We start from the raw sequence: 113909 nt of genomic DNA, 5'->3' as shown, positions 1-113909 counted from the left end.
CGACGCGCTCGCCGCCGGCGGCACCAGCTTCGACAGCCTCTACGTCAACATCAACGGGGAGTCGGGCTACTTCGACCGGTCGCTGGACGCCTACGGCCGTGAGGGGCTGCCCTGCCGCCGCTGCACCGCGCCCATGCTCCGCCGCCCCTGGATGAACCGGTCCAGCTACTACTGCCCGAAGTGCCAGCGGGCGCCGCGGGTGCTGTCGTAGGAGCGTCCGGTGCGGGCGGACACGGCTTGTCGCCGGGACCGCTGCGGCGGCAGGCGCCGGGCTCGGGGCTCCGGGCTCAGGGCTCGGGGACATGATCAGGAGAGTCGAGCCCCGCGTCCGCCGGAAGTGAGACGCGCCCGGGGCCGGTACGCCGGAACACCGATGTGCCGGAACGCTTCGGAGGCCGGTCGAGGGCCTTTCCCCCTTACAGGCCGGGAGCCGAGGAGGCGCGTGCCTGGTCGTAGCGGTGGCGCGCATCGAGTACGTCGTCCATGCGGCCCTCCACGCAGTGGATGAGGGCCAGCAGCCGCCCGGCGACCTCGCGGCCCAGCGGGGTCAGCTCGTAGTCCACGCGCGGCGGGTTGGTCGGCTGTGCGTCGCGGTGCACGAGGCCGTCGCGCTCCAGCGCCTGCAGGGTCTGGGACAGCATCTTCTCGCTCACCCCGTCGACCCGGCGTCGCAGCTCGTTGAACCGGAACGAGCCCTCGTACAGCGCGCCGAGCGTGAGCGACCCCCAGCGTCCCGTGACGTGCTCCAGCGTGCCCCGCGACGGGCACGCCTTCGAGAACACGTCGAACGGGAGGTTCTGCTCCTGCGGGGTGGTCATAGCAGAAGCGTACGCGACCACAGCGCTAACCGACAGAGCGCACTAACCATCGGTAAGTGCACAGGCGGCGGCGTTCTCCCTCTTTTGCAACCGGCTCAGTAGCCGAAGTCCTGCGTCCACCAGGGGCCTCCGGACCCGAGGTGCACCCCCACGCCCAGCGTCTTGAAGTCGCAGTTCAGTATGTTCGCCCGGTGACCGGGGCTGTTCATCCAGGCGTCCATCACGTCCTGGGCGGTCGCCTGGCCGCGGGCTATGTTCTCCCCGCCGAGTCCGATGATGCCGAGCCCGGCCGCCCGGTCCCACGGGTCCCTGCCGCTGGGGTCGGTGTGGTCGAAGAAGTTCCGCGCGGCCATGTCCGCGCTGAACAGCTCCGCCAGCTTCGTCAGTCCGCTGCTCGCGGTCACCGGGCTGCAGCCCACTTTGGCCCGCTCCTGGTTGACGAGCGTGAGGACCTCGGCCTCGGTCGCGCTCTGGGTGGACGCCCGGACCGGCGGTGCGGCCGGCTGGGGGGTGGCCTTGTCGGTCGGCGGCGCGGCCGTTGCCGTCCTCGTCGGCGTCGGGGACGGAGTCCGCGTGCGCTGCTGCGGAATCGACGGAGAGGATGCCGGGGCCGACGGGGTCGAGGGGGTCGCGGCAGGTGCCGCCGAGCGGCCGGCGTCACGGCTGGTCGAGGTGGACCCGCGGCCGTCGGCGGTACCGCTCGTACCGCCCTGCGCGGTCGCGAAGCCCGAGGGGGACGTGCCTCCGGCCTGAGTGTCACCGGCGTCGCCGCTCACGGTGAACTGCTTGCCGCTGGGCAGTACCCCCGTGGCGACGGCCACCGTGCCCAGCGCGACGGCCGCGGAGACGCCCAGCAGCCCCGTGCGCACGGGCGTCGCCGCCTTCTTCCTGCGGTGCGAGCGGGTCGCGCGCCGCTCGGCCTCCAGAACCTCGGCGAAGCCGTAGAGGTTTTCCGGTCCGTAGCGCTCCGTGGGGGTCTCACGCTTCTGGGTGACCCCGGTGGCGCGGCCCGAGGCGGCGCGTCCGGCGGCAGAGCGTCGGTGGCGTCCCATCTGCTGGCCTTCCTGGTCTTGCGGTCAACGCAACTCACTCGAACGAGTGGGTTTCACAAGAGATTCATATGGGTGGGGACGGTACCGCATGGCGCAAGGGGAGGAAGTGCCCGGAGGGACATTGGCCGGTTAGCGTGCACCCATGAACGACGATGCTCGGCTTGTCGCTTGGGTGCGCGGACGTGTCCAAGGTGTGGGTTTCCGGTGGTTCACCCGGGCCAAGGCACTGGAGATCGGTGGCCTCAGTGGTTTTGCCGTCAACCTGGACGACGGGCGGGTCCAGGTGGTCGCCGAGGGCTCCCGAGCGGGCTGCGAGGGCCTGTTGGACTGGCTCCGGGGCGACGACACACCCGGGCGTGTAGAGGGAGTCACTGAGATTTGGGACACCCCCCGCGGCGGTTACAACGGCTTCGCGATCCGCTGAGCCGGGGCCGTGAAGGCCCCCCGCGGAAGCGGAAGGGCATGCCACTGGCACGTGCCCGAAGCAGAAAGGGCCTGGTGGTTGCCAAGAACCGCTCGTCGTGGCAGGCTCCGCAGGCAACGTTGATCTCCACGCCCGCAGGGGCCCGCAGGAGTCGCAGCGCCGCCCGCCCGGGGCCGCGCGACCCGGGTTGCCCGCCATTGCAGGGCGTGATCGTGTTGACCGTCAAACTTTTTGGTGAGACGCTGAAAGCCCCGCGCACCTTAGCTGTTTGGCATGTAAGAACGGCGCAAAACTCCAGAGTGCCAAGCACCGCGGGTGCGAATCCCTCACGACCCACACCGCTTCGGTCGGTCACTCAGTGTGGAGGACCATCCATCATGGCAAAGGCGCTTCTCGGTTACGTCGGCGGCTCCGACCCGCGACTCCTCGCCGAGATGCGACGGCTCCAGCAGCGCGTCCAGGAGCTCGAGTCCGAGCTCGTACGGATCCAGGCGGAGAACGACGCGCTGACGGCTGCCGCTTCTCACGACAGGATCATGGAGAGCATCGACGCACACCAGGCGGAGCCTGCGCTCACCTGATCACTGCATTGCTCCACAAAGGCACAAGCAGTGGTTGGGCCGCCCGTATCAACCGCTCAGTTGTCAGATTTGCAAGGGACGCCTCGGCGTCCCTTCTTTCTTTGCCCCGCGCACCCTTTCACACTCTTTAACGGATGGTGTGCCCTGCATGTTCATGGGCGAAACCGCGGGGTTGCGAGGGTTCATGGAGTGAGATAGCGGCGGGAGGTAGAGTCCAGCGGCGTGCACCTCAAGGCCCTGACCCTCCGCGGGTTCAAGTCGTTCGCCTCGGCGACCACACTCCGGTTCGAGCCGGGGATCACGTGTGTCGTTGGGCCCAATGGCTCGGGCAAGTCCAATGTCGTGGACGCGCTCAGCTGGGTCATGGGCGAGCAGGGTGCCAAATCGCTGCGCGGCGGCAAGATGGAGGACGTCATCTTCGCCGGCACCACCGGGCGCCCCCCGCTCGGGCGTGCCGAGGTGTCCCTGACCATCGACAACACCGACGGGGCCCTCCCGATCGAGTACGCCGAGGTCACCATCACGCGGATCATGTTCCGCAACGGCGGCAGCGAGTACCAGATCAACGGCGACACCTGCCGTCTCCTCGACATCCAGGAGCTTCTCTCCGACTCCGGCATCGGCCGCGAGATGCACGTGATCGTCGGCCAGGGCCAGCTCGACTCCGTCCTGCACGCCGACCCCATGGGCCGCCGCGCCTTCATCGAAGAGGCCGCCGGTGTGCTCAAGCACCGCAAGCGCAAGGAGAAGGCCCTCCGGAAGCTGGACGCCATGCAGGCGAACCTCGCCCGCGTCCAGGACCTCACCGACGAGTTGCGCCGCCAACTCAAGCCGCTGGGGCGGCAGGCGGCGGTCGCCCGCAGGGCGGCCGTGATCCAGGCCGATCTGAGGGACGCCCGGCTGCGTCTGCTCGCCGACGATCTCGTACGGCTGAGGGAGGCACTGAGCGCAGAGGTCGCGGACGAGGCCGCGCTCAAGGAACGCAGGGACGCCGCCGAAGCCGAGCTGAAGAAGGCCCTGCAGCGCGAGGCGCTGCTGGAGGACGAGGTGCGCCGGCTGACGCCGCGTCTTCAGCGCGCCCAGCAGACCTGGTACGAGCTGTCGCAGCTCGCGGAGCGGGTGCGCGGCACCGTCTCGCTCGCCGACGCGCGCGTGAAGAGCGCCACCTCCCAGCCCCCCGAGGAGCGGCGCGGCCGCGACCCCGAGGACATGGAACGCGAGGCCGCCCGCATCCGTGAGCAGGAGGCCGAGCTGGAGGCTGCCCTGGAGGCCGCCGAACGCGCGCTGGAGGACACCGTCGCGCACCGCGCCGAGCTGGAGCGTGAACTGGCGATCGAGGAACGGCGGCTGAAGGACGTGGCCCGTGCCATCGCCGACCGTCGCGAGGGCCTCGCCCGGCTGAACGGGCAGGTGAACGCCGCTCGTTCCCGCGCGGCCTCCGCCCAGGCCGAGATCGACCGGCTCGCCGCCGCACGCGACGAGGCGCAGGAGCGCGCCGTCGCCGCGCAGGAGGAGTACGAGGCACTCAAGGCCGAGGTCGACGGTCTGGACGCGGGCGACGCGGATCTGACCGAGCAGCACGAGGAGGCGAAGCGGGCCCTCGCCGAGGCCGAGGCGGCCCTTTCGGCGGCGCGTGAGGCGGCCACCGCGGCCGAGCGCAGGCGGGCCGCGACCCAGGCCCGCCACGATGCCCTGGCCATGGGGCTGCGCCGCAAGGACGGCACGGGTGCCCTGCTCGGCGCGCGGGACCGGCTCACCGGCCTGCTCGGTCCGGCGGCCGAACTGCTGACAGTGGCCCAGGGCCACGAGGTCGCGCTGGCGGCCGCCTTCGGCGCCGCCGCGGACGCGATCGCCGTGACGGGCCCCTCCTCGGCGGCCGAGGCGATCCGATTGCTGCGCAAGCAGGACGCGGGACGTGCGGCGTTGCTGCTGAGCGGCGCCCCCGACGACGGGGAGCAGGCGCCGGCCGTCGGCGCCCCGTACGCCGCCGATCTCGTCCGTGGTCCCGCCGAGCTGATGCCTGCCGTACGGCGGCTGCTGCGGGGCATCGTCGTGGTCGGCACCCTGGAGGACGCCGAGGAACTCGTCTACGCACGGCCCGGCCTGACCGCCGTCACGGCCGAGGGCGATCTGCTCGGCGCCTGCTTCGCGCACGGCGGGTCCGCCGGGGCGCCGAGCCTGCTGGAGGTGCAGGCCTCCGTCGACGAGGCCGCCGCCGAGCTGGAGGAACTTGCCGTCCGGTGCGAGGAGTTGGCCGACGCGCAGCGGCTCGCCGGGGAGCGCCGCAAGGAGTGTGCCGCCCTGGTCGAGGAGCTGGGGGAGCGGCGCCGGGCGGCCGAGCGGGAGAAGTCCGCGGTCGCGCAGCAACTGGGACGGCTGGCCGGGCAGGCGAGGGGCGCCGCCGGGGAGGCCGAGCGTTCCGCCGCCGCCGCGGCCCGGGCACTTCAGGCCCTGGACAAGGCCCTGGGGGAGGTCGAGGAACTCGCCGAACGGCTCGCCGTCGCGGAGGAGATGCCGGTCGAGGAGGAGCCCGACACCTCCGTACGTGACCGGCTCGCCGCCGACGGCGCGAACGCGCGGCAGACCGAGATGGAGGCCAGGCTCCAGGTCCGTACGCACGAGGAGCGGGTGAAGGGGCTGGCCGGACGCGCCGACGCCCTCGACCGCGGCGCCCGCGCCGAACGTGAGGCACGCGCGCGTGCCGAGCGGCGGCGGGCCCGGCTGCGGCACGAGGCCGCCGTCGCCGAGGCCGTCGCCTCCGGTGCCCGGCAGCTCCTCGCCCATGTAGAGGTGTCCCTGGGCAGGGCGGAGGCGGAGCGGACCGCCGCCGAGGCCGTCAAGGTCCGCCGCGAGCAGGAGCTCGCCACCGCCCGCACCGAGGGCCGTGACCTCAAGGCCGAGCTGGACAAGCTCACGGACTCGGTCCACCGGGGCGAGGTGCTCGGCGCGGAGAAGCGCCTGCGCATCGAGCAGCTGGAGACCAGGGCGCTCGAGGAACTGGGTGTCGAACCGGCGGGTCTGATCGCCGAGTACGGTCCCGACCAGCTAGTGCCGCCCTCGCCGCCCGCCGAGGGCGAGGAACTGCCCGAGGACCCTGAACACCCCCGCAACCGGCCGCGGCCCTTCGTGCGCTCCGAGCAGGAGAAGCGGCTCAAGGCCGCCGAGCGGGCCTACCAGCAGCTCGGAAAGGTCAATCCGCTCGCTCTGGAGGAGTTCGCGGCGCTGGAGGAGCGTCACAAGTTCCTCAGCGAGCAGCTGGAGGACCTGAAGAAGACCCGTGCGGATCTGCTTTTGGTGGTGAAGGAGGTCGACGAGCGCGTCGAGCAGGTCTTCACCGAGGCCTACCGCGACACGGCCCGTGAGTTCGAGGGCGTCTTCAGCCGGCTGTTCCCGGGCGGCGAGGGACGGCTCGTGCTGACCGATCCGGACAACATGCTCACCACGGGCGTCGACGTCGAGGCGCGGCCCCCGGGCAAAAAGGTCAAACGGCTCTCCCTGCTCTCGGGCGGTGAGCGGTCGCTGACCGCGGTCGCCCTGCTCGTATCGATCTTCAAGGCGCGTCCCAGCCCGTTCTATGTCATGGACGAGGTCGAGGCGGCCCTCGACGACACCAACCTGCAGCGGCTGATCCGCATCATGCAGGAGCTGCAGGAGGCCTCGCAGCTGATCGTGATCACACATCAGAAGCGGACCATGGAGGTCGCCGACGCGCTGTACGGCGTCTCCATGCAGGGTGACGGTGTGTCGAAGGTCATCTCCCAGCGGCTGCGCTGACTTCGGCTCCGGCCGGGGCGCCATTCCGCCTGCGGCTCCGTCGTGGCTGGTCGCGCGGCCCTTCCCGCCTCCCGTAGACGCTTCCCAACCCTCTTCGAGTTCAAGAAGTGAACGAAACGTGAAAGCCACGTCGTCTAAATGGTCACAGCACTAGGCCTATTGACTTCGATACTTGAACGCATAGTCTCTGCAACGTTGCTTTTACCTTCAGGTGTCGCCACCTGGAAGGGTTCCCCCCACCCCGGCAGCGTTGCCGTGGCCCGAGGAGTCAAACGTGACCAGCACAGCGCAGGCACCCCTGTCAGGAGCCAGGACGGCTCAACCCGAGCATCTCGGACACGTCATCTTCATCGCGGCGGCCGCCGCGATGGGCGGTTTCCTGTTCGGTTACGACAGCTCCGTGATCAACGGCGCCGTCGAGGCCATCCGCGAGCGCTATGACATCGGTTCCGCAGCGCTGGCCCAGGTCATCGCCATCGCCCTGATCGGCTGTGCGATCGGGGCCGCCACCGCCGGCCGGATAGCCGACCGCATCGGCCGTATCCGCTGCATGCAGATCGCCGCCGTCCTCTTCACGGTCAGCGCCGTCGGCTCGGCGCTGCCCTTCGCGCTCTGGGATCTCGCCCTGTGGCGCGTCATCGGCGGTTTCGCCATCGGTATGGCCTCCGTGATCGGCCCCGCGTACATCGCCGAGGTCGCCCCGCCCGCGTACCGCGGCCGGCTCGGCTCCTTCCAGCAGGCCGCGATCGTCGTCGGCATCGCCATCTCCCAGCTGGTCAACTGGGGCCTGCTGAACGCCGCCGGCGGCAACCAGCGCGGTCACCTGATGGGCCTGGAGGCCTGGCAGGTCATGCTCGGCGTCATGGTCGTCCCGGCCGTCCTGTACGGCCTGCTCTCCTTCGCCATCCCCGAGTCCCCGCGATTCCTGCTCTCCGTCGGCAGGCGTGAGCGCGCCCGGGAGATCCTCGCCGAGGTCGAGGGCCGGGGAGCCGACCTGGATGCGCGCGTCGCCGAGATCGAGCAGGCGATGAAGAGCGAGCACAAGTCCACCTTCAAGGACCTGCTCGGCGGCGGCTTCTTCTTCAAGCCGATCGTCTGGGTCGGCATCGGCCTGTCCGTCTTCCAGCAGTTCGTCGGCATCAACGTCGCGTTCTACTACTCCTCGACGCTGTGGCAGTCGGTCGGCATCGACCCGACGGACTCGTTCTTCTACTCGTTCACGACGTCGATCATCAACATCCTCGGCACCGTGGTTGCGATGATCTTCGTGGACCGTGTCGGCCGCAGGCCGCTCGCGATCATCGGTTCGGTCGGCATGGTGATCGGCCTTGCGCTGGAGGCCTGGGCGTTCTCGTCCCACCTCGTCGACGGCAGGCTGCCGAGCACGCAGGGCTGGGTCGCGCTGATCGCCGCCCATGTGTTCGTCCTGTTCTTCGCCCTGTCCTGGGGTGTGGTCGTCTGGGTCATGCTCGGCGAGATGTTCCCGAACAAGATCCGCGCCGCCGCCCTGGGCGTGGCCGCCGCCGCGCAGTGGATCGCCAACTGGGCCATCACCGCGAGCTTCCCGTCGCTGGCCGACTGGAACCTCTCCGGGACCTACGTGATCTACACGGTCTTCGCGGCGCTCTCCGTCCCCTTCGTCCTGAAGTTCGTGAAGGAGACCAAGGGCAAGTCCCTGGAGGAGATGGGCTGACCGCCCACCCCGTCTCGAGGAGAAGGGCCAAGTCCCCGCTGCCCCTCTCCTCGTATCCTGCCGCCGCCCGGCTCGGTCACTGCCCGAGCCGGGCGGCGGCACGTGTGGCTCGTTCGCCCTGGGCCGGTGCCGGCAGGCCGGCCGTGCTCGGCCCCTCGAGCCGGGGCAGCACGTTCTCGCAGAACAGGTGCAGACTGCGCCAGCCCTCGTCGACCGGCATCCCGCCCGAGAGCGGATGCAGGACGTAGGTGTCCAGGCCGAGGGCCAGGCACTCGTCCGGCGTCACAATCCGGTAGACGCCTTCCGCGCGAAGCTCGTCCACCGTGGTGGCCGCCGACCGCACCGCCGACCGGATGCCGTCGGACTGCCAGGAGGCGTACGTCCGCGCCTCGTGCAGGAAGTGCCCGCCACAGCGCGCCCACGCCCGGTCCGGATCCTCGGCGAGATGCAGCAGCGGGGTCTCGGCGGCCGGCATCATCGTCCAGCCCTCGGTGCCGTACTCCGTGAGCTGCTCCTTGTAGTACGCCGCCAGCTCCGGCAGGTGCGCGCTCGGGAAGAAGGGCAGGCCCAGGCGGGCGGCGCGGCGAGCCGCCGCCGTCGAGGAGCCCCCGACCAGCAGCAGTGGGTGCGGCTGTGTGTACGGGCGCGGGGTGACGCGTACGGTACGGCCGCGGTAGGCGAACTCCTCGCCGGTCCACGCCCTGAGCACGGTCTCCAGCAGCTCGTCCTGGAGCCTGCCGCGCCGCTTCCACTCCACGTCGAAGAGGGCGTACTCCTCCGGCCGGTAGCCGATCCCCGCCACGGTGACCAGCCGGCCGCCGCTGAGCAGGTCCAGTACGGCGATGTCCTCGGCCAGCCGCAGAGGGTCGTGCAGCGGGCCGATGACCGCCGAGACGGTGACCGCCAGCCGCCGGGTCGCGCCGAAGACCGCGCCGGCGAAGGCGAACGGCGAAGGCAGCCAGTTGTTCGCGGCCCCGTGGTGCTCCTCGGTCTGGACGGTGGTTATCCCGCGGTCGTCGGCGTACGCGGCCATCTCCACGGCCGCGCGGTAGCGGGCGCCCAGGGAGGCGGGGGTCGCGCCGGGCTCGACGAGGTTGAAACGTACGACCGTGACGGGCATGGGAGGCCCCCTTCACCTTCGCCGGGAGGGTGTGCACGGGGACGTTAGCTGACGAGGCATCAGACAACCAGGGTCTCGTACCCCGGAGCCGTCGCCGGACCGCCCGGGGCCCGGTCGCGCATACTGGACCCGTTATGGAAATCGTCATCCTTGCTGTAGTCATCGCCGTGGTCGTGGTCGCCGCGCTCGGCGGGCTCGTCGTCGGCAGTCGCCGTAAGAAGCAGCTGCCCCCGGCGCCCCCGACGACGCCCGACATCACCGCCCCTCCGGCCGAGCCGCACGTCGGCGACGAGGCCGAGACGCCGCGCGACGAGGAACGCCGGACGATCGAGGAGGTAGACCTCCCGGAGGGTTCCGCTCCCGTCGTCGTCGAGGAGCCGCCCGCCGCCGAAGCGCCCCCGATCGAGATCCCCGAGCCCACCGCCGGCCGTCTGGTCCGCCTGCGCGCCCGTCTGTCCCGCTCGCAGAACGCGCTCGGCAAGGGGCTGCTGACCCTTCTGTCCCGGGAGCACCTCGACGAGGAGACCTGGGAGGAGATCGAGGACACCCTGCTCACCGCCGACGTCGGTGTGCAGCCCACCCAGGAGCTCGTCGAACGCCTGCGCGAGCACGTAAAGGTGCTCGGCACCCGTTCACCGGAGGAGCTGCGCGGACTGCTGCGCGAGGAGCTGCTCCAGCTGGTCGGCACCGACATGGACCGCACGGTCCACACCGAGCCCGAGACCAGCAAGCCCGGCATCGTGATGGTCGTCGGTGTCAACGGCACCGGCAAGACCACCACCACCGGCAAGCTCGCCCGAGTTCTCGTGGCCGACGGCCGCAGCGTCGTCCTCGGCGCCGCCGACACCTTCCGTGCCGCCGCCGCCGACCAGCTGCAGACCTGGGGTGAGCGGGTCGGCGCCCACACCGTGCGCGGCCCGGAGGCCGGCGACCCCGCTTCCGTCGCGTTCGACGCGGTCAAGGAGGGCAAGGAGATCGGCGCCGACGTCGTCCTCATCGACACGGCTGGGCGCCTGCACACCAAGACCGGCCTCATGGACGAGCTGGGCAAGGTCAAGCGGGTCGTCGAGAAGCATGCGCCGCTGGACGAGGTGCTGCTGGTCCTGGACGCCACGACCGGGCAGAACGGACTCGTCCAGGCCCGCGTGTTCGCCGAGGTCGTGGACATCACCGGCATCGTGCTCACCAAGCTCGACGGCACGGCCAAGGGCGGCATCGTGGTCGCGGTCCAGCGCGAGCTGGGTGTGCCGGTCAAGCTGATCGGTCTCGGCGAGGGCGCCGACGACCTGGCGCCGTTCGACCCGGAAGCGTTCGTGGATGCGCTTATCGGCGACTGACGGCACACGACGAGGCGTACGGAGCCACCGGCGGCGTACGCGGAGAAGGGCCCCCACCACATGGTGCAGATGTGATGGGGGCCCTTGGCTGTCGCCGCCCGACGGGGCGCCCGAAGGGCCGGGCGCCCCGTCGGGCCGCGCTTTCAGGCCCGTGAGCGATGCGCCGCGTACGCCAGGGTGCCGATCAGCAGGCGTGCGGCCGGGGGGCTCGTCGCCGAGTCGAGCGCGGGGGCGCGGAGCCAGCGGGCCGGGCCGAGGCCGCCGCGGTCGGAAGGCGGGGCCGTGAGGTACGTGCCCGGGCCGAGCGCGTGCAGGTCGAGGTCCGCGTCGTCCCACCCCATCCGGTACAGCAGCGTGGGGAGCTCGGCAGCGGAGCCCGGGGCGACGAAGAAGTGGGCGCGGCCGTCCGGGGTCGCCGTCACCGGCCCGAGCGGGAGGCCCATGCGCTCCAGCCGCACCAGCGCACGCCGTCCCGCCGCCTCGGCGACCTCGATCACATCGAACGCGCCGCCGACCGGCAGCATCACCGAGGCGCCGGGAACCTCGGCCCATGCCTCGGTCGCCTGGTCCAGCGTGGCACCCGCGCGCACGACGGGCGTGAAGTCCAGCGGATGCGCGCCGGGTGCCTCGCAGTCCGTCCTGCCGCAGGAGCAAGCCCCTGCGACCGCCCGGGCGCCGGGGACCACGTCCCAGCCCCACAGGCCGGTGTACTCGGCCACGGCGGTGCACTCCGACGAGCGGCCCCGGCGCCGCGCGCCGGGCCTGATTTCGCGGAGACCCCGCGTGCCGCCGATCGTGAAGTCCATACCCCCTCCAACGGGTCCGGTGCGCCGATGGTTACGCGACGAAGTCGGAATGTGACGCTGAGTTCCCGCATTCTCGCCGCGTAGGCCGTCATCGCGGGGCCGGGGGCGGCGCCCGGTTGTTACCCGGGGTGGTGAGTTCGGCGGTGCGCGCCGGTCACTGCACCGCTCCACCTGCTTCCGGCCGTCATGTGTCAAGTGAATCGCGCCTGGGCCACCGTGAGTTCATTCGAAGGGGTGGCGAATGGTGGCGATTCTGGAATCACCATGGCTGGACGCGTGATCGTAGGATTACTTTGAGTGCACGAGTCCTGGGGACGCACGCACTCGTGGGTATGCCGGAGGCAAGTCGGTTCCCGTCCGACGGCTGAGAACTGCCGGACGCGGGGCGGTATCCACCGGCATGCTGGTAGGGCTTGGCGCACAAAGCGCACAAGTGGTTTCAGGGATGGGGGCGTTCCAGTGGGCGGCAACGGCGGAAGCGGCGAGAACGCTGACAAGCGCCCCAACGAGCTGCTCGGCTCTTGGTTCGTGCGAAGCGGCTGGTCGAAGGGCGAGCTGGCGCGTCAAGTCAACCGCAGAGCCCGCCAGTTGGGTGCCAACCACATCTCCACGGACACCTCGCGGGTGCGCCGCTGGCTCGACGGGGAGAACCCGCGCGAGCCGATTCCGCGGATCCTGTCGGAGCTGTTCTCCGAGCGTTTCGGCTGTGTGGTCGCCATCGAGGACCTGGGGCTGCGTCCGGCCCACCAGTCACCCTCCGTGTCCGGAATCGACATGCCCTGGACGGGCCCGCAGACGGTGGCGTTGATCAGCGAGTTCTCGCGCAGCGACCTGATGCTGGCGCGGCGCGGTTTTCTCGGGACCTCCCTGGCGCTGTCCGCGGGCCCGTCCCTGATCGAGCCCCTGCAGCGCTGGCTGGTACCGAGCCCCGCCGCCCCGCGCGAGGAGCCCGACCCCGTGCCGTCCGGGCGGGCCCGCGGCCGACTCTCCAAGCCGGAGCTGGACCTCCTCGAGACCACCATCGTGATGTTCCGGCAGTGGGACGCCCAGTGCGGCGGCGGTCTGCGCCGCAAGGCCGTCGTAGGCCAGCTGCGCGAGGTGACCGACCTCCTCCAGGAGCCCCAGCCGGAGGCCACCACGCGGCGTCTGTTCAAGGTCGCCGCCGAGCTGGCCGAACTGGCCGGCTGGATGAGCTACGACGTCGGGCTCCAGCCCACCGCGCAGAAATACTTCGTCCTCGCCCTGCACGCCGCCAAGGAGGCGGGCGACAAGCCGCTCGGCTCGTACGTCCTGTCCAGCATGAGCCGCCAGATGATCCACCTGGGCCGGCCCGACGACGCCCTGGAGCTCATCCACCTCGCCCAGTACGGCAGCCGGGACTGCGCGAGCCCGCGCACCCAGGCGATGCTGTATGCGATGGAGGCCCGTGCGTACGCGAGCATGGGCCAGCCCGGCAGGTGCAAGCGTGCCGTCAGGATGGCCGAGGACACCTTCGCCGACGCACTGGAGTTCGACGAGCCCGAGCCCGACTGGATCCGCTTCTTCTCCGAGGCCGAGCTGCACGCCGAGAACTCCCACTCGTACCGCGATCTCGCCTATGTCGCGGGCCGCAGCCCCAGCTACGCCTCCCTCGCCGAGCCCGTGATGCAGAAGGCCGTCGACCTCTTCGCCGAGGACACCGAGCACCAGCGGTCGTACGCACTCAACCTCATCGGCATGGCCACCGTGCACCTTCTCCAGCGCGAGCCCGAGCAGAGCTCCGTGCTGGCCAAACGGGCCATGGAAATCGCCAGAAAGGTCCGGTCGGAACGCGTCAACACTCGTATCCGAAAGACCGTGGACACGGCGGTGCGCGATTTCGGTGATCTTGCCGAGGTCGTCGAATTGTCCGACCATCTCGCCGCCCACCTGCCCGAGACCGCAGAGGCGATCTGATTCTTTTCGGGCCCGCCGGAACCCAAGGGCCCCTTGAGACCCCGGCCGCGGCCGCCATCCCGAACTGCCCGACTCGGCTCCCCCAGCCAGGTCATCGGATGGCCGCCGCGGCCGGCCTGCATACCGCGACCATTGACCGAGGACCTTTCTTCGGGTAACGGCCGGGTCCGCTGGAGCGGTGACCATTCGGGCGCGAGAACGACTCAGACGCATGAAGGAGCGCCATTCCTGAATGGTTGCGTCACGATAACGATCGACGTGACCGGCATCCGGCAGTTCATCAATGCGTAACACGCGCGGTGTCTTCGTCACTGCGGCGAAACATCGAGGGGCGTCGACGGAAACGGCGCTGCGCCAATCTCATGGCGCATAACCGGCCCACCCCTCATGCCCGAACCGCTCACAGGCTTCGCCCGCACGGGGCCGTACAACCGACGAGGAGACGCCGATGGCACCAGCCGCCATCACGCTTGCGGCAGACGCACCCAAGTTGTCGTCCGCCAACACAGGCTTCATGCTCATCTGTTCCGCCCTGGTGCTGCTCATGACCCCGGGCCTGGCCTTCTTCTACGGAGGCATGGTCCGCGTCAAGAGCACCCTGAACATGCTGATGATGAGCTTCATCAGCCTGGGCGTCGTCACCATCCTGTGGGTGCTCTACGGCTTCTCCATGGCCTTCGGCACCGACAAGGGCTCGATAATCGGCTGGACCTCCGGCTACGTCGGCTTCAGCGGTATCGGCAAGATGGACCTCTGGCCCGGATACACGATCCCGGTCTTCGTCTTCGCCGTCTTCCAGATGATGTTCGCGATCATCACGCCCGCCCTGATAAGCGGCGCGCTGGCGGACCGCGTGAAGTTCACGGCCTGGTCCCTCTTCCTCGCCCTGTGGGCCACGATCGTGTACTTCCCGGTCGCCCACTGGGTCTGGGGCACCGGCGGCTGGGCCTTCAAGCTGGGCGTGATCGACTTCGCCGGCGGTACGGCGGTCCACATCAACGCGGGTGCGGCGGCGCTCGGTGTGATCCTCGTCATCGGCAAGCGCGTCGGATTCAAGAAGGACCCGATGCGCCCGCACAGCCTGCCGCTGGTCATGCTCGGTGCCGGTCTCCTGTGGTTCGGCTGGTTCGGCTTCAACGCCGGCTCGTGGCTCGGCAACGACGACGGCGTCGGCCCGCTGATGTTCGTCAACACCCAGGTCGCCACGGCCGCCGCGATGATCGCCTGGCTTCTGTACGAGAAGATCCGCCACGGCGCCTTCACCACGCTGGGCGCCGCCTCCGGCGCGGTCGCCGGTCTGGTCGCGATCACCCCGTCCGGCGGCGCGGTCTCCCCGCTGGGCGCGATCGCAGTCGGCGCCGTCGCAGGTGTCCTGTGCGCCATGGCCGTCGGCCTGAAGTACAAGTTCGGCTACGACGACTCCCTCGACGTCGTCGGCGTCCACATGGTCGGCGGTGTCATCGGCTCCCTGCTGATCGGCCTCTTCGCCAGCGGCAAGGGCCAGTCCGACGTCAAGGGCCTCTTCTACGGCGGCGGTCTGCACCAGTTCTGGATTCAGTGCGCGGGTGTCTTCGCGGTCCTCGCCTACTCCCTGATCGTCTCCGCGGTCCTCGCCTTCCTCCTCGACAAGACGATCGGCATGCGGGTCACCGAGGACGAGGAAGTCTCCGGCATCGACCAGGCCGAGCACGCCGAGACGGCGTACGACTTCAGCGGCGCGGGCGGCGGCGTCATGTCCAGCGCCGCGGCTCCGGCCCCTGCCGCCACGCAGAGCAAGAAGGTGGACGCATGAAGCTCATCACCGCCGTCGTGAAGCCCCACCGGCTCGACGAGATCAAGGAGGCCCTGCAGGCCTTCGGGGTGCACGGTCTGACGGTCACCGAAGCCAGCGGCTACGGTCGGCAGAGGGGGCACACCGAGGTCTACCGGGGCGCCGAGTACACGGTCGACCTCGTCCCCAAGATCCGTATCGAGGTGCTCGCCGAGGACGACGACGCCGAGCAGCTCGTCGAGGTCATCGTGAAGGCGGCCCGCACCGGCAAGATCGGGGACGGCAAGGTCTGGTCCGTCCCGGTCGAGACGGCCGTCCGGGTCCGGACCGGCGAGCGCGGTCCCGACGCGCTGTAAGGCATTGAGGAACAGGAGTCGCTGGGTGACGAGTACGGACGTACGTACGGAAGCAGAAGGCTCGGGACCCAGCGGCTACGCGGCGGCCCGGCTGCGCCTCCTCACGGAGGGGGCGCAGTCCGGGCCGCCGCGCCGTGCGGCCCTGGCCGAACTGACGGACGGCTGGCTCGCCGAGCTGTTCGCCGCCGGCGCCGAGGGCCTGCACGGTGTCTCCCTCGTCGCCGTCGGCGGGTACGGCCGCGGTGAGCTGTCCCCGCGCAGCGACCTCGATCTGGTGCTGCTGCACGACGGCGGGGACGGCAAGGCGGTCGCCGCCCTCGCCGACCGCCTCTGGTACCCCGTCTGGGACCTGGGCCTGGCCCTCGACCACTCCGTGCGCACCCCCGCGGAGGCCCGCAGGACCGCCGCCGAGGATCTCAAGGCACAGCTCGGCCTGCTGGACGCCCGGCACCTGGCGGGTGACCTCGGGCTGACCGCGGGCCTGCGAACGGCCGTGCTGGCCGACTGGCGCAACCAGGCGCCCAAACGCCTCCCCGAGCTGCAGGAGCTGTGCGCCGAGCGGGCCGAGCGCCAGGGCGAGCTGCAGTACCTGCTCGAGCCCGACCTCAAGGAGGCACGCGGCGGTCTGCGCGACGCCACGGCCCTGCGGGCGGTGGCCGCGTCCTGGCTGGCGGACGCCCCGCGCGAGGGACTGGCGGACGCCCGGCGCAGGCTCCTGGACGTACGGGACGCGCTGCATCTGACCACCGGGCGCGCCACCGACCGGCTGGCGTTGCAGGAGCAGGACCAGGTCGCCGCCGAACTCGGGCTGCTGGACGCCGACACGCTGCTGCGCCAGGTGTACGAGGCGGCACGCCTCATCGCGTACGCGAGCGATGTCACCTGGCGCGAGGTGGGGCGTGTGCTGCGCTCGCGCGCGATGCGGCCGCGGCTGCGCGCCATGCTGGGCGGCGGCAAGCCGGTCACGGAGCGGTCCCCGCTGGCGGAAGGTGTGGTGGAACAGGACGGCGAAGTGGTGCTCGCGCGCGCCGCGCGCCCTGAGCGCGACCCTGTGCTCCCCCTGCGCGCCGCAGCCGCTGCCGCCCAGGCCGGTCTCCCGCTCTCCCTGCACGCCGTACGGCGCATGGCCACCGCTGTGCACCCTCTGCCCACGCCCTGGCCCGCCGAGGCGCGGGAACAGCTCGTGACCCTGCTGGGCTCCGGGCGCCCGACCGTGGAGGTGTGGGAGGCGCTCGAGGCCGAGGGGCTGATCACCCGCCTGCTGCCCGACTGGGAGCGTGTGCGCTGCCGCCCGCAGCGCAACGCCGTGCATCTGTGGACCGTGGACCGGCATCTGATCGAGACGGCCGTACGCGCATCCGAGCTGACCCGCCGTGTCGGACGCCCCGACCTCCTCCTGGTCGCCGCGCTGCTGCACGACATCGGCAAGGGCTGGCCCGGTGACCACTCCGTCGCGGGCGAGATCATCGCGCGGGACGTGGCGACCCGTATCGGCTTCGACCGCGACGACGTCGCCGTCCTCGCCACCCTCGTCCGCCACCATCTCCTGCTTGTCGAGACGGCGACCCGGCGTGATCTCGAGGACCCGGCCACCGTGCGCTCGGTCGCCGATGCCGTCGGCTCGCAGAGCACCCTGGAGCTCCTGCACGCACTGACCGAGGCGGACGCGCTGGCCACCGGGCCCGCGGCCTGGTCCTCCTGGCGGGGGGCGCTGGTGACCGATCTGGTCAAGCGGGTCGCGGCGCTGCTGGCCGGCGACGAGCCCGCCGAACCGGAGGCCGCGACGCCCACCGCCGAGCAGGAGCGGCTGTCCGTCGAGGCGTTCCGCATGGGCGGCCCGGTGCTGGCTCTGCGCGCGCAGACCGAGCCCCCGTCCGAGGAGCCGTCCGGTGCACCGGAACCCCTCGGCGTGGAACTGCTCATCGCCGTACCGGACCAGCCCGGTGTGCTGCCCGCGGTGGCGGGCGTGCTGGCCGTGCACCGCCTCACCGTCCGCACGGCCGAGCTACGGGCGCTGGACCTGCCCGACGGCGTCCACGAGGGCTCTGTCCTGCTGCTCGACTGGCGGGTCGCCGCGGAGTACGGCTCGCTGCCCCAGGCCGCGCGGCTGCGCGCAGACCTCGTACGGGCCCTGGACGGCTCCCTGGACATCGCGGCGCGTCTGGCGGAGCGGGACGCCGCCTACCCCCGCCGCCGGGGCGTGGTGGCGCCCCCGCCCCGGGTGACGGTCGCCCCGGCGGCCTCGCGGCACGCCACGGTGATCGAGGTACGGGCCCAGGACGCGCCGGGGCTGCTGTTCCGGATCGGACGGGCACTGGAGAAGTCGGGCGTACGGATGCGGAGCGCGCATGTGTCGACCCTCGGGTCCAACGCCGTGGACGCCTTCTATGTGACCACGGCCACAGGCGTGCCCTTGTCGGGGGAGGAGGCGGCGTCAGTGGCGCAGACGCTGGAGGAGGCGCTGCGGGCGTGACCTCGTGGTGATGCCATGTGCTCTCCGGATGTGATCCCCGTCACCTCGGGGGTCGTCCGGAGTCGACCCGCGTCCACGCCGAGCGTGCTACGTGCTCCCCGCCGACGCGGGGATGTGTCCTCGCACGCAGTGTCCAGCGGGCGTGGACGATTTGCTCGCCGGGCCGGATACCCTGGAGGGCAGCCCGAAACGACCCCGACCCCGAGGACCGACGCCGCCGTGTTCGATACCCTCTCCGACCGCCTCAGCGCGACTTTTAAAAACCTCCGCGGGAAAGGCAGGCTCTCCGAGGCGGACATCGACGCCACCGCACGCGAGATCCGTGTCGCGCTCCTCGAAGCCGACGTGGCCCTGCCGGTCGTCCGGATCTTCATCAAGAACATCAAGGAGCGCGCCCTCGGTGCCGAGGTCTCCAAGGCGCTGAACCCGGCCCAGCAGGTCCTCAAGATCGTCAACGAGGAGCTGGTCACGATCCTCGGTGGCGAGACCCGCCGCCTCCGGTTCGCCAAGCAGCCCCCGACGGTGATCATGCTCGCGGGTCTGCAGGGTGCCGGTAAGACCACCCTCGGCGGCAAGCTCGCCAAGTGGCTCAAGGAGCAGGGCCACTCCCCTCTCCTGGTCGCCGCCGACCTCCAGCGTCCGAACGCGGTCAACCAGCTGAGCGTCGTCGCCGAGCGCGCCGGTGTGGCCGTCTTCGCGCCCGAGCCGGGCAATGGCGTCGGCGACCCGGTCAAGGTCGCCAGGGACTCCGTCGAGCACGCGAGGACCAAGGTCCACGACATCGTGATCGTGGACACCGCCGGCCGCCTCGGCATCGACCAGGAGATGATGCAGCAGGCCGCGGACATCCGCGACGCCGTCCGCCCGGACGAGATCCTCTTCGTCGTCGACGCGATGATCGGTCAGGACGCCGTCAACACGGCGGAGGCCTTCCGTGACGGCGTCGGCTTCGACGGCGTGGTGCTCTCCAAGCTCGACGGTGACGCCCGCGGTGGTGCGGCCCTGTCGATCGCCTCCGTCACCGGCAAGCCGATCATGTTCGCGTCGAACGGCGAGAAGCTCGAGGACTTCGACGCCTTCCACCCGGACCGGATGGCCTCCCGCATCCTCGACATGGGTGACCTGCTCACCCTGATCGAGCAGGCGGAGAAGACCTTCAGCCAGGCCGAGGCCGAGAAGATGGCCTCCAAGCTGGCGTCCAAGAAGGGCCAGGACTTCACCCTCGACGACTTCCTGGCCCAGATGGAGCAGGTCAGGAAGATGGGGTCGATCTCCAAGCTGCTCGGCATGCTCCCGGGGATGGGCCAGATCAAGGACCAGATCAACAACATCGACGAGCGGGACGTCGACCGCACGGCCGCGATCATCAAGTCGATGACCCCGGGTGAGCGCCAGGACCCGACGATCATCAACGGCTCCCGGCGCGCCCGTATCGCCAAGGGATCCGGTGTCGAGGTCAGCGCGGTGAAGAACCTGGTCGAGCGGTTCTTCGACGCCCGCAAGATGATGTCCCGCATGGCCCAGGGCGGTATGCCCGGCATGCCGGGGCTCCCGGGCATGGGCGGCGGGCCCGGCCGCAGCAAGAAGCAGCCGAAGAAGGCCAAGGGCAAGCAGCGCTCCGGCAACCCCATGAAGCGCAAGCAGCAGGAGCAGGAGGCCGCCGCGCGCCGCGCCGCCTCGGCCGAGGGCGGCGGCGCCTTCGGACTGCCGCAGCAGAGCGGTCAGGAGTTCGAGCTGCCGGACGAGTTCAAGAAGTTCATGGGCTGACGCGAATCGCTTCCTGGGTTGTTGCGACGCGCTTCATGATCTGACGCGACGCGCTTAAGGGCTGCTCGGGCAAGATCCTGTACGACGCCGAGGGCGCTCCTCTTCGAAGGGGCGCCCTCAGCGCGTGCCGGGGTGCGCTTCGTGCCGTACCGTCCGATATATGGGCAATCCCGCCCCTGAGCGCAAAACACCCGACCAGCCGTGGCGCACCGAGGGCACCCCGGCCGGGAAGCCCTCCAGGTGGCCCGGTGGCAGAAGGCCGCCCGGCGGCTGGTGGGGCCTGGTCGTCGCCGCGGTGGTCGTCTTCCTCCTTGCCTACCTCGGGCTGTCCTACTACACCGTGGGCAACGAGCCGACGATCTCGTACACGGAGTTCAGCAGGCAGCTCAACGACGGCAACGTCACCACGGTCTACGCCAAGGGCGACACCATCCAGGGCCGGCTCAAGAACCCCCAGCCCAACCCCGAGGGCGGCGGCAAGTACACCAGTTTCAAGACCCAGCGCCCGGCCTTCGCGGACGACAAGCTCTGGCAGAACCTGACCAGGCACCACGTCACGGTCACCGCGCAACCGGTCGTCCAGGAACGCAGCTTGCTGTCGAACCTGTTGCTCTCGCTGGCGCCGATACTGATCCTGGTGGCGCTGTGGATCTTCATCTCACGGCGGGTGAGTGCGGGTCTGGGCGCGGGCGGGCTGTTCGGCCGCAGGGCGCCGCCCAAGCCGGTCGAACTGCAGCCGGGCACCCCGCGTACGAGCTTCGACGACGTGGCCGGCATCGAGGAGGTCAAGGGCGAGCTGGCCGATGTCGTCGACTTCCTCAAGAACCCCGACGCGTACCGCAGGATGGGCGCGAAGGCGCCGCGCGGCGTGCTGCTCACGGGCCCGCCGGGCACCGGCAAGACACTGCTCGCGCGTGCGGTGGCCGGCGAGGCGGGCGTGCCGTTCTTCTCCGCCTCCGCCTCCGAGTTCATCGAGATGATCGTGGGTGTCGGCGCCTCCCGTGTCCGGGAACTGTTCGCCGAGGCCCGCAAGATGGCCCCGTCGATCATCTTCATCGACGAGATCGACACGATCGGGCGGGTGCGCGGCGGCGGGGCGTCGCTGGGCGGTCATGACGAGCGCGAGCAGACGCTGAACCAGATCCTCACGGAGATGGACGGCTTCACCGGGTCGGAGGGCGTGATCGTCATCGCGGCGACGAACCGCGCCGACGTCCTGGACCCGGCGCTGACCCGGCCCGGCCGCTTCGACCGGCTGGTCACCGTCTCGCCGCCGGACCGCAACGGCCGCGAGGCGATCCTGAGGATCCACACGCGCGACATCCCGCTCGCCCCGGACGCGGACCTGGCCCAGGTGGCCAGGATGACTCCGGGCATGACGGGCGCCGATCTGGCCAACCTCGCCAACGAGGCGGCCCTGCTGGCGGTCAAGCGGGGACAGCAGCAGGTGACGCAGTCGGACTTCCTGGAGGCACTGGAGAAGGTGCAGCTTGGCGCCGCGCGCTTGCTCGTGATGCCCGAGGAGGAGCGCCGGCGCACCGCGTACCACGAGAGCGGGCACGCTCTGCTGGGCATGCTGCAGCCCGGCGCCGACCCGGTCCGCAAGATCACCATCGTGCCGCGCGGCCGGGCCCTCGGGGCGACGCTGTCGACCCCCGAGTCCGAGCGGCACGCGTACACGGAGGAGTATCTGCGCGGCCGTATCATCGGCGCGCTGGGCGGGATGGCGGCCGAACACGTGGTCTACGACGTCATCACCACCGGCTCCGAGAGCGACCTCGAACAGGTCACCAACATCGCCCGCGGCATGGTCGCCCGCTGGGGCATGAGCGAACGGGTGGGCCGGCTGGCGGCCCTGCCGAACGACCCGCAGCAGCCGTACGGCCTGGCGGCGGCCCCGCACACGCTGGACGTCGTCGAGAGCGAGATGCGCCGGATCGTGGAAGGGTGCTACGAGGAGGCGTGCCGCAAACTCGACGAGCACAGGGGCCAGTTGGACGCGCTGGCGGAGGCTCTCCTGGCCAACGAGACGCTGGACGAGGCGGACGCCTACCGCATCGCGGGCATCCTGCGCCCGCGAAAGGAGGACTGAGCGCCCCGGGAGGTCCGGGGATCCCCCCGGTCACGTGCGATGCTCCGCATGGTCCACGCGATGGTCCGGATGGTTCAGGGGATGCGCGCGATCAGGTAGCGGAACACGTTCGGCATCCACACCGTGCCGTCCGGCCGCCGGTGCGGGTGCAGCGCCTCCGCCAGTTCCTTGTCGACCTGCTCCTGGTCCGTGGCCCGGATCGCGGCGTCGAACAACCCCGTCGACAGCATCCCTCGCAGCGCGCTGTCCATGTCGGCGTACCCGAAGGGGCAGGCGACCCGCCCCGATCCGTCCGGCCGGAGCCCGCAGCGCTGTGCGGTCTCCTCCAGGTCGTCGCGCCGCGCCGGGCGCCAACTGCCGGTCCCCTGTTCGGGATCGGCCAGCTTGGTGGCGACGCGGAGCACGGAGGAGGTGGTGCACCGTTCCGGCGGACCCCACGCGGCGAGCACCGCGAGCGCCCCGCGCTCGGCGAACGGCGTGGCGGCGATGAGCTGTCGCGCGAGGACCGCCGTGTCGCCGGCCGCGCATCCGACCGGCTCGAACGCGGTCAGCAGGTTGTACGCCGGCTCGCCACGAGAGGGTGCGGCGTCCCGCGGGGAGCCGTCCACGATCCGGGGGCCCGTACGCGCGCGCGTGCCCGGCGTTGCGGGCAGCAGCCGCTCGCGCGCCAGGGCCAGCCGCTCCCGGCTGCCCGAGTCGACACCGGTGACCGAGGCGCCCCGGGAGGCAGCCAACAGCAGGGCGAGGCCCGCGCCGCAGCCCAGCCCCAGCAGCCGTGTCCCGCAGCCCACGTCGAGCCGTTCGTAGACGGCCTCGTAGAGCGGTACGAGCATCCGCTCCTGTATCTCGGCCCAGTCACGCGCCCGTGCACGCCGGTCCACGCGCGGAGCCGCTCCCGCGTGCGGGAGGTGCTGCCGCGCGAGCGTAGGTGTCATTCGAAAGCGCCCCAATCCGCCGAGAGTTGCAGCTGTGTTCGATTGCGTAGCCCCCGTGAAGTGCGCTCTGTTCCGCGTAGCCCCCGTATGCCAGGTAACTCCGCGCCCGCCGAAGCGTCCAGGGGGTGTGAGGCACTCCTTGTGCGCTGTCCGTGCGCCCCGGCACCTCACCCCTGGGTGACCATGGATTCACGGTGCGTACCGGTGTCCCCGTACCATCACGCCATGGCAAAGGCACCCGTTCTCACGCCCCGGGCGGACGACTTCCCGCGCTGGTACCAGGACCTGATCAACAAGGCCGAACTGGCTGACAACGGGCCGGTGCGCGGCACCATGGTGATCCGGCCGTACGGGTATGCGCTGTGGGAGCGGATGCAGCAGGAGATGGACGCGCGCATCAAGGACGCGGGCGCCTCGAACGCCTACTTCCCCCTGTTCATCCCGCAGTCGTATCTGACGAAGGAGGCCGAGCACGTCGAGGGTTTCGCCCCCGAGCTCGCGGTCGTCACGCACGGCGGCGGCAAGGACCTGGAGGAGCCCGTCGTCGTGCGTCCCACCTCCGAGACGATCATCAACGACTACTTCTCCAAGTGGGTGCAGAGCTACCGCGATCTGCCGCTGCTGATCAACCAGTGGGCCAACGTGGTGCGTTGGGAGATGCGTCCGCGTGTGTTCCTGCGCACGACCGAGTTCCTGTGGCAGGAGGGCCACACCGCCCACGCCACATACGAGGACGCCCGGGACTACGCCGCGTACATCCACCAGGAGGTGTACGCCGACTTCATGGTCAACGTCCTCGGCATCGACGTCGTGCTCGGCCGCAAGACGGCGAGCGAGCGTTTCGCCGGAGCCGTCAACACCCTCACCCTCGAAGGGATGATGGGCGATGGCAAGGCACTCCAGATGGGCACCAGCCACGAACTCGGCCAGAACTTCGCCAAGGCGTTCCACACGCAGTACCTGTCGAAGGAGGGCAGGCAGGAGTTCGTCTGGCAGACGTCCTGGGGCTCGTCCACGCGCATGGTGGGTGGCCTGATCATGTCCCATGGCGACGACGACGGGTTGCGGGTGCCACCGCACCTCGCCCCGGTCCAGGCCGTCGTCCTCGCGATCAAGGGCGATGACGCGGTTCTGGCCAAGGTCCGCGAAGTCGGCGACCGGCTCAAGGCGGCCGGGATCCGCGTCCAGGTGGACGACCGCACCGACACCCCCTTCGGCCGGCGCGCCGTCGACTGGGAGCTCAAGGGCGTGCCCGTGCGCATCGAGATCGGGCCCCGTGACCTGGAGAACGGCACGGCGATGCTGGCCCGCCGCATCCCGGGAGGCAAGGAGCCGGTGGCGATCGAATCGCTGGTCGGCGCGCTGCCCGGGATCCTCGAGGAGGACCAGGCGCTGCTGCTCGAGCAGTCGCGGGAGCGCCGTGCGTCCCGTACGGCGGACGTGGCCACGGTCGAGGAGGCAGTCGAGGCGGCCGCCGCGGGCGGCTGGGCCCGTATCCCATGGGCGGTGCTCGGTGAGGACGGGGAGGCCAAGCTGGCCGAGCATGCGGTGACCGTACGGTGTCTGGTCGCCGAGGACGGGTCGGTCCCCGACGCCGACGACACACCGGGTAACGTCGCGGTCGTCGCGCGCGCTTATTGAGATACGAGGAGAGCGGCCGAGCGCGACCGAAACATCTCTTGCGTATCGGTGGGCCACGCACGCCCCGGCGCGCGGACTCTCTCTACGCCCCGGGGCGTACGCGTCGCTACGCACCACCTTGGTATGAGCTGTGAAGCTTCTCCGCAGATCGGCGCACGCGCCCTCGTCAGGACGCATCAGCGGCAACTGACGGGTACGTGCAAATTATTTGGGATGGCCCGGAATAGGAACACAGGAGCCCTCAGGCTCGTTGTCATTACGTGAGCACGACACCACCTGTTCTCGCCGCAGAGCTGGCGCAGGCGTGGGCCGACATTCAACGGCACCACCCCGAGCTGCCAGATCTTGCCGCGCCCGAATCCCTGATCGGCGAGTCGTCGTCCGCCTGCGGACACGAACTCTCCTTCGAGCGACTGCTCCATGAGGCAGTCCATGGCATCGCCGCCGCCCGCGGCGTACGCGACACCTCCCGTGCCGGCCGCTATCACAACCGCAGATTCCTCTCGATCGCCGAGGAACTGGGCCTGGACCACCCCGAGGAGCCGCACCCGAGCAGCGGCTTCTCGCTGGTCACGCTCAACCCCGAGGCGAAACGGCGCTACCGCCCGACGATGGAGCGGCTCCAGCGCGCGCTGAAGGCGCACACGGCGGCCACGGCCGCGGACACGGCGCGTACGTTCCGCGGCCCGGCCGCCCGCCACGGCTCCTCCGGGGGCGGTGTGCGCGTCAAGGCGGTCTGCGACTGCGGCCGCAACGTCCGCGTCGTCCCGTCGGTCCTGGCCCAGGCCCCGATCATGTGCGGCGGCTGCGGCAAACCGTTCCGCATCCCGGAACCGGTCGGGGCGGCGGCAAGCTGAGCGACGGCTGCTCGTGGCAGCCGTACTCGGCGTGGCCGTGGCTCACGGCACGACAGGCACCCACTGAGCGTCGGGAAGGCGTGACAACGCCTCCGGGGGACCCGGCGCCGGGTGCCTCTCAGGCGTGCCCGGACGTACCCTCGGCCCGAGGCGGCCCGCAGGGTGTGGCACAATGGCTAGCTGTACTCGACAGCCGCACAGGACCCCTCTCTCCTCCGGCTGACGCGTCCGTCGGGCACTCGGGTACCGCAACCCCACGCGGCCGTCCCGCCGTGCCCAACCACGTCAAATCCAGGAGAATCCACTCCCGTGGCAGTCAAGATCAAGCTGAAGCGTCTGGGCAAGATCCGTTCGCCTCACTACCGCATCGTCGTCGCAGACTCCCGCACCCGCCGTGACGGCCGGGCGATCGAGGAGATCGGCAAGTACCACCCGACGTACAACCCGTCGGTCATGGAGGTCAACGCCGAGCGCGTGGCGTACTGGCTCTCCGTCGGCGCCCAGCCGACCGAGCCCGTGCTCGCCATCCTGAAGAAGACCGGCGACTGGCAGAAGTTCAAGGGCGAGCCCGCCCCGGCGCCGCTGCTGGTGGCCGAGCCCAAGGCCACGCGTCCGTCGTTCGAGGCCCTCGGCGGCGACGACGAGGGCAAGGGTGAGGCGATCACCCAGAAGAAGAAGGCTGAGAAGAAGGACGAGGCCGCTGCCGAGTCCTCTGCGACCGAGGCCTGAGGATGCTCGAGGAGGCTCTCGAGCACCTCGTGAAGGGCATCGTCGACAACCCTGACGATGTGCAGGTGGCCTCGCGCAACCTGCGCCGCGGGCGGGTGCTCGAGGTCCGGGTCCACCCCGACGACCTCGGCAAGGTGATCGGCCGCAACGGCCGCACCGCACGCGCTCTGCGCACCGTCGTGGGCGCCATCGGCGGCCGTGGTGTCCGCGTCGACCTCGTCGACGTGGACCACGTCCGCTGAACGCAATGCAGCACCGGCTCGGGCCGGGGAGGGCCACTGGGCCGTCCCCGGCCCGTGGTCGTTGAGACAGGAGATCCACAGAAGTGCAGTTGGTAGTGGCACGGATCGGCCGCGCCCACGGAATCAAGGGCGAGGTCACCGTCGAGGTGCGCACCGACGAGCCGGAACTTAGGCTCGCGCCCGGCGCCGTACTGTTCACGGATCCCGCCTCCGCGGGGCCGCTCACCATCGAGACGGGCCGCGTGCACAGCGGCCGGCTGCTTCTGCGTTTCGAGGGCGTCGCCGACCGCAACGCCGCCGAGGCGCTGCGCAACACCTTGCTGATCGCCGAGATCGACCCGGACGAGCTGCCCGAGGGCGAGGACGAGTACTACGACCACCAGCTCATCGACCTCGACGTCGTGACCCGGGACGGCACGGAGATCGGCCGGATCACGGAGATCTCCCATCTGCCGTCCCAGGACCTCTTCATCGTCGAGCGCCCCGACGGCACCGAGGTGCTCGTACCCTTCGTCGAGGAGATCGTCACCGAGATCGACCTGGAGGAGCAGCGGGCGGTCATCGACCCGCCGCCGGGACTGATCGACGACCGGGCCGAGATCGCATCCTCGCGGGACGAGGCCTAGATGCGGCTCGACGTCGTCACGATCTTCCCCGAGTACCTGGAACCGCTGAACGTCTCCCTCGTCGGCAAGGCACGGGCCCGGGGACAGCTGAACGTGCACGTGCACGACCTGCGGTCCTGGACGCACGACCGCCACAACACCGTCGACGACACCCCGTACGGCGGCGGACCCGGCATGGTCATGAAGACCGGCCCCTGGGGCGAGGCACTGGACGACGTCCTGGCCGACGGGTACGAGACCGGTGCCTCGGCGCCCGCCCTCATCGTCCCCACGCCCAGTGGCCGCCCCTTCACCCAGGAACTCGCAGTGGAGCTCTCCGAGCGCCCGTGGCTGGTCTTCACGCCCGCCCGCTACGAGGGCATCGACCGCCGCGTCATCGACGAGTACGCGACCCGGATGCCCGTGTACGAGGTGTCCATCGGCGACTACGTCCTGGCCGGCGGCGAGGCAGCCGTCCTCGTGATCACCGAGGCGGTGGCCAGGCTGCTCCCCGGTGTGCTCGGGAACGCCGAGTCCCACCGGGACGACTCCTTCGCCCCCGGCGCGATGGCGAGCCTCCTGGAGGGACCCGTCTACACCAAGCCGCCGGCCTGGCGCGGCCGGGGCATCCCGGAGGTGCTGCTCAGCGGCCACCACGGCAGGATCGCCCGCTGGCGCCGGGACGAGGCCCTGAAGCGCACGACGGTCAACCGGCCCGATCTGATAGAGGGTTGCGACCCCTCCGCCTTCGACAAGAAGGACCGCGAGATGCTCTCCATCCTGGGCTGGGCACCGGACCCGGAGGGCAAGCCGTACGGCCGATTTTGGCGCAGGCCACGGGGCATGGAAGAATAGACCGCTGTTGTCCGCAGTCCGGCGTGCGCCCCTGCCACAGGGGGACACGACGCCCGCCCCGACGGGGACAGCGCTTCTTACTGAAAAACTACCTCCCGTCGATGACCTGTGGCATCGGCGAAGAAAGCAGACGAAATGTCTCACCTGCTCGACACCGTCGACGCCGCGTCGCTGCGCAGCGACATCCCGGCCTTCCGCCCGGGCGACACCGTCAACGTCCACGTCCGCGTCATCGAGGGCAACCGCTCCCGTGTGCAGCAGTTCAAGGGCGTGGTGATCCGCCGCCAGGGCTCCGGCGTGCGCGAGACCTTCACGGTCCGCAAGGTCTCCTTCTCCGTCGGCGTCGAGCGCACCTTCCCGGTGCACACCCCGATCGTGGAGAAGATCGAGCTCGTCACCCGCGGTGACGTGCGCCGCGCCAAGCTGTACTACCTGCGTGACCTGCGCGGCAAGGCGGCGAAGATCAAGGAGAAGCGCGAGAACTGAGTTCGCGCGCAAGGGGTCCACAGGGGGGCCGGATAGCATCTGGCCCCGATGGACACCGAAGCACAGCACCTGGAGCGCGACCGCTCCTCCCAACCCGTCGACTCCGAGGGCACCTCGGACGTACACGGGCAGGAGGGACGGTCGCGTTTTGCGTTGGTGTCCCGGGCCGCCGACCGGCTGCCGGGCGGCCGGATCACCCTGACCGTGTTGGTCTGTCTGCTTTTCCTCCTCGCACTCGGCACGTTTGTGGCGCAGCCGTTCGATATTCCGAGCAGTTCCATGGAGCGAGGATTGAGGGTTGGGGACCGCGTGCTCGTAAATAAGTTGGCGTACCGTTTCGGATCGATGCCGCAGCGGGGAGATGTCGTCGTCTTCGACGGCACCGGATATTTCGGGAACGCCGACTACGTCAAGCGGGTAGTAGGTGTCGGGGGAGACCACGTGGTCTGCTGCGACAAGAAGGGGAGGCTCGAGGTGAACGGCCGGTCGGTCGACGAGTCGTCGTTTCTGTACCCCGGGAACAGCCCGTCCGATGTCCCCTTCGACGTCGTCGTGCCCGCCGGCACGCTGTTCGTGCTCGGCGACCACCGCAGTGACTCCCGCGACTCCCGCGACCACCTGGGCTCGCCGGGCGGCGGAATGATCCCCGTCGGTGCCGTGATCGGCAGGGCCGACTGGGTGATCTGGCCCTCCGCGCACTGGAGTCACCTCACCCGTCCCGGCGCCTACGCGCGCATGTCTGCCGCCGAAGGGGCGCGCCGGTACCGAGAGGTCATGGGAGCACCTCCCTGCTCGAGCGAGGTCGAGAGCGGGGGGAGCGCGGAGGCCCGAAGGGCTGATCACGGTCGAGCCCTCGGCACCGGCTGCAGCGCCCCGGAGGCGAACGGGCCGATCGCAACGGGCGGTGCCCATGGGTAACCGTGGCAAACCGCGCAGTGCGGCGATCGGCACCGGTACGCAGAACCTCCTTCCGACCGGCTCGCGGCGCGCTGCGACCGGTGCCCCCACCGGGCGCAGCCGCGCCGAGCGGCGCAAGCTCCAGCGCAAGGTCAAGCGCAAGAGGAGGCGCTCGGCGGTCAAGGAGATACCGCTTCTCGTCGGCGTCGCCGTCCTCATAGCGCTGGTCCTCAAGACCTTCCTGGTGCAGGCGTTCGTGATCCCGTCGGGGTCGATGGAGAACACGATCCAGGTCGGTGACCGTGTCCTCGTCGACAAGCTGTCGCCGTGGTTCGGCTCCGAGCCGCACCGTGGCGACGTGGTCGTCTTCCAGGACCCCGGAGACTGGCTCGCGGGCGAGAAGACGACCAAGAAGAACGACCCCGTTGTCGTCAAGCAGATCAAGGAGGGGCTGACCTGGATCGGCCTGCTGCCCTCCGACAACGACAAGGACCTCATCAAGCGGGTCATCGCGGTCGGCGGAGACACCGTCAAGTGCTGTGACACGCAGGGGCGCGTCACCGTCAACGGGATGCCGCTGAGTGAGCCGTACATTCACCCCGGGAACAAACCTTCGGACTTCGCGTTCTCGGTGACCGTGCCCCCGGGCCGTCTGTGGGTGATGGGCGACCATCGCGCCAACTCGGCCGATTCCCGCTACCACCGCACCGAGGAGTTCGGCGGTACCGTCTCCGAGAAATCCGTCGTGGGCCGAGCCATGGTCATCGCCTGGCCCGTCGGGCACTGGACGCACCTGCAGGAGCCAAACACATACGCGTCGGTGCCGAGTGGGTCGAACACCGCGCTCGGTCCGTCGCATAGGGTGGCCTCCGCGGATCGATACGGATTGATCCCTCTCCCGAGCCCTGCGGAACTCCCGCTCGTTATGGGAGTGATGGGCCTGCGTCGACAGGGGCGCCGGCGGCGATACGGAGTGAGGAGTGGATGTGGGGGATTTGGCGGTCGGCGCACGGTCCGGACACGAGGGCCCCGAAGAGAGGCCGCAGCGACCCGACGAGACGGCTGCCCCGGCCGCGCAGGACCACTTCCGCTCCGGGAGCGACTCCCCGGACGGCGGCGCGCCAGAGAGTGACGGACAGCCCCCCGGGCCGAAGAAGCAGCGCTCCTTCTGGAAGGAACTCCCGCTCCTCATCGGTATCGCGCTGGTGCTCGCGCTACTGATCAAGACGTTCCTGGTGCAGGCGTTCTCCATCCCCTCGGACTCGATGCAGAACACCCTCCAGCAGGGTGACCGTGTCCTCGTCGACAAGCTCACGCCGTGGTTCGGCTCCCAGCCCAATCGCGGCGAGGTCGTCGTCTTCCACGATCCGGACAACTGGCTCGCGGGCGAACCCACCGCCAACCCGAACGCCCTGCAGACGGCCCTGAGCTGGATCGGCCTGATGCCCTCCGCCGAGGAGAAGGACCTCATCAAGAGGGTCATCGGCGTCGGCGGCGACACCATCGAGTGCAAGGGCACCGGCCCGCTGAAGGTCAACGGCAGGGCACTCATCGAGCCGTACGTGTACCCGGGCAACACCCCGTGCAGCGTGGACGACCAGGGCGGCCAGTTCAAGGTCACGGTCCCGCCGGGCAAAATCTGGGTCATGGGCGACCACCGGCAGAACTCGCTGGACTCGCGCTACCACCAGCAGGACAAGGACCAGGGCTTCGTGCCGGTGGGCAACGTCGTGGGCCGTGCCATCGTGATCGCCTGGCCCCCCACCCGCTGGGACACGCTGCCGGTCCCGGACACCTTCGACCAAGGTCTGAGCGTGACGGCCCCCGGGGCACTCGGCCTGACGGGCGCGATGCCGCTGGTGCTGTGGCGTCGGCGCCGTCTCGCCGCCCGCCTTACCGTCGGAAACGCGAGGGTTTCTGGCAGCGGTACCGCCGGGTAGGGTGCCGTCCCAGATCGCCGATCTTCCGGGGCCCGGCCGTGGGCCCCGAGATCGATCTCCGACCTGGGGAGCACTGGGATGAGCAGGACTGGTCGTACGGATGAGGGCCGCGGACGGCTCGGCAGCACGCTGTCGGGGCTGGCCGTGGCTCTCGGCTGTGTGCTCTTCCTCGGCGGGTTCGTCTGGGGCGCGATCGTCTACAAGCCCTACACCGTCCCGACCGAATCCATGACGCCCACCATCGCGGCCGGTGACCGGGTTCTGGCCCAGCGCATCGACGTCGCCGACGTCAAGCGCGGCGACGTCGTCGTCTTCCGGCAGAAGACCTGGGGCGACATGCCCCTGGTCAAGCGGGTCGTGGCGGTCGGCGGTGACACCGTCGCCTGCTGCACCGACGGCAAGCTGACCGTCAACGGCAAGCAGATCCAGGAGTCCTACCTGGCCAAGGGCCAGCCCGCGGAGTCCAGGACCATCCCCACGATCACCGTCCCCAGGGACCGGCTGTTCCTGCTCGGCGACGAGCGCAGCGGCTCCCTCGACTCCTCGGCGCATCTCACGGAAGCCTTCAATGGCACGGTGCCGCGCAGCGCCGTGGACTCCCGTGTGGACGCCGTGGTGTGGCCCATGAACGGCATGCTGGACCGTCCGACCGGCTTCCAGGCGCTCGGCCCGATCTCGTCGCCCGGACCGCTGCGGTTGATCGTCGGTGCGATCGTGGCGGGTGCGGTGCTGGTGCTGGTCGGCGGAGCGTACGGTCCCATCGCCAAGCGCACGGGCCGCAGGCGCGGCAGCGCGGTACGGACGGAGCCGGCCGGTGCCCGCTGAGGCGTCGTCGCCGCTGTCGCCTCCGTCCCCGCCCCCGTCCTCGCAGGACGGACTCGGGGGCGGGCTGCGCAAGGTGGCCCGGGTGGTGCTCCTCGACCCGGAGGACCGCATCCTGCTGCTGCACGGCCATGAGCCGGACGATCCGGCAGACGACTGGTGGTTCACGCCCGGCGGGGGTGTGGAGGGCGACGAGACACGCGAGCAGGCCGCGTTGCGCGAGCTGGCCGAGGAGACCGGCATCACGGATGTCGAGCTGGGCCCGGTGCTGTGGCGGCGGATGTGCTCCTTCCCGTTCGCCGGCCGTCGCTGGGACCAGGACGAGTGGTACTACCTGGCCCGTACGACCGGTACGCCCGGGACCGCCGCGGGCACGGCCGGGCCGAGCCTGACGGAGCTGGAAAAACGCAGTGTCGCAGGAGCACGGTGGTGGACGTGCGGGGAACTTTCCGAGACGCATGAGACGGTGTATCCGAGGAGACTCGCCGGGCTGCTGCGCAGGCTGCTCGACGAAGGTCCCCCGGCCAGGCCCGAGATCCTCGACACGGAAATCGTCTAGGGGCTCACGGGACTGGCGCACAATGGTGGGATCGCACGGCTGAAGGGGAACATGCCATGAGCGCCGAGGACCTCGAAAAGTACGAGACCGAGATGGAGCTGAAGCTCTACCGGGAGTACCGCGATGTCGTCGGTCTGTTCAAATATGTGATCGAGACCGAACGGCGCTTCTACCTCACGAACGACTACGAGATGCAGGTGCACTCGGTCCAGGGCGAGGTGTTCTTCGAGGTGTCCATGGCGGACGCCTGGGTGTGGGACATGTACCGGCCCGCTCGTTTCGTCAAGCAGGTACGCGTCCTCACGTTCAAGGACGTGAACATCGAGGAGCTGAACAAGAGCGATCTGGAACTGCCGGGCGGGTGACGGAGTTATCCACAACGCCTGAGTTTTCCACCAAGATCCACTGTGTGGAGCCGGGTGCGTGACGGTTGGCGCCGGAGGTGGTGCCGACGTGAACACCCAAAACGCACGCAGTGCACTCGGCAGGTACGGCGAGGAGCTGGCCGCCCGGCGACTGACAGCGGCCGGAATGACAGTCCTGGAGCGCAACTGGCGCTGCGGCAGGAGCGGCGAGATCGACATCGTGGCCAGGGACGGCGACGCCCTGGTCGTCTGCGAGGTGAAGACCCGTAGGGGCGGCGGCTTCGAACATCCGATGGCCGCCGTCACACCGGTGAAGGCGGAGCGGCTGCGGGGCCTCGCCGAGCGCTGGATCCAGGCGCACGGCGGGGCCCCACCGGGCGGGGTGCGCATCGACGTGGTCGGCGTCCTGCTGCCCGAGCGCGGCGCCGCCGTGGTCGAGCACGCCCGGGGGGTGGCGTGATGGGCTTCGCACGAACGTGCTCGGTGGCGCTGGTCGGGGTCGAGGGCGTGGTGGTCGAGGTCCAGGCGGACCTGGAACCGGGCGTGGCGGCCTTCACGCTGGTGGGCCTGCCCGACAAGAGCCTGACGGAGAGCCGCGACCGGGTGCGGGCGGCGGTGGTGAACTCGGGCGGCGAGTGGCCGCAGAAGAAGCTCACGGTTGGGCTCAGCCCCGCGTCCGTGCCCAAGGCGGGCAGCGGATTCGACCTCGCCGTGGCCTGTGCCGTGCTCGGCGCCGCGGAGCGGATCGATCCGCGGGTGCTCGCCGACATCGTGATGGTCGGCGAGCTGGGCCTGGACGGCCGGGTGCGGCCGGTCCGCGGCATCCTGCCGGCCGTGCTGGCCGCGGCGGGCGCGGGCTACGAGCAGGTGGTCGTCCCCGAGTGCGCCGCGGCCGAGGCCTCGCTCGTGCCCGGCGTGTCCGTGCTGGGCGTCCGCAGTCTGCGCCAGCTCATCGCGGTCCTCGCCGACGAACCCGTCCCCGACGAGGAGCCGGACGAGGCAGGGCGCCCGGATCCGCTCCTCGCCGGCCTGCGCGTGCCGGGCACGGGTGCGGCGACAGGGATCCACAGCATGGGCGCCGCGCAGCACGACCAGGGCCTGGACCTGGCCGACGTCGTGGGCCAGATCTCCGCACGCACGGCCGTGGAGGTGGCCGCGGCCGGCGGCCACCACCTGTTCCTGGAAGGGCCGCCCGGCGCCGGCAAGACGATGCTCGCGGAGCGGCTGCCCGCCATCCTGCCCGGGCTCGGCAGGGAGGAGTCGCTGGAGGTCACCGCTGTTCACTCGGTGGCGGGCCTGCTCCCTCCCGGCAAACCCCTGATCGACGTGGCCCCCTACTGCGCCCCTCACCACTCGGCGACCATGCAGGCACTCGTCGGCGGCGGTCCCGGCACCGCCCGGCCCGGCGCCGTGTCGCTCTCCCACCGGGGCGTCCTGTTCCTCGACGAGACGCCCGAGTTCAGCAGCCAGGCCCTCGACGCGCTGCGACAGCCCCTGGAGTCGGGTCACGTGGTGATCGCGCGCAGCGCGGGCGTCGTACGGTTCCCGGCGAAGTTCCTGATGGTGCTCGCGGCCAATCCCTGTCCCTGTGGGCGCTTCTCGCTGCGCGACAGCCTGTGCGAATGCCCGCCCTCGGCGATCCGCCGCTATCAGGCCCGGATCTCCGGCCCGCTCCTGGACCGGGTCGATCTGCGCGTCGAGGTCGACCCCGTCACACGCGCCGAACTCACCGGGCGCGGTGCCCTGGGCGAGTCCACCGCGACGGTCGCCGACCGGGTGCGGGAGGCCCGGGGGAGGGCGGCGGCGCGTCTGGCGGGCACGCCGTGGCGGACCAACTGCGACGTACCGGGCCGTGAGCTGCGCAGCCGCTGGCATGCCGCGAGCGGCGCGATGGACGAGGCCGAGCGCAGTCTGGAGCGGGGCATGCTGACGGCCCGGGGACTCGACCGCGTGCTGCGTGTGGCCTGGACCGTCGCGGACCTCGTGGGCCACGACCGGCCGGACACGACGGACGTAGCCCTGGCGCTGCAGTTGCGCACGGGGGTTCCGAGGGGAGTGCCGATGGCGATCGGGGCGCTGACATGAGCGCGGGCGGGGCACCGGACGGTGAGGTCCTCGCCCGGATCTTCCTCAGCCGGGTCGTCGAGCCCGGGGACGAGGCGGCGGGCCGCTGGCTGCGTGAGCGAGGGGCCGAGGAGGTGGCCCGGCGACTGCGGGAGGGCGGCCCGCGGCTGCCTGGGACGAGCGACAAGCGGTGGGCCGGGCTGCGGGCGCGGGCCGGACGGGCCGAGCCGGAGCGGGACCTGGCGGCAGCCCGGGAGGCGGGGGTGCGGTTCCTGTGCCCCGGCACGGCCGAGTGGCCCGTCCAGCTCGACGACCTCGGGGACGCCCGGCCCCTGGGACTGTGGGTGCGCGGGCGGCCCAGCCTGCGGATGTGGGCCCTGCGGTCCGTCGCGGTCGTGGGCGCGCGTGCCTGCAGCGAGTACGGCGCCCATATGGCGGCCACCCTCGGCGCGGGGCTCGCGGAGCGCGGCTGGGTGGTCGTCTCCGGTGGCGCGTACGGCGTGGACGGGGCCGCTCACCGGGGCACCCTCGCGGCCGGCGGAGCCACCGTCGCCGTGCTGGCCTGCGGAGTGGACCGGTCCTACCCGCGCGGACACACCGGGTTGATCACCAGAATCGCGCACCAAGGGCTGGTCGTCGGCGAGCTGCCGCCCGGTGATCACCCCACGCCGAGCAGATTCATCCTCCGAAACCGAGTGATCGCGGCGCTCACCCGCGGCACCGTCGTGGTCGAGGCGGCCTACCGCAGCGGCGCGCTGGTCACGGCTCGCGCGGCGCAGCGCCTCGGCCGGTACACCATGGGCGTGCCCGGACCCGTCACCAGCGGACTCTCGGCCGGTGTGCACGAACTGCTGCGCGGGGACGCCGTGCTCGTCTCCGACGCCGCGGACGTCGTCGAACTGGTCGGGGAGATGGGCGAGCTGGCCCCGGACCGGCGCGGGCCCGTCCTGCCGCGCGATCTTCTCGACCCCGCCGCCGCCCGGGTGCTCGCCGCGCTGCCGGCCCTGGGCACGGCCGCGCCCGACGACATCGCCCGTGGGGCAGGGACGACGCACGACGACGCGGTCGGGAGACTGTACGAACTCCGATCACTTGGATTCGTCGAACGACACGGCGATGGCTGGAAGTTGACACGCCAGGCGGTGACCTCGGTCCGGCAGGCTCCCGATCGGTGCTGACCGAGCGTGTTCGCCCGTCCGGGCGACCCTCGACAGCCTTGGCAATTCCCGTAGTTGACCCTTTCCGGCGATCACGCAGGGCTACGGCCGTGGCCCCGGCAGGCGCCCCATCGGGACGGTTCGCGCATGGGTGATCCCTTCCCCTTCGCACACTGCGACACCGCAGTCACGCTACGCTCACGAGGATTCCGATTCAGACAGGCATCTCGACATCAGACCGACGGCTCACTCAGGCATCCCCAGTTCACGGCAGAACGGCACAAGGCGACGAATGCCCCAGCACACCTCCGGGTCCGACCGGGCGGCGCATCCCCCAGCCGCTCGCGACGGCGGCAGCGTGCGCCCGCCCGCTCCCTCGACGCTCGACGAGTTGTGGCGGTCGTACAAGCAGACGGGGGACGAGCGGTTGCGGGAGCAGCTGATCCTGCACTACTCGCCGTTGGTGAAGTACGTGGCGGGGCGCGTGAGCGTGGGACTGCCGGCCAATGTGGAGCAGGCGGACTTCGTGTCCTCGGGGGTTTTCGGCCTGATCGACGCGATCGAGAAGTTCGACATCGACCGGGAGATCAAGTTCGAGACCTACGCGATCACGCGGATCCGGGGCGCGATGATCGACGAGCTGAGAGCGCTGGACTGGATCCCGCGGTCGGTGCGGCAGAAGGCGCGCAGCGTGGAGCGGGCGTACGCGACCCTGGAGGCGCGGCTGCGGCGGACGCCTTCCGAGGGTGAGGTGGCGGCCGAGATGGGGATCGGCGTGGAGGAGCTCCATGCCGTCTTCAGCCAGTTGTCGCTGGCGAACGTGGTTGCCCTGGAGGAGCTGCTGCATGTGGGCGGCGAGGGCGGCGAGCGGCTGAGCCTGATGGACACCCTCGAGGACACCGCCGCGGACAATCCGGTGGAGGTGGCCGAGGACCGGGAGCTGAGGCGGTTCCTTGCCCGGGCGATCAACACACTGCCCGATCGGGAGAAGACCGTCGTCACGCTCTACTACTACGAGGGGCTCACGCTCGCCGAGATCGGCAATGTCCTCGGGGTGACCGAGAGCAGGGTGAGCCAGATCCACACCAAGTCGGTGCTGCAGCTGCGGGCCAAGCTGGCCGGATTCGGCCGCTGACGGAGCCCCGCAGAAGAACTGCAGAACAACTACGGAAAGGACCGCGTGCCCTGGCGGACCCCGTGACCGACGGGTCGTGTGGCCCGGCTGTGGAGCGAGTGGCGGGTGGACCGTGCGCTCCGGCCGTCGGGGGGCGTGGTGGGTGGGCCGGGTGCTCGGGCCGTCGGGGGGCGTGGCGGGTGGACCGCGCGCTCCGGCCGTCGGGGGGCGTGGCGGGTGGACCGCGCGCTCCGGCCGTCGGGTCCGTGTTCGGCGCGTGTGGCGTGAGTGGCTCCCGTCCGCGGCGGTCCGTCCGTAAAGTGGTTGACGTGCCAAGGATTCGAGCGGCCTCCGTGGCCGAGCACCGGTCGATGCAGCGAGCCGCCCTGCTGGACGCGGCCCGGTCCCTCCTGTCCGAGGGTGGTACGGAGGCGCTGACGTTTCCGGCCCTGGCCGAGCGGACGGGTCTCGCGCGGTCCTCCGTGTACGAGTACTTCCGCTCCCGCGCGGCCGTCGTCGAGGAGCTGTGCGCGGTCGACTTCCCCGTCTGGGCGGCGGAGGTCGAGGCCGCGATGGCCGCCGCGGACGGACCCGAGGCGAAGATCGAGGCGTATGTACGGCAGCAGTTGGCGCTCGTGGGGGACCGGCGTCACCGAGCCGTGGTGGCCATCTCCGCGAGCGAACTGGACGCCGGGGCGCGCGAGAAGATCCGGGCGGCGCACGGCGGGCTCGTCACGATGATCGCCGATGCCCTGGGCGAGATGGGACACCGCGAGCCCCGGCTGACGGCGATGCTCCTGCAGGGCGTGGTCGACGCGGCGGTGCGGCGCATCGAACTGGGGGCCGCGGAGGACCCGGCCGCCATCACCGAGACGGCGGTTGCCATGGCCCTGCGGGGCGTCCGGGGCTGAGCGCCTCGGGCAACGGCACGTCGTCCACCCGCAGCAACCGGGACGGGCCGGCGCGCAGCAGCCACGGCGGCAGCAGGGCCAACGGGTCCAGATAGGTCTCCCCGCGGCGCAGGCCCCAGTGCAGGCACGGTCTCCCGCAGTGCGCACGCGCCGGTTCCAGCACGCCCAGCACCTCGCCCGGCTCCACCAGGTCGCCCTTGCCGACCGACGCGCTCACGGGCTCGTACGTCGTCCGCAGCGGCGGGTCGCCCGTCCCGGCCAGGTCGACCGAGACCACGCCCCGTCCCGCCACCTGCCCCGCGAAGCTCACCCGGCCGGCGGCGACGGCCCGCACCGGATCTCTTTCCGCCGCCGCCAGGTCCACGCCCCGGTGGCCCGGGCCGTAGGGAGTCGACTGGGGCTCCCAGCCCCGTACGACCACCGGGTGGGTGCCCACCGGCCAGACACGGGCGACGGCCGGCACCGGCACATCGGGGGCCGGCGCGCGCGGTGCGGCCGCCTCCGGGCGGGCCGACGCGCCCGCCCATGCCACAGGAGTCCATACGCCCACCGCGATCAGCAGCAGTACTGCGGACCACGTCAGCACACATCGTTTCGCTCGCATGCGAGAACGGTCCCGCACACCGGACGATCATGGCCGGGATCTGTGGACAACTGCCGGGTTGTGGACAGCGGCGTCACCCGCGACTCCGCGGGTCCCGTACACTTCTTGTGGCGATCCGGGTCACCGGGTCGACTTCGCACGCCCCGGCACAAGGCCATCACGAGGCCGGTGTCAGCGCTCCTCGGTCCTTTGCGGCACGGCGCACCGCGGGCGTCAGGCGCGAGTGCCATCCGGCACCCGCGGCACAACCGAGAACCTCAAGGAGAACGGCCATGGCCGTCGTCACGATGCGGGAGCTGCTGGAGAGCGGCGTCCACTTCGGTCACCAGACCCGTCGCTGGAACCCGAAGATGAAGCGCTTCATCTTCACCGAGCGCAACGGCATCTACATCATCGACCTGCTCCAGTCGCTGTCGTACATCGACCGTGCCTACGAGTTCGTCAAGGAGACCGTCGCCCACGGTGGCACGGTCATGTTCGTCGGCACGAAGAAGCAGGCGCAGGAGGCCATCGCCGAGCAGGCCACCCGCGTCGGCATGCCCTACGTCAACCAGCGCTGGCTGGGCGGCATGCTCACCAACTTCTCGACCGTCTACAAGCGTCTGCAGCGCCTCAAGGAGCTCGAGCAGATCGACTTCGAGGACGTCGCCTCCTCCGGTCTGACCAAGAAGGAACTCCTGGTCCTGTCCCGCGAGAAGGCCAAGCTGGAGAAGACCCTCGGCGGTATCCGCGAGATGCAGAAGGTGCCGAGCGCCGTCTGGATCGTGGACACCAAGAAGGAGCACATCGCGGTCGGCGAGGCTCGCAAGCTCAACATCCCGGTCGTCGCGATCCTCGACACCAACTGCGACCCCGACGAGGTCGACTACAAGATCCCGGGCAACGATGACGCGATCCGCTCCGTCACCCTGCTCACCCGTGTGATCGCCGACGCCGTCGCCGAGGGCCTCATCGCCCGCTCCGGCGTCGCCGCCGAGGGCAAGGGCGAGAAGGCCGCCGGCGAGCCGCTGGCCGAGTGGGAGCGCGACCTGCTCGAGGGCGAGAAGAAGGCCGAGGAGGCTCCCGCCGCGGAGACCGCCGAGGCTCCCGCCGCGGAGGCCGCCGAGGCTCCCGCCGCCGAGGCTCCCGCCGCCGAGGCTGCCGAGGCTCCGGCTGCCGAGGGCGAGCAGGCCTGACCTGGGCCGTTCGGCTGAGATGACGGCGGGTGGCGCCGATCGCGCCACCCGCCGTTCACCCACAGCCCTTAGATCTTCGTAGCCCGTAGATCTTTGGTGGACGCCCGGCGGGGCCGGGGCGGCCGCCGACTTCGAGACTTCGAACTCCGAGAAGAGATTCACAGATCATGGCGAACTACACCGCCGCCGACGTCAAGAAGCTCCGTGAGCTCACCGGCGCCGGCATGATGGACTGCAAGAAGGCGCTGGACGAGGCCGAGGGCAACGTCGAGAAGGCCGTCGAGGCTCTGCGCATCAAGGGCCAGAAGGGCGTCGCCAAGCGTGAGGGCCGCTCCGCCGAGAACGGCGCCGTGGTCTCCATCATCGCCGACGACAACTCCTCCGGCGTCCTCGTCGAGCTGAAGTGCGAGACGGACTTCGTCGCCAAGGGCGACAAGTTCCAGGCCGTTGCCCAGGCCATCGCCGAGCACATCGCCAAGAGCTCCCCGGCCGACCTCGAGGCCCTGCTCGCCTCCGAGATCGAGCCCGGCAAGACCGTCCAGGCGTTCGTCGACGAGGCCAACGCCAACCTCGGCGAGAAGATCGTCCTGGACCGCTTCGCCCAGTTCTCCGACGGCTTCGTGACGGCGTACATGCACCGCACCATGCCTGACCTGCCGCCGCAGATCGGTGTCCTCGTCGAGTTCGACAAGCCGAACACCGAGGTCGCCAAGGGCGTTGCCCAGCACATCGCCGCCTTCGCGCCGAAGTACCTCTCCCAGGACGACGTCCCGGCCGAGGTCGTCGAGTCCGAGCGCCGCATCGCCGAGGAGACCACCCGCGCCGAGGGCAAGCCCGAGGCCGCGATCGCCAAGATCGTCGAGGGTCGCCTCAACGGCTTCTTCAAGGACGCCACGCTGCTCGGCCAGCCGTACGCGCTCGACAACAAGAAGTCCGTCCAGAAGGTTCTGGACGAGGCGGGTGTCACCCTGAAGCGCTTCACGCGCATCAAGGTCGGCATCTGAGTCCGTACCGCGATCGACGCGCGGCCCCTATAGGGTCGAAAGCAGTCGTCTGCGTCATTCGCGTATGCCGTCCCGCACCATCGCGAGGCGGACGACAGCAGATCTGACGAGGAGGCCATTGCCGAGCACGGGATGCGAAACACCCCCCACCGGCAATGGCCTTCTTCGTATGTGCACCACGAGGAGATCTCCATGACCACCAAGGCCGAGAAGCGCGACGACGGCAAAGTACGCGGCCGGTTTCTGCTGAAGCTGTCCGGAGAGGCGTTCTCCGGAGGCACCGGACTCGGGGTCGACCCTGATGTGGTGCACGCCATCGCCCGCGAGGTCGCGGCCGTGGTGCGCGACGGATCCCAGATCGCCGTCGTCATCGGCGGCGGCAACTTCTTCCGCGGTGCCGAACTCCAGCAGCGGGGCATGGACCGGGCACGCTCCGACTACATGGGCATGCTCGGTACGGTCATGAACTGCCTCGCCCTCCAGGACTTCCTGGAGAAGGAGGGCATCGACTCGCGCGTGCAGACCGCCATCACCATGGGCCAGGTCGCCGAGCCGTACATCCCGCTGCGCGCCGTGCGCCACCTGGAGAAGGGCCGCGTGGTCATCTTCGGCGCCGGTATGGGCATGCCGTACTTCTCCACCGACACGACCGCCGCACAGCGCGCCCTGGAGATCGACGCCGAGGCGCTGCTCATGGGCAAGAACGGTGTGGACGGGGTCTACGACTCCGACCCCAAGACCAATCCCGAGGCCGTCAAGTTCGACTCGCTCAGCTACGGCGAGGTCATCACCCGCGACCTCAAGGTGGCCGACATGACCGCGATCACGCTGTGCCGGGACAACAAGCTGCCCATTCTGGTCTTCGAGCTCCTGGCGGAGGGCAATATCGCGCGGGCCGTCAAGGGTGAGAAGATCGGCACACTCGTGGGTGACCAGGGCAGCCGGGACTGACCGGAGACCGACCCGCCCGGTGAACCTCGACCGGGCGACGGACCCTGACCGGGGGATGGACAATGTCCTGCCGGTCGGGAACCGTGCAGGAAGAAGACGCGACGCAGCCGGCCGCAGACCGACGAGGACACAGCTGCCGGGCCTACTCAAGACACGCAGGAGCAAGTGGTGATCGAAGAGACCCTCCTCGAGGCCGAGGAGAAGATGGAGAAGGCCGTCGTGGTCGCCAAGGAGGACTTCGCCGCAATCCGCACCGGCCGTGCGCACCCGGCGATGTTCAACAAGATCGTGGCCGACTACTACGGCGCACCGACGCCGATCAACCAGCTGGCCTCGTTCTCGGTGCCGGAGCCGCGCATGGCCGTGGTGACGCCGTTCGACAAGAGCGCGCTGCGCAACATCGAACAGGCGATCCGCGACTCCGACCTGGGCGTCAACCCGAGCAATGACGGCAACATCATCCGCGTGGTGTTCCCCGAGCTCACCGAGGAGCGCCGCCGTGAGTACATCAAGGTCGCCAAGGGCAAGGGCGAGGACGCCAAGGTCTCGATCCGTTCCGTGCGCCGCAAGGCCAAGGACGCCATCGACAAGCTGATCAAGGACGGCGAGGTCGGCGAGGACGAGGGCCGCCGCGCGGAGAAGGAGCTCGACGACACCACCGCGAAGTACGTCGCTCAGGTGGACGAGCTGCTCAAGCACAAGGAAGCGGAGCTGCTCGAGGTCTGATGAACGATTCTTCCTGGGGGGCGCCGCCACAGACCGGGTACTGGGGGCCCACCGAGCAGGGGCCGGTCCAGGGGGCCGGCCCGGCGGGTCCCGCGTACGATGCGCATGACGCCCAGCAGACTCGCCCCATGCCCATCGTGCCCGACGTGCCCGAACAAGGCGGACACCAGGATGACGACCGGGGGGCTGCTCGGCTGAGCGGCCCCTTGTTCCGCGACGAGACGCCGCAGGCGTCGCCTCCCTGGGCGGCGTCGCAGAATCCGGAGCCCATGCCCGACGCCCCGCAGCCGGCGCCCGTACCGCAGAAGAAGAGCGCGGGCCGTGATCTGGGCGCGGCCATAGGGGTCGGTATCGGGCTCGGCATCGTGATCGTCGCGTCGTTGTTCATCGTCAAGGCCGTGTTCGTCGGCGTCATAGCGGTTGCTGTCGTGGTGGGCCTGTGGGAGCTGACGAAGCGGCTGGAGGAGCGCAAGGGCATCAGGGCGCCCCTCGTGCCGCTGGCGGTCGGCGGCGGGGCGATGGTCGTATCCGGATATGTGCGGGGCGCCGAGGGCGCCTGGGTGGCGATGGCGCTCACCGCACTGGCGGTCCTGGTCTGGCGTATGACCGAGCCGCCGGAGGGCTATCTCCGGGACGTCACGGCGGGTGCCTTCGCGGCTTTCTACGTCCCGTTCCTGGCCACGTTCGTCTCGATGATGCTCACGGCGGATGACGGCCCGCGCCGGGTCCTGACGTTCCTCCTGCTGACGGTCGTCAGTGACACCGGGGCGTACGCGGTCGGCTGGCGCTTCGGCAAGCACAAGCTCGCCCCGCGCATCAGCCCCGGCAAGACCCGCGAGGGCCTCGTCGGGGCGGTGGCCTTCGCGATGGCGGCGGGGGCGCTGTGCATGCAGTTCCTGATCGAGGGCGGCCTGTGGTGGCAGGGACTCCTGCTGGGCCTCGCCGTCGCGGCCAGCGCCACGCTCGGCGACCTGGGCGAGTCCATGATCAAGCGCGACCTGGGCATCAAGGACATGGGCACGCTGCTCCCGGGTCACGGCGGCATCATGGACCGGCTCGACTCGCTCCTGCCGACGGCTCCCGTGGTGTGGCTCCTGCTCGTCATCTTCGTCGGGACCGGGTGACGGATCTCCTCGTACGTCGCTGATCCGCGTCCTCCCGTCGAGGGGCTCGTCGTCCACCGGGCGACGAGCCCCTCCTCGTTGTCCGGCCAACCTTGCGGGGTACGGGTGTTGATCTCCACTGTTGATCCTCCGCCGCGCGGGTTCGGCTCTCATGACCTCTTCGGGGTCGGCGCCCTTCGCGTGGGCGGATCAGGCGGACGGTCGCCTACTCCAGGAAACCGAGCCTGGTGTCCGGACGGCAATGTGTGCAGGCCGGGACCTGCCGACGCAGCGCATCGAGCGCCTGGTCCCGTGGGACGCCGGTACACCGGCCGCTCCCGGCCACGGTCCAGCAGTCGCCCACGTGGACCGCGACCGGGTTGCTCTTGTTCCGGCCCCGCTCGATCAGCCAGCCGGGCGGAGGCGGTCGCATCTGCTCGGCCCGACGGCGCTCCTCCTCCCGGCGCTGCTCCTCGGCGATCCACCGGTCGAGCTGTGCCAGGGCCGCCGTCGCCTGCTGGACCACGACGCGACGCGCGAAGTGCAGCAGCTCCAGACGGGACAGCGAAGGATCGTTCACATGTTCGATTCTAGGGGCCGGGGAGCGCTGTGACATCCGGAGACGGCCGACGGCCGCCACGACGTGGACCCGAACGAGGCCGCCGGAGGCGGGCGGTGACGATCCCCACGCACGGCTGAGGCCCCAGGTCACACAGATGGATCTGCGACGCTGGCGCTGGTTGGCGGCTTCACATTCTTCTCTTCAAGAGCAGCCGCAAGGCGCTGCACTGACTTCATGACGCTGTACGCCAAGTCACGCAGAGAGCTCCTGAGGTGTTGCGTCAACTGGACTCGTGCAGAGGTCGCATCGATCGGGATTTCGAGCGCTCGGATCAACGAGCGAATTCTCTATACGACTTGGCATACAACATCGTGTGGTCGGCGGATGGCCTCGCGACTTCTCTGCAGATGCGGAACCGGAAGCTGCTGGGCAGCGTAATGCTGCGTCCCTGGGTACGGAAGGGCATGAGGCACACTCTCCATCACAGGTGGATCAACGGCGCGGTGGGAGATTCCTTGCGTCATCAAGGGCCCGCGCAAGGCGCGGGTCGGCCCCTTGGGCTCGGCCCCTTCGGCGCCGGCGCCGGCCCCTGGGGCCGCAGCGAGCTACGGCCCTGAGTCGAGACCTGGACGGGCAAAGCCACGGTCAGAACCATGCCTCCGGCGGGGGATCGGCCGACACCGGGATGGAGGGGGCGCGCGACCGCCGATCCACCGCCGTGCGCCGTGGCCCACGTCCGGCGAACTTCGGAACCTCATCAAGCTGGCGACGCGAATGCCCTGATTCAGGGTATTGACGTCACATCTGCGGCATATGACTATAAGCGGAACAGCGAGCGCCGAACTGTCGCCCTGTGAACCGCGCGGCGCTCCCGTCTCGGCCCGAAGGAGGGCGGCAATGAAGACGTTCAGGAGGCGCATGCCGGGCAAGAAATCGGCGGTGGCGACAATGATCCTTGGGGCGATCCTCTTCATCGCTCCGACCGCGACCGCCGCCACCGAGAGCCCGAAGCCCCAGAGCCCCACCTTCGACCTTTGCGTCCACAGCGCTGGTCCGGCGGGGCGCTTTTTCTACCCGGGCTACGCCAACGCCCCCTGCGTCTGAGTGGCGCATCGGACTGGGGCCGCTCAGTCACGCTCGGCTGAGCCCTCCTCCTGATCGGGTGGCCATACATGCCGAGTGCTGCGGGGACCGCCCAGGAACCGGCCCGCTGACCGCTAACGTGCTGGTCAGATGGGATTCGGTCGCTAGTGGGGTTGCAAATGTCAGCGTTACCGCCGCTAGCGCCAGTGGCTCCTCCGCGTCCGGCGCGGGGCCGTCTCCGGGCCGTCCGAGGGCGGCGAGCGACGACAGACGGCAGCTGCCAACGGCCACTGTACGAGCCATGGGTCGCAGGTCACGGAGTTTGATCTGAGACACTGGTAAAGCCATGCCTAAGCCCGGAGAACTCACTTTCGTCGCGCCGCGCGGAGCCAAGACGCCGCCGCGGCATCTTGCCGATCTCACGCCCGCGGAGCGCAAGGACGCGGTCGCCGCGATCGGTGAGAAGCCGTTCCGCGCCAAGCAGCTCTCGCAGCACTACTTCGCGCGGTACGCGCACGACCCGGAGCAGTGGACCGACATCCCCACCGGCTCACGCGTCAAGCTCCGGGAGGCACTGCTCCCCGAGCTGATGACGGTCGTACGGCACCTGTCGACCGATCAGGACACGACCCGCAAGACGCTGTGGCGGCTGTTCGACGGGACGCTCGTCGAGTCCGTGCTCATGCGCTATCCCGACCGGGTCACCATGTGCATCAGCTCGCAGGCGGGCTGCGGCATGAACTGCCCGTTCTGCGCCACCGGTCAGGCCGGACTCGACCGCAACCTGTCCACCGCCGAGATCGTGCACCAGATCGTGGACGGCATGCGGGCGCTGCGCGACGGGGAGATCCCGGGCGGCCCCGCACGGCTGTCCAACATCGTCTTCATGGGCATGGGCGAGCCCCTCGCCAACTACAAGCGTGTCGTCGGCGCGATCCGGGCCCTCACCGATCCCGAGCCGGACGGGCTCGGGCTCTCGCAGCGCGGGATCACCGTGTCGACGGTGGGCCTGGTGCCCGCCATCCACCGGTTCGCCGACGAGGGCTTCAAGTGCCGTCTCGCCATCTCCCTGCACGCGCCGGACGACGAGCTGCGTGACACCCTCGTCCCCGTCAACACGCGCTGGAAGGTGCGCGAGGTGCTGGACGCCGGGTTCGAGTACGTCGCCAGGTCCGGACGGCGGCTGTCCATCGAGTACGCCCTCATCCGGGACATCAACGACCAGGCCTGGCGCGGTGACCTGCTCGGACGACTGCTCAAGGGCAGGCCCGTCCACGTCAATCTCATCCCGCTGAACCCGACGCCCGGCTCCAGGTGGACAGCCTCCCGCCCCGAGGACGAGAAGGCGTTCGTGGAGGCCATTGCCGCGCATGGCGTGCCGGTCACCGTCCGGGACACCCGCGGTCAGGAGATCGACGGGGCGTGCGGCCAGCTCGCGGCCACCGAGCGGTAGTCTGAGGCCCGCACATCTTCATATCCGTACACACCTTCATATTCCGACAGGGGAGCGCCACAGCGCTGAGAGTGCGGTAGCGACCGCAGACCCTCTGAACCTCGCCCAGGTCATTCTGGGTAGGAAGTTCGGTCTTCACTCGAGCTGTTGCGCCCTGCCCGGGAACCCGTCGGGGACCCGGGCAGGGCCGCGTCTCTTCCTGGTCACCCCAGGAGGAAAATCAGTGAGCATCACCGGTAGGCAGCTCGCGGCCGTGGCCGTCGGGCTGGGCATGGTCACGCTGTCCGCGTGCGGGTCGTCCGGCTCCGCGAGCGGGAGCGGCGGCGACTCCAAAACCGTGACCCTCGTCAGCCATGACTCGTGGGCCGCCTCGAAGAGCGTCATATCCGAGTTCGAGAAGCAGTCCGGGTACACCGTCAAAGTCCTCAAGGACGGCGACGCCGGCCAGGCCGTCAACAAGGCGATCCTCACCAAGGACAACCCGCAGGGCGACGTCTTCTTCGGCGTCGACAACACGCTGCTGTCACGAGCGCTCGACAACGGGCTCTTCCAGCCGTACGAGGCGAAGGGCTCCAGCCTGATCGCGCCCCAGTACCGCGTCGACCAGGCGAAGCACCGGGTCACGCCCATCGACTCCGGCGACATCTGCGTCAACTACGACAAGGCCTACTTCAGCGCGCACAAGCTGACGCCGCCCCAGTCCTTCGACGACCTGACCAAGCCCGCGTACAAGAACCTCCTCGTCACGGAGAACGCGTCCACGTCCTCGCCGGGCCTCGGCTTCGTTCTCGGCACCGCCGCCAGGTACGGCGCGTCCGGCTGGCCGGACTACTGGAAGAAGCTCAAGGCCAACGGTGTGAAGGTGGTCGACGGCTGGGAGCAGGCGTACAACCAGGAGTTCTCCGGTTCGGCGAGCGGCAGGAAGGCCAAGGGCGACCGGCCGCTCGTCGTCTCCTACGCCTCCTCGCCGCCGGCGGAGGTCGTCTACGCGAGCCCCCGGCCCAGCACCGCGCCGACCGGCGTCGCGACCGGCACCTGCTTCCGGCAGATCGAGTACGCGGGCCTGCTGAGCAACGCGCACAACAGCAAGGGCGGCAAGGCGTTCCTCGACTTCCTGATCACCAGGCGGTTCCAGGAGGACATGCCGCTCAACATGTACGTGTACCCCGTGGTGGAAGGCGCGAAGGTGCCCAAGGAGTTCACGGAGTACGGCCCGCAGGCCAAGAACCCCGAGACGATGGACCCGGCCACGATCGCCGCCAACCGTGACCAGTGGGTCAAGGCGTGGACGTCACTCGTACTGAAGTGACCCCGCGGACCCGGCGCGGTGCGGCGCGGTTCGGGCTCATGGCCCTGCCCGTCGTGTTCTTCGCGGTCTTCTTCGCCTACCCCGTCGCCGCGATCGTCGCGCGCGGTCTGCAGGTCGACGGGGTGTGGCGTCTGGGGCGTGTCGTGGACGTGCTCGCGCAGCCCGACATCCGGCATGTGCTGTGGTTCACGACCTGGCAGGCACTCGCCTCGACCGCGCTCACCCTGCTGGTCGCGCTGCCCGGCGCGTATGTCTTCGCGCGCATGGACTTCCCGGGCAAGCAGGCGCTGCGCGCGGTCGTCACGGTCCCGTTCGTGCTGCCGACGGTCGTCGTCGGTACGGCCTTCCTGGCGCTCGTGGGCCGTGGCGGACTCCTCGACGGTCTGTGGGGCGTGCGCCTCGACACGACGGTGTGGGCGATCCTGCTCGCCCACGTCTTCTTCAACTACGCGGTCGTCGTCCGTACGGTAGGGGGCCTGTGGGCACAGCTCGACCCGCGCCAGGAGGAGGCGGCACGCGTGCTCGGCGCCTCCCGCCTCGCGGCCTGGCGGAAGGTGACGCTGCCCGCGCTGGGCCCGGCCGTGGCGGCCGCCGCGCTGATGGTGTTCCTGTTCACCTTCACCTCCTTCGGCGTGGTACAGATCCTCGGCGGCCCCACCTTCTCCACCCTGGAGGTGGAGATCTACCGCCAGACCTCGGAGATCTTCGACCTGTCCACTGCCGCGGTGCTGACGATCGTCCAGTTCGGAGCGGTGGGCGCGATCCTCGTCGTGCACGCCTGGACCGTGCGCCGCCGGGAGGGCGCACTGCGGCTGGTCGACGCCTCCCTCACGGCGGGCAGGCCGCGCGGGGCGGGCCAGTGGGCGCTGCTCGGCTCGGTCCTCGCCACCGTCGCCGTCCTGCTCGTGCTGCCGCTCGCCGTCCTCGTCCAGCGGTCCCTCGACGCGCCCGGGTTCGCGTACTACCAAGCGCTGACGCATGCGGACGGCGGGACGTTCCTTGTCGCGCCCATCGACGCTATCGGCAACTCGCTCCGGTACGCCGCCGTCGCCACGCTCATCGCCGTGCTGATCGGAGGGCTCGCCGCCGCGGCCCTCGCGCGCAGGGGCGCCGGCCGTCTGGTCCGGGGCTTCGACGCGCTGCTGATGCTGCCGCTGGGTGTGTCCGCCGTGACCGTCGGCTTCGGTTTCCTCATTGCCCTCGACAAGCCGCCGCTGAACCTGCGCGGTTCCTGGATCCTGGTCCCGCTCGCGCAGGCGCTGGTGGGCGCCCCCTTCGTCGTACGCACCATGCTGCCGGTCCTGCGGGCCGTGGACGAGCGGCTGCGGGAGGCGGCCGCCGTGCTCGGTGCCCCGCCGTGGCGGGTGTGGCGGGAGGTCGATCTGCCGATCGTGCGGCGGGCACTGCTCGTCGCGGCCGGGTTCGCGTACGCCGTGTCCCTGGGCGAGTTCGGGGCGACCGTGTTCATCGCACGGCCCGACAACCCGACGCTGCCCGTCGCGGTGGCGCGACTGCTCGGCCGGGCCGGCGACCTCAACTACGGCCAGGCGATGGCCCTTTCGACGATTCTGATGGTGGTGTGCGCGGTGGCGCTGCTGGTCCTGGAGAGGCTGCGTACCGACCGGACGGGGGAGTTCTGACGATGCTCGGGCTTGAGGGAGCGACCGTGCGCTTCGGGGGGCGCGCCGCGCTCGACGGGGTCGACCTCGACGTCGCCGAGCACGAGGTCGCGTGCGTGCTCGGGCCGAGCGGCAGCGGCAAGTCGACGCTGCTGCGAACCGTGGCCGGTCTGCAGGGCCTGGATGCCGGGCGGGTGTTCCTCGACGGCCGGGACCTGACCGGGGTGCCCGCGCACCGGCGCGGCGTCGGACTGATGTTCCAGGACCACCAGCTGTTCCCGCAGCGGGACGTGGGCGCGAACGTCGCCTTCGGCCTGCGTATGCGGGGCGCCGCGCGCGCCGAACAGGACGCCCGGGTACGGGAGTTGCTGGACCTGGTGGGGCTGCCCGGGGCCGCGCGCCGGGCCGTCGCGGCGCTCTCCGGCGGCGAACAGCAGCGTGTCGCGCTCGCCCGCGCCCTCGCCCCACGGCCGCGGCTGCTGATGCTGGACGAACCGCTGGGCCAGCTCGACCGTTCGCTGCGCGAGCGCCTCGTGGTCGAACTGCGTGATCTCTTCGGACGGTTGGGCACCACCGTGCTCGCCGTCACCCATGACCAGGGGGAGGCCTTCGCGCTGGCCGACCGGGTCGTCGTGATGCGCGACGGGCGTATCGCCCAGTCCGGTACGCCCCTTGAGGTGTGGCAGCGGCCCGCGGACGAGTTCGTGGCGCGCTTCCTCGGCTTCGACAACGTGGTGGAGGCGACCGTTGCGGGTCGGACGGCGGACACGCCGTGGGGCAAGGTCCCCGTCCCGGAGGGCTCGCCGCAGGGACCGGGCACGCTGCTCGTCCGGCCGGCGGGCGTACGGCTCGTGGACGCGTCCGAGGGACTGCGCTGTACCGTAGCCGCACGTACCTTCCGCGGCACCCATGTCGCCGTCCACCTGATGCCGGAACAGTCGCCCCGGCTGGAGGCGGCATGCCCGCTGCGCGCGGCCCCGGAGCCCGGTGACGAGGTCGGGGTCGTGTTCGACGCGGCGGAAGTCGTCGTCCTCGGGGACGCTTCCCGGGCGTAGGCACACGGCGTGGACAGCGGCCCGCCCCCTGAGGGGGCGGGCCGCTGTCGCTCGTACGGTCGGTGAAGACGTCAGTCGGACTTCGACGCGCTGCGACGGCGCATGCCGAAGAACACCGCGCCGCCGCCGATGACGACCAGGCCGCCGGCGATACCGGCGATCATGGGCGTGCTGGAGCTGGCGCCGGTCTCGGCCAGGTTCGAGCTGCCGGCCGCCGGCGAGGGGGAGTTGTCCCCGGTGGCGGCGGGGGCCGTGCTGCCCGGCGACGACGGCGCGGACGACGGCGTGGCGGACGAGGACGGGGTCGCAGTGGCCGACGGCTTCGGGGTACCGGAGGCCGGCGGAGTGGTCGCCGAGGCCTTGCAGGCCAGGGAAGGCGTGATCAGGTTCGGCGTGAGGTCCTGGTCGAGGATGCCCTTCACGGTGATGCGGACGCGGTACTCGGCCTTGGACGTCCAGTCCTCGGGAAACGTGATGGTCGCGCCCTTGCCGGTGAGCTTCTGCTCGCCGACCTTCTTGGCGTCCGCGCCGTTCGACTCGAGGTAGACCGCGACGACCGCCTTCTTGCCCGAGATGTCCTTGTCGGTGACGGTGATGCTGCCCTTCCCGTTGGCGTCGCAGGAAGCGGCGGCCGAGAAGTCCTGGATGGTGCACGCGAGCGCGTTGCCGGCGGCGCCGAGCGCGAGCGCGGCGGCGGCGGAGGCGACGCCGATGATGCGCACCGATCGTGCGGTGCGGGAGGATCGGAAGGATATGGACACGATTGCCCTTCGCGGGATGCGCAACTGCGGGGGGTTCGAGGGACGTTGCTGCAACAACAGCATCCCCAAGTGGCTCACAGGTCTATAAGCGGCGGCTCAGGGCTGTCAACGCCGATGTCCGGCATGCCCGTCGTCTTTTGCCCGCCCATTAACCACCCGCGCGTTTGAACGCGGCCCGAGCCTCCTCAACCCACCGCCGGTGCGCCCTTGTTCATCCCCCGCGAGCTCAGCCCTGGACCGCTGCCGGGTCCATCCACATGACTTCCCAGGTGTGGCCGTCCAGGTCGTCGAAGGCGCGGCCGTACATGTAGCCGTGGTCCATCGCCTCCCGGTTGCCCGTGCCGCCCGCCGCGAGCGCCCGGTCGACCAACTCGTCGACCTTCTCCCGGCTTTCGGCGCTCAGGCAGATCAGCACCTCGCTGGTCTTCGTGGCGTCCGCGATCTCCTTGGTGGTGAAGTCGGCGTAGCGCTGCTTGCCCAGCAGCATCGCGATGATCGTGTCGCTGATGACGACACAGGCACAGTCGTCCGTCGTGAACTGCGGGTTGATCGTGTAGCCGAGCAGGGTGAAGAACTTCTTCGACGCCTCGACGTCGACGACGGGCAGGTTCACGAAGATCATCTGCTGGTACATGAGCGGTCTCTCCCGGTCGTGAGGTGGTCCATGCGCAGAGATGGACCGGGCGCCGACGCGAAACTCATCGGCCCGAGACGAGGAAACTTCGCCGCCGCGTCTCAGCCCGCCGCCGGCATTGCGGCCAGCACCGCGACCGCCCACGTCAGCGGCGCGAACACCACCACCAGGGCACCGGCGCGCAGCAGCGCCGCGGTGCGCAGCATCGTGGTCGGCGCGCCCAGCCGTCCCAGGGCGGCGAGGGTGTCGGCCCGTGCCTGTCTCGCCTCCAGCGCGGCCGTCGCCAGGGTCGCCACCGTGCAGCCCGCCACGAGCACTGCGCCCAGGGTGGTGAGCGGCCCGAAGGACGGGCGCGTCTCGGCGTACTGCGTCGCCAAGACGTACGCCCCGGACGCCACCGCGCACACCACCCCGAGCGGCCGCCCGATCCGCCGCGCCTCCTCCTGCAGACCGCGCCCGGCGAGCAGCCGCACGGCGCCGGGGCGCACGGCCTGCAACAAGTGGCCGCACAGATGGGCGAGAGCGGGCCCGGCCAGCGCCAGCCCCAGCGCGGTCAGCGCCCAGCCCGCCAGGACGGTGGCGGGGCCGCCCGAAACGCCGCCGGGCAGGCGCAGGCCCGGCGCCCCGTCCGAGCGGCTCGCCTGGGTCTCCACGGCGAGCCCCGCGGCGAGGGCGGCCACACCCCAGGGGAGGCCGCCCGGGGTGGGCCGGGGAGCCGTGGGCAGGTCGGGGAGCGGGGCCTGGTCCCGGAGGTCGCCGGGCTGCGCGTCCGTGGCGTCGTCGGTGCCGGAGGCGGCCTGGGCATCGCCGTGGGCGGCGCGAGGCAGCAGTGCGTCCGCCGGGCGCAGCGCCAGCGCGCTCGCCAGGGACGCCGCGAGCGGTACCAGCGCGAGCAGCGTGAGCGCCGCGGGCAGCGGCAGGGACTGGTCCGCGGCGAGGAACCCCGCCGTCGGGCCGACGAAGGGCAGCCCCGTCGGGCCCCCGCGCAGGTGCAGGAAGAGCAGCAGCGCGAGCAGTGAGCCCAGCGCGGTCGACAGGGCCGTGGTCACCGCGGAGAGGGCCATCAGCCGGACCGGGCCGAGGCCGATCGCCGCAAGACCGCTCCGCGGGCGGGTGCCCGGATCCGTACGGGCGACGGCGACCGCGAAGTACACCGTGGCGGCGACGGGCGCGAGGCACCAGGCCAGCCGCAGCGTCGAGGTGGCCGACGCTCCCGGATGCCCCAACGCGTACCCCAGCGTGCACAGCAGCAGGAAGCCCGTGCCCGCGGAGGCCGCGGTGACCAGGAGCCGGCGGAGCTGGACCAGGGGGCGGGCCCCGCGGGCTAGACGGAGAGCGAGCACTCTGTGTGGCCTTCCGAATCGGGGGAGACCTGGCTTTGCGGTTCGGGGGAGGCCCGGTCTTCCGGTCGGGCCCAGGCCTGGTCATCCGGTCGGGCCGAGGCCTGGCCTTCCGTCTCGGGGGAGGCCTGGTCTTCCGTCTCGGGGGAGGCCTGTCCCTCCGATGAGGGGGAAGCCCCCTCTGCCGGTGCTTTCGGTTCTTCCGGTTCCTCCGGTCCGGGGGAGAGCGGTGGCAGATGGACGGTCTTCACACACCGTCCGTCCAGCAGGGACACCGTGCGGTCCGCGACGTCCGCGGCGTCCGTGTGGTGTGCGGCCAGGACGACCGTGATGCCGTGCGAGCGGGCCGCCGTGGTCAGCGTTCGCAGCACCTGGGCGCCGTCGGCGCGGTGCAGTGAGGCGGTCGGCTCGTCCGCGAAGAGCACGGTCGGGCACGCGGCGAGCGCCCGTGCGACGGCGATGCGCTGCCGCTCGGCCCGGGACAGCTCGGAGGGACGCTTACGGGCACAGCCGCCGATGTCGAGCCGGTCCAGCCACTCCAGGGCCCTCGTCTTGGCCAGACGGCGGCTCGTGCCGCGCAGCATCAGCGGCAGGGCCGCGTTCTCCCAGGCGTTCAGCTCGCCGAGGAGGACGGGCACGGGATCGATCCAGCCGAAGCGCTCGCGGCGCAGCCGCTCACGGGTGACCGCGCCCATCGTGTGCACCGGTGTGCTGTTGAACCAGACCTCGCCCCGCTGGGCGGGGAGGAGACCAGCGAGACACTGCAGCAGGGTCGTCTTGCCGCTGCCCCGCGGCCCGGTGACGGCCAGGATCTCCCCCTCGCGCACGCCCAGCGAGACACCGCACAGCGCGGGCGAGCCGTTGTGCTGGAAGTGCAGGGCGCGTGCCCAGAGCACGTCGTTGTCCGGCGGGGCCACCATCGCGTACACCTCGGTTCAGATCCGTTTTCCCGTACCGGTCCCCGCCCGGGGGACCCGTTCGGGGGAACGAAGGCAGGGCCGATCGGTCACTTCGCACGCTAGGCAGACGGCGCCGTGAGGCCGGACAGCAACGGCCCCGCACCGCCCGTTTCTCACTCGAACGGGCGGCACGGGGCCGTCTTTTGATCATCCAGAAGGAAGATCGGGGCGCCGAATGGGGACCCCTGGTGACTCAGAGCTTGGTCCACGCCTCCGTCAGCGTCGCGCGCAGGATCTGCTCGATCTCGTCGAACGTCTCCTGGTCGGAGATCAGCGGCGGGGCGAGCTGGATGACCGGGTCGCCGCGGTCGTCGGCACGGCAGTACAAGCCGTTGTCGAACAGCGCCTTCGACAGGAAGCCGTACAGGACGCGCTCGGTCTCCTCGTCGTTGAAGGACTCCTTGGTCGTCTTGTCCTTGACCAGCTCGATGCCGTAGAAGAATCCGTTGCCGCGGACGTCGCCGACGATCGGCAGGTCGTGCAGCCTCTGCAGCGTCGTGAGGAACGCGGACTCGTTGTCGAGGACGTGCTGGTTCAGGCCCTCGCGTTCGAACAGGTCGAGGTTCGCGAGGCCGACCGCGGCCGACACCGGGTGGCCGCCGAAGGTGTAGCCGTGCAGGAAGGTGTTGTCGCCCTTGTAGAACGGCTCGGCCAGGCGGTCGGAGACGATGCAGGCGCCGATCGGGGAGTAGCCCGAGGTCATGCCCTTGGCGCAGGTGATCATGTCCGGGACGTAGCCGAACTTGTCACAGGCGAACATGGTGCCCAGGCGGCCGAAGGCGCAGATGACCTCGTCCGACACGAGCAGCACGTCGTACTGGTCGCAGATCTCGCGCACGCGCTGGAAGTAGCCGGGCGGCGGCGGGAAGCAGCCGCCTGCGTTCTGCACCGGCTCCAGGAAGACCGCCGCCACCGTCTCCGGGCCCTCGAAGAGGATCTGCTGCTCGATCTGGTCGGCGGCCCAGCGGCCGAAGGCCTCCGGGTCGTCGCCGAAGATCGGCGCGCGGTAGATGTTGGTGTTCGGCACCTTGTGCGCGCCCGGGACCAGCGGCTCGAAGGGGGCCTTCAGGCCCGGCAGACCGGTGATGGACAGGGCACCCTGCGGGGTGCCGTGGTAGGCGACCGCGCGGGATATGACCTTGTACTTGGTGGGCTTGCCGACCAGCTTGAAGTACTGCTTGGCGAGCTTCCAGGCGGTCTCGACCGCCTCGCCGCCGCCGGTGGTGAAGAAGACCTTGTTCAGATCGCCCGGCGCGTAGTCGGCGAGACGTTCCGCCAGCTCGACGGCCTTGGGGTGGGCGTACGACCACACCGGGAAGAACGCCAGCTCCTGCGCCTGCTTGAACGCCGTCTCCGCGAGCTCGGTGCGGCCGTGGCCCGCCTGGACCACGAACAGACCGGCCAGACCGTCGAGGTAGCGCTTGCCCTTGTCGTCGTAGATGTAGGTGCCTTCGCCCCGGACGATGGTGGGGACGGGCGCGTTCTCGTACGAGGACATGCGGGTGAAGTGCATCCACAGGTGGTCGTACGCGGTCTTGCTGAGGTCCTTGGTGCTCACGGCTATCGGGTTCCCCACATGTAGGTCTGCTTCTTGAGCTTGAGGTAGACGAAGCTCTCGGTGGAGCGCACTCCGGGGATGGCCCGGATGCGTTTGTTGATGACGTCCAGCAGGTGGTCGTCGTCCTCGCAGACGATCTCCACCATCAGGTCGAAGGAGCCTGCGGTCATCACCACGTACTCGCATTCGGACATGGCCGTCAGGGCGTCGGCGACGGACTCCACGTCACCCTCGACGTGGATCCCGACCATCGCCTGCCTGCGGAAGCCCACGGTGAGCGGGTCCGTGACGGCGACGATCTGCATCACGCCCTGGTCGAGCAGCTTCTGGACGCGCTGGCGCACGGCCGCCTCGGAGAGGCCGACGGCCTTGCCGATCGCGGCGTACGGGCGGCGCCCGTCCTCCTGGAGCTGCTCGATGATGGCGAGGGATACGGCGTCCAGCTGGGGGTTGCCGTTCCTGGACTCGCGGGAGTCCCTCTGGTCTGCGCTTCGACTGGCCACGAACTCACTCTGCACGACGTCTCGACAGTTACGCAAGGCTCGATCGATGAAATTCGTTGTAGACGTATGAGAAGACTGCGGATTTCGCAGCTCTGGCGCGATCGGGGCTGTTGAAAACGTCGGGCCACGCACTAGGGTGGGTGTCTCAGTGATTGGACACCCGAACTTGGAGGGCCGGCAGTGAGCACCGAGCTGCGTCGTCTGCGCAACTACATCGACGGCGAATTCCGTGACGCCGCCGACGGAAGGACCACCGAGGTGGTCAACCCCGCGACCGGCGAGGCCTACGCGACGGCTCCGTTGTCCGGGCAGGCGGACGTCGACGCCGCGATGGCGGCCGCCGCCGCGGCCTTCCCGGCCTGGCGCGACACCACGCCCGCCGAGCGCCAGAAGGCCCTCCTGAAGATCGCCGACGCGTTCGAGGAGCGCGCCGAGGAGCTGATCGCGGCCGAGGTCGAGAACACCGGCAAGCCGGTCGGGCTGACCCGGTCGGAGGAGATCCCGCCGATGGTCGACCAGATCCGCTTCTTCGCGGGAGCGGCCCGTATGCTCGAGGGCCGCTCGGCTGGCGAGTACATGGAGGGGATGACCTCGATCATCCGCCGCGAGCCGGTCGGCGTCTGCGCCCAGGTCGCGCCGTGGAACTACCCGATGATGATGGCCGTGTGGAAGTTCGCCCCGGCGATCGCGGCGGGCAACACGGTCGTCCTGAAGCCGTCGGACACCACCCCGGCCTCCACGGTCCTGATCGCCGACATCATCGGCTCGATCCTGCCCAAGGGCGTCTTCAACGTCATCTGCGGCGACCGTGAGACCGGCCGCATGATGGTCGAGCACCCGACCCCGGCGATGGCGTCCATCACCGGATCCGTCCGTGCGGGCATGTCCGTCGCCGAGTCCGCGTCCAAGGACGTCAAGCGCGTCCACCTGGAGCTGGGCGGCAAGGCGCCCGTCGTCGTCTTCGAGGACACCGACATCGCCAAGGCCGTCGAGGACATCTCGGTGGCGGGCTTCTTCAACGCCGGCCAGGACTGTACGGCCGCCACCCGCGTCCTCGTCCAGGAGTCCATCCACGACGAGTTCGTGGCCGCCCTCGCGAAGGCCGCGAGCGAGACGAAGACGGGGCAGCCGGACGACGAGGACGTGCTCTACGGGCCCCTCAACAACCCGAACCAGCTCAAGCAGGTCTCCGGCTTCATCGAGCGCCTGCCCGCCCATGCGAAGGTCCAGGCCGGCGGCCACCAGGTCGGCGACAAGGGCTACTTCTACGCGCCGACCGTCGTCTCGGGCCTCAAGCAGGACGACGAGATCATCCAGAACGAGGTCTTCGGCCCGGTCATCACCGTCCAGCCCTTCACGGACGAGGAGCAGGCCGTCGAGTACGCGAACGGCGTCGAGTACGCCCTCGCCTCCTCGGTGTGGACGAAGGACCACGCGCGTGCGATGCGCCTGTCCAAGGTCCTCGACTTCGGCTGTGTGTGGATCAACACGCACATCCCGCTGGTCGCGGAGATGCCGCACGGCGGCTTCAAGAAGTCCGGTTACGGCAAGGACCTCTCGGCGTACGGCTTCGACGACTACACGCGGATCAAGCACGTGATGACGTCGCTGGACGCGTAGGCGCCGCTTCGACGGCGCGCGGCCCCGGACGGGACATCTCCCGTCCGGGGCCGCGCTGTTGCCGGGTACGTGCCGTGCGCGGCGGCAGGCATGGGGCCGGGGCGCGAGGAGTCCGCTGTCCCCAACTGCCCATCGGCGACCGCTCGTCGGGCCGCTCGGTGACGGCGGGTCGACAAGGTGTCGGCTCTCCCCGGGGCCGCTCGACGGGGCGTCCATTGTCCGGCCGCCGGTCCGGCGGCATGCTGCGGGGATGCCCCGGACTCACAGGACGCCCGCTCCTTCCCGCCGGTCCCTGCTGCGCGCCCTCGGCGGGAGCGCGCTGCTCGGCGCGCTCGCCGGCTGTGGCGTGCCCGCCGCCTATGTCCCACCGGGCGACCGGGCCGTCCCCGATGCGTCTGCCCGGGACAAGCGACTGACCTGGGCGAACTGGCCTCTGTACATCGACACGGACGACAAGAACCCGAACCGGCGGCCGACGGTGGACGGGTTCGAGAAGCGGACCGGCATCGCGGTCGACTACGTGGAGGAGATCAACGACAACGACGAGTTCTTCGGCAAGATCAGCCCTGCGCTGATGAACCACCAGCAGCCCGGCCGGGACCTGATCGTCATGAGCGACTGGATGTGCGCGCGGTTCGTACGCCTCGGCTGGGTGCAGGAGATGGACCCGGCCCGTCGGCCGAACGTGACGCGCCACCTGGATCCGCTGCTGCGTTCGCCCGCCTTCGACCCGGGACGGAAGTTCACGGTGCCCTGGCAGTCCGGAATCACCGGCATCGCCTACAACCGCCGTAAGCTCGGCCGCGAGATCCGGCACGTGTCCGACCTGTGGGCGAGCGACCTCAAGGGCCGTGTCACCCTGCTGTCCGGCCTGGACGAGGCGTTCGCGCTGCTGATGCAGGGCAACGGCGTGGACATCACCCGGTGGACCGCGGACGACTTCCACAGGGTCTGCGACCAGGTCGAACGGCATGTCCGCGGCGGCCTGATACGCCGGTTCACGGGCAACGACTACACCAAGGACCTGGTCAGCGGAGACGTACTGGCGTGCCAGGCGTACTCGGGCGATGTGATTCAGCTCCAGGCGGACAACCCGGACATCCGCTTCGTCGTACCCGAGGAGGGCGCGGAACTCTGGGCCGACTCGCTGATGATCCCCAACCGTGCCCGCCACAAGGCGAACGCCGAGCGGCTGATCGACTACTACTACGAGCCGGCGGTCGCCGCCGAACTGGCCGCCTGGGTGAACTACGTCTGCCCGGTCCCGGCTGCCCGCTCGGTCCTCGCCGCGTCCGGGGACAAGGACAGGGCGGCCCTCGCCCAGAACCCGCTGATCTTCCCCGACTCCACCTTGCGGGCACGCCTCGCGGTCGCCCGGGACATCACCTCCACGGAGCGGGTGGAGTTCGCTCGGCGGTGGAACCGGATCGTGGGGCTGTAGCGCATCGAGGGGTGTTGTACGGCGAGGACCCTTCTGGCGCCGTCCGATGGCCGGGCGGGTGTCGCCCGGCGACCGGTGGCGGGGTCAGGGCAGGGCGATACCGTCCAGCTTCCCCGCCTTGGCGTCGTCGATCAGTGAGGAGAACTGGTCCGCGCTCATCTGGACGCGCTGGCCGAAGTCGTCGGTCAGGACGACCCGGCGGTCGGCCGGGGCGCTCGGGTCGACGAAGAGCTGAGGACAGCCGCAGTTGCAGTTGCCGCAGAACGTCGCCACGGGCTCCAGCCCGCTGATGTCGGTCATGCCTCTCCACCTCCATGGGGTGCGGCGCGCCGGTGTCCGGACCGGTCGCCGCGGGGACTGCCCAGGAGATACCCGGCGCAGTGCGAGAGGACGCGCGCCACGACTGCGTGCCGGGGGCGTGGCGACCGGCCTGCGTGCTGTCGTGCTCCGTCGTCCGCTTCCGTTGCCTCGGTCTTGACAGAGGTGACGGGAACCGGACGGATCCGGAATCCGACCAGTGGGAGGGAGGCGACGAGCACAGCCGGGCACTCCCGGGCAGCGCCGGTGCGGTTGCCGTCCAGCCATGGTCGGCAGGGCCTGCCGGTCCGGCCGATGGGGGGTGGGCGGCGGTTGCGGGGCTCACGCCGGTGCGGTGACCGCTATGCAGTGCTGTTCCAGTCGTATGGTCCGCCGCCGCGCCACTCGATCAGCTCGGGGTCGTCGATCGCGCGGTCCTCGGCGGGCAAGCCGGCGCGGTGGAGGAACTCGAACACGTCGAAGAGGCTGTAGGCGGTGCCCACAGGCTCGCCGTGGATCGTCACCCGACGCCCACCGTCGGGCGAAGGCGGGAGCACAACCACAGGAGGTTGCTCGTCCATGGCACCACCATGCGCCGCAACCGGTCGGCCTGCAGCTTGGCGGCCCCGGGCAGCTCCCACACTGCCCGGGCGGGGACAGGAGGATCGCGGGTGCCGGGCGGCGACAGGAGGATCGCAGGTGCCGCTGTGCGTGTCGGCGCGGTCGGCCGGGTCGTCACAGCCACTACGGCGATCCAAGCCGGTCGCGGCACCTTCGCTCCTCGAGCCGCGTGAGGCTCGGCGACCCCGTACCCGGGCCGCACGTGAGGCGGCCCTCGTCAGTGGCTGCCCGATCGGCGAACGATGCGTTCGCGGGCGCACCTCGACCGCCTCGCCGACGGGCTCGAAGAGCTCCGAGGGCGCCAGGCAGGCCGCGTCGGGCAGCGACCCGACCGCCCGTGGTCCGGGTATTGCCGGGCTGGTTGTGGGCGTGCTGGATCTGGCTGCGGCGGTGTTCGCCGTCGTGCGCGGCCGCTCCACCGGATCCCGGGCCGAGTAGAGCATCTGCGCTGCCGACGGAAGCCCGTCGGCAGGGCAGATGCCTTCGGTGCGGAGTACACCCGGTCATTCGGACCGGTCCCGGTGCGGAGGTGTCTCCGCCCGGACGTGGTTCGTTTCGCCCGGCTCGCCTCACACCGGGTCCGAGTGTCGCTCGATGTCCAGGTCCAGGAAGTGGGCCGAGCACGAGATGCACGGGTCGTGGTTGCGGACGGCCCGTTCGCACCGGCGGGCGAGATCGGCGTCGGATGTCGGCCCCTGTGCCAGAGCGGCCTGGACGAGTACGCGTAGGTCCTCCTCGATCGCGCCCTGGTTCTGCGCGGTGGGCGGGACGAGGGAAGCCTCGGTGATGCGCCCCTCTTCGTCGATCGCGTAGCGGTGGTAGAGCAGGCCGCGTGGTGCCTCGGTGGCGCCGTGCCCCTCGCCGGCCCGGGGAGGAACGTCCGTATACGGGCGGGGCGGGGGCTCGTACGCGTCGATGATCCGGAGGGCCTCCTCCACCGCGTACAGGACCTCCACGGCCCGGACCAGGATGCTGCGGTAAGGGTTCCGGCAGGCCTCGGTCCGCGTCCTTCCCTCTGTGCCCCGGGCCAGAGGCGGGTCGCCCAGCCCGGCCTCCCGGGCGGCCTGAAGGGCCCCCGGGGACAGCAGGTGGCCGCTGACGGCGTAGCGGGCGAGGGAGCCCGTGAGGTGTCTGCGGCCGTCCAGCCGGGAGTGGAGTGCGGTGGAGTGCGGGACCTGTTCCTCGGTGACGTGGTCCCGGAAGTCGTGTACGGGGAAGCTGCGCGGCGGGAGCGTGCCGTCCGCCGGAAGAACGGTGGGTACGCCCGACTCGATGGCGTATGTGCCGGGCTCGGCCAGGGCGAGCAGGTCGGCGTCGCACTCGGCGTCGGGAAAGTCGAAGCCGGCGACCCAGCGCACGGTGTCCCAGGCGTCGTCGAGCGCGATGCGCAGGCGCTCCGCGAGGGGGCGCAGCTCGGACCGGGAGGGGACGCGGTGGAAGCCGCCCAGGCGGACGTTGACGGGGTGGATGGCACGTCCGCCCAGCAACTCCATGATGGCGTTGCCGGTCTGCTTCAGCCGCAGCCCGCGCTCGACGTGGGCCCGATGCGTGCGTGCCATGGCGATCGCGTCGTCGTGGCCGAGGAAGTCCGGAGCGTGCAGCAGATGAATGTGCAGGGTCTGGCTCTCGATCCACTCACCGCAGTACAGAAGGCGGCGCAGGGCGGCGAGTTGACCGTCCACGACGGCTCCGCACGCGTCCTCGACGGCGCGGCAGGCGCTGAGCTGGTAGGCGACCGGACAGATCCCGCACACGCGCGAGGTGATGTCGGGGGGCTCGGAGTGGGCCCGGCCGCGGAGGAAGGCCTCGAAGAACCGCGGGGGCTCGTAGATCCTCAACCGTGCCTCGGTGACGGTGCCGTCGAGGATCCGCAGATGCAGTGCGGCCTCGCCCTCCACGCGGGTGATCGCGGGGATGCGAATGATGCGTGATCCGGCGTCGGGTTCGGTCACGGCCGGTCCTCCTCCACCGCGGTGAAGGCGGTGACGTTGAAGGTGTGCAGGAACCTCCTGATGTCCTCGTCGCTCATTCCGTCGCGCCGCAGCACCGGGACCAGGGCGGGCAGGTTCGTGGTTCCGGCGGGTCCGAAGCAGCCGTAGCAGCCGCGCCCGTAGGTGGGGCAAAGGGCTCCGCATCCGGCGTGGGTGACGGGGCCGAGGCAGGGCGTGCCGTGAGCGACGAGGACGCAGACGTTGTCGCGTTGCTTGCAGGAGAAGCAGACGCTGTGGTTCGGGATGCCGGGCTTGCGGCCGGCGAGGAAGGCGGTGATGACCTCCAGGAGCTGGCCCCGGTCGATGGGGCAGCCGCGCAGCTCGAAGTCGACGGGCACATGGGCGGAGATCGGTGTGGAGGTGGCGAGGGTCTCGATGTAGTCGGGGCGGGCGTAGACCGTCTGCAGGTACTCCGTCACGTCGGCGTGGTTGCGCAGTGCCTGGACGCCTCCGGCGGTGGCGCAGGCGCCGATGGTGACGAGGTACCGGGACTCGGCGCGGATGCGCCGGACGCGCTCGACGTGTTCCGGGGTGGAGACCGAGCCTTCGACGAGTGACAGGTCGTACGGTCCGGGCGCGACGTCACTGGACGCTTCCAGGAAATGGGCGATCTCCAACTCATCGGCGATGCCCAGCAGTTCGTCCTCGCAGTCGAGGAGGGTGAGCTGACAGCCGTCGCAGGAGGCGAACTTGAACACGCCGAGCCGGGGACGCGCGCGCTCCGGGGGCGGGGCGGGATCGTTCAACTCACAGCTCCCGTACGGTGAGAAGCGGCTCGGCCAGGTCGTAGCCGACCACGGGGCCGTCGCGGCACAGCAGCAGGGGGCCCAGCTGGCAGTGTCCGCAGTGGCCGGTGGCGCAGCGCATGTTGCGTTCCAGGGAGACCCGCACACGGTCGGCGTGTACACCTCGGTGCAGCAGCGCGCGGGCGGTGGCGCGGATCATGACCTCGGGGCCGCAGACGAACGCGGTGGTGCGCTCGGGCGTGAAGGGCGCCTCGTCCAGCAGTGAGGTGACGACGCCGACCCGGCCCGTCCAGCCGTCGGTGGGCCGGTCCACCGTGATGGCGCCGAACGGCCTTCTCCAGGCGGCGAACTCATCCTGGTACAGCAGGTCTTCGGGAGTCCGGGCACCGACGAGGACGTTCAGCCGCCCATAAGCGCCGGGCTCGGACCGGACGGTGTCGATCAAGGGGCGCAGCGGGGCGAGGCCGATGCCCCCGGCGACGACGAGGACATCGTGTCCCCGGGCGGCCGCCAGGCCCCAGTCGGTACCGAAGGGACCGCGCAGGCCGACCGACGCTCCCGTCGGCAGCCGGCACAGTGCGCGCGAGACGGCGCCGACCGCGCGGACGGTGTGCTCGAGGCGCCGGTCGCCGGCCGTGCGGGACACCGAGACGGGGATCTCGCCCGTTCCGAAGGCGTACACCATGGCGAACTGGCCCGGTGCGAAGGGCCGTAGGGACTCTCCGGCCGGCTCCAGGTGGAGCGTGACGGTGTCGGCGGTCTCACGGCGACGGTCCACGACCCGATAGGAGAGCGGGACCGACGTCATGGCCTCGGTTCGCTTCCCTGAGGTCCGTACAGGTCGAGCAGGCGTGTGCGCGTGGCGCGCAGCCGGTGGCCGATCGTCTCGGCGACGAGGGTGACCAGTGCCAGGCCGAACTCCGGATGCGCGGCGCACACCTCGCGCACCTCGATGGCGTCGAACTCCCAGGCGCTGATCGGGCTTGTGGTCTCGGCCCCCAGATGCCACCGGCGCGGCGGGCACAGCCACGACCAGCCGAGAAGGCTGCCGGGGCCGATCGTCTCGACCACGGCGCGACCGCGGCCGGGAATCTGGATGTCGAGTGCGACGACGCCCGTGCGGATGATCCAGAAGCGCTCGGCGTTCTCGTCCTCCTCGAAGAGCCGGACCGCTCCGGGGCGGGTGACCTCGTGTGCGAGGTCCATGAGCCGCGCGCAGTGCTTTGCGGAGAGCCCTGCAAGGATGCCCGTCCCGGGATGGGCGCCGGCCCCTGAGGTCATCGCGCGGTCCCCCTCTCCGTGGCCTCCTGGTGCAGGGCGTGTGCCTCCTCGGTGAGGTCGATGCCGGTGGGGCACCAGACGATGCAGCGGCCGCAGCCGACGCATCCCGAGCTGCCGAACTGGTCGTGCCAGGTGCCGAGCTTGTGCGTGAGCCACTGGCGGTAACGGCTGCGTGGGGTGGCCCGGACCGGGCCGCCGTGCAGGAGGGAGAAGTCCAGGTCGTAACAGGAGTCCCAGCGGCGCCAGCGCTCGGCGTGATCGCCGGTCAGATCGGTGACGTCCTCCGTGGTGGTGCAGAAGCAGGTGGGGCAGACCATGGTGCAGTTGCCGCAGCTCAGGCAGCGGGAGGTGACGTCGTCCCAGCGCTCCGCCTCCAGGTTGTCCCGCATCAGCGTGTGCAGGTCGACCGGCGGCATGGCCCGGCCCATCCGCTCTGCGGCTCGGCTCACGGCCCCGGCCGCCGCGGTACGGGTGGTGTCGTCAGCGCTTCGCCGCGGGAGTTCCGCGAGTACCGCGGCTCCTTCCTCGCTGCCGATCCGGCACAGGAAGCGGTGACCGTCGTCGTCCGTCACCTCGGTGAGGGCGAGGTCGTATCCGGTGTCCACGCCCGGCCCCGTGCCCATGGACACGCAGAAGCAGGTGGCCCCCGGCTCGGTGCACTCGACCGCGATCAGGAATGCGCCCAAGCGGCGGGAGCGGTAGGCGGGATCCTCGTACCGGCCGCCGGTCATCACACGGTCCAGGATCCGGATGGCCCGCAGGTCGCAGGGGCGCACCCCGAGGAAGGCGTAGGAGATGCTCCGCGGCTCGTCCTCGCGCAAGGTCGGCTCGCCGCCGTTTTCACGGTCGGCGGTCCACTGGCGGACGCGCTGGGGATGCAGGAACGACTTCCAGGACTGCGGCCCCGCACTGTGCGCGAAGGCTGCGTCGTCGTGCCTCGGACGGATCCGGTACTGCCCCGCCTCCAGTTCGACCCCCCAGCCGTAGGGCAGTTCGTCTCCGGAGTCCAACTCGGCCAGGACGACCGCGCGGTCCCGGACCGTGGGGCCGATCACCGTTCGGCCGCGTCCCTTCAGGACACGCACCAGCGCGTCCAGACCGTCGCGATCCAGGACCGCGTCGACCTGCCCGTCCAGGGCCGCTCCCGCATCTCCGGGACTGGTCATCCTCATTCCCCTCGATCCTGGCCACCGGGCGGGGAGATTCCGGACACTCGGCAAGCTCCACGCGCCGTCAGGGAACGGCTCGAACCCCGACTACTGACAGAGTGTCAGGTACGAGTGCCGCGCTGCTCGACGCCGGTCCGGCGTGTCCCCGGCGGGCAGTCCCGGACGGGAGACCATCAGGACCCCTCGGCGGGGAGGCCCCGCAACGCGGTCCCGGCGTGCCGTACGACCTCCCCCTCGACGCACGCCACCAGCGTGCGTACCGCCTCGGCCACCGAGGGGGTCAGTCCCGTGCCCAGGGACCGGTCCGCTCCCTCGACCGCGTACACGACGAGACGGCCGGGCCCGCGTCCGAGGCTGTGGGCGAGACGCACCGTGTCGACGAGCCCCAGCCCGTGGGTGCTGTGCCGCCGGGCCGCAGGGGCCGAAAGCGCGTCCGCGGCCGGGCACCACCGGTGAATCCGCCCAGGACGCGGGGAGGAGGAGAAGCAGGCGTCGACGACGACCGCCAGGCCGGTGTTCTCCCACAGCCCGATCAGCCGTCCGGGATCCCCGTCGCACTCCCGGAGCACGGTGCCCGGCGGCAACGGGCGGGCCAAGGCCCGTTCCCTCAGCAGCGCGACCACGGCCGGTCCGGCACCGTCGTCGCGCCGGAACTCATTGCCGATGCCGATGATCGCCGCGTCGACGAGAGCTGTCACCGACCTGTCACCCGTCTCCCTTTCGAGTCCGGTCCGCGAAGGCCCGAGGCGCGCGGGAAGGCCCACGCTAGCTCTCAGCCGTCCTCGGGCGGTGCGGCTCTCCCCCCGGGGTGTCGTGGGCGGGCCCGGCCGGCACGGCCGCTCCGCGGGACGACGGAGCCGGCCGCGCGGGTCATCACGTCACCGGCGGTGCGGGGAGGCCTCGTGAGCGCCGCCCTGCGTACCGTGCACCCGCGGCGGCTCGACACCGGCCCCGATGTCGGCGTAGGTGTAGCCGATCGACTGATGGACGGCCACGACGCCGTCGACGGAGCGGCACAGATGCTCGATGACCGGGATGGCCGCCCTCTCCTCGACCCGGCCCGTCAGCGTCACCACGCCTTCGCGCACGTCGACACGCACGCTGCCCGACGGAACACCCAGGGTCTCGCGCAGCACGTCGTGGTAGATCTCGTCGCTGATGGCTCCGTCGCTGCGCAGGAAGGGCCGCAGCAGATCGCTTCGGCTGACGATCCCCACGAGCTTTCCGGTCTCGTCGACCACGGGAAGCCGCTTCACGTTGTGGCGGTACATGGTCCGGGCGGTCTCGGCGACGTTCCAGCCGGGCCGTGCCGTCACCGCGGGCGCGGTCATCATCGCTTCCGCGGTCTCGGCCCCGGCCCGTGCCCGTTCGTCCAGACCGAGTCGCCGGCCCGGCGATCGCCCCTCCGGATCCGGCACGCTCGCCGCCTTGCGGAGCAGGTCCGCCTCGGACACGACACCGACGGGACATCCGGCGTCGTCCACGACGGGCACGGCCGTGACGTCGTTGTCGCTCAACAACTGGGCGATCTGCTTGAAGGTCGAATCAGGGCGCGCCGTGACGACATGGTGGGTCATGACTTCTGCGATGGTCCGGTGCTGCATGTTCCGCGCTCCTTCCGGGCGTGCGCCGCACCGGGCCCGGCGATCCCGGGGTGCGTGCGGTTCGCCGGAGTTCCCCCGGGTGAGGGTCACACCCGTGCGGCTGCGGCCGATGCGCTGTCTCCTCGGTAGCGGCAGCGGCCGACACGTCCAGTGCACTGCGCCCGCCGGTGTCCGCGCTGGTGCCGACCAGTCCCGCGGAGGGGGCCGAAGGTCCCGCCGCGGCCCCGGCGGGGCGCTGCTCGGACGGCGGGCGCGCCCTCCGCCTCGTCTTCCGGACGGCGCGTCACGGCTCGGGCCGTATCTCGGCGGTCGCCGACAAGGAGCCGATCGCCTCAGCCTGTCTCCGGGGCCGTGGAAGAACTCCCGAGTGCCTGATCGGCAGGGGTGGCATCGGCCGGGCGGAGGGACTTTCGGGCCCACGTGCCCGGGCTGTTCGGCCTCAGCACGCCGGCAGCGCGCGCGGTGGACTGGAGGTGTCGTCGGCCTCGGCCGTTCCAGGGCCACAGGAAGGGGGTGCCCAGCGATGAGGCACCGCAGCGTGGGCGATCTGATGACGCCCACCGCAGTGAGCGTGCGTCCCGGCACGACGTTCAAGGAGATCGCGCGCCTCCTCGACGAGTACGACATCACCGCGGTTCCGGTGGTCGACGACGACGGCCGGCCCGTCGGGGTGGTGTCCGAGGCGGACCTGCTGCGCAAGCAGACCTCCGTGGGCGTCGGAAGCAGCGCCCGCGACCTGATGACGAGCCCCGCGGTGGTCGCGCAGCCGGAGTGGAACGCGGTCCGTGCCGCGCGGACGATGGAGGAGCGGAAGGTCAAGCGCCTTCCGGTGGTGGACGGCGACGGCCGGCTGATCGGCGTGATCAGCCGCGGCGACCTGGTGCGGTTGTTCCTCCGCAGGGACCACGCGATCCAGGAGGAGATCCTCGAGGACGTCGTCGTGCGGACGCTGGGACTGTCACCCTCCGCGCTCACCGTCGAGGTCACCGACGGCAGGGTCACGCTGAGCGGCACGGTGGAGCGCAAGAGCCTGGTCCCGGTGACGGTGCGGCTGTGCGAGAGCGTCGACGGCGTCGTGGACGTCATCGACCGACTCGGCTTCGACCGGGACGACACCGCGGACAGGACGACGGCCGCCGCACCCCCGCCCGGCGCAGATCACGGTCCCGCGCCGTGGCCCGTCACCCATTATCGTGAGGAATGGAGAGCTGCCGATTGAGCTGCACCTCGTGTGCGTGGGTGAGCTGCACCTCGTGTGCGTGGGCCGGTCGGAGGAAGCGATGAGCGGCGATGGGTGCGAACGGCCGGAACAGCACCTGCCCAAGTTGCGGCTGGACGAGCTGCTGGACGAGCTGCAGGCCCGTATCGACGCGGCACGGGGTACGCAGGAGCGGGTGCACCGCCTTCTGGAGGCGGTGCTGTCGGTCGGACGGGAGCTCGACCTGCCACACGTGCTGCGGAGCATCGCGGAGGCGGCGGTGGTGCTGGTGGACGCCGAGTACGGTGCCCTGGGCGTCATCGGGGAGGACCGTATGCTCTCGGAGTTCCTCACCGTCGGCATCAGCGAGGAGCGGCGCGCGGAGATCGGGGAACTGCCCAGCGGGCACGGCATCCTCGGGGAGCTGATCCGGCATCCGGAGCCGCTGCGCCTCGGCGAGATCTCCGAGCATCCGGCCTCCTACGGCTTTCCCGCCCACCACCCTCCCATGCACTCCTTCCTCGGCGTGCCCATCCGGGTGCGCGACCAGGTGTTCGGGAACCTCTATCTCACGGAGAAGCGCGGTGCCGCGGAGTTCGACGCCGAGGACGAGGCCGTGCTCTCGACGCTGGCGGTTGCTGCGGGCGTCGCGATCGAGAACGCCCGGCTGTACGAGGAGGCGCGGCTGCGTGAGCGCTGGCTGAGGGCGAGCTCCCTGGTCACCAGCGCCCTGTTGTCGGGTGCGCCCGGCGAGCACGTACTGGAGCTGACCGTCGAGCAGGCGCGGGAGATCGTCTCCGCGGATGTGGGGATGATCGCCGAGCGGGTGGCGGGGGAGGACGTCCTGCGGGCGCCGTTCGCGGTGGGACTGGGGGCGCAGCGGCGCCGGGGTCTGGCGATGCCCGGGCAGGACGGATTCGTGGCGGCCGCCTTGAGCACGGCGGAACCGCTGGTCAGCCCGGACATCCAGCAGGATCCCCGGATCGATCGTGGTTCCGCTCTGTGGGCCGGGCTGGGGCCTGTGGTCGGTGTGCCGCTGAGCGCGGGCGGCAAGTCCATCGGGGTGTTGCTGCTGGGCCGTGCGCAGGGGCGCGCCCCCTTCCTGGACACCGAGGCCGGTTCCCTTCTGGGGTTCGCGGCGCAGGCCGCACTGGCGATGGAGCTGGCGGCGCGGCGCCGGGACGCGGAGCAGATCGCGCTGCTGCAGGACCGCGACCGGATCGCCCGGGACCTGCACGACCTGGCGATCCAGCGGCTGTTCGCGGCCGGCATGACCCTGCAGAGCACCCAGCGCTTCGTCGACCACCCCGAGGCGGCCGAACGGCTGTCGCGTACCGTCGACGACCTCGACGAGACGATCAAGATCATTCGGTCCACCATCTTCGGGCTGCGCACGCACGGGGGCGCGCAGGAGGAGGCCGGACTGCGCAGACGGGTGTCCGAGACGGTGAAGGCGTCGGCGGCCCCGCTCGGCTTCACCCCCGCGCTGCGGGTCGAGGGGCTCGTGGACACCGATGTCCCGGACGGGGTGGCCGATCATGTGATCGCGGTCCTCGGCGAGGCCCTGACCAACGTGGCCCGGCACTCCGGAGCCCGGTCCGCGGATGTTCACCTGCGGCGCGACAAGGGCGAGTTGACGCTCACGGTGACCGACGACGGCTGTGGGACGCCGCGGAACGCCGTGCGCAGCGGGCTGCGCAACCTGGAGGAACGGGCGGTCGCCCTGGGCGGCACGCTCACGGTGTGCGAACGCCACGAGGGCGGCGGGACACGGCTGAGGTGGAGCGTTCCGATGCGTTCGGCTCAGAGATGACCGCCCGGCGTGGTGCGCAGCCCCTGCCCCGTGCGTCCCGGACGGCCTGGGATCACGGCCAGGAGCGGTCGTGGGATCCGGGCGCATCCAGGTGGGAGGCGAGGACCGCGGCCTGGACACGGCGCTGGACGCCGAGCTTGGCGAGCAGCCGTGAGATGTGGTTCTTGACGGTCTTCTCCGACAGGTAGAGCTGCTTGCCGATCTCGCGGTTGGTGAGCCCGTCACCGATCAGGGCGAGGATCTCCCGTTCCCGCGGGGACAGGCTCGCCAGTTCGGGCGCCGTGGCCGGCTGCTCGCCGGAGCCGGCCCGGAGCGAATGGATCAGCCGTGCGGTCGTCGCGGGATCGAGCATGGACTGGCCGGAGGCGACGGTGCGGACCGCGGAGACGAGGTCGGAGCCCCTGATCTGCTTGAGCACGTAGCCCGCGGCCCCGGCCATGATCGCGTCGAGCAGTGCCTCCTCGTCGTCGAAGGAGGTCAGCATCAGACACGCCAGCTCCGGCATCCGGCTGCGCAGCTCACGGCAGACGCCGATGCCGTCGCCGTCCGGGAGGCGCACGTCGAGGACGGCCACGTGCGGCCGTACCGCAGGCCCCCGGACGAGCGCGTGTTCGACGGTGTCGGCGTCGCCGACCACCACGATGTCGGGTTCGGCATCCAGCAGGTCGGCCAGGCCGCGTCGTACGACCTCGTGGTCGTCCAGCAAGAAGACCCGGATCGGATCCTGCTCGCTGAAGGTACGTGCGTCGGTCATGACGACCTCTCGTTCCGCGGTGGAGGACGGACTGCTCGTTCCCCGGTGGAGGACGGACCGGGACCGTCCTTGAGGAAGATCGTCGCCCGCCCCGACCGGACGCACTAGGGCCGACCGGCCCCACTGCTCCCCGCAGGGGCCGAGGTGGTGTCGCCTCCGGCTGGAGGCTCGGCGGCGGACTGCGGTGCCGCGAGATCGAACCTCACGTCCACCACTCCCTCGACGGCCCGGACCAGACGCGCGGCCACAGGTACCAGGGAGCTGTCCCGGATGTGGCCGCGGAGCGTGACGATCCCGTCCTCGACGTCGATGCACAGGGCCGGCGCAGACGAGGGGGAGAGAGCGGACGAGGGGGAGAGAGCGGCCGAGGGGGAGAGATACGACACCACCTCGCGCCGTACCTCCTCCGCGATGTCCTCGTCGTTTCGCAGGAACACCTTGAGCAGGTCCGAGCGGCTGACGACGCCCTGCAGCATGCCCAGATCGTCGACGACGGGGAGCCGTTTGACCCCCGCGCGCGCCATGATCTTCGCCGCCTGCGCGAGCGTCGCGTCCGGGCGGGTGGTGAGAGCGGGGGAGGTCATCAACTCCTCGGCCGTCACGGCGTGGGCCTTCGCCAGACCGGAGAGGCCGGGCAGCCGGGTGTACGCGTCGGGATCACTGTCACGAAGCTCCTCCTTGGGCAGGAGGTCGGCCTCCGACACGACGCCGACGACGCGGCCTTCACCCTCCAGCACGGGCAGGGCGCTGACCTCCCACTCCTGCATCATCCGCACGATCTCCTTGAAGGTCGCGCGGCGTCCGATGGCGGCGACCGTCTGGGTCATCACATCGCTGACGATGTGCGGGGTGCCGTACATGACGGTTCCTTCGGTGGAGGGGTGGTGACAGTGGTGTCAGCGGAGGCTGCCGCTGCCGTACGGGGCGTACAGGTCGAGCAGCCGCGTGCGGGCCGAGCGCAGGCGGTGGGCGAGGATGCCTCCCACCCACTCGGCGATACCCAGACCGAGCACCGGATCCTCCTGGCACAACGCGCGGACCTCTGCGGCGTCGAACTCGTACGCTCGCACCGGGCTCGTCGCCTCGGCGCCCATGTGCCAGGTGTGCGGGGCGAACAGCCAGGACCAGCCGATGAGCTCGTCGGGACCGAGGGTCTCGATCACGACGGCACGACGGCCGGGCACATGCAGGTCGAGATCGACCGTGCCGCTTCGGATGATCCAGAACCGGTCGGCGCGCCCGCCCTCCTCGAACAGGCGGGTTCCCTGCAGGAAGGAGACCTCGCGGGCTGCGCGCATCAGCCGCTCTCGGTGCCCGCTGGGCAGGGCGCGGCGCATGCGGGTCGTCGGGGGAGCGTTCATCACGGCCTCCGGGCAGCGGGCTGACGGGATGCTTCCAGCGTGTCCCCGCGCTCCGGTCAGGACCATGGGCCACCCGGCCCAAGGGCCGGCCGACCGGCACCATCCCGGCGCCCTTCGGGGCCGGTCGGCTCCCGGCCCGGGACCAGCAGCCCCTGTGTCCAGCACCATCCGGAGACGACGCTGGATACGGATCCCCCGGTCCAGGAGGTGGAGATCATGCTCCGTACCGTCACCGTCGGCCTCGACGGCTCGTCCGAGAGCCGGGCCGCCGCCGAATGGGCGGCCCGTGAGGCGGAACTGCGTGGCCTGCCGTTGAAGGTGGTCCATGTCTGGGAGCCCGTACCGGAACCCATCGCGCAGGCCCCGCTGCTCGGTCCCGAGACGCACCAGCACTGGACCGAGAGGATTCCCCGCGAGTCCGCCGAGGGGCTCCGGCGACGCCACCCCGGGGTCGAGATCACCGTTCAGCAGCGCACCGGCCGGCCGAGCGAGGTGCTGAGGGAGGCGGCTGAGGATTCCGTGCTGCTGGTTCTGGGTTCCCGGGCCCTCAGCGGGATCGGCGGGTTCCTGGTCGGCTCGGTCTCCCTGTCCGTCGTGGCGCACGCCGGGCAGCCGGTCGTCCTGGTCCGTGCACTGGAACAGGCAGCCGACGAGCACGAGATGGACCCCGCGGGCATCCCGTCCGCCGCCGCGCCGTTCCGGCCCGTCGTGCTCGGCCTGGACATCGGGAGCCCGGACGACTCGTTGATCGAGTTCGCCTTCGACACGGCCGCCGGCCGTGCCGCCCCGCTGCGCGTCGTGCACGGCTGGAGCCTGCGGCCGTACTACGCGTACGGGTTCTCCGTCGGCCTCGACGTCCAGAGCGAACAGGCGGGGAAGCGGGCGGGGGCACTGGCCGAGGTGCTGCGCCCGTGGCGGGACAAGTACCCGGCCGTCGAGGTGGTCGAGGAGTCCCGATACGGCAGCGCCGCCGACCTCCTCGTCGACGCCTCCCGCGAGGCCTCGCTGGTCGTCGTCGGCCGACGGACCCGGGACAGCGCGTTCGGTACGCGCATCGGCCCCGTCGCGCACGCCGTCATGCACCACGCGACGGCCCCTGTCGCCGTCGTACCGCACGGCTGATCCGTCGTACCGCACGGCTGATCCGCCGTACCGCAGGGCTGATCCGCCGCGGACACATCGCCGCCCGGCGTGAGCGGGGCGGCGAGCCGGTCAGAGGTTCGCGGCGTGATCGGGCACATAGGTCTGCAGATCGCGCGGCGGGCGTTCGTAGCCGGTGGACCGCGGTCGCTCCGGCAGCTCCAGCACCACAGGCGGCATCTCGTGGTAGGGGACCGAACCCAGCAGATGGGCGATCATGTTGAGCCGGGCACGGCGCTTGTCGTCGCTCTCGACGACGTACCAGGGCGCCTCGGCGATGTCCGTGTGCACCATCATCTCGTCCTTGGCGCGGGAGTACGCCTCCCAGCGGGTGATCGACTCCAGGTCCATGGGCGAGAGCTTCCAGCGCCGTACCGGGTCCGCCAGCCGGTGCCGGAACCGCTCCTGCTGCACGGCGTCGCTCACCGAGAACCAGTACTTGCGCAGCAGGATCCCGTCCTCCACGAGCATCCGTTCGAAGATCGGGCACTGGCGCAGGAAGAGCTGGTGCTCCTCCTTCGTGCAGAAGCCCATCACGTGCTCGACCCCGGCTCGGTTGTACCAGCTGCGGTCGAACAGCACGATCTCCCCCGCCGCCGGCAGATGCTCCACATACCGCTGGAAGTACCACTGGGTGCGCTCACGTTCGGTCGGCTTGGGGAGTGCCGCGATCCGCGCCACCCGTGGGTTGAGGTGCTCGGCGACCCGCTTGATCGTGCCGCCCTTGCCCGCCGCGTCGCGTCCCTCGAAGACGACGACCAGCCTGGCTCCCTCCGCCCGCACCCACTCCTGGAGCTTCACCAACTCCGTCTGCAGGCGCAGCAGTTCCCGCTCGTAGGCCTCGCGCGGCAGCGCCGCCGCCTTTTTGCCGGCCATACCGCCTCCATCCACGCGATGCCCTACGCCGGCCTGCGCCGACGACTTACGGAGTCACTCATTCCCAGCGTCGGCCACCGGGACGCCACCACCGCGCATCCGAGGACGCCGAGCGGGGGGCGCGGCCCGTTTTCAGGGCCGAACGGCCCCCACCTCACCCCGGACAGCCCATGGGATCGCCCCGGGATGCGCTGGATGCTCGAGGTGTCGAGACGCATGGAGGACCCGTGATGACCAACGACATGCTCAGCCGCCCCTTCGTCCACGCCTTGCTCGCGGACGGCACCACCGTGCGCATCCGTCCGGTGGAACCGGACGATCACGAGCGGTTGGAGCGGTTCTACGGGAACATGTCGCCGGAGAACCTCCGACTGCGGTTCTTCGCGGTGAGCCCGAGCTCCGCGGCCATGGCCACCGACCGGGCGTGCGTCCCAGCGCGTCCCGGCCACCGGGCTCTGCTGGCCGAGGCCAAGGGCCAGGTGCTGGGCGTGGCCGAGTACGACACCGGAGGCGGCAAGGACGCGGCCGAGATCTCCCTCGCGGTCGCCGAGGGAGTGCACCACCGCGGCGTCGGCACCCTCCTCGTCGAGCATCTGGTCTCGGCGGCACGCGCGGAGGGGATCACCACGTTCACGGCCGACGCGTTGAGCGAGAACCTCGATGTGCTCCGGCTCTTCGCCGACCTCGGCCTGCACACCGCGCGCCACTTCGAGGGTCCCGAGGTCCGGTGCACCATCGCGCTCGACGAGGACGACACCTACCTCTCGGCGGTGGAGGCACGCGGCCGGGCCGCCGACGTGGCCAGCCTCGAGCCGCTGCTGAAGCCGGACGTGGTCGCCGTCGTCGGCGCGGGACGCAGGCCGGGATCGGTGGGGCGGGCCATCCTGCACCACCTGCACGCGGGAGGCTTCACCCGTCGCGTTTTCGCGGTGAACCCCAGCGCCACGGCGGTCCTGGGCGTGCCCTGCCATCCCTCGGTGAGCGCCCTGCCCAGGACGCCCGACCTCGTGGTCATCGCCGTGCGCGCCGCGGCGGTTCCGGCCGTCGCCGAGGAGTGCGGCAAGGCGGGCGTAAGGGCACTACTCGTCGTCACCGCGGGCCTCGACCGTCTCCAGGCCCAGGCCCTGATGACCGCGTGCCGCGCCTACGGCATGCGGCTCGTCGGGCCCAACTGCCTCGGCATCTCCAACACCGACCCCGGCCTGCGCCTGGACGCCACCTTCGCCGCCGACCACCCGCGCCCCGGTACGGCGGGTGTCGCCGTGCAGTCCGGCGGGGTGGGGATCGCCCTGCTCGAGGGGCTGTCCCGGCTCGGCATAGGTGTCTCGTCGTTCGCGTCCCTCGGTGACAAGTACGACGTCAGCGGCAACGACATGCTCCAGTGGTGGGAGAGCGACGGCCGCACCGACCTGGCCCTGCTGCACCTGGAGTCCTTCGGCAGCCCGCGCGCCTTCTCCCGCACCGCCCGGCGGGTGACCCGCCGCATGCCCGTGCTGACCGTGGACGCCGGCCGCACCGAGGCAGGCCGCCGCGCCGCCGCCTCGCACACTGCGGCGGCCGCCACCCGCACCATGACCCGGCAGGCGCTGTTCACCCAGGCGGGCATCACGGCCACCCGCTCGATCGGCGAACTCCTGGAAACCGCCGCCCTCATGCACTCCCAGCCGCTCCCGGCCGGTACGCGCGTCGCCGTCGTCGCCAACGCGGGTGGTGTCGGGGTCCTGGCCGCCGACGCCTGTGTGGAGGCAGGCCTCGTCCTGCCGCGGCTCACCCCCGAGGTGATCGACGACCTGCTCACCGTGCTGCCCGACGGTGCCGCGGCGGGGAACCCCGTCGACACCACCGCCGCCGTCTCCGAGGACCAGCTCCGGGACTGCCTGGACCGGCTCGTACGGCACCCGGGCATCGACGCCGTACTGGTCGCCCTGGTCCCCACGGCAGTCGCCATGGCGACCGGCGACGACCTGATCCGGGCCCTCACCGGCGGCCCCGCACACCGGGCACGACCGGTCGTCGCCGTACGCCTCGAGCAGGATCTGCCGGTGAAGCTGCTGCCCGCGATCCACGGGGAATCCATTCCTTCGTACGCCGACCCGCAGGCGGCGGCGCGGGCGCTGGCCCACGCGGCCCGTCGCGCCGCCTGGCTCGGCCGGCCCCCGGGCACGGTCCCGGACCTCGACGGAGTCGACACGGGGCGCGCCCACGAGACCGCCGAGGCATATCTTGCCGCCCATCCGGACGGCGGCTGGCTCGAACCGCGCGCCTGCGCCGACCTGCTGGCCTGCTACGGCATCCCGCAGCTCCCCTGGGCCTGGGCCGAGACCGAGAACGACGCCGTCATCGCGGCCGGTCGACTGCGCGGTCCCGACGGCCGGGTCGTCATGAAGGCCCACTGGCCGGGCCTGCTGCACAAGAGCGAGCAGCACGCCGTCCACCTCGACCTCCAGGGCGACGCACAGGTACGCACCGCCTTCCGGGACTTCGAGACGCGGTTCGGCGGTCTCCTGACGGGCGTGGTGCTGCAGCCGCTCGCCGCGCGTGGCACCGAGCTGTTCGCCGGCGTCGTCCAGGACGAGGTCTTCGGCCCCCTCGTGCTCTTCGGACTGGGCGGGACCGCGACCGAGGTGCTCGCCGACCATGCCGCCCGGCTCGCCCCGCTCACCGACCACGACGTGCACGACCTGATCACGGCACCGCGCTGCGCCCCGCTCCTGTTCGGTGCGCACGGTGCCGGGCCCGTCGACCTGGAGCACCTGGAGCAGCTGCTCCTGCGGGTGTCCCGGATGGCCAGCGACCTTCCGCAGCTGGCGGAGGCCGACTTCAACCCCGTCCTTGCGACACCGGGCGGGGTGACCGTGCTCGACGCACGCGTACGCCTGCTGCCGCGCAGGCACCAGGACCCGTATCTGCGCCGACTGCGCTGAGGAGGGAACGGACGATGAAGCACAACAAGGTCGGCTCGGTGATGACCTCGGATGTCATCTGCGCCGAGTACGGCACTCCGTTCAAGGAAGTCGCGCGGCTGCTCGCGGACCGCCGGATCAGCGGACTGCCGGTCGTGGACGACGACGACAAGGTCATCGGAGTCATCTCCGAGACGGATCTGCTCGTCCGGCAGTCGGAGCCGCACGGCCCGGACGAACCCAAGCCCCGCTTCCGGTTCACCGGGCTGACGCCCAGAGCCCGGAGGCAGGCCGTGAAGTCCAGCGCCCTCAGCGCCGGTCAGCTGATGACCGAACCGCCCGTCACCGTGCACGCCGACGAGACCATCGCCGAAGCCGCCCGGACCATGGCACAGCGCCGCGTGGAGCGGCTGCCCGTGCTGGACGAGGAGGACCGGCTCGTCGGCATCGTCACCCGCCGGGACCTCCTCCAGGTCTTCCTGCGGCCCGACGCGGAGATCCGCGCCGAAGTGACCGAGGAAGTGCTGGTGCGCACCCTGCGGCTGATGCCGGGGACCGTCGACGTCTCCGTGGTGGAAGGCGTGGTCACCCTCGCCGGCCGGCTGGAACGCAAGAGCGAGACGGAGATCGCCGTCTCCATGACCAGGCAGATCGACGGCGTGGTCGTGGTGGTCGACCGGCTCACCCACCGGTTCGACGACTCCCGTCTGCCGCCGGACGAGCGGTCACTGCACGGCGTGGCCGGCAACCGGCTTCCCAACCGCTGAGCCCCGCGGAGGACATCATGCACAGCACCCAGCACCTTGTCGGCGACGTCATGACCGGCAGGGTGGTCGCGCTCCGGCGTGACGCCACGTTCAAGGACATCGTCAAGGCCGTCCGGCAGTGGAAGGTCAGCGCGCTTCCCGTCGTGGAGCAGGGGAACAGGGTCGTCGGCGTGGTCTCCGAGGCCGACCTGTTGCGCAAGGAGGAACTGCGGGACGTGGACGTGCATGCCGACCGGCGCACGCGGCTGGAGCGGATGTCCGAGCTCGCCAAGGCCGACGCGGTCACCGCCGAGGAGCTGATGACCGCTCCGGCCGTCACCGTCCGCGTGGACGCGACCCTCGCGCAGGCCGCGCGGATCATGGCCATCGCCAAGGTCAAGCGGCTGCCCGTGGTCGGCGACGAGGACGTGCTGCTGGGCATCGTCAGCCGTTCCGACCTGCTCAAGGTGTTCGAGAGGGACGACGAGGACATCGCGGAGGAGATCCGCCGCGAGATCGTAGACCGCCTCTTCCCGGCTCCACTGGAGCCGGTGCAGGTGGAGGTGCAGGATGGCGTGGTGAAGCTCTCCGGCCGCATTCGGGACACCACGCTGGTCCCGGTCGCCACGCGCCTGGTGCGAGGCGTCGAGGGCGTCGTGGACGTGGACTGCGCGCTCATGGGCCCGCCTCGCCGCCCGGAACTCGACCCCGACCTGGCGGAGACCACGCGACGGCCGTGGGGAGCCGGAACCATTACGTGACGTCCGCGGGTGGCCCGAGGAGGCCGGCAGTCCGCGCAGAAGGTGACGGTCATGGGGACGACACGCAGTACGTCGGCGACGAAGCCGTGGTTCTGGCGGTGGCGCCGCAACCCGCTGCGGCGCCGCAGCGATGGTGTGGAGGCGTGGACCGTCCTCGTCACCTGGCTCCTCGCCCTCCTGGCCGGGGTGTTCGCGGGGCAGGCGGCGGCCGGGGCGGAGTACCAGGGACTCGCCGCGCTCCGCGCCCATTCGTACGCGGCGCACGCGGTGCTGACCGAGGACCCGGCGAAGACCCCGCAGGCGAGGCCCGCCTACCGGGAAGGCATCGCCTGGGCGAACGTGCGCTGGACCACCGCTGACGGTGTGACGCACACGGGGTCGGCCAGGGTCTCCCCCGGCGCGCGGGCGGGAACATCGGTGGTCGTCTGGACGGATCGCGCGGGACGGCTGGTCTCCAAGCCGGCCGGCGAGGCTCAGGCACGGCTGCAGGCGTCGCTCGTCGGCGCGTTGGCCGGGACCGGCGCCGCAGCCGGGGTTCTGGTCGTCGGCCGGCTGGTACGCGTACGGCTCGACCGGCGGCGCATGGGGGAGTGGGACCGGGAGTGGGAGCAGGTCGGCCCTCGGTGGCGGCGGACGATCGGCTGACCGGCCCGGCGGGTCCCGGGCATCGACCAGTCCGGGGGACAGCCTTGAGGCCTACTCCCCGCAGAGGTGGCAGTCGACGTCCACCACGCCCTCGATGCCCTGCACCAGGCGGACGGTCAGGGGGATCCGATCGGTGTCCTGAACCTTGCCGGTCAGGGTGACGACGCCCTCGGCGACCATGATGTGGATCGGTTCCACCGGGGTGGGGAAGAGCACGTCGACGATGTCGCGCCGGATCTCGTCCGCGATCTCGTTGTCCGGGCGCAGGAACACCTTGAGCAGATCGGCGCGGCTGATGATGCCTTCGAGTATGCCCTCGTCGTTGACGACCGGAAGCCGCTTGATCCTGCGCTGGGCCATGATGCGTGCAGCCTGGGCGAGGGTGCTGCCGGGGTGGACGGTGACGGCCGGTGAGGTCATCAGTTCCTCGGCGGTGAGCGCGCCCGCCTTGGCCAGGTCGGGCAGGCGATGGAGCTGTGTGAAGCGGTCGGGATCGCTGTCGCGGAACTCCTCCTTGGGCAGCAGATCCGCTTCGGAGACAACGCCGATCACGCGGCCCTCGCCCTCCAGCACGGGCAGGGCGCTGACCTTCCACTGTTCCATGAGCCGGGCGATGTCCTTGAAGGGGGCGTCACGGCCGACGGCGACGACGGCCCGTGTCATCACGTCGCTCACGACGTACGGGGTGCTGGGCACGGTCTCCTCCTCGGGATGCCAGATGCGGCCGACAGGCGGTGAGGGGTCCTGTTTCCGGAGCGGCGGGGTTCCTGTTTCGAGGGGACGGGGGTTCCTGTGTCCAGAGTGGACGCGGGGCCGCTCGAGTACCACGGGTCGCCCGGTCCTGACAGGGGGTCGTTCGGCCCTTCCACGGGCTCTCGACACCGGTGAGGCGGGACGAGGCAGGACGAGGCATGACGAGGCATGACGAGGCATGACGAGGCATGACGAGGCATGACGAGGACGTCGTGCACACCGCCGGCATGGGCCGAACGTCCCCCCGATGTGAGCCCGGTCGCCCCTGCCGCCGTCGGGCCGGGGATGTGAGGGTGGTGGTAGCCCGCCGCCGCAGGACCTGGCAGGCCGGTGAAAGGCGGTAAGGAGGTGGGAAGGATGACGGAGCTGACGGAGCTGCCCCTGGTCGTGGGCGTCGACGGATCGGACTCGAGCCTCGCTGCGGTCGACTGGGCGACGGACGAAGCCGCCCGGCACGGTCTTCCCCTCCGGCTGGTGTACGCCTCCCTGTGGGAACGGTACGAGGGCGCCACAGCGTCGAGCGGCCTCTACCGCCCGGCCGAGAAAGTGATGGCGGAGAACGTCGTCGGATCGGCGACCGAGCGCGCACGGCGGCGGAACCCGGAGGTGAAGGTGACCGGCGATGTGCTGCCCGAGGACGCGGTGTCGGCTCTGCTGCGCGAGGGCAACAACGCCTCCGCCCTGTTGACCGGGTCCCGGGGCCGCGGCGAGATCAAGGGGCTGCTCCTCGGCTCGGTGGGCCTGGCCGTGGCCGCTCGGGCCCACTGCCCGGTGATCGTGGTCCGGGGTGACAAGGCCGGACTGGCCGGGACGCACGATCGGATCCTGCTCGGCGCCGGGGAGCCCGACACGAGTGGCGAGGCCGTGCGGTTCGCCTTCCGCGAGGCCGAGGCGCGCGGGTGCGTCCTGGACGTCGTACGGGCCTGGCGCCGTCCCGCCCACGAGACCACCGGCCATCGCCTGTCGGCGGGGGAATCGGCACGCAATCACGAGCAGCAGGCGTCCGATCTGCTCGACGCCCTGCTCGGGGCCGTGATGGCGGACCACCCCGGGGTGCGGGTGCGCTCCGCCACGGCCGAAGGACCTGCCCATGCGGTGCTGCTGAAGCGTTCGGCCGCCGCGGATCTCGTCGTCACAGGAGCGCGACGACGGCAGGGTCACTTCGGCTCCCGGCTCGGCCGGGTGAGTCACACGCTGCTGCACCACGCCGATTGCCCGGTCGCGGTCGTGCCTCAGCGGATGTGACCGCTTCAGCGGCGAAACTGGTGCAGGACGGTGCCTGCCTGCACCGTCGTACGTGACCTCGCGGACGCTCGTGGGAGGAACGTCGCAGTGGCAGGCTGGACCTGGCAGTACGAGGGCTACGACCCCGCGGGCGAACGCCTGAGGGAGTCCCTGTGCACGCTGGGCAACGGCTACTTCGCCACCCGGGGGGCGCTCCCCGAGTGCACCGCGGACGGCGTGCACTACCCGGGCACCTATGTGGCCGGCTGCTACGACCGGCTCACCTCACAGGTGGCGGGACGCCAGGTCGAGAACGAGGACATGGTCAACCTGCCGAACTGGCTTCCGCTGCGCTTCCGCCTCGCCGGTCGGCCTTGGCTCACCCCGGACACGGGAACCGTCCTCGACCACCATCAGGTCCTCCACCTCTCCTCGGGGGTGCTGGAACGCCGGACGCGGTACGGGCTCGGCGACGGCCGTGCGCTGTCCGTACGGCAGCAGCGCCTCGCGCACATGGCCGACCCCCATCTCGCCGCCCTGCGCACCGAGTTCACGGCCGAGGGCTTCGCCGGACAGCTGGAGGTCGAGGCCGCGCTCGACGGCGGGGTCACCAACGCGGGTGTGGCGCGCTACCGAGACCTGGACGGCCGTCATCTGGTCCATACGCACACCGGTACGGCCGCCCCCGACACGGTGTGGCTGCGCTGCCGGACCCATACCTCCGACATCCGGGTCGGCCTGGCGGCCCGTCTGACCGTCGGCGCGCGGATCTCCACCCTGCACGTCCACCCCCGAGCCGTCCAGCGGGTGCGCCTCGACCTGACGCCCGGACGGACGGTCACCGTCGACAAGACCATCGCCCTGCACACCTCCCGTGACCCGGCCATCAGCGACCCGTTGCGCGCCGCGGTCGACCGGGTGGGCGCGGCACCCGGCTTCGACGAACTGCTCGCGACCCATCTCACGGCCTGGGGCCAGCTGTGGCGGCGGGCCCGGCTCGACGTCTCCGGCAAGGCCGGGGAAGTCCTGCGGCTGCACCTCTTCCACGTACTGCAGACCCTCTCGCCGCACACCGCCGACCTCGACGTGGGCGTGCCCGCCCGCGGCCTGCACGGGGAGGCGTACCGCGGCCATGTCTTCTGGGACGAGCTGTTCGTGCTGCCGTACCTCAATCTGCACTTCCCCGAGGTGTCCCGCGCCCTGCTGCACTACCGCCACCGGCGCCTCGACCGTGCCCGCGCCGCGGCGCGGGCCATCGGCCGGAGAGGAGCGCTGTACCCCTGGCAGAGCGGAAGCGACGGGCGCGAGGAGACCCAGGAGCTGCACCTCAACCCGCGTTCCGGGCGATGGCTGCCCGATCACTCCCGTCTCCAGCGGCACGTCGGCTCGGCCGTCGCGTACAACGTGTGGCAGTACTGCGAGGCCAGCGGCGACGCCGAGTTCCTGCACACCAAGGGCGCCGAGATGCTGTTGCAGATCGCCCGCTTCTGGGCGGACTCGGCGATCTACGACGAGCGCATCGGGCGGCACCGCATCCGGGGTGTGGTCGGCCCCGACGAGTACCACGACGCCTACCCCGGCGCGCCGGAGCCCGGCCTCGACGACAACGCCTACACCAATGTCACCGCCGCATGGGTGCTCACCCGCACCCTGGAGGTGCTGGACGCCCTGCCCGAACCCCGTCGGCGTGAACTCGTCGAGCGCACCGGCCTTGAGAGCGCCGAACTGGAACAGTGGGAGGACGTCTCCCGCACGCTCCACGTCCCTTTCCACGACGAGGTCATCAGCCAGTTCGACGGCTACGGCGACCTGGTGGGGCTCGACTGGGACGGCTACCGCAGGCGCTACGGCGACATCCGGCGCCTCGACCGGATCCTGGAGGCGGAGGGGGACACGGTCAACCGTTACCAGGCGTCCAAGCAGGCCGACGTCCTGATGCTCGGTTACCTCTTCTCGCCGTCCGAACTCCAGCGCGTCTTCGGCAGGTTGGGCCTGCGACTGGACGAGGACACCTGGCGGCGGACCGTGGACTACTACCTGTCCCGCACCAGCCACGGGTCCACCCTCAGCGGCCTGGTCCACGGCTGGGTCCTGGCCCGGGCCCGGCGCGCCGAGGCGTGGGAGTTCTGCCAGGAAGCCCTGCGGGGCGACATCGCCGATGTGCAGGGCGGCACCACGGGCGAGGGCATCCACCTCGGCGCCATGGGGGGCACCCTCGACCTCGTCCAGCGCGGACTGACCGGACTCGAGACCCGTGAGGGAGCGCTGTGGCTGGACCCCGTGCCGCTGCCGGAGCTGTCCTCGTACGGGTTCTCCATCCGCTACCAGGGCCACTGGGGCGTGAGGTTGCGGCTGGAGCGCGGCCGTCTGGCGATCGAGGTGCCCTCCTCGGATCGTTCCCCCATCGAGCTCCGGCTGCCGGACCGTGCGGTCCGCATCGAGCCGGGAGAGACGTCCCGGCTGGTGCTTGCCGAATCCGACGCGAAGCCCGCCTAAGGGCAATCCCGTAAAGCAACGGCATTGCCCTCAGGCCTCGGCGACGCGTACGAGGGCCAGAGTGATGTTGTCGGGCCCGCCCTCGGCGATGGCGGCCTTCCACAGCTCGAAGGCGGCCCGGCCGTCGTCGTGCTCCCGCAGCACGGCGGCGACGGCGTCCTCCGGCACGGGATCGGTCAGGCCGTCGGTGCAGACGAGGTAGCGGTCACCGGGCGACAGCGGCTGGGTGGTCACATGAGGTACGACGGCGCGGTACCCCGGGGTGCCGCCGAGGGACTGCGTCACCAGCGAGGTGGTGCGCTGCCCCGGTTGCAGCGGCGGGCTGTCGTCCGTGCTCAGCAGCCGGGGCCCCTCGCGCGGCGCGGCGAGGACCCGGCTGTCGCCCACGTTGAACACCAGCAGCGAGTCGGACAGTACGACGACCCCGGCGAGCGTGGTTCCCATCGTCATGAGCTCGCTGAGCTCGTCACCGTCGTCGCCCTTGGCCTCGGCGGCGGCGTAGACGGCCCGGTTGCAGGACTCGACGGCCTCCCGGACGGTGTCCTCACTGTTCAGCGCTGGCCCGATGGACGCGAGTCGCCGGACGACGAGCGCACTGGCCTCCTCGCCGCCGGGATGCCCGCCGAGCCCGTCGGCCACCGCGACGACAAGCGGCGTACCCATCGGGAACACCAGAGTCTGCGGATTCTCGGTGACGGTCGCGCACAGCGTCCACGGCCCCGCGACCAGGCTGTCCTCGTTCTTGTCCCGCAACAGCCCGGGATGGCTCAGCGCGCTCACAGCGACGTACGACACCCAAGGCCACCGCCCTCCGGCCGATCGGCCCGGACCCGGGCCGGGCCACCTTTCCGAGTCTAGGCGGTGTCCGGCAATTCGCGTCGGGCGGAACAGCCGGACACGGCAGGGAGCCGGTCCCCTCGGCCGGGCCCGGCTCCCTGCCTGCCAGGCGATCACGGGCGATCACGGGCGCGGGCGATCACGGGCACAGGCGATCCGGGATCACGGGATCGCGGGATCACGGGATACGGGCGATCGCCGCGTTCGGATCAACGGTCTGGATGGGGCTAGATGTCGTCGCTCCGCTCGCCCTCCGCCTGGGACGGTTCGGTCCTGGGGACGTCCGGGTGCTGCTCCATCGCCGTGCGCTCGCTCACCTCGTCGCGTTCGCCCTCGGCCTGGGACGGCGTGTGCGAGTACCACATGTCGTAATCCGAGGCTCCGGATTTCATGACGGGCCTCCTTCGTCGTTCACCTCCATGCTCCACCTGGACGGTTGGCATGGCGAGACGAGTCCTCGATGCGACGGGCGGTTGCGCCAGGGGTAGCGCAGTCTGGTAAATCATTACCCACTAGGTAACCGGTCGTGACGCGGAGTGCAGTTACCTGTAACGTGCATCGCACACTTTTGGCCTGCTGGCTGATTTGCGACCAGGGACTGTGATGCAGGAATCGTCGATGCTGCCCGCACCTGCCGCCGAGGAGACGAGGGCAATGGACCCCCAGGTGTGGCATGTTCCGGACATCCATGCGGCCGGGCATGGCAAGGAGGTCGAGCGGCACCTGGTGCTTCTCGCGGTGCTGCCTGCCGGGCTGGTCGCGGCCGCGGGAGCCGGAGCCGCCGCTCTCCTGTTCACCACGGGCGCGAGCCACCCCGACCCGGGTGTCCTGCGGGGTCTGCTCATCGGCACCCTGCTGGTCGTCTGCGGGATCCTCGCGGGCGCAGGGCTCTTCGCCGTCGCGAAGGCGCGGGCACTGGCGCGCCGTTATGCCGAGGTGAGCAGCTTCGCGGCCCGGGGCCAGGCCGAACTGGCGCGGCTGTGGCTGGAGTTGGAGCGCAGCCAGGAGATGGCGGAGCGCCTGCGGCATCAGGACAGCCCGTTGCCGGACCAGGCGGAGGAGACGCTGGAACGGCTCGGGGACGAGATCGCGTCCGCCCGGCGCACCGTCGAGGCGACCGCCCAGGAGCCGGCGGCACAGCCGCACGGCGGCGAGCACTTCGAGGTCTTCGCCAACATGGCCCGCAGACTCGAGTCCCTGGTGCACCGCGAGATCGGGCTGCTGGACGACCTGGAGAACGAGGTCGAGAACCCGGACCTGCTCAAGGGCCTGTTCCGGGTGGACCATCTGGCCACCCGTATCCGGCGATACGCCGAGAACCTGGCCGTGCTCGGTGGCGCCGTCTCCCACCGGCTGTGGACCCAGCCGGTCAGCATGAGCGATGTGATGCGGTCCGCGGCCGCCGAGATCGAGCAGTATGCGCGGGTCAAGCTGGTCCCCCCGGTGGAGGGGACGGTGAATGGGCACGCGGTTGTCGACGTGGTCCACCTGCTGGCCGAACTGGTCGAGAACGCCACGGTGTTCTCGCCTCCCCACACCCAGGTGCTGCTGCGTGCCGAACACGTCACCGCCGGGCTGGCGATCGAGGTCGAGGACCGCGGCCTGGGCATGAACTCCGCCCAGCGGAACCAGATGAACTCCCTGCTCACCTCGCCCGACAGGGTCACCCTGGGCGAGCTGCTCAAGGACGGCCGGATCGGCCTCTACGTGGTCTCCGCGCTGGCGCGGCGGCACGGCATCGCCGTACGGCTGCAGAACAACGTCTACGGCGGCACACAGGCGGTCGTCGTACTGCCGCACGAACTGCTCGGCAAACAGCAGGAGGTGACGGAACCGCAGCAACAGCCGTCGGACGTCGCCCCCCCAGCCCCCCGGGCCGCGGCGGAGCAGTCACCGGCGCGGGAGATCCCCGTTGCCCGGACCGCGGCACCCGCACCGGTGGCCGAGCACCTCCCGGCTCCCGATGCGGCCCCCTCGGCGGAGGACGGCCGCCCGTCGCTGCCCAAGCGCCGCCGTCAGGAACATCTCGCCCCCGAGTTGCGAGAGGCCTCCCCCACGGACGTGACGGCTGAGGAAGCCGACCACGACCCGGGCCTCATGGCCGCCTTCCGGACCGGCGTCCGCCGGGCCGAGGAGTCCGGCATAGCCGAAGACCCCATGGAGGGCGCATCCACGGAAACCGACACCACCACGTCGGTCCGCGGGCACACCCGACCGGACCCGGCCCCGTAGCAGTTACACGTCATTCAGACATCATTGAGGAGAAGTACGCGATCGTGGTGAGCGAAGACCTTTCCTGGCTGTTGAACGGCCTTGTGCAGCGTGTACCGCACACGCGCAGCGCCCTGCTGTTGTCCGCGGACGGTCTGGTGATGGCCGCCGACGGGCTGGACACGGACGCGGCGGATCACCTCGCTGCCCTGTCCAGCGGGCTCTACTCGCTGGCCCGCAGTGCCGGCAAGCGGTTCGACGACGGCGGTGATGTGCAGCAGATCGTGACCGAACTCAGCAACTCGCTGCTCTTCGTCTCCGCGGCCGGGCGGGGTGCCCTCCTGGCGGTGCTCGCCGGGCGCGACGCGGATGTGGCAGTGCTCGGCTACGAGATGACCATGATGGTCAAGAGCGTCCGCACCCACCTGGGGGCCTCGCCACGTCAGTCGGTGGGGCCCTGAGCGATGCCGGACGACCCGGGTGATCCGGACAGGCCGCTGCTCGACGACGCCGTCGGACGGATGGTCCGGCCGTACACCGTTAGCGAAGGGCGCACCAGACCCACATGCCACTTCGACCTGATGACCATGGTCGTGGCCACCGGCGCCACACCCCGGAGCAACCTCGGGCTGGATCACACCCATGTGCTGGAGCTGTGCCGGAGGCCGGTCACGGTGGCCGAGATCGCCGGGCTCACACGGATGCCCGCCACGGTGATCAAGGTGTTGCTGTCCGACCTGGTCGAGCGAGGAGCGGTCGTCACACGGCCCTTCGACCCGGCAAACAAGGGGTCAAGTCCTGCCCCCGATCTGGATCTATTGGAGGCTTTGCGGGATGGGCTCCTCAAGCGACTCTGAGGCACCCGGCGCCGACTCCCTTCCGATGGGGATCAAGGTTCTGGTCGCCGGCGGTTTCGGGGTGGGCAAGACCACCTTTGTGGGAGCGGTCAGCGAGATCGAGCCGCTGAGCACGGAAGAGGTGCTGACCGAGGTCAGTGCTGCCACGGACCGGCTGGACGGGGTGGAGAACAAGATCACCACCACGGTGGCCATGGACTTCGGCCGGATCACCATCAGTCCCCATCATGTGCTCTATCTGTTCGGCACACCGGGCCAGGAACGGTTCTGGTTCATGTGGGACGAACTGTCGGCCGGCGCACTGGGTGCCGTCGTACTCGCCGACACCCGCCGGCTGGATCACAGTTTCGCGGCGGTCGACTTCTTCGAAGCACGCGGCATCAACTTCGTCGTCGCGGTCAACGAGTTCGACGGGGCGCACCACTACGAGCCGGAGGAGGTGCGGGCGGCGCTGGACCTCAAACCCCAGGTGCCGGTGGTCCTCTGTGACGCACGCCTGTCCAACTCGGGCATTCGGGTTCTACTTTCACTCGTGCAGCATCTGATCACTTCAAGGAGTTCCCATGGCAGCGATGGTGTCCAAGACTCCCTTCGGGGGAGAGCCGGGGATCGCCGTGCGTCATCTGCTTCTCCCTCCCCAGGACCCTGAGGCACAGGCCCGGGCGCGCCGGCTCCGGGAACTGGGGATCGAGGCCCAGCCGGTACCGGAGTTCGACGACTTCGCACGGGAACTGGCGCAGCGCACCGGCGGTTGCTACGCGGGGGTCAACTTCTTCGTCGACGAGAACCGGCAGTACTTCGCGGGCCTGTACAGCGCGGCCTCGGACACGACCGTGGAACTGGAGTCCCCGCTGCTCGAGGACCCCGTGCCGGGCCGGGTGATGCCTCGTGACCTCGACATCGGCTTCTGCCCGCACGTGGTCAGGCGGCGCAAGGCCCTGGTGCTGGACGATGTCCGCGACTTCCCGCGCTTCGCCGGAAATCACGTCGTTGACGCCATCGGTATCCACTCCTACCTGGGAGCCCCGCTGATCGACCACACGGGCATGGTGCTGGGGACTATCTGTGTGGTGGACCAGGATCCGCACCCCTGGGGTCACCAAGGACTCGAGACCATCAAAAGGATGGCCGCCGAACTGGTGGAGCGCATCGAACGGCCGCAGCAGGGCCGGTGACCGGGTCCGCCCGTGTCACCGTCCGGCCGGACGGCCCCGTCCGTCTCAGTGCCCCCGCATCGCCCGTAGCGCCTCGATGCGGTTCGTGGTGATCGAGTCCACTCCCAGGACGAGGAGGCGCCGCATGGAGCGGCGCGTGTCGGGGGTCCACACCGACAGCAGATGACCGCCCCGGTGCACCCGGGCCGCGAGATCCCCGTCGACCAGCCCGAAGCGGTAGTTGAGCCAGCGCGGGCGTACCGCGTCGAGCAGCGCGGGCCGTGGCGGGGCGAGGGTCGTCCAGGTCAGGGCGATCTCCGCCGCGGGGGCTGCCGCCCGGACCGCCAGCATGGTCTGTGCCCCCGCGCAGTAGTACACCCGCTCCTCGGCCCCGCACTCCCGCACGACGTCCACGATCCGGCGCACGGCCCGGGCCGAGGGACCGCCCGGCAGGTCGACCATCACCCGGGTGCCGTCGGTCGCCGCCAGCGCCTCCGCGAGCGTCGGCACCCCGCCCGCCGTCAGCCCCCGTACCTCGGCCGCGGAGAGCGAGGCGAGCGGCCGGTCCTGCTCCCACAGCCGCTTCAGCGTCCCGTCGTGCAGCAGTACGGGAACGCCGTCCCGGGTGAGCCGTACGTCGATCTCGACCGCGTCCGCGCCCAGTTCGAGCGCGGAACGCAGTGAGTCGATCGTGTTCTCGCGGTGGCGGTAGGGGTCGCCGCGATGGGCCACGGCAGTCACGGTGCGCATGGGCCCATTGTGGTGGCCGGTCAGGACGCGAGCCATGCCGAGGTGTAGGTGTCGATCTCGGCCGTCAGCTCCGTCTTGCCGGCGTCGTCGAGGAAGGACGCCTCGACCGCGTTCTTGGCGAGGTCCGCGAGCCCTCGCTCGTCGAGTTCCAGCAGCCGTGCGGCGACCGCGTACTCGTTGTTGAGGTCGGTGCCGAACATCGGCGGGTCGTCCGAGTTGATCGTGACGAGGACGCCGGCCCGCACGAACTCCCTGACGGGGTGCTCCTCGAGCGCGCGCACCGCGCGCGTCGCGATGTTCGAGGTCGGGCAGACCTCCAGGGGGATGCGGTGCTCGGCGAGGTGCGCGAGCAGCTTCGGGTCCCGAGCGGAAGTGGTCCCGTGTCCGATGCGCTCGGCGCGCAGTACGTTCAGGGCGTCCCAGACCGTCTCGGGCCCGGTCGTCTCGCCCGCGTGCGGCACGGACCGCAGACCGGCGGCGATCGCCCGGTCGAAGTACGGCTTGAACTGCGGTCGGGGTACGCCGATCTCAGGCCCGCCCAGCCCGAACGAGACGAGCCCCTCGGGGCGCAGCCGGTCATCGGTGGCGAGCCGTGCCGTCTCCTCGGCGGATTCCAGGCCCGCCTCGCCGGGGATGTCGAAGCACCAGCGCAGGACGGTCCCGAACTCGGCCTCCGCCGCCTTCCGGGCGTCCTCGATCGCGTCCATGAACGCGCGCTCGTCGATCCCGCGTCGGGTGGACGAGAAGGGGGTGATGGTCAGCTCGGCGTAACGGACCTGCTGCCGGGCCATGTCGCGGGCGATCTCGTAGGTCAGCAGCCGTACGTCCTCGGGCGTCCGGATGAGGTCGACGACGGACAGGTACACCTCCACGAAGTGCGCGAAGTCCGTGAACGTGAAGTAGTCGACCAGGGCCTCGGGGTCGGTGGGCACCTTGGAGTCGGGGTGACGTGCGGCCAGTTCCGAGACGATTCGGGGGGAGGCGGAGCCGACGTGGTGCACATGCAGTTCGGCCTTGGGCAGTCCGGCGATGAAGGCGTGCAGATCGCGCACGGCACGGGTCTCGCGGTGGTCGGTCAAGGGTTCCTCCCCGGGAACGGCGTCCCGGCGCGGTGCTCGGGCGGGACGCGGGTGATCGGCTGATCGGTGACTCGGGACGATCCTAGGCATACGGCCCCGCACGGGTGCGGGGCGGTGGGGATATCGGTCGTCCGATGTGGACGGGGGTGGGGCGGCCCGGGCCCGGTGGGGGATCGGCCGTAGCATTGCGGGTCGAGGCAACAAGGGGGGCTGGTCGTGACCGAGGAAGCGCATCGCAGACAGGACGCCGCGGCGGGTGCGGACAATCCGTGGGCGCCGCCGGAGCAGAAGGTGCCGATGGACAAGCCGTGGGCCGGTGAGCCCCCGGCGGACGGTCCACCGGCGTCGTTCCACGACCAGCTCACGGTGGGGGGCACGATGCCGGCGCAGGGCGGCTTCGCCCCGCCCGGATTCGGCCCGGCGGGCGGCGGCCCCGGGTACGCGGGCGCACCGACGGCCGGTCCGCCGGGACCCGGCGGCCAGGGCTTCCCCGTGCCGCCGCCCCCCGTCGCGCCGCTGGACCCCGGGGCGGCCCCGTACGCCGCACCGGGCGGCTACGGCTACCCCGTGCCCCCGGGCTACCCCGGTTACGGCTGGCCCGGTATGCCGCTGCCTCCGCGCAACGGGCTCGGTGTCGCCGCCATGGTGCTGGGCATCCTCTCGGTCTGCCTCTTCTGTCTGTACGGCATCTTCTCCCTGGTCCTGGGCATCCTCGCGGTGGTCTTCGCGGTCAAGGGCCGCAAGCGGGCCGACCAGGGTGAGGCCGACAACCGCGGGCAGGCCCAGGCCGGGCTCGTCCTCGGCATCATCGGGATCGTCCTCGGGATCGCGGTGATCGCCCTGCTGGTCATCGGGATCACGACCGCGATCAACCATGAGCACTCGACGCCGCCCGAATCGCCCTATGTGGGCAACGCGCGCAGTGTCCCGGCACCCGTGCTGTTCCACGGCTGACACCTGGGTCCAGCCCGCGGGGCGCGCGGGCTGACACCGGGGTCGAGCCCGCGGGGCGCGCGCTCCTCACAGCCGCGCGCCCAAGCGCTCTCGCGCCTCCATCAGCGCGAACCCCAGCAGATTGGGCCCCCGCCACCGCTCGGGATCCGCCGCCCACTCGTCGTCCGCGGCGAGTCCGATGCCCCACACCCGGTCCACAGGGCTCGCCTCGACCAGCACACGGTCCCCCGTGGCGAGCAGGAAGGCGCGCAGGTCGGCGTGCGCGGCGAACTTGTGGACGCTGCCCTCGACCACGATCGCGAACCGCTCCCGCTCCCAGGTGGCCTCGTCGAAGCCCCGCACCAGCCGCCCGGCCTTCTTGGCGAGTGCCGGGCTCGCCGCCTGGAGGGCGCTGCGCTCCGCCTCCGCGTCGTCGAAGAGCCGCGCCTTCGACGCCATCATCCAGTGCTCGGCCGTCGCGTACTCCACGCCCTCCACGGTGAACGGCGACGGCCACCACTGGCTCAGACAGCCCGCCCCGATCTGCCCGTCCTGGCGCGGACGATGGCCCCAGAAGTGCAGGTACTTGATCCCGGCCCCCGCCTTGGCCTGCCTGATCAGGTCGTCCCAAGAATCGATCTTCCCCATGGCACGCGAGTCTGGCACGCACCACTGACACTCCGTCCTTCCTTTGTCCCGGGGAGTCGACACCTGGTCGACAGATTCCGTCGCGTAACCAAAAGGCAACAACGGAATCACTTGTTGGAGTCCACTGTCTCTGTCAGGATCGGCACTCAATTCGAGCTGGAGCTACGCCAGCCCCCGCTGTGGACGCGGGCCGGCGGCGGAGGAGAGCGACATGCACAATCCGGGCAAAGCCGACGACGTCGGCACCCGCATCCGGACGCAGGACGCCGTACGGGAACGCTTCGCCGGCGGCGCGCAGTACATAGGGGGAGAAGCGGCCCAGGGCACGTCGGGCCGTACGCACGCGGTGGTCGACCCCTCGACGGGCGCCGAGGCGTACACCTACGAGCTGGCCGGTGCCCGGGACGTGGACCGCGCCGTGGCCGCCGCCCGTGCCGCTTTCCCCGGCTGGTCCGCCGCCACCCCGGGCGAACGCTCCGACGCACTGCACCGCTTCGCCGCCGTCCTCGCCGGCCGGGCCGAGGACTTCGCCCGGGTCGAGTCGTTGCAGTGCGGCAAACCCCTCAAGCTGACGCGGGAGTTCGACGTGCCCGGCACGATCGACAACACCGCCTTCTTCGCCGGTGCCGCCCGGCACCTGCAGGGGCAGTCCGCGGGCGAGTACTCCGGCGACCACACCTCCTACGTCCGCCGCGAACCCATCGGCGTCGTCGGCTCCGTCGCGCCCTGGAACTACCCCCTCCAGATGGCCGCCTGGAAGATCCTCCCGGCGATCGCCGCGGGCAACACCGTCGTCCTCAAGCCCGCCGAACTCACCCCTATGACCTCGTTGCTGTTCGCCCGGGCCGCCACCGAGGCGGGCATCCCGGACGGCGTGATCAACATCGTCACCGGAACCGGCAAGGAGGCGGGCGAGCATCTCATCGGCCATCCTGACGTGGTCATGACCTCCTTCACCGGCTCCACCGCCGTCGGCAAGCGCGTCGCCGAGGTCGCCACCGCGACCGTCAAGCGGCTCCACCTGGAACTCGGCGGCAAGGCCCCCTTCCTCGTCTTCGACGACGCCGATCCGGAGGCCGCCGCCCACGGCGCGGTCGCGGGCGCGCTCATCAACACCGGGCAGGACTGCACGGCCGCCACGCGCGCGTACGTACAGCGCCCCCTCTACGAGGAGTTCCTCGCGCGGACCGCCGCCCTCATGGAGAGCGTCCGGCTCGGGGACCCCTTCGCGCCCGGCACCGATCTCGGCCCGCTGATCTCGCACGTCCAGCGCGACCGCGTGGCCGGCTTCGTCGACCGTGCGCGTGCCTACGCGCGCGTGGTCACCGGCGGCGAGGCCCCCGAGGGAGAGCTCAAGGACGGTGCGTACTTTCGGCCCACCCTCATCGCCGACGCACCCCAGGACAGCGAGATCGTGCAGTCCGAGATCTTCGGGCCCGTGCTCGTCGTCCTGCCCTTCGACAGCGACGACGAGGGGATCCGGCTCGCCAACGACACCCCCTACGGCCTCGCCGCCTCCGCCTGGAGCCGCGACGTCTACCGGGCGAACCGCGCGACCCGCGAGATCAAGGCGGGCTGTGTGTGGGTCAACGACCACATCCCGATCATCAGCGAGATGCCTCACGGCGGCTACCGGGCGTCCGGCTTCGGCAAGGACATGTCCGTGTATTCGTTCGAGGAGTACACGCAGATCAAGCACGTAATGTTCGACAACACGGCGGTGGCCCGCAAGGACTGGCACCGCACGATCTTCGGGGACCGATAGCCACGTCCGGCCGTCCACCACGGCCCACCCCTCCCGAAAGGGCACCACGCGCATGGAGCAGAACGAGCCCGACCGCCTGACCCCGGCCCAAGTGGCCGCCATGCGGCGCAGCTTCAGCAACGGCAGGGCTTCCCTGAGCCGCCGGTCGCTGCTGCGCGCCTCCGCGGGCGGCACGCTAGCGATGGGCGGACTCGGGGCGCTGAGCGCCTGCGGGATCCCCCCGGCGGGCAAGACCCAGGGCGGCACGTCCAGCCAGGACCACTCGGCACAGGAGAAGGTCGTGAACTTCTCCAACTGGCCCGAGTACATCGACGTCGACGGCAGCGGCAAGCGCCATCCGACGCTGGACGAGTTCGCCAGGCGGACCGGTATCCAGGTCAAGTACACCGAGGACATCAACGACAACAACGAGTTCTTCGGCAAGATCAAGCCGCAGCTCGCGGCGGGCCAGGACACCGGCCGGGACATCATCGTCCTCACCGACTGGCTGGCCGCGCGGGTGATCCGCCTGGGGTGGGCGCAGAAGCTGGATCCGTCGAACCTGCCGCACGCCTTCGCCGAACTGTCGGACCAGTTCCGCAGCCCGGACTGGGACCCGGGGCGGGCCTATTCGTACCCGTGGCAGGGCGTCTCGACCGTCATCGCCTACAACAAGAAGGCACTTGACGGCATTCAGGTGAAGTCGGTCTCCGACCTGCTCGACAACCCCAGGCTCAAGGGGCGGGTGGGCTTCCTGTCCGAGATGCGCGACACCATCGGGATGACACTGCTCGACATGGGCAAGGACCCGGGCAAGTTCACCTCCGACGACTTCGACGCGGTGATCGCCCGCCTCCAGAAGGCCGTCGACAAGGGGCAGATACGCCGCTTCACCGGCAACGACTACACGTCCGACCTCTCCAAGGGGGACCTGGCCGCCTGTGTCGCCTGGGGAGGCGACATCGTTCAGCTCAAGGCGGACAACCCCGACGTCGACTACGTCATCCCGGACGCCGGCTACATGACGTCCACCGACAACATGCTGATCCCCAACAAGGCGCGCCACAAGACCAACGCGGAGCGGCTCATCGACTTCTACTACGAGCCGAAGCCCGCCGCCGAGCTCTCCGACTACGTCAACTACGTCTGTCCCGTCACCGGAGGGCAGGAAGAGCTGGCGAAGATCGACAAGTCGGCGGCGGACAACCCGCTGATCGTTCCCACCAAAGCCATGGCCGCGAAGTCCCACGCCTTCCGCTCGCTGACGCAGCAGGAGGAGACGGCCTTCGAAGAGAAGTTCGCGAAGCTCACAGGGGCGTGACGAAGATGACGACAGACAACAGCGGCGACGTCCGCCTCTCCGGGATCAGCAAGACCTACGGCTCCTTCACCGCCGTGCACCCGCTCGACCTGACCGTGCCACAGGGCTCCTTCTTCGCCCTGCTCGGTGCCTCCGGCTGCGGCAAGACCACCACCCTGCGGATGATCGCCGGTCTGGAGGAACCTTCTTCCGGCAGTGTCCATCTCGGCGACCAGGACGTGACGCACCTGCCGCCGTACAAGCGGCCGGTGAACACGGTCTTCCAGTCCTACGCCCTCTTCCCGCACCTCGACATCTTCGAGAACGTGGCCTTCGGGCTGCGCCGACGCGGCATCAAGTCGGTGAAGAAGCAGGTCGAGGACATGCTGGAGCTGGTGCAGCTCGGCGAGCAGGCGCGCAAGAAGCCGCACCAGCTCTCCGGCGGCCAGCAGCAGCGCGTCGCCGTGGCCCGCGCGCTGATCAACCACCCCAAGGTGCTCCTCCTCGACGAGCCGCTCGGCGCCCTCGACCTCAAGCTGCGCCGCCAGATGCAGCTGGAGCTCAAGCGGATCCAGACCGAGGTCGGCATCACCTTCATCCATGTCACGCACGACCAGGAGGAGGCCATGACGATGGCCGACACGGTCGCCGTGATGAACGCGGGCCGCGTCGAGCAGCTCGGCGCGCCCACGGACCTGTACGAGAACCCGCAGACGACGTTCGTCGCCAACTTCCTCGGCACCTCGAACCTGATCGAGGCCGAGGTCGACTCCAGGAACGGCGACGAGATCATCCTCAAGGCGGCCGGTGCGAAGCTCACCCTGCCCGGTGCGCGATGCTCCGCGCCGGCCACGGCGGGCGGCAAGGTGCTGGTCGGCGTACGCCCGGAGAAGGTATCCCTCACGCACGCCGACGACGCGGGCGAGGTCCCCGAGGGCCGCAACCGCATCACCGGCCGGATCGCCGACTCCAGCTTCATCGGCGTCTCCACCCAGTACGTCATCGACAGCCCGGTCTGCCCCGAGTTCGAGGTCTACGCCCAGAACATCGACCGGGACGCCCGGCTGACTCCCGGCGCCGAGGTGGTCCTGCACTGGAACCCGGCGCACACCTTCGGCCTGGACGCGGCGCAGGACATCGACGCCGGCGTGGAGACCGTGGAGGCGGACGAGGGGGTCGCCGCCTGATGGCCGCTGTCACCGAGGCGCCGCCCCTCGCGCCCGCCACCCCGAAGAAGAAGCCCCCGCGCAAGCGGGGCCGCCTGACGCCGTACTGGCTGCTGCTGCCCGGCATCCTCTGGCTGGTCGTCTTCTTCGCGCTGCCGATGATCTACCAGGCCTCCACGTCCGTGCAGACGGGCTCCCTGGAGCAGGGCTACAAGGTCACCTGGCACTTCGCGACCTACTGGGACGCCCTGGCCCAGTACTGGCCGCAGTTCGTGCGGTCGGTCCTCTACGCGGCCGCCGCGACGCTGCTGTGCCTGGTCCTCGGCTATCCGCTCGCGTATCTGATCGCGTTCCGGGCTGGCCGCTGGCGGAACCTGATCATGATCCTGGTGATCGCGCCGTTCTTCACCAGCTTCCTGATCCGTACGCTCGCCTGGAAGACGATCCTCGCGGACAACGGCCCGGTCGTCGGTGCCCTGGGCACGCTGCACGTCCTGGACGTCACCAACTGGCTCGGCTGGACCTCCGGCGACCGGGTACTGGCCACACCGCTCGCGGTGGTGTGCGGACTGACGTACAACTTCCTGCCGTTCATGATCCTGCCGCTGTACACCTCGCTGGAGCGCATCGACCCACGGCTCCACGAGGCGGCGGGCGATCTGTACGCCAGGCCCTGGACGACGTTCCGGAAGGTCACCTTCCCGCTGTCGATGCCGGGCGTGGTCTCCGGCACGCTGCTGACCTTCATCCCGGCCGCCGGTGACTACGTCAACGCCGATCTGCTCGGCTCCACGGACACCCGTATGGTCGGAAACGTCATCCAGACGCAGTTCCTGAGAATCCTCGACTATCCGACGGCCGCGGCGCTCTCCTTCATCCTGATGGCCGCGATCCTCGCCATGGTCACCCTCTACATTCGCAAGTCCGGCACGGAGGATCTGGTCTGATGGCCTTCGTCAACTGGCTCAAGCGCAATCTCGTCGTCATCGCGGGACTGCTGACGCTTGGATATCTCCTGCTGCCGAACGTGATCGTCACGGTGTTCTCCTTCAACAAACCGAAGGGGCGCTTCAATTACGAATGGCAGCAGTTCTCCCTGGACGCCTGGAAGCAGCCGTGCGGTGTCGCCGACATGTGCGGCTCGCTCTCCATCAGCCTCCAGATCGCCATCTGGGCGACGATCGGGGCCACCGTCCTCGGCACGATGATCGCCTTCGCGCTGGTGCGCTATCGCTTCCGGGCGCGGGGCGCGGTGAACTCGCTGATCTTCCTGCCCATGGCGATGCCCGAGGTCGTCATGGCCGCCTCGCTGCTCACCCTGTTCCTCAACATGGGCGCCCAGCTGGGCTTCTGGACGATCCTGATCGCCCACATCATGTTCTGCCTCAGCTTCGTCGTGACCGCCGTCAAGGCACGTGTCATGTCGATGGACCCGAGGCTGGAGCAGGCCGCGCAGGACCTGTACGCCGGCCCGTTCCAGACCTTCGTCAGGGTCACCCTGCCCATCGCGGCACCGGGAATCGCCGCGGGCGCGCTGCTCGCCTTCGCGCTCTCCTTCGACGATTTCATCATCACCAATTTCAACGCGGGCTCGACCGTCACCTTCCCGATGTTCGTCTGGGGCTCGGCGCAGCGCGGTACGCCCGTTCAAATCAATGTCATCGGCACGACGATGTTCATCGTCGCCGTACTGTTCGTCCTGGCCTCCATGGCCCTCGGCAATCGCCGAAATCGGCAAAAGGCGTAAGCCGCACGGTGTAATCCACTGGTAGGGAGTTGAAATCATGGCCCCAAGCGCCATGACCCGTTGGACCAAGTCTCTTTCCGAAGCCCAGCCGGTTCCGTACTGGCTGGAAGACCCCGGCAAGCCACACCCCGAGCCCGCCCTGACCGGCACCGAGACCTGCGACCTGCTGGTCGTCGGCGGCGGCTACAGCGGACTGTGGACCGCGCTCATCGCCAAGGAGCGCGATCCCGGGCGGGATGTGGTGCTGGTGGAGGGCCGCGAGGCGGGCTGGGCCGCCTCGGGCCGCAACGGCGGCTTCTGCGCCGCATCCCTCACCCACGGCCTGGCCAACGGCCTCACCCGTTGGCCCCACGAGATCCACAAGCTCCAGGAGCTGGGCGCCCGCAACCTCGACGAGATCGAGAAGGCGGTCGCCCGTCACTCCCTGGACTGCGACTTCGAGCGCACCGGCGAGATCGACGTCGCGACCGAGACGTACCAGGCAGGGGAACTGCGCGACTGGTACACGGAGATGGAACAGCGGGGCCTCGCCGACGGCACCGAGTTCCTGGACACGGAAGCGGTACGGGAAGAGGTCGACTCGCCGACCTTCCTGGCCGGACTCCACGACCGCCGGGGCGTGGCCATGCTGCACCCGGCCAAGCTCGCCTGGGGCCTCAAACGCGCCTGTATCCGGCTCGGCGTCCGGATCTACGAGCACACGCCCGCGCTCACCCTGAAGCCGTACGGCGCCGGCCTGGCCGTACGCACCCCCTACGGCCAGGTCCGCGCCCGCCGGGTCGCCCTCGGCACGAACGTCTTCCCCAACCTGCTGCGGCGCGTGCGCTCGTACACCGTCCCGGTCTACGACTACGCGCTGATGACCGAGCCGCTCAGCGCCGACCGGCTGGCGTCGATCGGGTGGAAGAACCGTCAGGGCCTCGGGGACTCGGCGAACCAGTTCCACTACTTCCGGCTCTCGGCCGACAACCGCATCCTGTGGGGCGGTTACGACGCCGTCTACCAGTACGGCGGCCGGGTGCGCGCCGAGTACGACGACCGCCCGGAGACGTACGCCAAGCTCGCCGGGCACTTCTTCGCCTGCTTCCCGCAGCTGGAGGGCGTGCGCTTCACCCATGCGTGGGGCGGCGCGATCGACACCTGCTCACGCTTCTCGGCGTTCTTCGGGACGGCGCACCAGGGCAAGGTGGCGTACGCGGCCGGATACACGGGGCTGGGCGTCGGCGCCACCCGCTTCGGCGCGGAGGTGATGCTGGACCTGCTGGCGGGGGAACGCACGGAGCGGACCGAACTGGAGATGGTCCGCAAGAAGCCGCTGCCGTTCCCGCCGGAGCCCTTCGCCTGGACGGGCATCGCGCTCACCAAGTGGTCGCTGGCCCGGGCCGACGCGCACGGCGGACGGCGCAACCTCTGGCTGAGGACGATGGACAGGCTGGGCCTGGGCTTCGACAGCTGACCCGAACAGGTGGACGGCCCGACGGCGGTCCCGCTGGGTCGGCCGCCCGCGCGGTCGACGGACCTCGTCCGCGACGGCGGTTTCGAGCCGACCGCGGCGGCTGGACCTGCTCGGCAGCCACCATCGTCAACTCGCCGGTGCACGGCGGACGTTCGTCGCTGCAGGCGACCCCGGCCGACAGCGACGTCGCCCCACCCGTGGCACCCGACCGGCTCTGCGCGGCCCGATGACGTGGTCCGTCAACCGGGACCGGAACGGAGGCCGGGAGTTCCAGCCGACGTTCGACGGCTGCTTCGGCTGAGCAGGAGCCACAGGGAGGAGAGCAGCACCGCGCACAGACACCAGCTTGCCAGCACGTCCAGGGGCCAGTGGTAGCCGTGGCGGACCAGGCCGAAGGCGACGCCGAGGTTCAGGACCGGGCAGACGAGCAGGAGTCCGCGTCGTGCGTACCGGGCACGCAGCCAGGGCCACAGGACCAGGGCCGCCGCACCGTAGGCGATCGCGGCCGTGGCGGTGTGCCCCGAGGGATAGAAGCCCGTGGCCGGGCCCATCACCGGTGGGCCCGGGCGGGCCATCACATCCTTGAGCGGCACGATCAGCGCCGGCAGGCCCGCCATCACCGCCGCCGCCGCGGCGGACGGCAGCCACCACCGGTCCGCACCGGCGCGCCGCGCCCGCCAGGCGGCCGTGACCAGGGTGAGGACCAGGACCGGTACGGCGACGACGAGGTTCCCCAGGTCGGCGAGGAGCCCGGAGGCCCGGTCGGGGTGAACCAGGGCCCGGCCGAGCCGCTCGTCCGCACGCGCCAGCGGTCCGTGGACGGCGACCTGCCAGGTGATCAGGAGGAACAGGACGCCCGCGACGGCCGGCACCTGGACCGGCCACCGCGGCAGGGGCCGCTTTCCGCCCGGCGCGGCGGGCGCGTGCGTGAGGGCCGGATCCGGCGGAGTCGACACGGGTGACAGCTTGGCAGGGTGACCTGCGGGCCGTGCCGATGGGTCCCCGCCCGGCATACGACTCGGGTGGAGGGTATGGGCTCCAGGACGGAGCTCCCACACCCGGAAAACACAGACCGGCCGCCAGGGAACAGGGGGGGTGGTTCCGAGACGGCCGGTCGGATCGGTGTGCCGCCCGCCCCGGGGGGTTTGGGGCGTGCGGCCGTCCGATCGTGAGGAGATCCGAAGCTGGAGGCTCCGGGCGTGTGCGCGAGGGCACGACCAGGCTGAAGCTGGGGAGGCCTCGTCCCGGTGTCACCCACAGTTCCCTGTGGGCGGGGTGTATCTCTCATCTGGGAAAGAACCTACGGCAGGGAAAACCGCTCCGACAGCCGGATTCGCGTCCCGCCATCCACCTCGCACACCTTCTTCACACCCTCTGACCCCCGTTGCCCCGGCCCCGGAGCCACGGTGGACGAAAGGGCTGAGGCCGGTGGGGCCGATGGGATACGGATCCTGTGGCTCAGCTGCGGTTTTGCTGTGCTCCGGCGATCGATTTCCCCGATGGCTCAGATTCGCGCGAACGCCTGCTCGATGATGTCGAGGCCCTCGTTCAGCAGGTCCTGGCCGATGACGAGCGGGGGCAGGAAGCGCAGTACGTTGCCGTAGGTGCCACAGGTCAGGACCAGCAGGCCCTCCTGGTGGCAGGCCTTGGCCAGAGCGGCGGTCGCCTCCGGGTTCGGCTCCTTGGTCGCGCGGTCCTTGACCAGCTCGATCGCGATCATCGCGCCGCGGCCGCGGAGGTCGCCGATGATGTCGAACTTCTCGGCCATCGCCGTGAGGCGGGCCTTCATCGTCTCCTCGATCTCCTTCGCCCGGGCGTTGAGGTCGAGCTCCTTCATCGTCTCGATCGCGCCGAGCGCGCCCGCGCAGGCGACCGGGTTGCCGCCGTAGGTGCCGCCCAGGCCGCCCGCGTGTGCGGCGTCCATGATCTCGGCGCGACCGGTGACCGCGGCGAGCGGCAGACCGCCGGCGATGCCCTTGGCGGTCGTGATCAGGTCCGGGACGATGCCCTCGTCCTCGCACGCGAACCACTGGCCGGTGCGGCAGAAGCCGGACTGGATCTCGTCGGCGACGAAGACGATGCCGTTGTCCGCGGCGAACCGGCGGATCGCGGGCAGGAAGCCCTTGGCCGGCTCGATGAAGCCGCCCTCGCCGAGCACCGGCTCGATGATGATCGCGGCCACGTTGTCCGGACCGACCTGCTTGGTGATCTGGTCGATGGCCTGCGCGGCGGCCTCCGGACCCGCGTTCTCCGGGCCGGTCGGCCAGCGGTAGGCGTAGGCCACCGGCACACGGTAGACCTCGGGCGCGAACGGGCCGAAGCCGTGCTTGTACGGCATGTTCTTGGCGGTCAGGGCCATCGTCAGGTTCGTCCGGCCGTGGTAGCCGTGGTCGAAGACGACGACCGCCTGGCGCTTGGTGTAGGCGCGGGCGATCTTGACGGCGTTCTCGACGGCCTCGGCGCCCGAGTTGAACAGGGCGGACTTCTTGGCGTGGTCACCCGGCGTGAGCTCGGCCAGCGCCTCGGCGACGGCCACGTAGCCCTCGTACGGCGTGACCATGAAACAGGTGTGGGTGAAGTCCTGCAGCTGCGCCGAGGCGCGGCGTACGACGGCCTCGGCGGAGGCGCCGACGGACGTGACGGCGATGCCGGAGCCGAAGTCGATCAGGCGGTTGCCGTCGACGTCCTCGATGATCCCGCCGCCCGCGCGCGTGGTGAAGACCGGCAGCACGGAGCCCACGCCCTGCGCGACCACGGCGGTACGGCGGGCCTGCAGCTCCTGCGACTTCGGGCCGGGGATGGCGGTGACGACGCGGCGCTCCTGCGGAAGTGCGCTCATGGGGGGCTCCCTGGTGATCGTGCGAACCGAACCGGAGGACCGGCGCATCGGCGGTGCGGTGGACCGGAGGTTCCGGCGGGGGTGTTTTTCGGACGCTTGCCTTCTTTTCTCGCAGGCTAGATCGGGTCGCGGAGGGTGGGCATGCTCCATGTGGGCGCCTTGGAGGCTCCCGCTTGTCCGTGGTGGACATAGCGCTGCCGGACGCGTCACCGCGGGCCCGGCCGCGTATGCGGTGAACTCCCTTTGCGGGGGCGTTAGATTGACTCGCTGATGGTGCACGGAGCGGCTGGTCAGGGGGCAGGGAGATGAACAGCGACGGGACGCAGGACGCACGGGGCACATGGGCCGGTCCCGTGCCGCGTCCGGCGGGGTCGCCGGAACACTTCGCGGTGCCGCCGATGCCCACCGAGGCACCCGGGGTGCCTGCGGTGCCGGACGGTTCCGCGTTCCTGGCCTGGGTGCGCGCGCCACGGCCACCGGCGGCGCCCGGCGTGTGGCGTTTCGGGTACCGGCCGCGGCCCGAGCAGGAGCCCGAGCAGATCCCGGGCAGGCAGTTGCTGAGCGGCGCGCTGATCGCCTTTCTGGTCGGCTGGCTGGTCTGGTCGCTGCTGTCGAACGGCTACCTCGGCAGCTGGTGGATCCTGCCGCTGTTCCTGCTCACACCCGACTCCTGGCGCCAGAGCGGCAACCACGGCGAGATCTTCAATCTGATCCTCTGGGACGGATACGACCTGCTCATCGTGCTGGGGATCATGCTTGCGGCCGGACGGCTGGGACGCTGGGGCGAGGTGTGGCGCCGTTTCGTCGCACCGCACCTGAAGCGACGCGCGCCTCGGCAGGCCCCGCCCGCGCCCGAGGAGGACCCCGCCCAGTGGAACCAGCTCCGCGCCGCCGGCGCCCATGACGCCGCCGACCGGCTTGCCGCGGAGGCGGGCGCCGGGCTCATGCGCGACGTCGACCACGCCCGCATCGCCCGCGCCTGGCAGGGCGTGCTCACCGGTCGGCACACCCTTGCCACCTTCACCGGCGCGGTCCTCAAGGACGGTGCCGCCGCCTGTCTGCACCCCTCGGGGGAGCGCGACCTGCCCGCCCGGCTCGCCCGGCACGACCTGATCAGCGGGCAGGTACGGCTCGGCACCACCGTCGACGACCCCCGCAACCCCTACGCCTACCGCGGCAGCGGGCTCGCCCTCGGCCCCGAACTGCTGGGGACCTCCCTGGTCGCCATCGGGCCCTCCGGCAGCGGCAAGACCAGCTCGGTGGTGTGGCCGCTCGCCGAGTCGCTGTGCCTGCACGCGCTCGCCGGGCGGGCCGCCGTCGTCGTCGTCGGCGCGGCCGGCGCCGGGCTCGGTCCGGCGGACGCCTACGACGTCGTCGTACGCATCGGCCATCCCGAATCGGTGTACGACCTCGACCTGTACGGCGGGACCACCGACCCGGACGAGGCGGCAGCCGTGCTCGCCGAGGCGCTGGTGGGCGACCTCGCCGACCCGCAGCCCGGTGCGGACAGCCGCCGCTCCACCACCGTGCTCGCCCAGCTCCTCGGGCCGTACCGAGCCGTCCACGGCCGCTTCCCGACCGTGCCGGAGCTGCGCCGGCTCCTCGACGCCGCTCCAGGCCCGCTCGCCGCACTGCGCAAGGCCCTCCAGGACACCGGCCAGGACTCGCTGCTGCGCGAACTCGACGCCCGCGAGCGGCAGTCCGGGCACCCCGGCGACGTGGGCGGCGTCCTCGCCGACCGGGTGGCGCTGCTCGACCGGCCCGCCTTCGCCCAGTTCTTCGACACCTCCGGGCAGTCCCGGCCCTTCTCGCTGCGCGCCCTCGACCACCCGGTGCGGGTCCGGATCGATCTGCCCGAACGCGGCCACGCCGACGCCTCGCGGATCCTCGCGCGGCTGGTGCTCGCGCAGTTCACGGCCGGCGTCGCGGCGCGCGAGGACCGGTCGCTGTTCGCGTGCCTCGTGCTCGACGACGCGACGGGCGTGGTGACCCCCGAGACCGTCCGGGGCATCCAGCGGCTGCGGTCCGCGAACGCCGGAGCGGTCCTGACCCTGCGCACCCTCGACGACGTGCCCCGGCCCCTGCGGGGCCCCCTCCTGGGCGCCACCGGCTGCCGGATGGCGCTGTCCGGGCTCACCCCCTGGGACGGGCAGGACTTCGCCGAGGTGTGGGGCAAGGAGTGGACCGAGACCCGGGACGTCACCGACCGGCAGATCATTGCGGAGACCCCGGCGGGCAAGGCCCTGCACATGCTGCGCCGAGTGATCACCGGGCATGCGCCGACCGCGCGCGCCGTGACCGTGCGCCAGGTCGAGCGCGAGCGGTGGTCCGCGTCCGAGCTGGCGCACGCCGTGCCGCCGGGGCACGCGGTGCTCTCGCTGACGAACGTGAAGGGCGAGCACGCGCCCCCGCTCCTCGTGGACCTGCGTGGCTGAAGTCCGCCGCGCAGGATGTCCGGCATCGGGGCACGACGCGACCGTACGGTGAGGCAGAATCGACATAGGTCGTTCATACGCGGCGGCCAAAGGATCACAAAGATCACACACGGCCCGTGACCGTCATGGATTCCGTGCAGAACCCGTCCGTGCAGACCTGAAGGCCTCATGCCCCCGACGCTCGCCTCGCTCGTCCACCACTCCGCGCTCAAGCTGACCGTGCGCGCGGGCGAGGACCGCCTGGACGTGCCCGTCCGCTGGGCCCACGTCAGCGAACTCGCCGACCCCGTGCCCTACATGGAGGGCGGCGAACTGCTGCTGATCACCGCGCTGAAGCTGGACGCCGAGGATCCGCAGGCGATGCGCCGCTATGTGAAGCGGCTGGTGGGCGCGGGCGTGGTCGGACTCGGGTTCGCCGTCGGGGTGAGCTACGACGACATACCGAAGGCGCTCGTGGACGCGGCGCGGGAGGAGGGGCTCCCGCTTCTCGAGGTGCCGCGGCGCACGCCCTTCCTCGCCATCAGCAAGGCTGTCTCCGCCGCCATCGCCGCCGACCAGTACCGGGCCGTGACCGCCGGGTTCGCCGCGCAGCGCGAGCTGACCCGGCAGGCCCTGAGCGAGGGCCCCGAGGGGCTGCTCGCCGCGCTCGCCGGGCAGGTCGACGGCTGGGCGGCGCTCTACGACGCCTCGGGCGCCGTCGTCGCGGCCGCGCCGGAGTGGGCGGGGCGGCGTGCCGGGCGCCTCACCGCTGATGTGGAGCGGCTTCGGGAGCGGCCGGCGCCGGCCAGCTCCGTGGTCGGCGGGCCGAGCGGCGAGGACCGGGTCGAGCTGCACACCCTCGGCACCGGGCGGCGCCCGCGCGCCGCGCTCGCCGTGGGCACGGCGGCGGCGCTGGGCACCGCCGAGCGGTACGCCGTCCACTCCGCCATCGCCCTGCTGACCCTCATCACCGAGCGGTCCCGGTCCCTGAACGCCGCCGAGCAGCGCATCGGGGCGGCCGTACTGCGCATGCTGCTCGCCGGAGAGCCGGACCATGCGCGGGCGGTGGCCGGTGACCTGTACGGCGAGCTTCTCGACGCGCCCTTCCGGCTGATCCTCGCCGAGTCGGCGTCCGCGTCGGCGGCCCGGGCGCACGCCGACGGGCACGCGCGCGTGGCGCCCACGCCCCAGACGGCGGCGGCGCTCGCGGTGGCCGACACGAACGGCGACCCGCTGGGCGGGCTCGCCGAGACCGTGGAGTCCGCCGCCCTGCGCTCCGGTGAGGCCGTACTCGTCGTGCCCGACGGGGAGCGGCTCGTGGTGCTGGCTGCGGACGGGGGCGCGGCCGTCGCGGCGTGCCAGGAGTACGCGCTGGCCGTGCAGGCGGCGCGGGCCGCGGCGAGGGAGCAGTCGGGAGTCGACGAGGACGAGCTGGTGGTGGGTCTTTCGGCGCCGGCCGGGCCGATCGCCGCGGCCGCCGCGTACAAGCAGGCCGAACAGGCCCTGTCGGTGGCCAGGCGACGCGGGCGCTCCCTGGTCGAGCACGAGGAGCTGGCGGCCGGGTCGGTTCTTCCGTTGCTCGCGGACGACGCGGTGCGTGCCTTCGCGGACGGACTGCTGCGTGCCCTGCGTGAGCACGACGCCACGGGGCGGGGTGATCTGGTCGCCTCGCTGCGGGCCTGGCTGTCGCACCACGGGCAGTGGGACGCCGCTGCGGCGGACCTGGGCGTCCACCGCCATACGCTGCGGTACCGGATGCGCCGCGTCGAGGAGATCCTGGGGCGTTCGCTCGACGATCCGGACGTTCGGATGGAACTGTGGCTGGCGCTCAAGGCCACGGCCGCGGCGGGGGAGTGACGGCCGACGGGCCCTGGCTGTACAAGCCGTAGAACCCCGGCACCCCAGTGCTCCTTGCCGGACAAACGACCCTCCGCCGCCCCGGCCCTACCGTGGACCCCGAACTTCAGGAACACCCAACCTCGGAAGGGCCGGACCCGACATGACCTCCACCCACGCCTTCTGGCTCGCCGGCCGCCAGGCCACCGGCGAGACCACCTTCGACGTCACCTCCCCGTGGGACGGCCGTCTCGTCGGCAAGGTCAGTGTCCCGACCGAGGCCCAGGTCGAGGAGGCGGTGGCCGCCGCGTACGCCGTGCGGGACGAGTTCGCCGCCGCCCCCGCCCACGTCCGCGCCGCGGCCCTCGACCATGTCTCGAAGCGGCTGGCGGAGCGCACCGAGGAGATCGCCCAGCTCATCTCCGCCGAGAACGGCAAGCCCGTCAAGTGGGCCCGCGGCGAGGTCGGCCGTGCCGTGTCCGTGTTCCGGTTCGCGGCCGAGGAGGCCCGCCGCTTCAACGGCGGCGAGGCCCAGCGCCTGGACACCGACCTCGGCGGCCAGGGCCGTCTGGCGTTGACCCGTCGCTTCCCGAAGGGCGTCGTCCTCGGCATCGCGCCGTTCAACTTCCCGCTGAACCTGTGCGCCCACAAGGTCGCCCCGGCCATCGCCGCCGGTGTCCCGATCATCCTGAAGCCGGCGCCCGCGACCCCGCTGTCCGGCCTGATCCTCGGCGACCTGCTGGCCGAGACCGGCCTGCCCGCCGGTTCCTGGTCGATCCTGCCGGTCTCCAACGACCGTATGCCCGCCCTCGTCCAGGACGAGCGTCTGCCGGTCATCTCCTTCACCGGGTCCGAGAAGGTCGGTTACGCGATCATGGACTCGGTGCCGCGCAAGCATTGCACCCTGGAGCTCGGCGGCAACGGCGCGGCCGTCGTCCTCGCCGACTACGCGAGCGACGAGGACCTGGACTGGGCCGCGAACCGCATCGCCACCTTCTCCAACTACCAGGGCGGCCAGTCCTGCATCTCCGTGCAGCGCGTGATCGCCGACGCGTCTGTCTACGACCGGCTGCTGCCGCGCATCGTCGCCGCCGTCGAGGCCCAGGTCACGGGTGACCCCTCCGACGACGCCACGGACGTCGGCCCGCTGGTCAGCGAGGACGCCGCGCGGCGCGTCGAGTCCTGGGTCGACGAGGCCGTGGGCGCGGGTGCGAAGCTGCTGACCGGCGGCAAGCGGGACGGCGCCTCGTACGCGCCGACCGTCCTGACCGAGGTGCCGGCCGATGTGACCCTCTCCTGCGAGGAGGTCTTCGGGCCCGTCCTCACCGTGCAGAAGGCGGACGGCGAGGCCGAGGCCTTCGCCGCGGTCAACGACTCCAAGTACGGCCTCCAGGCGGGCGTGTTCACGCACGACGTCCAGGTCGCCTTCCGTGCCCACCGGGCCCTCGAGGTGGGCGGCGTCGTCATCGGCGACGTGCCGTCCTACCGCGCCGACCAGATGCCGTACGGCGGTGCCAAGCAGTCCGGTGTCGGGCGCGAGGGCGTGCGGTTCGCGATGGACGACTACACCTACGAGCGCGTCCTGGTCCTGACGGGCCTCGCGCTCTGACCCCACCTTCAGGTCCCGTCTTCGGACCGACGGCCGGAGCCCGCTGTGCGGGGGCTCCGGCCGTTGTCGTACTCCGGCCGGCTCGACATCGAGGCACACCCGGACGCAGGCCGAGCGTGTTTCCGGCCCGGGTGGCTGCGCGGGGACTGGTGACATCGCCCCGAATGGGGTACCAACGATCGAGTAGCACCGGTCAGTAACGTACGCCCGCAGGATCGCCGTACAGCACTCTTGGCCGTCGTACGGCATCTTGATCGGAGTACGTCCCATTGGACCCCGATTCGCGGCGAGGTGAGCCTCATGTCCGCACCAACAGCTCCCACTCCCAAGCCCACCGTCACCGAGCGTGAGGCCCGTCAGGTCGCGGAGGCCGCGCGCGAGCAGGACTGGCGCAAGCCCAGTTTCGCCAAGGAGCTCTTCCTGGGGCGCTTCCGGCTCGACCTGATCCACCCCCACCCGCTCCCCGCGGACGAGCACGTACAGCGCGGCGAGGAGTTCCTCGCCAAGCTGCGCGACTTCTGCGAGACGCAGATCGACCCGGCCCGCATCGAGCGCGAGGCGCAGATCCCCGACGAGACGATCAACGGGCTCAAGGAGCTCGGCGCTCTCGGCATGAAGATCGACACCAAGTACGGCGGCCTCGGCCTCACCCAGGTGTACTACAACAAGGCGCTCGCTCTGGCCGGCTCGGCCTGCCCCGCGATCGGCGCGCTGCTGTCCGCGCATCAGTCGATCGGCGTACCGCAGCCGCTCAAAATCTTTGGCACCCAGGAGCAGAAGGACACGTTCCTGCCGCGCTGCGCCCGCACCGACATCTCCGCGTTCCTGCTCACCGAGCCGGACGTGGGTTCCGACCCGGCTCGTCTGGCCACCACGGCCGTACCGGACGGGGACGACTACGTGCTCGACGGCGTCAAGCTGTGGACCACCAACGGCGTCGTCGCCGACCTGCTCGTCGTCATGGCGCGCGTCCCGAAGTCCGAGGGCCACAAGGGCGGCATCACGGCGTTCGTCGTCGAGGCGGCGTCGGAGGGCATCACCGTCGAGAACCGCAACGCCTTCATGGGCCTGCGCGGCCTCGAGAACGGCGTCACCCGCTTCCACCGGGTCCGTGTCCCCGCCGCCAACCGCATCGGCTCCGAGGGCGCGGGCCTGAAGATCGCGCTGACCACGCTGAACACCGGCCGGCTGTCCCTGCCCGCGATGTGCGTGGGCGCGGGCAAGTGGTGCCTGAAGATCGCCCGCGAGTGGTCGGGAGCCCGTGAGCAGTGGGGCAAGCCGGTCGCGCTGCACGAGGCGGTCGGCTCGAAGATCTCCTTCATCGCGGCCACGACCTTCGCCCTGGAGGCCGTCGTCGACCTGTCGTCGCAGATGGCCGACGAGGATCGCAACGACATCCGCATCGAGGCCGCCCTAGCCAAGCTGTACGGCTCCGAGATGGCCTGGCTGATGGCCGACGAGCTGGTCCAGATCCGCGGCGGCCGCGGCTTCGAGACGGCGGAGTCCCTGAAGGCCCGCGGCGAGCGGGCGGTACCGGCCGAGCAGATGCTGCGCGATCTGCGCATCAACCGCATCTTCGAGGGCTCCACGGAGATCATGCGTCTGCTGATCGCACGCGAGGCGGTGGACGCCCACCTGTCCGTGGCCGGTGACCTCATCGACCCGGACAAGTCCCTGGCCGACAAGGCGAAGGCGGGTGCGAACGCCGGTGTCTTCTACGCCAAGTGGCTGCCGAAGCTGGTTGCCGGACAGGGGCAGATCCCGGGCGCCTACGGCGCGTTCCACCAAGGGATCGACCTCTCCCCGCATCTGCGGTACGTCGAGCGCAGCGCCCGCAAGCTCGCCCGCTCCACCTTCTACGGCATGTCGCGCTGGCAGGGCCGCATGGAGACCAAACAGGGCTTCCTGGGCCGGATCGTGGACATCGGCGCCGAGTTGTTCGCGATGAGCGCGGCCTGCGTACGCGCCGAGCACCTGCGCAGGACCGGCGACCACGGGCGCGAGGCGTACCAGCTCGCCGACGCCTTCTGCCGGCAGTCCCGCATCCGCGTCGAGGAGCTGTTCGGCCGTCTGTGGCAGAACACCGACGACCTGGACCGCAAGGTGGTCAAGGGCGTCCTGTCCGGCACCTACGAGTGGCTGGAAGAAGGGGTCGTGGACCCGTCGGGTGACGGCCCGTGGATCGCGGACACGACGCCCGGACCCGCGCAGAAGGAGAACGTCCACCGTCCGATCCGCTGACGTCGACGGCCCCGCGCCCGGGAAGGGGCGCGGGGCTGTGACACGGTGCGGCTTCATCCCGCCGCGGGTGTGGTCCCTGCCATTCGACATTCATTCCGATGCTTTTCGGCCACGATTGTCACCGTGGCCTTTTTCTTCGCGCCCGCCAACTGCGAAATTTCCCCTCGGATTAGATCTTGGCTGGAAAGTGACCCCTTGAGGTCGGTCGAGAATCTCTTCGACGGGTCACTCCTGAGGGGCACCCTGTCCGCCCGGTGGTGCGGTACGGCAACAATGGAGGGATGAGCGACAGTCCAGCCCCTCTTGCCGATCCCCATCTCGTCTTCGACCCCGTCGACGGAGCGCGGGATGTCGTGATCCTCGGCTCCACCGGCTCGATCGGCACCCAGGCCATCGACCTCGTGCTGCGCAACCCCGACCGGTTCAAGGTCACCGGGCTCTCCGCCAACGGCGGCCGGGTCGGACTGCTCGCCGAGCAGGCCCACCGCCTGCGGGTGCGCACGGTCGCCGTAGCGCGCGAGGACGTCGTACCGGCCCTGCGTGAGGCGCTGACGGCGCAGTACGGCTCCGCAGAGCCGCTCCCCGAGATCATCGCCGGCCCCGACGCGGCCACCCGCCTTGCCGCCTCGGACTGCCACACCGTCCTGAACGGCATCACCGGTTCCATCGGCCTCGCGCCCACCCTCGCCGCCCTGGAGGCGGGCCGTACGCTCGCGCTCGCCAACAAGGAGTCGCTCATCGTCGGCGGCCCGCTGGTGAAGGCGCTGGCCAAGCCCGGTCAGATCATTCCGGTGGACTCCGAACACGCCGCGCTCTTCCAGGCTCTCGCCTCCGGCAGCCGCGCCGATGTGCGCAAGCTCGTCGTCACCGCCTCCGGCGGTCCCTTCCGGGGCCGGACGAAGACGCAGCTCGCGGACGTCACCCCCGAGGACGCGCTCGCCCACCCCACCTGGGCGATGGGCCCGGTCATCACGATCAACTCCGCGACCCTGGTCAACAAGGGGCTTGAAGTGATCGAGGCCCACCTGCTGTACGACATTCCCTTCGATCGCATTGAGGTCGTCGTCCATCCGCAGTCGTATGTCCACTCGATGGTGGAGTTCACGGATGGATCGACACTGGCGCAGGCGACGCCCCCCGACATGCGGGGGCCGATCGCCATCGGACTCGGCTGGCCCGAGCGGGTACCCGACGCGGCGCCCGCCTTCGACTGGACCACGGCGTCGACCTGGGAGTTCTTCCCGCTCGACACCGAGGCGTTCCCGTCGGTCGGGCTCGCCCGGCACGTGGGAGAGCTCGCGGGCACGGCCCCGGCGGTGTTCAATGCCGCCAACGAGGAGTGCGTCGACGCGTTCCTGAACGGCGCCCTGCCGTTCAACGGGATCATGGATACGGTCACACGGGTGGTGGAGGAGCACGGCACCCCTCGTACGGGAACTTCCCTGACCGTCGCGGACGTCCTCGAAGCGGAGACCTGGGCGCGCGCCCGGGCAAGAGAACTGACGGCACAGACGGCGACCGCGGAGGCTCGTGCATGACGACTCTGATGATGATCCTCGGCATAGTCGTCTTCGTGCTCGGCCTGCTGATCTCGATCGCCTGGCACGAGCTGGGGCATCTGTCCACGGCCAAGCTCTTCGGCATCCGGGTGCCGCAGTACATGGTCGGCTTCGGGCCGACCATCTGGTCCCGGAAGAAGGGCGAGACCGAGTACGGCATAAAGGCGGTGCCCCTCGGCGGCTACATCCGCATGATCGGCATGTTCCCGCCGGGCCCGGACGGCCGCATCGAGGCCCGCTCCACCTCGCCGTGGCGCGGCATGATCGAGGACGCCCGGGCGCAGTCCTTCGAGGAACTGCAGCCCGGTGACGAGGACCGCCTCTTCTACACGCGCAAGCCGTGGAAGCGGGTCATCGTGATGTTCGCGGGCCCCTTCATGAATCTGATCCTCGCCGTGGTGGTCTTCGTCGGCGTGATGATGACCTTCGGCGTCCAGACCCAGACGACCACGGTCGGCAAGGTCTCCGACTGCGTCATCCAGCAGAGCGAGAACCGCACGAAGTGCGCGAAGGGCGACCCGGCCGCGCCCGCCCAGGCCGCCGGTCTCAAGCCGGGCGACAAGATCCTCGCGTTCGACGGCACACAGGTGAAGGACTGGTCCACCCTCCAGTCCGACATCCGCGCCAATCCCGGCAAGGACGTCACGATCACCGTTGAGCGCAAGGGTCAGCCGGTCGACCTGAAGGCCCACCTGATCAAGAACCAGGTGAGCAAGACGGACGGCAAGGGCGGCTATGTCGAGGGCAAGTACGTGTACGCCGGCTTCCTCGGCTTCACGCCCGCCACCGGCATCGTCCAGCAGTCCTTGGGCCAGTCCGTGCAGCGGATGGGCGACATGATGCAGAACGGCGTCGAGTCGCTGGTCTCCCTGCCGGGCAAGGTCCCCGCCCTGTGGGACGCGACCTTCGGCAACGCCCCTCGCCAGCCGGACTCCCCGATGGGCGTGGTCGGCGCGGCCCGGGTGGGCGGCGAGGTCTTCACCCTGCACATCCCGCCGTCCCAGCAGATCGCGATGATGCTGCTGCTCGTCGCGGGCTTCAACCTGTCGCTGTTCCTGTTCAACATGCTGCCGCTGCTCCCGCTCGACGGCGGGCACATCGCGGGCGCCCTGTGGGAGTCGCTGCGCCGCTCCCTGGCCCGGGTGCTGCGCCGCCCCGACCCGGGCCCCTTCGACGTGGCGAAGCTGATGCCGGTGGCGTACGTGGTGGCCGGAATCTTCGTCTGCTTCACCCTTTTGGTGCTGATCGCGGACGTGGTCAACCCGGTGAAAATCTCGTAGCCACCAGCAGTTGGCGGCGGCCGGGAACAGTTGGTCCCCGGCCGCCGCCCAATGGGGTGGGTCTACGGACGGTGATGCATGGGCGTCCGATGCCGTGCCGTAGGCTCGAAGCCTGGGAGCCCGTCGTTCCGGGTCCGGATCCTGATCCACAACTTGGGGTTGCACAGCAGATGACTGCGATTTCACTTGGCATGCCGTCCGTTCCGACCAAGCTCGCCGAGCGCCGGAAGAG

General features: G+C 70.7%; 100 protein-coding genes, 4 pseudogenes and 1 riboswitch (1 of these 105 running past the window's edge). Of the genes and pseudogenes, 69 read left to right on the top strand and 35 right to left on the bottom strand.

Annotated elements, in window-relative coordinates; genetic code table 11:
• Positions 1–211 carry the end of a bifunctional DNA-formamidopyrimidine glycosylase/DNA-(apurinic or apyrimidinic site) lyase gene (gene mutM / locus AAW14_RS18355; RefSeq protein WP_265564943.1) on the top strand. Its footprint begins 650 nt before the window's first position, so 211 of the gene's 861 nt are visible here — the last part of the coding sequence; the start codon falls outside the window, past its left edge; it ends in the stop codon at positions 209–211.
• A 205-nt stretch (positions 212–416) separates the two neighbouring features.
• Here mutM and AAW14_RS18350 read toward each other — a convergent pair whose 3' ends face one another.
• Together AAW14_RS18350 and AAW14_RS18345 are read right to left on the bottom strand one after the other, a co-directional pair.
• Positions 417–818 carry a winged helix-turn-helix transcriptional regulator gene (locus AAW14_RS18350; RefSeq protein WP_265564942.1) on the bottom strand — a complete coding sequence of 134 codons (402 nt, stop codon included), beginning with the start codon at positions 816–818 and terminating at the stop codon, positions 417–419.
• A gap of 95 nt (positions 819–913) precedes the next feature.
• Positions 914–1870 carry a CAP domain-containing protein gene (locus tag AAW14_RS18345; RefSeq protein WP_265564941.1) on the bottom strand — a complete coding sequence of 319 codons (957 nt, stop codon included), beginning with the start codon at positions 1868–1870 and terminating at the stop codon, positions 914–916.
• Positions 1871–2012: 142 nt separating this feature from the next.
• On the opposite strand from AAW14_RS18345, the gene AAW14_RS18340 reads away from it, so the two are divergent.
• The 4 genes from AAW14_RS18340 to AAW14_RS18325 all read left to right on the top strand — a co-directional run bounded on the left by AAW14_RS18340 (position 2013) and on the right by AAW14_RS18325 (position 8342).
• The gene (locus AAW14_RS18340) at positions 2013–2294 is read left to right on the top strand and encodes an acylphosphatase (protein WP_265564940.1); all 282 of its coding nucleotides are present in this window, start codon (positions 2013–2015) and stop codon (positions 2292–2294) included.
• Between the two features lie 377 nt (positions 2295–2671).
• On the top strand, positions 2672–2875 hold the full coding sequence (locus AAW14_RS18335; protein ID WP_043444185.1) for a hypothetical protein: 204 nt from the start codon (positions 2672–2674) through the stop codon (positions 2873–2875).
• A 222-nt stretch (positions 2876–3097) separates the two neighbouring features.
• Positions 3098–6649 carry a chromosome segregation protein SMC gene (gene smc / locus AAW14_RS18330; protein ID WP_265564939.1) on the top strand — a complete coding sequence of 1184 codons (3552 nt, stop codon included), beginning with the start codon at positions 3098–3100 and terminating at the stop codon, positions 6647–6649.
• 274 nt (positions 6650–6923) lie between these two features.
• Positions 6924–8342, top strand: coding sequence for a sugar porter family MFS transporter (locus AAW14_RS18325; protein ID WP_265564938.1), 1419 nt, complete (start codon positions 6924–6926; stop codon positions 8340–8342).
• Positions 8343–8418: 76 nt separating this feature from the next.
• On the opposite strand, the gene AAW14_RS18320 is transcribed toward AAW14_RS18325, so the two are convergent.
• Positions 8419–9462, bottom strand: a complete 1044-nt coding sequence (locus tag AAW14_RS18320; protein ID WP_265564937.1) for an LLM class flavin-dependent oxidoreductase — start codon at positions 9460–9462, stop codon at positions 8419–8421.
• A gap of 134 nt (positions 9463–9596) precedes the next feature.
• Between AAW14_RS18320 and ftsY the strand changes: the two genes are divergently transcribed.
• Positions 9597–10799: a signal recognition particle-docking protein FtsY gene (ftsY, locus tag AAW14_RS18315; protein ID WP_265564936.1), complete on the top strand. Its 1203-nt coding sequence runs from the start codon at positions 9597–9599 to the stop codon at positions 10797–10799.
• Positions 10800–10942: 143 nt separating this feature from the next.
• Here ftsY and AAW14_RS18310 read toward each other — a convergent pair whose 3' ends face one another.
• Positions 10943–11605 carry a bifunctional DNA primase/polymerase gene (locus tag AAW14_RS18310; protein WP_265564935.1) on the bottom strand — a complete coding sequence of 221 codons (663 nt, stop codon included), beginning with the start codon at positions 11603–11605 and terminating at the stop codon, positions 10943–10945.
• 459 nt (positions 11606–12064) lie between these two features.
• Here AAW14_RS18310 and AAW14_RS18305 point away from each other — a divergent pair, with 459 nt between their 5' ends.
• From AAW14_RS18305 to ftsH, 6 genes are all read left to right on the top strand, one after another.
• Positions 12065–13540 carry a hypothetical protein gene (locus tag AAW14_RS18305; RefSeq protein WP_265564934.1) on the top strand — a complete coding sequence of 492 codons (1476 nt, stop codon included), beginning with the start codon at positions 12065–12067 and terminating at the stop codon, positions 13538–13540.
• Between the two features lie 448 nt (positions 13541–13988).
• Positions 13989–15332 carry an ammonium transporter gene (locus tag AAW14_RS18300; RefSeq protein ID WP_265564933.1) on the top strand — a complete coding sequence of 448 codons (1344 nt, stop codon included), beginning with the start codon at positions 13989–13991 and terminating at the stop codon, positions 15330–15332.
• Complete coding sequence (locus AAW14_RS18295) at positions 15329–15667, top strand: P-II family nitrogen regulator (protein ID WP_031167312.1); 339 nt, start codon at positions 15329–15331, stop codon at positions 15665–15667. The genes AAW14_RS18300 and AAW14_RS18295 overlap by 4 nt, the downstream gene beginning before the upstream one ends.
• A gap of 25 nt (positions 15668–15692) precedes the next feature.
• Complete coding sequence (locus AAW14_RS18290; RefSeq protein WP_265564932.1) at positions 15693–18140, top strand: [protein-PII] uridylyltransferase; 2448 nt, start codon at positions 15693–15695, stop codon at positions 18138–18140.
• Between the two features lie 219 nt (positions 18141–18359).
• Positions 18360–19907, top strand: coding sequence for a signal recognition particle protein (ffh, locus tag AAW14_RS18285; protein WP_265564931.1), 1548 nt, complete (start codon positions 18360–18362; stop codon positions 19905–19907).
• A 160-nt stretch (positions 19908–20067) separates the two neighbouring features.
• Complete coding sequence (gene ftsH, locus AAW14_RS18280; protein ID WP_265564930.1) at positions 20068–21999, top strand: ATP-dependent zinc metalloprotease FtsH; 1932 nt, start codon at positions 20068–20070, stop codon at positions 21997–21999.
• Positions 22000–22073: 74 nt separating this feature from the next.
• On the opposite strand, the gene AAW14_RS18275 is transcribed toward ftsH, so the two are convergent.
• Positions 22074–22934 carry an SAM-dependent methyltransferase gene (locus AAW14_RS18275; protein WP_265564929.1) on the bottom strand — a complete coding sequence of 287 codons (861 nt, stop codon included), beginning with the start codon at positions 22932–22934 and terminating at the stop codon, positions 22074–22076.
• Between the two features lie 225 nt (positions 22935–23159).
• Between AAW14_RS18275 and proS the strand changes: the two genes are divergently transcribed.
• From proS to AAW14_RS18185, 18 genes and pseudogenes are all read left to right on the top strand, one after another.
• Positions 23160–24575, top strand: a complete 1416-nt coding sequence (gene proS / locus AAW14_RS18270) for a proline--tRNA ligase (protein ID WP_265564928.1) — start codon at positions 23160–23162, stop codon at positions 24573–24575.
• A gap of 260 nt (positions 24576–24835) precedes the next feature.
• Positions 24836–25432: a hypothetical protein gene (locus AAW14_RS18265; RefSeq protein WP_265564927.1), complete on the top strand. Its 597-nt coding sequence runs from the start codon at positions 24836–24838 to the stop codon at positions 25430–25432.
• A gap of 309 nt (positions 25433–25741) precedes the next feature.
• Positions 25742–26161, top strand: a complete 420-nt coding sequence (rpsP, locus tag AAW14_RS18260) for a 30S ribosomal protein S16 (protein ID WP_265564926.1) — start codon at positions 25742–25744, stop codon at positions 26159–26161.
• A 2-nt stretch (positions 26162–26163) separates the two neighbouring features.
• On the top strand, positions 26164–26403 hold the full coding sequence (locus AAW14_RS18255; protein ID WP_003973401.1) for an RNA-binding protein: 240 nt from the start codon (positions 26164–26166) through the stop codon (positions 26401–26403).
• A gap of 83 nt (positions 26404–26486) precedes the next feature.
• A complete protein-coding gene (rimM, locus tag AAW14_RS18250; RefSeq protein ID WP_265564925.1) occupies positions 26487–27029 on the top strand; it encodes a ribosome maturation factor RimM in 543 nt (180 codons plus the stop codon).
• The gene (gene trmD / locus AAW14_RS18245; protein WP_265564924.1) at positions 27030–27863 is read left to right on the top strand and encodes a tRNA (guanosine(37)-N1)-methyltransferase TrmD; all 834 of its coding nucleotides are present in this window, start codon (positions 27030–27032) and stop codon (positions 27861–27863) included.
• A 135-nt stretch (positions 27864–27998) separates the two neighbouring features.
• Entirely contained in the window at positions 27999–28349 is a 351-nt protein-coding gene (gene rplS, locus AAW14_RS18240; protein WP_200422620.1) for a 50S ribosomal protein L19, read from the top strand.
• Positions 28350–28397: 48 nt separating this feature from the next.
• A pseudogene (lepB, locus tag AAW14_RS18235) lies at positions 28398–29105 on the top strand (signal peptidase I); the annotation flags it as partial.
• Between the two features lie 154 nt (positions 29106–29259).
• Positions 29260–30345: pseudogene (gene lepB, locus AAW14_RS18230) on the top strand (signal peptidase I); the annotation flags it as partial.
• Positions 30233–31186 carry a signal peptidase I gene (gene lepB / locus AAW14_RS18225; protein WP_265564922.1) on the top strand — a complete coding sequence of 318 codons (954 nt, stop codon included), beginning with the start codon at positions 30233–30235 and terminating at the stop codon, positions 31184–31186. The pseudogene lepB (AAW14_RS18230) and the gene lepB (AAW14_RS18225), both read left to right, overlap by 113 nt.
• A gap of 78 nt (positions 31187–31264) precedes the next feature.
• Entirely contained in the window at positions 31265–32011 is a 747-nt protein-coding gene (gene lepB, locus AAW14_RS18220) for a signal peptidase I (protein ID WP_265564921.1), read from the top strand.
• Positions 32012–32024: 13 nt separating this feature from the next.
• Complete coding sequence (locus AAW14_RS18215; RefSeq protein ID WP_265564975.1) at positions 32025–32567, top strand: NUDIX hydrolase; 543 nt, start codon at positions 32025–32027, stop codon at positions 32565–32567.
• A gap of 56 nt (positions 32568–32623) precedes the next feature.
• Entirely contained in the window at positions 32624–32932 is a 309-nt protein-coding gene (locus AAW14_RS18210) for a DUF2469 domain-containing protein (protein WP_003965949.1), read from the top strand.
• 58 nt (positions 32933–32990) lie between these two features.
• Entirely contained in the window at positions 32991–33392 is a 402-nt protein-coding gene (locus AAW14_RS18205) for a YraN family protein (RefSeq protein ID WP_265564920.1), read from the top strand.
• The gene (locus AAW14_RS18200; RefSeq protein ID WP_265564919.1) at positions 33392–35017 is read left to right on the top strand and encodes a YifB family Mg chelatase-like AAA ATPase; all 1626 of its coding nucleotides are present in this window, start codon (positions 33392–33394) and stop codon (positions 35015–35017) included. Before AAW14_RS18205 ends, AAW14_RS18200 begins: the two co-directional genes overlap by 1 nt.
• Positions 35014–36174, top strand: a complete 1161-nt coding sequence (dprA, locus tag AAW14_RS18195; RefSeq protein WP_265564918.1) for a DNA-processing protein DprA — start codon at positions 35014–35016, stop codon at positions 36172–36174. The genes AAW14_RS18200 and dprA overlap by 4 nt, the downstream gene beginning before the upstream one ends.
• A gap of 271 nt (positions 36175–36445) precedes the next feature.
• The gene (gene whiG, locus AAW14_RS18190; protein ID WP_265564917.1) at positions 36446–37288 is read left to right on the top strand and encodes an RNA polymerase sigma factor WhiG; all 843 of its coding nucleotides are present in this window, start codon (positions 36446–36448) and stop codon (positions 37286–37288) included.
• Positions 37289–37620: 332 nt separating this feature from the next.
• Positions 37621–38178, top strand: a complete 558-nt coding sequence (locus tag AAW14_RS18185) for a TetR/AcrR family transcriptional regulator (protein ID WP_265564974.1) — start codon at positions 37621–37623, stop codon at positions 38176–38178.
• On the opposite strand, the gene AAW14_RS18180 is transcribed toward AAW14_RS18185, so the two are convergent.
• Positions 38132–38782, bottom strand: coding sequence for a murein hydrolase activator EnvC family protein (locus tag AAW14_RS18180; RefSeq protein ID WP_265564916.1), 651 nt, complete (start codon positions 38780–38782; stop codon positions 38132–38134). The two genes, AAW14_RS18185 and AAW14_RS18180, sit on opposite strands and share 47 nt — an antisense overlap.
• A gap of 272 nt (positions 38783–39054) precedes the next feature.
• Here AAW14_RS18180 and rpsB point away from each other — a divergent pair, with 272 nt between their 5' ends.
• From rpsB to AAW14_RS18155, 5 genes are all read left to right on the top strand, one after another.
• A complete protein-coding gene (rpsB, locus tag AAW14_RS18175; RefSeq protein ID WP_265564915.1) occupies positions 39055–39957 on the top strand; it encodes a 30S ribosomal protein S2 in 903 nt (300 codons plus the stop codon).
• Positions 39958–40124: 167 nt separating this feature from the next.
• The gene (tsf, locus tag AAW14_RS18170) at positions 40125–40961 is read left to right on the top strand and encodes a translation elongation factor Ts (RefSeq protein WP_265564914.1); all 837 of its coding nucleotides are present in this window, start codon (positions 40125–40127) and stop codon (positions 40959–40961) included.
• A 192-nt stretch (positions 40962–41153) separates the two neighbouring features.
• Positions 41154–41912 carry a UMP kinase gene (gene pyrH / locus AAW14_RS18165; protein WP_265564913.1) on the top strand — a complete coding sequence of 253 codons (759 nt, stop codon included), beginning with the start codon at positions 41154–41156 and terminating at the stop codon, positions 41910–41912.
• A 168-nt stretch (positions 41913–42080) separates the two neighbouring features.
• Positions 42081–42638, top strand: coding sequence for a ribosome recycling factor (frr, locus tag AAW14_RS18160; RefSeq protein WP_014675285.1), 558 nt, complete (start codon positions 42081–42083; stop codon positions 42636–42638).
• On the top strand, positions 42638–43762 hold the full coding sequence (locus tag AAW14_RS18155; RefSeq protein ID WP_265564912.1) for a phosphatidate cytidylyltransferase: 1125 nt from the start codon (positions 42638–42640) through the stop codon (positions 43760–43762). Before frr ends, AAW14_RS18155 begins: the two co-directional genes overlap by 1 nt.
• A gap of 205 nt (positions 43763–43967) precedes the next feature.
• On the opposite strand, the gene AAW14_RS18150 is transcribed toward AAW14_RS18155, so the two are convergent.
• A complete protein-coding gene (locus tag AAW14_RS18150; protein ID WP_265564911.1) occupies positions 43968–44321 on the bottom strand; it encodes a DUF6233 domain-containing protein in 354 nt (117 codons plus the stop codon).
• An 879-nt stretch (positions 44322–45200) separates the two neighbouring features.
• Between AAW14_RS18150 and AAW14_RS18145 the strand changes: the two genes are divergently transcribed.
• The 5 genes from AAW14_RS18145 to AAW14_RS18125 all read left to right on the top strand — a co-directional run bounded on the left by AAW14_RS18145 (position 45201) and on the right by AAW14_RS18125 (position 50822).
• A complete protein-coding gene (locus AAW14_RS18145) occupies positions 45201–45407 on the top strand; it encodes a hypothetical protein (RefSeq protein WP_265564910.1) in 207 nt (68 codons plus the stop codon).
• Between the two features lie 325 nt (positions 45408–45732).
• Positions 45733–46839, top strand: coding sequence for a 23S rRNA (adenine(2503)-C(2))-methyltransferase RlmN (gene rlmN, locus AAW14_RS18140; protein WP_265564909.1), 1107 nt, complete (start codon positions 45733–45735; stop codon positions 46837–46839).
• A gap of 38 nt (positions 46840–46877) precedes the next feature.
• Positions 46878–46983: riboswitch (TPP riboswitch) on the top strand.
• A 127-nt stretch (positions 46984–47110) separates the two neighbouring features.
• Positions 47111–48148 carry a thiamine ABC transporter substrate-binding protein gene (locus tag AAW14_RS18135; protein ID WP_416223331.1) on the top strand — a complete coding sequence of 346 codons (1038 nt, stop codon included), beginning with the start codon at positions 47111–47113 and terminating at the stop codon, positions 48146–48148.
• Positions 48124–49788 carry an ABC transporter permease gene (locus tag AAW14_RS18130; RefSeq protein ID WP_416223328.1) on the top strand — a complete coding sequence of 555 codons (1665 nt, stop codon included), beginning with the start codon at positions 48124–48126 and terminating at the stop codon, positions 49786–49788. Before AAW14_RS18135 ends, AAW14_RS18130 begins: the two co-directional genes overlap by 25 nt.
• A 2-nt stretch (positions 49789–49790) precedes the next feature.
• Positions 49791–50822: an ABC transporter ATP-binding protein gene (locus AAW14_RS18125; protein ID WP_265564907.1), complete on the top strand. Its 1032-nt coding sequence runs from the start codon at positions 49791–49793 to the stop codon at positions 50820–50822.
• A 71-nt stretch (positions 50823–50893) separates the two neighbouring features.
• On the opposite strand, the gene AAW14_RS18120 is transcribed toward AAW14_RS18125, so the two are convergent.
• From AAW14_RS18120 to AAW14_RS18095, 6 genes are all read right to left on the bottom strand, one after another.
• Positions 50894–51544: an LAETG motif-containing sortase-dependent surface protein gene (locus tag AAW14_RS18120; protein ID WP_265564906.1), complete on the bottom strand. Its 651-nt coding sequence runs from the start codon at positions 51542–51544 to the stop codon at positions 50894–50896.
• A 265-nt stretch (positions 51545–51809) separates the two neighbouring features.
• Positions 51810–52217 carry a VOC family protein gene (locus AAW14_RS18115; protein WP_265564905.1) on the bottom strand — a complete coding sequence of 136 codons (408 nt, stop codon included), beginning with the start codon at positions 52215–52217 and terminating at the stop codon, positions 51810–51812.
• Between the two features lie 101 nt (positions 52218–52318).
• Positions 52319–53560: a hypothetical protein gene (locus AAW14_RS18110; RefSeq protein ID WP_265564904.1), complete on the bottom strand. Its 1242-nt coding sequence runs from the start codon at positions 53558–53560 to the stop codon at positions 52319–52321.
• The gene (locus AAW14_RS18105; protein WP_265564903.1) at positions 53542–54477 is read right to left on the bottom strand and encodes an ABC transporter ATP-binding protein; all 936 of its coding nucleotides are present in this window, start codon (positions 54475–54477) and stop codon (positions 53542–53544) included. Before AAW14_RS18105 ends, AAW14_RS18110 begins: the two co-directional genes overlap by 19 nt.
• 232 nt (positions 54478–54709) lie before the next feature.
• On the bottom strand, positions 54710–56092 hold the full coding sequence (locus tag AAW14_RS18100; protein ID WP_265564902.1) for an aspartate aminotransferase family protein: 1383 nt from the start codon (positions 56090–56092) through the stop codon (positions 54710–54712).
• The gene (locus AAW14_RS18095) at positions 56077–56592 is read right to left on the bottom strand and encodes an Lrp/AsnC family transcriptional regulator (protein ID WP_265564901.1); all 516 of its coding nucleotides are present in this window, start codon (positions 56590–56592) and stop codon (positions 56077–56079) included. The genes AAW14_RS18100 and AAW14_RS18095 overlap by 16 nt, the downstream gene beginning before the upstream one ends.
• 165 nt (positions 56593–56757) lie before the next feature.
• On the opposite strand from AAW14_RS18095, the gene AAW14_RS18090 reads away from it, so the two are divergent.
• Positions 56758–58197, top strand: a complete 1440-nt coding sequence (locus AAW14_RS18090) for a gamma-aminobutyraldehyde dehydrogenase (RefSeq protein WP_265564900.1) — start codon at positions 56758–56760, stop codon at positions 58195–58197.
• A gap of 250 nt (positions 58198–58447) precedes the next feature.
• Positions 58448–59638 (top strand): ABC transporter substrate-binding protein, encoded by a 1191-nt coding sequence (locus AAW14_RS18085; protein ID WP_265564899.1) that lies wholly within the window; start codon positions 58448–58450, stop codon positions 59636–59638.
• A gap of 84 nt (positions 59639–59722) precedes the next feature.
• Here AAW14_RS18085 and AAW14_RS18080 read toward each other — a convergent pair whose 3' ends face one another.
• The 9 genes from AAW14_RS18080 to AAW14_RS18040 all read right to left on the bottom strand — a co-directional run bounded on the left by AAW14_RS18080 (position 59723) and on the right by AAW14_RS18040 (position 67347).
• Positions 59723–59938 carry a hypothetical protein gene (locus tag AAW14_RS18080; RefSeq protein ID WP_265564898.1) on the bottom strand — a complete coding sequence of 72 codons (216 nt, stop codon included), beginning with the start codon at positions 59936–59938 and terminating at the stop codon, positions 59723–59725.
• Positions 59939–60297: 359 nt separating this feature from the next.
• The gene (locus AAW14_RS18075; RefSeq protein WP_265564897.1) at positions 60298–60516 is read right to left on the bottom strand and encodes a hypothetical protein; all 219 of its coding nucleotides are present in this window, start codon (positions 60514–60516) and stop codon (positions 60298–60300) included.
• Positions 60517–61125: 609 nt separating this feature from the next.
• Positions 61126–62508, bottom strand: coding sequence for a Ni/Fe hydrogenase subunit alpha (locus AAW14_RS18070; protein ID WP_265564896.1), 1383 nt, complete (start codon positions 62506–62508; stop codon positions 61126–61128).
• Entirely contained in the window at positions 62505–63293 is a 789-nt protein-coding gene (locus AAW14_RS18065) for an oxidoreductase (RefSeq protein ID WP_265564895.1), read from the bottom strand. Before AAW14_RS18065 ends, AAW14_RS18070 begins: the two co-directional genes overlap by 4 nt.
• Before the next feature lies 1 nt (position 63294).
• The gene (locus AAW14_RS18060; protein WP_265564894.1) at positions 63295–64101 is read right to left on the bottom strand and encodes an FAD/NAD(P)-binding protein; all 807 of its coding nucleotides are present in this window, start codon (positions 64099–64101) and stop codon (positions 63295–63297) included.
• Positions 64098–64574 carry a cyclic nucleotide-binding domain-containing protein gene (locus AAW14_RS18055; RefSeq protein ID WP_265564893.1) on the bottom strand — a complete coding sequence of 159 codons (477 nt, stop codon included), beginning with the start codon at positions 64572–64574 and terminating at the stop codon, positions 64098–64100. The genes AAW14_RS18060 and AAW14_RS18055 overlap by 4 nt, the downstream gene beginning before the upstream one ends.
• Positions 64571–65740: a 4Fe-4S dicluster domain-containing protein gene (locus tag AAW14_RS18050; protein ID WP_265564892.1), complete on the bottom strand. Its 1170-nt coding sequence runs from the start codon at positions 65738–65740 to the stop codon at positions 64571–64573. The genes AAW14_RS18055 and AAW14_RS18050 overlap by 4 nt, the downstream gene beginning before the upstream one ends.
• Before the next feature lie 176 nt (positions 65741–65916).
• Complete coding sequence (locus tag AAW14_RS18045) at positions 65917–66441, bottom strand: hydrogenase maturation protease (RefSeq protein WP_265564891.1); 525 nt, start codon at positions 66439–66441, stop codon at positions 65917–65919.
• Between the two features lie 180 nt (positions 66442–66621).
• Entirely contained in the window at positions 66622–67347 is a 726-nt protein-coding gene (locus AAW14_RS18040) for a CBS domain-containing protein (protein WP_265564890.1), read from the bottom strand.
• Positions 67348–67870: 523 nt separating this feature from the next.
• On the opposite strand from AAW14_RS18040, the gene AAW14_RS18035 reads away from it, so the two are divergent.
• Together AAW14_RS18035 and AAW14_RS18030 are read left to right on the top strand one after the other, a co-directional pair.
• Positions 67871–68566, top strand: a complete 696-nt coding sequence (locus AAW14_RS18035; RefSeq protein ID WP_265564889.1) for a CBS domain-containing protein — start codon at positions 67871–67873, stop codon at positions 68564–68566.
• A 61-nt stretch (positions 68567–68627) separates the two neighbouring features.
• Positions 68628–70358 carry a GAF domain-containing sensor histidine kinase gene (locus tag AAW14_RS18030; protein WP_265564888.1) on the top strand — a complete coding sequence of 577 codons (1731 nt, stop codon included), beginning with the start codon at positions 68628–68630 and terminating at the stop codon, positions 70356–70358.
• Between the two features lie 52 nt (positions 70359–70410).
• Here the strand turns inward: AAW14_RS18030 and AAW14_RS18025 are convergent, their stop codons facing one another.
• From AAW14_RS18025 to AAW14_RS18015, 3 genes are all read right to left on the bottom strand, one after another.
• A complete protein-coding gene (locus AAW14_RS18025) occupies positions 70411–71112 on the bottom strand; it encodes a response regulator (protein WP_265564887.1) in 702 nt (233 codons plus the stop codon).
• A 104-nt stretch (positions 71113–71216) separates the two neighbouring features.
• Positions 71217–71972 carry a CBS domain-containing protein gene (locus tag AAW14_RS18020; RefSeq protein ID WP_265564886.1) on the bottom strand — a complete coding sequence of 252 codons (756 nt, stop codon included), beginning with the start codon at positions 71970–71972 and terminating at the stop codon, positions 71217–71219.
• A gap of 36 nt (positions 71973–72008) precedes the next feature.
• Positions 72009–72473 (bottom strand): cyclic nucleotide-binding domain-containing protein, encoded by a 465-nt coding sequence (locus AAW14_RS18015; protein WP_265564885.1) that lies wholly within the window; start codon positions 72471–72473, stop codon positions 72009–72011.
• 216 nt (positions 72474–72689) lie between these two features.
• On the opposite strand from AAW14_RS18015, the gene AAW14_RS18010 reads away from it, so the two are divergent.
• The gene (locus AAW14_RS18010; protein WP_265564884.1) at positions 72690–73595 is read left to right on the top strand and encodes a universal stress protein; all 906 of its coding nucleotides are present in this window, start codon (positions 72690–72692) and stop codon (positions 73593–73595) included.
• Positions 73596–73685: 90 nt separating this feature from the next.
• On the opposite strand, the gene ppk2 is transcribed toward AAW14_RS18010, so the two are convergent.
• Entirely contained in the window at positions 73686–74489 is an 804-nt protein-coding gene (gene ppk2 / locus AAW14_RS18005) for a polyphosphate kinase 2 (RefSeq protein ID WP_265564883.1), read from the bottom strand.
• Between the two features lie 230 nt (positions 74490–74719).
• Between ppk2 and AAW14_RS18000 the strand changes: the two genes are divergently transcribed.
• Genes AAW14_RS18000 through AAW14_RS17985 form a run of 4 tightly spaced genes read left to right on the top strand, consistent with a single transcriptional unit; the run spans position 74720 to position 79544 of the window.
• Positions 74720–77413, top strand: a complete 2694-nt coding sequence (locus tag AAW14_RS18000) for a bifunctional GNAT family N-acetyltransferase/acetate--CoA ligase family protein (protein WP_265564882.1) — start codon at positions 74720–74722, stop codon at positions 77411–77413.
• Between the two features lie 14 nt (positions 77414–77427).
• Complete coding sequence (locus tag AAW14_RS17995; RefSeq protein WP_265564881.1) at positions 77428–78159, top strand: CBS domain-containing protein; 732 nt, start codon at positions 77428–77430, stop codon at positions 78157–78159.
• Between the two features lie 17 nt (positions 78160–78176).
• Positions 78177–78899, top strand: a complete 723-nt coding sequence (locus tag AAW14_RS17990; protein ID WP_265564880.1) for a CBS domain-containing protein — start codon at positions 78177–78179, stop codon at positions 78897–78899.
• 51 nt (positions 78900–78950) lie between these two features.
• Positions 78951–79544, top strand: coding sequence for a hypothetical protein (locus tag AAW14_RS17985; RefSeq protein ID WP_265564879.1), 594 nt, complete (start codon positions 78951–78953; stop codon positions 79542–79544).
• A 51-nt stretch (positions 79545–79595) separates the two neighbouring features.
• Here the strand turns inward: AAW14_RS17985 and AAW14_RS17980 are convergent, their stop codons facing one another.
• Positions 79596–80207, bottom strand: a complete 612-nt coding sequence (locus AAW14_RS17980) for a CBS domain-containing protein (RefSeq protein WP_416223330.1) — start codon at positions 80205–80207, stop codon at positions 79596–79598.
• A 447-nt stretch (positions 80208–80654) separates the two neighbouring features.
• Between AAW14_RS17980 and AAW14_RS17975 the strand changes: the two genes are divergently transcribed.
• Positions 80655–81542: a universal stress protein gene (locus tag AAW14_RS17975; protein WP_265564877.1), complete on the top strand. Its 888-nt coding sequence runs from the start codon at positions 80655–80657 to the stop codon at positions 81540–81542.
• A gap of 87 nt (positions 81543–81629) precedes the next feature.
• Positions 81630–84017 carry a glycoside hydrolase family 65 protein gene (locus tag AAW14_RS17970; RefSeq protein ID WP_265564876.1) on the top strand — a complete coding sequence of 796 codons (2388 nt, stop codon included), beginning with the start codon at positions 81630–81632 and terminating at the stop codon, positions 84015–84017.
• A gap of 30 nt (positions 84018–84047) precedes the next feature.
• Here the strand turns inward: AAW14_RS17970 and AAW14_RS17965 are convergent, their stop codons facing one another.
• Positions 84048–84812 carry a PP2C family protein-serine/threonine phosphatase gene (locus tag AAW14_RS17965; protein ID WP_265564875.1) on the bottom strand — a complete coding sequence of 255 codons (765 nt, stop codon included), beginning with the start codon at positions 84810–84812 and terminating at the stop codon, positions 84048–84050.
• 269 nt (positions 84813–85081) lie between these two features.
• The gene (locus AAW14_RS17960) at positions 85082–85246 is read right to left on the bottom strand and encodes a hypothetical protein (protein WP_265564874.1); all 165 of its coding nucleotides are present in this window, start codon (positions 85244–85246) and stop codon (positions 85082–85084) included.
• Between the two features lie 226 nt (positions 85247–85472).
• Between AAW14_RS17960 and AAW14_RS17955 the strand changes: the two genes are divergently transcribed.
• The 5 genes from AAW14_RS17955 to AAW14_RS17935 are packed head-to-tail and all read left to right on the top strand — an operon-like array spanning position 85473 to position 89097.
• Positions 85473–87086: a sensor histidine kinase gene (locus AAW14_RS17955; RefSeq protein WP_265564873.1), complete on the top strand. Its 1614-nt coding sequence runs from the start codon at positions 85473–85475 to the stop codon at positions 87084–87086.
• Positions 87087–87130: 44 nt separating this feature from the next.
• Positions 87131–87526: a roadblock/LC7 domain-containing protein gene (locus tag AAW14_RS17950; RefSeq protein WP_265564872.1), complete on the top strand. Its 396-nt coding sequence runs from the start codon at positions 87131–87133 to the stop codon at positions 87524–87526.
• Positions 87527–87529: 3 nt separating this feature from the next.
• Positions 87530–87922, top strand: a complete 393-nt coding sequence (locus AAW14_RS17945) for a DUF742 domain-containing protein (RefSeq protein WP_265564871.1) — start codon at positions 87530–87532, stop codon at positions 87920–87922.
• Positions 87900–88571 carry a GTP-binding protein gene (locus tag AAW14_RS17940; RefSeq protein ID WP_265564870.1) on the top strand — a complete coding sequence of 224 codons (672 nt, stop codon included), beginning with the start codon at positions 87900–87902 and terminating at the stop codon, positions 88569–88571. The genes AAW14_RS17945 and AAW14_RS17940 overlap by 23 nt, the downstream gene beginning before the upstream one ends.
• Positions 88495–89097 carry a GAF domain-containing protein gene (locus AAW14_RS17935; protein WP_265564972.1) on the top strand — a complete coding sequence of 201 codons (603 nt, stop codon included), beginning with the start codon at positions 88495–88497 and terminating at the stop codon, positions 89095–89097. The genes AAW14_RS17940 and AAW14_RS17935 overlap by 77 nt, the downstream gene beginning before the upstream one ends.
• A gap of 45 nt (positions 89098–89142) precedes the next feature.
• Here AAW14_RS17935 and AAW14_RS17930 read toward each other — a convergent pair whose 3' ends face one another.
• The gene (locus AAW14_RS17930; protein ID WP_265564869.1) at positions 89143–89826 is read right to left on the bottom strand and encodes a glycerophosphodiester phosphodiesterase; all 684 of its coding nucleotides are present in this window, start codon (positions 89824–89826) and stop codon (positions 89143–89145) included.
• 20 nt (positions 89827–89846) lie between these two features.
• Positions 89847–91027, bottom strand: a pseudogene (locus tag AAW14_RS17925) (adenosine deaminase).
• A 94-nt stretch (positions 91028–91121) separates the two neighbouring features.
• Here AAW14_RS17925 and AAW14_RS17920 point away from each other — a divergent pair.
• Positions 91122–91859: a DUF4190 domain-containing protein gene (locus AAW14_RS17920; protein WP_416223327.1), complete on the top strand. Its 738-nt coding sequence runs from the start codon at positions 91122–91124 to the stop codon at positions 91857–91859.
• A 66-nt stretch (positions 91860–91925) separates the two neighbouring features.
• On the opposite strand, the gene AAW14_RS17915 is transcribed toward AAW14_RS17920, so the two are convergent.
• Positions 91926–92486: an NADAR family protein gene (locus AAW14_RS17915; RefSeq protein ID WP_265564867.1), complete on the bottom strand. Its 561-nt coding sequence runs from the start codon at positions 92484–92486 to the stop codon at positions 91926–91928.
• Positions 92487–92697: 211 nt separating this feature from the next.
• Between AAW14_RS17915 and AAW14_RS17910 the strand changes: the two genes are divergently transcribed.
• The 6 genes from AAW14_RS17910 to AAW14_RS17885 are packed head-to-tail and all read left to right on the top strand — an operon-like array spanning position 92698 to position 99899.
• Positions 92698–94251: a gamma-aminobutyraldehyde dehydrogenase gene (locus tag AAW14_RS17910; RefSeq protein ID WP_265564866.1), complete on the top strand. Its 1554-nt coding sequence runs from the start codon at positions 92698–92700 to the stop codon at positions 94249–94251.
• A gap of 52 nt (positions 94252–94303) precedes the next feature.
• The gene (locus AAW14_RS17905; RefSeq protein WP_265564865.1) at positions 94304–95551 is read left to right on the top strand and encodes an ABC transporter substrate-binding protein; all 1248 of its coding nucleotides are present in this window, start codon (positions 94304–94306) and stop codon (positions 95549–95551) included.
• 5 nt (positions 95552–95556) lie between these two features.
• Positions 95557–96717 carry an ABC transporter ATP-binding protein gene (locus tag AAW14_RS17900; protein ID WP_265564864.1) on the top strand — a complete coding sequence of 387 codons (1161 nt, stop codon included), beginning with the start codon at positions 95557–95559 and terminating at the stop codon, positions 96715–96717.
• Complete coding sequence (locus AAW14_RS17895) at positions 96717–97643, top strand: ABC transporter permease (RefSeq protein WP_265564863.1); 927 nt, start codon at positions 96717–96719, stop codon at positions 97641–97643. The genes AAW14_RS17900 and AAW14_RS17895 overlap by 1 nt, the downstream gene beginning before the upstream one ends.
• A complete protein-coding gene (locus AAW14_RS17890; protein WP_265564862.1) occupies positions 97643–98443 on the top strand; it encodes an ABC transporter permease in 801 nt (266 codons plus the stop codon). Before AAW14_RS17895 ends, AAW14_RS17890 begins: the two co-directional genes overlap by 1 nt.
• Positions 98444–98480: 37 nt before the next feature.
• Complete coding sequence (locus AAW14_RS17885; RefSeq protein ID WP_265564861.1) at positions 98481–99899, top strand: NAD(P)/FAD-dependent oxidoreductase; 1419 nt, start codon at positions 98481–98483, stop codon at positions 99897–99899.
• 239 nt (positions 99900–100138) lie between these two features.
• Here the strand turns inward: AAW14_RS17885 and AAW14_RS17880 are convergent, their stop codons facing one another.
• The 3 genes and pseudogenes from AAW14_RS17880 to gabT all read right to left on the bottom strand — a co-directional run bounded on the left by AAW14_RS17880 (position 100139) and on the right by gabT (position 102738).
• Positions 100139–100855, bottom strand: a complete 717-nt coding sequence (locus AAW14_RS17880; RefSeq protein ID WP_416223329.1) for a phosphatase PAP2 family protein — start codon at positions 100853–100855, stop codon at positions 100139–100141.
• Positions 100856–100963: 108 nt separating this feature from the next.
• A pseudogene (locus AAW14_RS17875) lies at positions 100964–101187 on the bottom strand (phosphoesterase); the annotation flags it as partial.
• 216 nt (positions 101188–101403) lie between these two features.
• Entirely contained in the window at positions 101404–102738 is a 1335-nt protein-coding gene (gene gabT, locus AAW14_RS17870; RefSeq protein WP_265564860.1) for a 4-aminobutyrate--2-oxoglutarate transaminase, read from the bottom strand.
• A 305-nt stretch (positions 102739–103043) separates the two neighbouring features.
• On the opposite strand from gabT, the gene AAW14_RS17865 reads away from it, so the two are divergent.
• The 6 genes from AAW14_RS17865 to AAW14_RS17840 all read left to right on the top strand — a co-directional run bounded on the left by AAW14_RS17865 (position 103044) and on the right by AAW14_RS17840 (position 113677).
• Positions 103044–105173 carry an ATP-binding protein gene (locus tag AAW14_RS17865; RefSeq protein ID WP_265564859.1) on the top strand — a complete coding sequence of 710 codons (2130 nt, stop codon included), beginning with the start codon at positions 103044–103046 and terminating at the stop codon, positions 105171–105173.
• A gap of 168 nt (positions 105174–105341) precedes the next feature.
• A complete protein-coding gene (locus tag AAW14_RS17860; protein WP_265564858.1) occupies positions 105342–107009 on the top strand; it encodes a PucR family transcriptional regulator in 1668 nt (555 codons plus the stop codon).
• Positions 107010–107151: 142 nt separating this feature from the next.
• Complete coding sequence (locus AAW14_RS17855; RefSeq protein WP_265564857.1) at positions 107152–108597, top strand: aldehyde dehydrogenase family protein; 1446 nt, start codon at positions 107152–107154, stop codon at positions 108595–108597.
• Positions 108598–108897: 300 nt separating this feature from the next.
• Complete coding sequence (locus AAW14_RS17850) at positions 108898–110838, top strand: acyl-CoA dehydrogenase family protein (RefSeq protein ID WP_265564856.1); 1941 nt, start codon at positions 108898–108900, stop codon at positions 110836–110838.
• Between the two features lie 281 nt (positions 110839–111119).
• Positions 111120–112376: a 1-deoxy-D-xylulose-5-phosphate reductoisomerase gene (dxr, locus tag AAW14_RS17845; RefSeq protein ID WP_265564855.1), complete on the top strand. Its 1257-nt coding sequence runs from the start codon at positions 111120–111122 to the stop codon at positions 112374–112376.
• Positions 112373–113677, top strand: coding sequence for a M50 family metallopeptidase (locus AAW14_RS17840; RefSeq protein ID WP_265564854.1), 1305 nt, complete (start codon positions 112373–112375; stop codon positions 113675–113677). Before dxr ends, AAW14_RS17840 begins: the two co-directional genes overlap by 4 nt.
• Positions 113678–113909: the final 232 nt, after the last annotated feature.

It is taken from the genome of Streptomyces hygroscopicus (assembly GCF_026168105.1).
Taxonomy (GTDB): domain Bacteria; phylum Actinomycetota; class Actinomycetes; order Streptomycetales; family Streptomycetaceae; genus Streptomyces; species Streptomyces hygroscopicus_D.
The sequence above is the reverse complement of the archived record's forward strand: the minus strand, read 5'-3'. Positions and strand labels throughout refer to the sequence as shown.

What these genes read in the sequence shown, in the direction of transcription:
- AAW14_RS18350 (WP_265564942.1), bottom strand. Translation starts at nt 818, where the DNA reads ATGACCACCCCGCAGGAGCAGAACCTCCCGTTCGACGTGTTCTCGAAG.
- AAW14_RS18345 (WP_265564941.1), bottom strand. Translation starts at nt 1,870, where the DNA reads ATGGGACGCCACCGACGCTCTGCCGCCGGACGCGCCGCCTCGGGCCGC.
- AAW14_RS18340 (WP_265564940.1), top strand. Translation starts at nt 2,013, where the DNA reads ATGAACGACGATGCTCGGCTTGTCGCTTGGGTGCGCGGACGTGTCCAA.
- AAW14_RS18335 (WP_043444185.1), top strand. Translation starts at nt 2,672, where the DNA reads ATGGCAAAGGCGCTTCTCGGTTACGTCGGCGGCTCCGACCCGCGACTC.
- AAW14_RS18320 (WP_265564937.1), bottom strand. Translation starts at nt 9,462, where the DNA reads ATGCCCGTCACGGTCGTACGTTTCAACCTCGTCGAGCCCGGCGCGACC.
- ftsY (WP_265564936.1), top strand. Translation starts at nt 9,597, where the DNA reads ATGGAAATCGTCATCCTTGCTGTAGTCATCGCCGTGGTCGTGGTCGCC.
- AAW14_RS18310 (WP_265564935.1), bottom strand. Translation starts at nt 11,605, where the DNA reads ATGGACTTCACGATCGGCGGCACGCGGGGTCTCCGCGAAATCAGGCCC.
- AAW14_RS18300 (WP_265564933.1), top strand. Translation starts at nt 13,989, where the DNA reads ATGGCACCAGCCGCCATCACGCTTGCGGCAGACGCACCCAAGTTGTCG.
- AAW14_RS18295 (WP_031167312.1), top strand. Translation starts at nt 15,329, where the DNA reads ATGAAGCTCATCACCGCCGTCGTGAAGCCCCACCGGCTCGACGAGATC.
- ftsH (WP_265564930.1), top strand. Translation starts at nt 20,068, where the DNA reads ATGGGCAATCCCGCCCCTGAGCGCAAAACACCCGACCAGCCGTGGCGC.
- AAW14_RS18275 (WP_265564929.1), bottom strand. Translation starts at nt 22,934, where the DNA reads ATGACACCTACGCTCGCGCGGCAGCACCTCCCGCACGCGGGAGCGGCT.
- proS (WP_265564928.1), top strand. Translation starts at nt 23,160, where the DNA reads ATGGCAAAGGCACCCGTTCTCACGCCCCGGGCGGACGACTTCCCGCGC.
- AAW14_RS18255 (WP_003973401.1), top strand. Translation starts at nt 26,164, where the DNA reads ATGCTCGAGGAGGCTCTCGAGCACCTCGTGAAGGGCATCGTCGACAAC.
- trmD (WP_265564924.1), top strand. Translation starts at nt 27,030, where the DNA reads ATGCGGCTCGACGTCGTCACGATCTTCCCCGAGTACCTGGAACCGCTG.
- rplS (WP_200422620.1), top strand. Translation starts at nt 27,999, where the DNA reads ATGTCTCACCTGCTCGACACCGTCGACGCCGCGTCGCTGCGCAGCGAC.
- lepB (WP_265564921.1), top strand. Translation starts at nt 31,265, where the DNA reads ATGAGCAGGACTGGTCGTACGGATGAGGGCCGCGGACGGCTCGGCAGC.
- AAW14_RS18210 (WP_003965949.1), top strand. Translation starts at nt 32,624, where the DNA reads ATGAGCGCCGAGGACCTCGAAAAGTACGAGACCGAGATGGAGCTGAAG.
- AAW14_RS18200 (WP_265564919.1), top strand. Translation starts at nt 33,392, where the DNA reads ATGGGCTTCGCACGAACGTGCTCGGTGGCGCTGGTCGGGGTCGAGGGC.
- dprA (WP_265564918.1), top strand. Translation starts at nt 35,014, where the DNA reads ATGAGCGCGGGCGGGGCACCGGACGGTGAGGTCCTCGCCCGGATCTTC.
- whiG (WP_265564917.1), top strand. Translation starts at nt 36,446, where the DNA reads ATGCCCCAGCACACCTCCGGGTCCGACCGGGCGGCGCATCCCCCAGCC.
- AAW14_RS18180 (WP_265564916.1), bottom strand. Translation starts at nt 38,782, where the DNA reads ATGCGAGCGAAACGATGTGTGCTGACGTGGTCCGCAGTACTGCTGCTG.
- rpsB (WP_265564915.1), top strand. Translation starts at nt 39,055, where the DNA reads ATGGCCGTCGTCACGATGCGGGAGCTGCTGGAGAGCGGCGTCCACTTC.
- tsf (WP_265564914.1), top strand. Translation starts at nt 40,125, where the DNA reads ATGGCGAACTACACCGCCGCCGACGTCAAGAAGCTCCGTGAGCTCACC.
- pyrH (WP_265564913.1), top strand. Translation starts at nt 41,154, where the DNA reads ATGACCACCAAGGCCGAGAAGCGCGACGACGGCAAAGTACGCGGCCGG.
- AAW14_RS18155 (WP_265564912.1), top strand. Translation starts at nt 42,638, where the DNA reads ATGAACGATTCTTCCTGGGGGGCGCCGCCACAGACCGGGTACTGGGGG.
- AAW14_RS18145 (WP_265564910.1), top strand. Translation starts at nt 45,201, where the DNA reads ATGAAGACGTTCAGGAGGCGCATGCCGGGCAAGAAATCGGCGGTGGCG.
- rlmN (WP_265564909.1), top strand. Translation starts at nt 45,733, where the DNA reads ATGCCTAAGCCCGGAGAACTCACTTTCGTCGCGCCGCGCGGAGCCAAG.
- AAW14_RS18135 (WP_416223331.1), top strand. Translation starts at nt 47,111, where the DNA reads ATGGTCACGCTGTCCGCGTGCGGGTCGTCCGGCTCCGCGAGCGGGAGC.
- AAW14_RS18125 (WP_265564907.1), top strand. Translation starts at nt 49,791, where the DNA reads ATGCTCGGGCTTGAGGGAGCGACCGTGCGCTTCGGGGGGCGCGCCGCG.
- AAW14_RS18115 (WP_265564905.1), bottom strand. Translation starts at nt 52,217, where the DNA reads ATGTACCAGCAGATGATCTTCGTGAACCTGCCCGTCGTCGACGTCGAG.
- AAW14_RS18105 (WP_265564903.1), bottom strand. Translation starts at nt 54,477, where the DNA reads ATGGTGGCCCCGCCGGACAACGACGTGCTCTGGGCACGCGCCCTGCAC.
- AAW14_RS18085 (WP_265564899.1), top strand. Translation starts at nt 58,448, where the DNA reads ATGCCCCGGACTCACAGGACGCCCGCTCCTTCCCGCCGGTCCCTGCTG.
- AAW14_RS18080 (WP_265564898.1), bottom strand. Translation starts at nt 59,938, where the DNA reads ATGACCGACATCAGCGGGCTGGAGCCCGTGGCGACGTTCTGCGGCAAC.
- AAW14_RS18075 (WP_265564897.1), bottom strand. Translation starts at nt 60,516, where the DNA reads ATGGACGAGCAACCTCCTGTGGTTGTGCTCCCGCCTTCGCCCGACGGT.
- AAW14_RS18060 (WP_265564894.1), bottom strand. Translation starts at nt 64,101, where the DNA reads ATGACGTCGGTCCCGCTCTCCTATCGGGTCGTGGACCGTCGCCGTGAG.
- AAW14_RS18055 (WP_265564893.1), bottom strand. Translation starts at nt 64,574, where the DNA reads ATGACCTCAGGGGCCGGCGCCCATCCCGGGACGGGCATCCTTGCAGGG.
- AAW14_RS18050 (WP_265564892.1), bottom strand. Translation starts at nt 65,740, where the DNA reads ATGACCAGTCCCGGAGATGCGGGAGCGGCCCTGGACGGGCAGGTCGAC.
- AAW14_RS18040 (WP_265564890.1), bottom strand. Translation starts at nt 67,347, where the DNA reads ATGCAGCACCGGACCATCGCAGAAGTCATGACCCACCATGTCGTCACG.
- AAW14_RS18035 (WP_265564889.1), top strand. Translation starts at nt 67,871, where the DNA reads ATGAGGCACCGCAGCGTGGGCGATCTGATGACGCCCACCGCAGTGAGC.
- AAW14_RS18030 (WP_265564888.1), top strand. Translation starts at nt 68,628, where the DNA reads ATGAGCGGCGATGGGTGCGAACGGCCGGAACAGCACCTGCCCAAGTTG.
- AAW14_RS18025 (WP_265564887.1), bottom strand. Translation starts at nt 71,112, where the DNA reads ATGACCGACGCACGTACCTTCAGCGAGCAGGATCCGATCCGGGTCTTC.
- AAW14_RS18020 (WP_265564886.1), bottom strand. Translation starts at nt 71,972, where the DNA reads ATGTACGGCACCCCGCACATCGTCAGCGATGTGATGACCCAGACGGTC.
- AAW14_RS18015 (WP_265564885.1), bottom strand. Translation starts at nt 72,473, where the DNA reads ATGAACGCTCCCCCGACGACCCGCATGCGCCGCGCCCTGCCCAGCGGG.
- AAW14_RS18010 (WP_265564884.1), top strand. Translation starts at nt 72,690, where the DNA reads ATGCTCCGTACCGTCACCGTCGGCCTCGACGGCTCGTCCGAGAGCCGG.
- ppk2 (WP_265564883.1), bottom strand. Translation starts at nt 74,489, where the DNA reads ATGGCCGGCAAAAAGGCGGCGGCGCTGCCGCGCGAGGCCTACGAGCGG.
- AAW14_RS18000 (WP_265564882.1), top strand. Translation starts at nt 74,720, where the DNA reads ATGACCAACGACATGCTCAGCCGCCCCTTCGTCCACGCCTTGCTCGCG.
- AAW14_RS17995 (WP_265564881.1), top strand. Translation starts at nt 77,428, where the DNA reads ATGAAGCACAACAAGGTCGGCTCGGTGATGACCTCGGATGTCATCTGC.
- AAW14_RS17990 (WP_265564880.1), top strand. Translation starts at nt 78,177, where the DNA reads ATGCACAGCACCCAGCACCTTGTCGGCGACGTCATGACCGGCAGGGTG.
- AAW14_RS17985 (WP_265564879.1), top strand. Translation starts at nt 78,951, where the DNA reads ATGGGGACGACACGCAGTACGTCGGCGACGAAGCCGTGGTTCTGGCGG.
- AAW14_RS17980 (WP_416223330.1), bottom strand. Translation starts at nt 80,207, where the DNA reads ATGACACGGGCCGTCGTCGCCGTCGGCCGTGACGCCCCCTTCAAGGAC.
- AAW14_RS17975 (WP_265564877.1), top strand. Translation starts at nt 80,655, where the DNA reads ATGACGGAGCTGACGGAGCTGCCCCTGGTCGTGGGCGTCGACGGATCG.
- AAW14_RS17960 (WP_265564874.1), bottom strand. Translation starts at nt 85,246, where the DNA reads ATGAAATCCGGAGCCTCGGATTACGACATGTGGTACTCGCACACGCCG.
- AAW14_RS17955 (WP_265564873.1), top strand. Translation starts at nt 85,473, where the DNA reads ATGCTGCCCGCACCTGCCGCCGAGGAGACGAGGGCAATGGACCCCCAG.
- AAW14_RS17945 (WP_265564871.1), top strand. Translation starts at nt 87,530, where the DNA reads ATGCCGGACGACCCGGGTGATCCGGACAGGCCGCTGCTCGACGACGCC.
- AAW14_RS17940 (WP_265564870.1), top strand. Translation starts at nt 87,900, where the DNA reads ATGGGCTCCTCAAGCGACTCTGAGGCACCCGGCGCCGACTCCCTTCCG.
- AAW14_RS17935 (WP_265564972.1), top strand. Translation starts at nt 88,495, where the DNA reads ATGGTGTCCAAGACTCCCTTCGGGGGAGAGCCGGGGATCGCCGTGCGT.
- AAW14_RS17930 (WP_265564869.1), bottom strand. Translation starts at nt 89,826, where the DNA reads ATGCGCACCGTGACTGCCGTGGCCCATCGCGGCGACCCCTACCGCCAC.
- AAW14_RS17915 (WP_265564867.1), bottom strand. Translation starts at nt 92,486, where the DNA reads ATGGGGAAGATCGATTCTTGGGACGACCTGATCAGGCAGGCCAAGGCG.
- AAW14_RS17910 (WP_265564866.1), top strand. Translation starts at nt 92,698, where the DNA reads ATGCACAATCCGGGCAAAGCCGACGACGTCGGCACCCGCATCCGGACG.
- AAW14_RS17905 (WP_265564865.1), top strand. Translation starts at nt 94,304, where the DNA reads ATGGAGCAGAACGAGCCCGACCGCCTGACCCCGGCCCAAGTGGCCGCC.
- AAW14_RS17900 (WP_265564864.1), top strand. Translation starts at nt 95,557, where the DNA reads ATGACGACAGACAACAGCGGCGACGTCCGCCTCTCCGGGATCAGCAAG.
- AAW14_RS17895 (WP_265564863.1), top strand. Translation starts at nt 96,717, where the DNA reads ATGGCCGCTGTCACCGAGGCGCCGCCCCTCGCGCCCGCCACCCCGAAG.
- AAW14_RS17890 (WP_265564862.1), top strand. Translation starts at nt 97,643, where the DNA reads ATGGCCTTCGTCAACTGGCTCAAGCGCAATCTCGTCGTCATCGCGGGA.
- AAW14_RS17885 (WP_265564861.1), top strand. Translation starts at nt 98,481, where the DNA reads ATGGCCCCAAGCGCCATGACCCGTTGGACCAAGTCTCTTTCCGAAGCC.
- gabT (WP_265564860.1), bottom strand. Translation starts at nt 102,738, where the DNA reads ATGAGCGCACTTCCGCAGGAGCGCCGCGTCGTCACCGCCATCCCCGGC.
- AAW14_RS17865 (WP_265564859.1), top strand. Translation starts at nt 103,044, where the DNA reads ATGAACAGCGACGGGACGCAGGACGCACGGGGCACATGGGCCGGTCCC.
- AAW14_RS17860 (WP_265564858.1), top strand. Translation starts at nt 105,342, where the DNA reads ATGCCCCCGACGCTCGCCTCGCTCGTCCACCACTCCGCGCTCAAGCTG.
- AAW14_RS17855 (WP_265564857.1), top strand. Translation starts at nt 107,152, where the DNA reads ATGACCTCCACCCACGCCTTCTGGCTCGCCGGCCGCCAGGCCACCGGC.
- AAW14_RS17850 (WP_265564856.1), top strand. Translation starts at nt 108,898, where the DNA reads ATGTCCGCACCAACAGCTCCCACTCCCAAGCCCACCGTCACCGAGCGT.
- dxr (WP_265564855.1), top strand. Translation starts at nt 111,120, where the DNA reads ATGAGCGACAGTCCAGCCCCTCTTGCCGATCCCCATCTCGTCTTCGAC.
- AAW14_RS17840 (WP_265564854.1), top strand. Translation starts at nt 112,373, where the DNA reads ATGACGACTCTGATGATGATCCTCGGCATAGTCGTCTTCGTGCTCGGC.